At 68.4% G+C, this 115,343-nt stretch carries 87 protein-coding genes, 1 tRNA gene and 4 pseudogenes (2 of these 92 only partly in view); 56 read left to right on the top strand and 36 right to left on the bottom strand.

The window, feature by feature from the left end; translation table 11 throughout:
- Window positions 1-796 carry the 3' portion of a tRNA guanosine(34) transglycosylase Tgt gene (gene tgt / locus AC1RUS_RS08785; protein ID WP_492915310.1) on the top strand. Its footprint begins 320 nt before the window's first position, so 796 of the gene's 1,116 nt are visible here — the last part of the coding sequence; its start codon lies off the left edge, out of view; it ends in the stop codon at window positions 794-796.
- On the opposite strand, the gene AC1RUS_RS08780 is transcribed toward tgt, so the two are convergent.
- A complete protein-coding gene (locus AC1RUS_RS08780; RefSeq protein ID WP_492915058.1) occupies window positions 793-1,458 on the bottom strand; it encodes a hypothetical protein in 666 nt (221 codons plus the stop codon). The genes tgt and AC1RUS_RS08780 overlap by 4 nt on opposite strands.
- A gap of 143 nt (window positions 1,459-1,601) precedes the next feature.
- On the opposite strand from AC1RUS_RS08780, the gene AC1RUS_RS08775 reads away from it, so the two are divergent.
- From AC1RUS_RS08775 to AC1RUS_RS08760, 4 genes are all read left to right on the top strand, one after another.
- A tRNA-Lys gene (locus tag AC1RUS_RS08775) sits at window positions 1,602-1,676 on the top strand.
- A 275-nt stretch (window positions 1,677-1,951) separates the two neighbouring features.
- Window positions 1,952-2,824 (top strand): sulfate ABC transporter permease subunit CysT, encoded by an 873-nt coding sequence (gene cysT / locus AC1RUS_RS08770; RefSeq protein WP_492915056.1) that lies wholly within the window; start codon window positions 1,952-1,954, stop codon window positions 2,822-2,824.
- On the top strand, window positions 2,824-3,669 hold the full coding sequence (gene cysW, locus AC1RUS_RS08765; protein ID WP_492915054.1) for a sulfate ABC transporter permease subunit CysW: 846 nt from the start codon (window positions 2,824-2,826) through the stop codon (window positions 3,667-3,669). The genes cysT and cysW overlap by 1 nt, the downstream gene beginning before the upstream one ends.
- 17 nt (window positions 3,670-3,686) lie before the next feature.
- On the top strand, window positions 3,687-4,706 hold the full coding sequence (locus tag AC1RUS_RS08760) for a sulfate/molybdate ABC transporter ATP-binding protein (protein ID WP_492915051.1): 1,020 nt from the start codon (window positions 3,687-3,689) through the stop codon (window positions 4,704-4,706).
- Here AC1RUS_RS08760 and lspA read toward each other — a convergent pair.
- Genes lspA through AC1RUS_RS08740 form a run of 4 tightly spaced genes read right to left on the bottom strand, consistent with a single transcriptional unit; the run spans window position 4,703 to window position 8,638 of the window.
- On the bottom strand, window positions 4,703-5,185 hold the full coding sequence (lspA, locus tag AC1RUS_RS08755; protein WP_492915049.1) for a signal peptidase II: 483 nt from the start codon (window positions 5,183-5,185) through the stop codon (window positions 4,703-4,705). The two genes, AC1RUS_RS08760 and lspA, sit on opposite strands and share 4 nt — an antisense overlap.
- Before the next feature lie 38 nt (window positions 5,186-5,223).
- A complete protein-coding gene (locus tag AC1RUS_RS08750; RefSeq protein ID WP_492915047.1) occupies window positions 5,224-6,210 on the bottom strand; it encodes a transglutaminase family protein in 987 nt (328 codons plus the stop codon).
- A gap of 11 nt (window positions 6,211-6,221) precedes the next feature.
- Window positions 6,222-7,160 carry an alpha-E domain-containing protein gene (locus AC1RUS_RS08745; RefSeq protein WP_492915045.1) on the bottom strand — a complete coding sequence of 313 codons (939 nt, stop codon included), beginning with the start codon at window positions 7,158-7,160 and terminating at the stop codon, window positions 6,222-6,224.
- Window positions 7,157-8,638 (bottom strand): circularly permuted type 2 ATP-grasp protein, encoded by a 1,482-nt coding sequence (locus AC1RUS_RS08740; protein WP_492915308.1) that lies wholly within the window; start codon window positions 8,636-8,638, stop codon window positions 7,157-7,159. The genes AC1RUS_RS08745 and AC1RUS_RS08740 overlap by 4 nt, the downstream gene beginning before the upstream one ends.
- Window positions 8,639-8,938: 300 nt before the next feature.
- Between AC1RUS_RS08740 and AC1RUS_RS08735 the strand changes: the two genes are divergently transcribed.
- The 7 genes from AC1RUS_RS08735 to AC1RUS_RS08705 all read left to right on the top strand — a co-directional run bounded on the left by AC1RUS_RS08735 (window position 8,939) and on the right by AC1RUS_RS08705 (window position 20,537).
- Window positions 8,939-10,720: an autotransporter assembly complex protein TamA gene (locus tag AC1RUS_RS08735; protein ID WP_492915043.1), complete on the top strand. Its 1,782-nt coding sequence runs from the start codon at window positions 8,939-8,941 to the stop codon at window positions 10,718-10,720.
- Window positions 10,717-14,886, top strand: a complete 4,170-nt coding sequence (locus AC1RUS_RS08730) for a translocation/assembly module TamB domain-containing protein (RefSeq protein WP_492915041.1) — start codon at window positions 10,717-10,719, stop codon at window positions 14,884-14,886. The genes AC1RUS_RS08735 and AC1RUS_RS08730 overlap by 4 nt, the downstream gene beginning before the upstream one ends.
- A 102-nt stretch (window positions 14,887-14,988) precedes the next feature.
- Complete coding sequence (locus AC1RUS_RS08725; protein WP_492915306.1) at window positions 14,989-16,233, top strand: hydrolase; 1,245 nt, start codon at window positions 14,989-14,991, stop codon at window positions 16,231-16,233.
- The gene (locus AC1RUS_RS08720) at window positions 16,233-17,237 is read left to right on the top strand and encodes an arginine N-succinyltransferase (RefSeq protein ID WP_492915039.1); all 1,005 of its coding nucleotides are present in this window, start codon (window positions 16,233-16,235) and stop codon (window positions 17,235-17,237) included. Before AC1RUS_RS08725 ends, AC1RUS_RS08720 begins: the two co-directional genes overlap by 1 nt.
- Window positions 17,234-18,688: a succinylglutamate-semialdehyde dehydrogenase gene (astD, locus tag AC1RUS_RS08715; RefSeq protein WP_492915036.1), complete on the top strand. Its 1,455-nt coding sequence runs from the start codon at window positions 17,234-17,236 to the stop codon at window positions 18,686-18,688. The genes AC1RUS_RS08720 and astD overlap by 4 nt, the downstream gene beginning before the upstream one ends.
- On the top strand, window positions 18,685-20,025 hold the full coding sequence (gene astB, locus AC1RUS_RS08710; protein ID WP_492915034.1) for an N-succinylarginine dihydrolase: 1,341 nt from the start codon (window positions 18,685-18,687) through the stop codon (window positions 20,023-20,025). The genes astD and astB overlap by 4 nt, the downstream gene beginning before the upstream one ends.
- Window positions 20,022-20,537 carry a GNAT family N-acetyltransferase gene (locus AC1RUS_RS08705; protein WP_492915032.1) on the top strand — a complete coding sequence of 172 codons (516 nt, stop codon included), beginning with the start codon at window positions 20,022-20,024 and terminating at the stop codon, window positions 20,535-20,537. Before astB ends, AC1RUS_RS08705 begins: the two co-directional genes overlap by 4 nt.
- Here the strand turns inward: AC1RUS_RS08705 and AC1RUS_RS08700 are convergent.
- Window positions 20,534-21,469 (bottom strand): LytTR family DNA-binding domain-containing protein, encoded by a 936-nt coding sequence (locus AC1RUS_RS08700; protein WP_492915030.1) that lies wholly within the window; start codon window positions 21,467-21,469, stop codon window positions 20,534-20,536. The genes AC1RUS_RS08705 and AC1RUS_RS08700 overlap by 4 nt on opposite strands.
- Here AC1RUS_RS08700 and AC1RUS_RS08695 point away from each other — a divergent pair.
- A complete protein-coding gene (locus AC1RUS_RS08695) occupies window positions 21,468-22,679 on the top strand; it encodes an acyltransferase family protein (RefSeq protein WP_492915028.1) in 1,212 nt (403 codons plus the stop codon). The two genes, AC1RUS_RS08700 and AC1RUS_RS08695, sit on opposite strands and share 2 nt — an antisense overlap.
- On the opposite strand, the gene phhA is transcribed toward AC1RUS_RS08695, so the two are convergent.
- Window positions 22,637-23,518: a phenylalanine 4-monooxygenase gene (phhA, locus tag AC1RUS_RS08690; protein ID WP_492915026.1), complete on the bottom strand. Its 882-nt coding sequence runs from the start codon at window positions 23,516-23,518 to the stop codon at window positions 22,637-22,639. The genes AC1RUS_RS08695 and phhA overlap by 43 nt on opposite strands.
- A gap of 81 nt (window positions 23,519-23,599) precedes the next feature.
- Window positions 23,600-23,929, bottom strand: a complete 330-nt coding sequence (hspQ, locus tag AC1RUS_RS08685) for a heat shock protein HspQ (RefSeq protein ID WP_492915024.1) — start codon at window positions 23,927-23,929, stop codon at window positions 23,600-23,602.
- Between the two features lie 165 nt (window positions 23,930-24,094).
- Here hspQ and AC1RUS_RS08680 point away from each other — a divergent pair, with 165 nt between their 5' ends.
- On the top strand, window positions 24,095-25,222 hold the full coding sequence (locus tag AC1RUS_RS08680; protein WP_492915023.1) for a Ppx/GppA phosphatase family protein: 1,128 nt from the start codon (window positions 24,095-24,097) through the stop codon (window positions 25,220-25,222).
- Complete coding sequence (locus AC1RUS_RS08675; RefSeq protein WP_492915021.1) at window positions 25,219-25,929, top strand: RlmE family RNA methyltransferase; 711 nt, start codon at window positions 25,219-25,221, stop codon at window positions 25,927-25,929. The genes AC1RUS_RS08680 and AC1RUS_RS08675 overlap by 4 nt, the downstream gene beginning before the upstream one ends.
- A gap of 1 nt (window position 25,930) precedes the next feature.
- On the opposite strand, the gene AC1RUS_RS08670 is transcribed toward AC1RUS_RS08675, so the two are convergent.
- A complete protein-coding gene (locus AC1RUS_RS08670) occupies window positions 25,931-26,218 on the bottom strand; it encodes a type II toxin-antitoxin system RelE/ParE family toxin (RefSeq protein WP_492915019.1) in 288 nt (95 codons plus the stop codon).
- Entirely contained in the window at window positions 26,215-26,490 is a 276-nt protein-coding gene (locus AC1RUS_RS08665; RefSeq protein ID WP_492915017.1) for a type II toxin-antitoxin system ParD family antitoxin, read from the bottom strand. Before AC1RUS_RS08665 ends, AC1RUS_RS08670 begins: the two co-directional genes overlap by 4 nt.
- Window positions 26,491-26,659: 169 nt before the next feature.
- Between AC1RUS_RS08665 and guaB the strand changes: the two genes are divergently transcribed.
- From guaB to guaA, 4 genes are all read left to right on the top strand, one after another.
- Window positions 26,660-28,123, top strand: a complete 1,464-nt coding sequence (guaB, locus tag AC1RUS_RS08660) for an IMP dehydrogenase (RefSeq protein WP_492915015.1) — start codon at window positions 26,660-26,662, stop codon at window positions 28,121-28,123.
- 3 nt (window positions 28,124-28,126) lie between these two features.
- On the top strand, window positions 28,127-28,522 hold the full coding sequence (locus AC1RUS_RS08655) for an MAPEG family protein (protein ID WP_492915013.1): 396 nt from the start codon (window positions 28,127-28,129) through the stop codon (window positions 28,520-28,522).
- A 4-nt stretch (window positions 28,523-28,526) separates the two neighbouring features.
- Window positions 28,527-29,795, top strand: coding sequence for an RsmB/NOP family class I SAM-dependent RNA methyltransferase (locus AC1RUS_RS08650; RefSeq protein ID WP_492915011.1), 1,269 nt, complete (start codon window positions 28,527-28,529; stop codon window positions 29,793-29,795).
- 180 nt (window positions 29,796-29,975) lie between these two features.
- The gene (gene guaA, locus AC1RUS_RS08645; RefSeq protein ID WP_492915009.1) at window positions 29,976-31,538 is read left to right on the top strand and encodes a glutamine-hydrolyzing GMP synthase; all 1,563 of its coding nucleotides are present in this window, start codon (window positions 29,976-29,978) and stop codon (window positions 31,536-31,538) included.
- A 42-nt stretch (window positions 31,539-31,580) separates the two neighbouring features.
- On the opposite strand, the gene AC1RUS_RS08640 is transcribed toward guaA, so the two are convergent.
- From AC1RUS_RS08640 to AC1RUS_RS08625, 4 genes are all read right to left on the bottom strand, one after another.
- Window positions 31,581-32,102: a DUF6702 family protein gene (locus AC1RUS_RS08640; protein ID WP_492915007.1), complete on the bottom strand. Its 522-nt coding sequence runs from the start codon at window positions 32,100-32,102 to the stop codon at window positions 31,581-31,583.
- Window positions 32,099-34,534 carry a M1 family metallopeptidase gene (locus AC1RUS_RS08635; protein WP_492915006.1) on the bottom strand — a complete coding sequence of 812 codons (2,436 nt, stop codon included), beginning with the start codon at window positions 34,532-34,534 and terminating at the stop codon, window positions 32,099-32,101. Before AC1RUS_RS08635 ends, AC1RUS_RS08640 begins: the two co-directional genes overlap by 4 nt.
- Window positions 34,535-34,622: 88 nt before the next feature.
- Entirely contained in the window at window positions 34,623-36,635 is a 2,013-nt protein-coding gene (locus AC1RUS_RS08630; RefSeq protein WP_492915004.1) for a TonB-dependent receptor, read from the bottom strand.
- A 49-nt stretch (window positions 36,636-36,684) separates the two neighbouring features.
- A complete protein-coding gene (locus AC1RUS_RS08625) occupies window positions 36,685-37,158 on the bottom strand; it encodes a GatB/YqeY domain-containing protein (protein WP_492915003.1) in 474 nt (157 codons plus the stop codon).
- A gap of 274 nt (window positions 37,159-37,432) precedes the next feature.
- Here AC1RUS_RS08625 and AC1RUS_RS08620 point away from each other — a divergent pair, with 274 nt between their 5' ends.
- Window positions 37,433-39,196, top strand: a complete 1,764-nt coding sequence (locus AC1RUS_RS08620) for a serine hydrolase (protein ID WP_492915001.1) — start codon at window positions 37,433-37,435, stop codon at window positions 39,194-39,196.
- Here AC1RUS_RS08620 and AC1RUS_RS08615 read toward each other — a convergent pair.
- From AC1RUS_RS08615 to AC1RUS_RS08605, 3 genes are read right to left on the bottom strand one after another with little or no spacing between them, the layout of a single operon-like run.
- Window positions 39,181-41,679, bottom strand: coding sequence for a branched-chain amino acid ABC transporter ATP-binding protein/permease (locus AC1RUS_RS08615; RefSeq protein WP_492914999.1), 2,499 nt, complete (start codon window positions 41,677-41,679; stop codon window positions 39,181-39,183). The genes AC1RUS_RS08620 and AC1RUS_RS08615 overlap by 16 nt on opposite strands.
- A gap of 2 nt (window positions 41,680-41,681) precedes the next feature.
- Window positions 41,682-42,560, bottom strand: a complete 879-nt coding sequence (locus tag AC1RUS_RS08610) for a branched-chain amino acid ABC transporter permease (RefSeq protein ID WP_492914996.1) — start codon at window positions 42,558-42,560, stop codon at window positions 41,682-41,684.
- Between the two features lie 3 nt (window positions 42,561-42,563).
- Window positions 42,564-43,766: an ABC transporter substrate-binding protein gene (locus AC1RUS_RS08605; protein ID WP_492914994.1), complete on the bottom strand. Its 1,203-nt coding sequence runs from the start codon at window positions 43,764-43,766 to the stop codon at window positions 42,564-42,566.
- Between the two features lie 279 nt (window positions 43,767-44,045).
- On the opposite strand from AC1RUS_RS08605, the gene AC1RUS_RS08600 reads away from it, so the two are divergent.
- The 4 genes from AC1RUS_RS08600 (at window position 44,046) to AC1RUS_RS08585 (ending at window position 50,487) form a co-directional block, all read left to right on the top strand.
- The gene (locus AC1RUS_RS08600; RefSeq protein WP_492914992.1) at window positions 44,046-44,813 is read left to right on the top strand and encodes a GntR family transcriptional regulator; all 768 of its coding nucleotides are present in this window, start codon (window positions 44,046-44,048) and stop codon (window positions 44,811-44,813) included.
- Window positions 44,814-44,836: 23 nt separating this feature from the next.
- A complete protein-coding gene (locus AC1RUS_RS08595; protein ID WP_492914990.1) occupies window positions 44,837-45,469 on the top strand; it encodes a flavin reductase family protein in 633 nt (210 codons plus the stop codon).
- 315 nt (window positions 45,470-45,784) lie between these two features.
- The gene (locus tag AC1RUS_RS08590; protein WP_492914988.1) at window positions 45,785-49,084 is read left to right on the top strand and encodes a TonB-dependent receptor; all 3,300 of its coding nucleotides are present in this window, start codon (window positions 45,785-45,787) and stop codon (window positions 49,082-49,084) included.
- An 8-nt stretch (window positions 49,085-49,092) separates the two neighbouring features.
- A complete protein-coding gene (locus AC1RUS_RS08585; RefSeq protein WP_492914987.1) occupies window positions 49,093-50,487 on the top strand; it encodes an amidohydrolase in 1,395 nt (464 codons plus the stop codon).
- Between the two features lie 90 nt (window positions 50,488-50,577).
- On the opposite strand, the gene AC1RUS_RS08580 is transcribed toward AC1RUS_RS08585, so the two are convergent.
- On the bottom strand, window positions 50,578-51,114 hold the full coding sequence (locus AC1RUS_RS08580; RefSeq protein ID WP_492914985.1) for a helix-turn-helix domain-containing protein: 537 nt from the start codon (window positions 51,112-51,114) through the stop codon (window positions 50,578-50,580).
- A 326-nt stretch (window positions 51,115-51,440) separates the two neighbouring features.
- On the opposite strand from AC1RUS_RS08580, the gene AC1RUS_RS08575 reads away from it, so the two are divergent.
- The 3 genes from AC1RUS_RS08575 (at window position 51,441) to AC1RUS_RS08565 (ending at window position 53,873) form a co-directional block, all read left to right on the top strand.
- On the top strand, window positions 51,441-51,968 hold the full coding sequence (locus AC1RUS_RS08575) for a sigma-70 family RNA polymerase sigma factor (protein WP_492914983.1): 528 nt from the start codon (window positions 51,441-51,443) through the stop codon (window positions 51,966-51,968).
- Complete coding sequence (locus AC1RUS_RS08570) at window positions 51,965-53,029, top strand: FecR family protein (RefSeq protein WP_492914981.1); 1,065 nt, start codon at window positions 51,965-51,967, stop codon at window positions 53,027-53,029. The genes AC1RUS_RS08575 and AC1RUS_RS08570 overlap by 4 nt, the downstream gene beginning before the upstream one ends.
- Window positions 53,030-53,261: 232 nt before the next feature.
- Window positions 53,262-53,873 (top strand): hydrolase, encoded by a 612-nt coding sequence (locus AC1RUS_RS08565; RefSeq protein ID WP_492914979.1) that lies wholly within the window; start codon window positions 53,262-53,264, stop codon window positions 53,871-53,873.
- A 214-nt stretch (window positions 53,874-54,087) separates the two neighbouring features.
- Here the strand turns inward: AC1RUS_RS08565 and AC1RUS_RS08560 are convergent, their stop codons facing one another.
- From AC1RUS_RS08560 to AC1RUS_RS08550, 3 genes are all read right to left on the bottom strand, one after another.
- On the bottom strand, window positions 54,088-54,588 hold the full coding sequence (locus AC1RUS_RS08560) for a cupin domain-containing protein (protein ID WP_492914977.1): 501 nt from the start codon (window positions 54,586-54,588) through the stop codon (window positions 54,088-54,090).
- A complete protein-coding gene (locus AC1RUS_RS08555) occupies window positions 54,585-55,505 on the bottom strand; it encodes an alpha/beta fold hydrolase (RefSeq protein WP_492914975.1) in 921 nt (306 codons plus the stop codon). The genes AC1RUS_RS08560 and AC1RUS_RS08555 overlap by 4 nt, the downstream gene beginning before the upstream one ends.
- Window positions 55,506-55,616: 111 nt before the next feature.
- Window positions 55,617-58,739 carry a TonB-dependent receptor plug domain-containing protein gene (locus tag AC1RUS_RS08550; RefSeq protein ID WP_492914973.1) on the bottom strand — a complete coding sequence of 1,041 codons (3,123 nt, stop codon included), beginning with the start codon at window positions 58,737-58,739 and terminating at the stop codon, window positions 55,617-55,619.
- Window positions 58,740-58,986: 247 nt separating this feature from the next.
- On the opposite strand from AC1RUS_RS08550, the gene AC1RUS_RS08545 reads away from it, so the two are divergent.
- Window positions 58,987-60,807 carry an amidohydrolase family protein gene (locus AC1RUS_RS08545; RefSeq protein WP_492914972.1) on the top strand — a complete coding sequence of 607 codons (1,821 nt, stop codon included), beginning with the start codon at window positions 58,987-58,989 and terminating at the stop codon, window positions 60,805-60,807.
- Window positions 60,808-60,905: 98 nt separating this feature from the next.
- Here AC1RUS_RS08545 and AC1RUS_RS08540 read toward each other — a convergent pair.
- Window positions 60,906-61,334: pseudogene (locus AC1RUS_RS08540) on the bottom strand (biotin/lipoyl-containing protein); the annotation flags it as partial.
- Here AC1RUS_RS08540 and AC1RUS_RS08535 point away from each other — a divergent pair.
- The 4 genes from AC1RUS_RS08535 (at window position 61,306) to AC1RUS_RS08520 (ending at window position 67,077) form a co-directional block, all read left to right on the top strand.
- On the top strand, window positions 61,306-62,676 hold the full coding sequence (locus AC1RUS_RS08535) for a helix-turn-helix domain-containing protein (RefSeq protein WP_492914970.1): 1,371 nt from the start codon (window positions 61,306-61,308) through the stop codon (window positions 62,674-62,676). The pseudogene AC1RUS_RS08540 and the gene AC1RUS_RS08535 overlap by 29 nt on opposite strands.
- An 82-nt stretch (window positions 62,677-62,758) precedes the next feature.
- The gene (locus tag AC1RUS_RS08530; RefSeq protein ID WP_492914968.1) at window positions 62,759-63,406 is read left to right on the top strand and encodes a TetR family transcriptional regulator; all 648 of its coding nucleotides are present in this window, start codon (window positions 62,759-62,761) and stop codon (window positions 63,404-63,406) included.
- A gap of 106 nt (window positions 63,407-63,512) precedes the next feature.
- The gene (locus AC1RUS_RS08525; RefSeq protein ID WP_492914966.1) at window positions 63,513-65,774 is read left to right on the top strand and encodes a CoA transferase; all 2,262 of its coding nucleotides are present in this window, start codon (window positions 63,513-63,515) and stop codon (window positions 65,772-65,774) included.
- A 124-nt stretch (window positions 65,775-65,898) separates the two neighbouring features.
- On the top strand, window positions 65,899-67,077 hold the full coding sequence (locus tag AC1RUS_RS08520) for an acyl-CoA dehydrogenase family protein (RefSeq protein ID WP_492914964.1): 1,179 nt from the start codon (window positions 65,899-65,901) through the stop codon (window positions 67,075-67,077).
- A 19-nt stretch (window positions 67,078-67,096) separates the two neighbouring features.
- Here AC1RUS_RS08520 and AC1RUS_RS08515 read toward each other — a convergent pair whose 3' ends face one another.
- On the bottom strand, window positions 67,097-69,421 hold the full coding sequence (locus AC1RUS_RS08515) for an enoyl-CoA hydratase-related protein (RefSeq protein ID WP_492914962.1): 2,325 nt from the start codon (window positions 69,419-69,421) through the stop codon (window positions 67,097-67,099).
- A 135-nt stretch (window positions 69,422-69,556) separates the two neighbouring features.
- Complete coding sequence (locus tag AC1RUS_RS08510) at window positions 69,557-70,936, bottom strand: tetratricopeptide repeat protein (protein WP_492914960.1); 1,380 nt, start codon at window positions 70,934-70,936, stop codon at window positions 69,557-69,559.
- Between the two features lie 392 nt (window positions 70,937-71,328).
- On the opposite strand from AC1RUS_RS08510, the gene AC1RUS_RS08505 reads away from it, so the two are divergent.
- The 3 genes from AC1RUS_RS08505 to AC1RUS_RS08495 all read left to right on the top strand — a co-directional run bounded on the left by AC1RUS_RS08505 (window position 71,329) and on the right by AC1RUS_RS08495 (window position 74,227).
- On the top strand, window positions 71,329-72,438 hold the full coding sequence (locus tag AC1RUS_RS08505) for a putative urea ABC transporter substrate-binding protein (RefSeq protein ID WP_492914959.1): 1,110 nt from the start codon (window positions 71,329-71,331) through the stop codon (window positions 72,436-72,438).
- 207 nt (window positions 72,439-72,645) lie between these two features.
- The gene (locus tag AC1RUS_RS08500; RefSeq protein ID WP_492914956.1) at window positions 72,646-73,464 is read left to right on the top strand and encodes an ABC transporter permease; all 819 of its coding nucleotides are present in this window, start codon (window positions 72,646-72,648) and stop codon (window positions 73,462-73,464) included.
- A 1-nt stretch (window position 73,465) separates the two neighbouring features.
- Window positions 73,466-74,227 carry an ABC transporter ATP-binding protein gene (locus tag AC1RUS_RS08495; RefSeq protein ID WP_492914954.1) on the top strand — a complete coding sequence of 254 codons (762 nt, stop codon included), beginning with the start codon at window positions 73,466-73,468 and terminating at the stop codon, window positions 74,225-74,227.
- A 266-nt stretch (window positions 74,228-74,493) separates the two neighbouring features.
- On the opposite strand, the gene atzF is transcribed toward AC1RUS_RS08495, so the two are convergent.
- From atzF to AC1RUS_RS08470, 5 genes are read right to left on the bottom strand one after another with little or no spacing between them, the layout of a single operon-like run.
- Window positions 74,494-76,281, bottom strand: coding sequence for an allophanate hydrolase (atzF, locus tag AC1RUS_RS08490; RefSeq protein WP_492914952.1), 1,788 nt, complete (start codon window positions 76,279-76,281; stop codon window positions 74,494-74,496).
- Window positions 76,278-79,898 (bottom strand): urea carboxylase, encoded by a 3,621-nt coding sequence (gene uca / locus AC1RUS_RS08485; protein WP_492914949.1) that lies wholly within the window; start codon window positions 79,896-79,898, stop codon window positions 76,278-76,280. The genes atzF and uca overlap by 4 nt, the downstream gene beginning before the upstream one ends.
- 5 nt (window positions 79,899-79,903) lie before the next feature.
- Entirely contained in the window at window positions 79,904-80,533 is a 630-nt protein-coding gene (locus tag AC1RUS_RS08480; RefSeq protein ID WP_492914947.1) for an urea amidolyase associated protein UAAP2, read from the bottom strand.
- An 8-nt stretch (window positions 80,534-80,541) separates the two neighbouring features.
- Window positions 80,542-81,366, bottom strand: a complete 825-nt coding sequence (locus AC1RUS_RS08475; protein ID WP_492914945.1) for an urea amidolyase associated protein UAAP1 — start codon at window positions 81,364-81,366, stop codon at window positions 80,542-80,544.
- 2 nt (window positions 81,367-81,368) lie between these two features.
- Window positions 81,369-81,821 (bottom strand): CopG family ribbon-helix-helix protein, encoded by a 453-nt coding sequence (locus AC1RUS_RS08470; RefSeq protein WP_492914943.1) that lies wholly within the window; start codon window positions 81,819-81,821, stop codon window positions 81,369-81,371.
- A gap of 798 nt (window positions 81,822-82,619) precedes the next feature.
- Here AC1RUS_RS08470 and AC1RUS_RS08465 point away from each other — a divergent pair.
- The 12 genes and pseudogenes from AC1RUS_RS08465 to AC1RUS_RS08410 form a co-directional block, all read left to right on the top strand.
- Window positions 82,620-82,820, top strand: a pseudogene (locus tag AC1RUS_RS08465) (methyl-accepting chemotaxis protein); the annotation flags it as partial.
- Window positions 82,821-82,928: 108 nt separating this feature from the next.
- Complete coding sequence (locus AC1RUS_RS08460) at window positions 82,929-84,071, top strand: methyl-accepting chemotaxis protein (protein WP_492915304.1); 1,143 nt, start codon at window positions 82,929-82,931, stop codon at window positions 84,069-84,071.
- Between the two features lies 1 nt (window position 84,072).
- Window positions 84,073-85,509, top strand: a complete 1,437-nt coding sequence (locus AC1RUS_RS08455) for a chemotaxis protein CheW (protein ID WP_492914941.1) — start codon at window positions 84,073-84,075, stop codon at window positions 85,507-85,509.
- A complete protein-coding gene (locus AC1RUS_RS08450; RefSeq protein ID WP_492914940.1) occupies window positions 85,506-86,612 on the top strand; it encodes a protein-glutamate methylesterase/protein-glutamine glutaminase in 1,107 nt (368 codons plus the stop codon). The genes AC1RUS_RS08455 and AC1RUS_RS08450 overlap by 4 nt, the downstream gene beginning before the upstream one ends.
- The gene (locus tag AC1RUS_RS08445; protein ID WP_492914938.1) at window positions 86,609-87,466 is read left to right on the top strand and encodes a CheR family methyltransferase; all 858 of its coding nucleotides are present in this window, start codon (window positions 86,609-86,611) and stop codon (window positions 87,464-87,466) included. Before AC1RUS_RS08450 ends, AC1RUS_RS08445 begins: the two co-directional genes overlap by 4 nt.
- Before the next feature lie 11 nt (window positions 87,467-87,477).
- A pseudogene (locus AC1RUS_RS08440) lies at window positions 87,478-88,398 on the top strand (Hpt domain-containing protein); the annotation flags it as partial.
- An 18-nt stretch (window positions 88,399-88,416) separates the two neighbouring features.
- Window positions 88,417-88,965 (top strand): annotated as a pseudogene (locus AC1RUS_RS08435) (ATP-binding protein); the annotation flags it as partial.
- Window positions 88,966-89,379 (top strand): chemotaxis protein CheW, encoded by a 414-nt coding sequence (locus tag AC1RUS_RS08430; protein ID WP_492915302.1) that lies wholly within the window; start codon window positions 88,966-88,968, stop codon window positions 89,377-89,379.
- A complete protein-coding gene (locus AC1RUS_RS08425) occupies window positions 89,376-89,639 on the top strand; it encodes a hypothetical protein (RefSeq protein WP_492914936.1) in 264 nt (87 codons plus the stop codon). Before AC1RUS_RS08430 ends, AC1RUS_RS08425 begins: the two co-directional genes overlap by 4 nt.
- 47 nt (window positions 89,640-89,686) lie before the next feature.
- Window positions 89,687-90,070: a response regulator transcription factor gene (locus AC1RUS_RS08420; protein WP_492914934.1), complete on the top strand. Its 384-nt coding sequence runs from the start codon at window positions 89,687-89,689 to the stop codon at window positions 90,068-90,070.
- Entirely contained in the window at window positions 90,067-90,705 is a 639-nt protein-coding gene (locus AC1RUS_RS08415; RefSeq protein ID WP_492914932.1) for a chemotaxis protein CheX, read from the top strand. The genes AC1RUS_RS08420 and AC1RUS_RS08415 overlap by 4 nt, the downstream gene beginning before the upstream one ends.
- 39 nt (window positions 90,706-90,744) lie before the next feature.
- Window positions 90,745-93,513 (top strand): hybrid sensor histidine kinase/response regulator, encoded by a 2,769-nt coding sequence (locus AC1RUS_RS08410; RefSeq protein WP_492914930.1) that lies wholly within the window; start codon window positions 90,745-90,747, stop codon window positions 93,511-93,513.
- A gap of 12 nt (window positions 93,514-93,525) precedes the next feature.
- Here the strand turns inward: AC1RUS_RS08410 and AC1RUS_RS08405 are convergent, their stop codons facing one another.
- From AC1RUS_RS08405 to AC1RUS_RS08395, 3 genes are all read right to left on the bottom strand, one after another.
- Window positions 93,526-93,897: a response regulator gene (locus AC1RUS_RS08405; RefSeq protein ID WP_492914927.1), complete on the bottom strand. Its 372-nt coding sequence runs from the start codon at window positions 93,895-93,897 to the stop codon at window positions 93,526-93,528.
- Between the two features lie 225 nt (window positions 93,898-94,122).
- Window positions 94,123-95,013 (bottom strand): SGNH/GDSL hydrolase family protein, encoded by an 891-nt coding sequence (locus tag AC1RUS_RS08400; protein ID WP_492914925.1) that lies wholly within the window; start codon window positions 95,011-95,013, stop codon window positions 94,123-94,125.
- 52 nt (window positions 95,014-95,065) lie between these two features.
- Window positions 95,066-96,298, bottom strand: a complete 1,233-nt coding sequence (locus tag AC1RUS_RS08395) for an amidohydrolase family protein (RefSeq protein WP_492915300.1) — start codon at window positions 96,296-96,298, stop codon at window positions 95,066-95,068.
- 335 nt (window positions 96,299-96,633) lie between these two features.
- Here AC1RUS_RS08395 and AC1RUS_RS08390 point away from each other — a divergent pair, with 335 nt between their 5' ends.
- Genes AC1RUS_RS08390 through AC1RUS_RS08370 form a run of 5 tightly spaced genes read left to right on the top strand, consistent with a single transcriptional unit; the run spans window position 96,634 to window position 103,093 of the window.
- Window positions 96,634-98,871 carry a TonB-dependent receptor gene (locus AC1RUS_RS08390; RefSeq protein WP_492914923.1) on the top strand — a complete coding sequence of 746 codons (2,238 nt, stop codon included), beginning with the start codon at window positions 96,634-96,636 and terminating at the stop codon, window positions 98,869-98,871.
- Window positions 98,872-98,898: 27 nt separating this feature from the next.
- The gene (locus AC1RUS_RS08385) at window positions 98,899-99,240 is read left to right on the top strand and encodes a hypothetical protein (RefSeq protein WP_492914922.1); all 342 of its coding nucleotides are present in this window, start codon (window positions 98,899-98,901) and stop codon (window positions 99,238-99,240) included.
- A gap of 5 nt (window positions 99,241-99,245) precedes the next feature.
- A complete protein-coding gene (locus AC1RUS_RS08380; protein WP_492914920.1) occupies window positions 99,246-99,731 on the top strand; it encodes a MarR family winged helix-turn-helix transcriptional regulator in 486 nt (161 codons plus the stop codon).
- 56 nt (window positions 99,732-99,787) lie between these two features.
- The gene (locus AC1RUS_RS08375) at window positions 99,788-101,422 is read left to right on the top strand and encodes a carboxylesterase/lipase family protein (protein WP_492914917.1); all 1,635 of its coding nucleotides are present in this window, start codon (window positions 99,788-99,790) and stop codon (window positions 101,420-101,422) included.
- 33 nt (window positions 101,423-101,455) lie between these two features.
- Entirely contained in the window at window positions 101,456-103,093 is a 1,638-nt protein-coding gene (locus AC1RUS_RS08370) for a tannase/feruloyl esterase family alpha/beta hydrolase (protein ID WP_492914915.1), read from the top strand.
- Between the two features lie 49 nt (window positions 103,094-103,142).
- On the opposite strand, the gene AC1RUS_RS08365 is transcribed toward AC1RUS_RS08370, so the two are convergent.
- Window positions 103,143-105,476, bottom strand: a complete 2,334-nt coding sequence (locus AC1RUS_RS08365) for a TonB-dependent receptor (RefSeq protein WP_492914913.1) — start codon at window positions 105,474-105,476, stop codon at window positions 103,143-103,145.
- A gap of 333 nt (window positions 105,477-105,809) precedes the next feature.
- A complete protein-coding gene (locus tag AC1RUS_RS08360) occupies window positions 105,810-107,174 on the bottom strand; it encodes a nucleobase:cation symporter-2 family protein (protein ID WP_492914911.1) in 1,365 nt (454 codons plus the stop codon).
- 460 nt (window positions 107,175-107,634) lie between these two features.
- Between AC1RUS_RS08360 and AC1RUS_RS08355 the strand changes: the two genes are divergently transcribed.
- On the top strand, window positions 107,635-108,555 hold the full coding sequence (locus AC1RUS_RS08355) for a LysR family transcriptional regulator (RefSeq protein WP_492914909.1): 921 nt from the start codon (window positions 107,635-107,637) through the stop codon (window positions 108,553-108,555).
- A gap of 166 nt (window positions 108,556-108,721) precedes the next feature.
- A complete protein-coding gene (locus AC1RUS_RS08350) occupies window positions 108,722-110,107 on the top strand; it encodes a nucleobase:cation symporter-2 family protein (RefSeq protein WP_492914907.1) in 1,386 nt (461 codons plus the stop codon).
- Window positions 110,108-110,125: 18 nt separating this feature from the next.
- On the opposite strand, the gene AC1RUS_RS08345 is transcribed toward AC1RUS_RS08350, so the two are convergent.
- Window positions 110,126-111,358 carry a TetR/AcrR family transcriptional regulator gene (locus tag AC1RUS_RS08345; RefSeq protein WP_492914906.1) on the bottom strand — a complete coding sequence of 411 codons (1,233 nt, stop codon included), beginning with the start codon at window positions 111,356-111,358 and terminating at the stop codon, window positions 110,126-110,128.
- A gap of 188 nt (window positions 111,359-111,546) precedes the next feature.
- On the opposite strand from AC1RUS_RS08345, the gene AC1RUS_RS08340 reads away from it, so the two are divergent.
- Together AC1RUS_RS08340 and AC1RUS_RS08335 are read left to right on the top strand one after the other, a co-directional pair.
- Entirely contained in the window at window positions 111,547-113,832 is a 2,286-nt protein-coding gene (locus AC1RUS_RS08340; RefSeq protein ID WP_492914904.1) for a TonB-dependent receptor, read from the top strand.
- Between the two features lie 68 nt (window positions 113,833-113,900).
- Window positions 113,901-114,992: a tyrosine-protein phosphatase gene (locus AC1RUS_RS08335; RefSeq protein WP_492914902.1), complete on the top strand. Its 1,092-nt coding sequence runs from the start codon at window positions 113,901-113,903 to the stop codon at window positions 114,990-114,992.
- Window positions 114,993-115,050: 58 nt separating this feature from the next.
- Here AC1RUS_RS08335 and AC1RUS_RS08330 read toward each other — a convergent pair whose 3' ends face one another.
- Window positions 115,051-115,343, bottom strand: partial view of a nucleoside hydrolase gene (locus AC1RUS_RS08330; RefSeq protein WP_492914900.1) — the 3' end only. It continues 649 nt past the right edge of the window; the window shows 293 of its 942 coding nt (coding positions 650-942); its start codon lies beyond the right edge, outside the window — the gene reads right to left on this strand; it ends in the stop codon at window positions 115,051-115,053.

Raw genomic sequence — 115,343 nt, 5'->3', positions numbered from 1 at the left:
CACCGAGGAAGCCGTCACCTTCGCCAGCCATATCGACGGCTCCAAGCACGTGCTGAGCCCCGAGCGGTCGATGGAGATCCAGGCCGACCTGCTGGGCAGCGACATCGTCATGCAGCTGGACGAGTGCGTCGCCTGGCCGGCCGAGGAGAAGCGGGCCCGCGAGGGTATGGAGCTGTCGGCCCGCTGGGGCGCGCGCTCCAAGGCGGCGTTCGGGACGCGCGACGCCCAAGTGCTGTTCGGGATCCAGCAGGGCTCGACTTTCGAGACCCTGCGCCGCGAGTCTTCAGAGCGCCTGCAGGACATCGGGTTCGACGGCTATGCCATCGGCGGCTTGGCGGTGGGCGAGGGGCACCAGGCGATGTGCGAGGTGCTGGACTATGCGCCGGGCCTGCTGCCTGCCGACAAGCCGCGCTACCTGATGGGCGTGGGCAAGCCGATCGATCTGGTGGAAGCCGTCCATCGCGGCGTCGACATGTTCGACTGCGTGCTGCCGACGCGTTCAGGCCGACACGGTCAGGCCTGGACCTGGGACGGCGCGATCAACATCAAGAACGCCAAGTACGCCGAGGACGACACGCCGCTGGACCCGGCCAGCGACTGCCCGGCCAGCCGTGACTACTCGAAGGCCTATCTGCGCCACCTCTTCAAGGCCGAGGAAATCCTGGGTCAGGTGCTGCTGTCCTGGCACAACATCGCCTTCTTCCAGGCGCTGACGGCGGCCATGCGCGAGGCGATCGCCGAGGGGCGGTTCGAGCAGTTTCGCCGCGATTTCGCCGCGCGCCACGTCGGCGGCTAGTTCGGCTTGGGCGCCGGCGGCGTCTGGACGATCGGGAAGCGCGGGCGCTTGGGGCCGTTGGGATCGACCGGCGGCGGCATGCCCGGATCGACCACCGGGATCGGCTCGGGCGGCTTGTGCTGCGGCGTGGCCGGCGGATTGCAGCCGCGCGCCTCGCCCAGGCCCTTCAGATAGGCTCGGCGGACGTTGCCCGAGGTGATGGCGCTCTGGACCAGCCGGTCATGGCGCTCGGCCCCGCTCAGCTTGCGCACCCAACCGCGCATCGGGATCATGTCCTGAGCGGCGCTGGCCACGGCCCCCAGTGCAGCGACGCCGGCGGCCTTGCGGCCCCGATCCATCAGGTCCTCGTTCTCCTCGGGCGGATGCTGGTCGATGTCCTCGCCCAGGGCGGCGTCGAGCGGCCGGACCAGCGCGATCAGCGTATCGCAGTTGGAGCGGGAAGGGCGGGCGTAGGGGTCCTTCATCGCCTCGATCAGGGCGGGCGGGATCTTGGTGCGGACGATGTTGACGTCGCGCAGCGGCGCGCTGACCGCGCCGGAGATTCCGTCGCGATTGGCGTCCGAGGTCGTCTGAATCTTCTCCGAATCGGGCGGGGGAGGCGGCGGCGTCTGTTGCGCATGGACCGTCGCGCTCGCCAGCGAGAGCGGAAAAACCAGGGCCATGATCAACAGTCCGCGCATTCAACACCCTTATCTCACCAAAAGCGTCGCCGTCATCGGGGATAACCCGCGAAAGCCCGCTTGCGGCTCGCACAGCCCCCGACTATGTTCCGCGCCGCTTCCACCGGCGTCGCCGCGTCGTGAGCGGGCCGGTAGCTCAGTGGTAGAGCATTCGACTTTTAATCGAATGGTCGTGGGTTCGAACCCCACCCGGCCTACCAATTCACCTATCCGTACAGTGTGGCTTTCTCCGGTCCTCGAGCGAGGACGAAAACCATTTCCTGTCTGCAGGCCAAACGTCACCTTGGACGATGGTGTTCCCTGGCCGTCCTGGCGCGCGGTGAGTTTTTCTGGGAGCCTCGCCTCGGAATTCTCAATTGACCCCACTGGCGCGGTGGGGATTTAAGCTGCCTAGCTTGACGCCGCCATGGACCCGCTCGGGACCGGCGCGCGTTCCCCACCCGGACTTCGCCGGAACCAGGACGACGATCAGACCATGACCGCCGAGACCGCCGCCGCGATCCGACCCGGACCCAAGGCGCGCAGACCCCTATTCCGCCGCCGCTCGGCCATTCCCGGTTTCTCGATCACCCTTGGCGTCACCCTGACGATCCTGTCGCTGATCGTGCTGATCCCGCTGTCGGCCGTGGCCCTGAAGGCCGCCCAGCTGTCGCCGTCGCAGTTCGTGGCCGTGGCTTTCTCCGAGCGGGCCATGGCGGCTTATCGCCTGACCTTCGGAGCCGCCTTCGTCGCCGCTGCGGTGAACGGCGTGTTCGGCGTGCTGACCGCCTGGGCCCTGGTGCGCTACGAGTTCCCGGGCAAGACGCTGCTCAACGCCCTGGTCGACCTGCCGTTCGCCCTGCCGACCGCCGTGGCCGGCATCGCCCTGGCCACCCTCTATTCGCCCAATGGCTGGGTGGGCCAGTTCCTGACCCCCCTGGGCATCAAGGCCGCCTACAACCCGGTGGGCGTCACCATCGCCCTGATCTTCATCGGCCTGCCGTTCGTGGTGCGCACCATCGAGCCGGTGCTGCGCGACCTGTCCGACGACGTCGAGGAGGCCGCCGCCAGCCTGGGCGCCGGGCGCATCGCCACCATCGCCCGCATCGTGCTGCCGGCGCTCGGCCCGTCCTGGCTGACCGGCTTCGCCCTGGCCTTCGCCCGAGGCGTTGGCGAGTACGGCTCGGTGATCTTCATCGCCGGCAACATGCCCTACAAGTCCGAGATCGCGCCGCTGCTGATCATCATCCAGCTGGAGCAGTTCGAATACGCCCACGCCGCCGCCATCGCCGTGGTCATGCTGGCCGTGTCGTTCCTGATGCTGCTGGTGATCAACGCCGTCCAGGCCTGGTCGAGAAGGTTCGTCTGATGGCCGGTCCGCGTCTTTCCACCGACGATCCCGTCTGGGCCAAGGTCCTGATCGTCGGCGTCGTCATGGCGTTCCTGGGCCTGGTCCTGGTGCTGCCGCTGGTGGCGGTGTTCGCCGAGGCCTTGCGCAAGGGGCTGCAGCCGGCGCTGGACGCCATCGCCAATCCCGACGCGGTGGCGGCCGTGAAGCTCACCCTGATCACCGCCGCGATCACCGTCCCGTTCAACGTCGTCTTCGGCCTCTGCGCCGCCTGGGCGGTGGCCAAGCACGACTTCCCGGGCAAGAGCCTGCTGATCACCCTGATCGACCTGCCGTTCTCGGTCTCGCCCGTGGTGGCGGGCCTGATCTATGTGCTGGTGTTCGGACTGCAGGGCTGGTTCGGCGAGCGGCTGATCGACCACGACCTGAAGATCATCTTCGCCACGCCCGGCATCGTGCTGGCGACCATCTTCGTGACCTTCCCATTCATCGCCCGCGAGCTGATCCCGCTGATGCAGGAGCAGGGCGTCAGCGAGGAGGAGGCGGCCGTGTCGATGGGCGCCTCGGGCCTCTACACCTTCTGGCGGGTGACCGCCCCGAACGTGCGCTGGGGCCTGCTGTATGGCGTTCTGCTGTGCAACGCCCGCGCCATGGGCGAGTTCGGCGCCGTGTCGGTGGTCAGCGGCCACATCCGCGGCCTGACCAACACCATGCCGCTGCATGTCGAGATCCTCTACAACGAGTACGACTTCGTCGGCGCCTTCGCCGTCGCGGCCTTGCTCTGCCTGCTCGCCGTGGTCACCCTCATTCTCAAGACCGCGCTTGAAGTCGCCCAGCCCGGCTCGCGCCGGCGCGCCGGCCACTGATCGGAACGACAGACCTCATGACCATCTCCATCCGTTCCGTCGAAAAGCAGTTCGGCCGCTATCCGGCGCTCGACAAGGTCGACCTCGAGATCGCCGACGGCGAACTGCTGGCGCTGCTGGGCCCCTCGGGCTCGGGCAAGACGACGCTGCTGCGCGTGATCGCCGGCCTGGAATTCCCCGACGCCGGCCAGGTGCTGTTCCACGACCAGGACGTCACCTTCGCCTCGGCCGCGGCGCGCCGCGTGGGCTTCGTGTTCCAGCAATATGCGCTGTTCAAGCACATGACCGTGGCCAAGAACATCGCGTTCGGCCTGGACGTCCGCAAGGGCAAGGACAAGCCGTCCAAGGCCGAGATCACCAAGCGGGTCGACGAGCTGTTGAAGCTGGTCGAGCTGGACGGCCTGGGCAAGCGCTATCCCTCGCAGCTGTCGGGCGGCCAGCGCCAGCGGGTGGCGCTGTCGCGCGCCCTGGCCGTGCAGCCCAGCGTGCTGCTGCTGGACGAGCCGTTCGGCGCGCTGGACGCCACCGTCCGCAAGTCGCTGCGCAAGGAGCTGCGCCGCGTGCACGACGCCACAGGCGTCACCACCATCTTCGTCACCCACGATCAGGAAGAGGCCCTGGACCTCGCCGACCGCGTGGCCATCCTCAACCAGGGCCGCATCGAACAGGTCGGCACGCCGGCCCAGGTGCACGACAAGCCGGTCTCGCCGTTCGTCTGCGGCTTCGTGGGCGAGGCCAATCGGTTCGAGGGCGTCGTTTCCGGCGGTCGCTTCACCTCGGGCGCGGTGAGCCTGCCGGCTCAGGGCGTGGCCGACGGCAAGGCCGTGGGCTTCGTGCGACCGCACGACCTGGTGCTGGACGCCGGCGGTTTCGAGGTGCGGGTCAACCGCGTCCACATCCAGGGGCCGCTGGCCCTGGTTGATGGCGTCACACCCGACGGGGCTCGGATCGAGGTCACCGTGGCGCGGGATCAGGCGGACGCGTTCACGGGGGCGGTGAAGCTCTCTGCGCGCAAGGCGCACGTTTTCGCAGGCTAGGCCGCAGTGCGTCGCTCGCTACGGTAGGCGCTCAGCAACAGCAGGCCGATGCCCACGTCCACCGAGGCGTCGGCGACGTTGAAGATCCACACGAAGCCGATCTTGGTCGCGTCGAGGAAGTCGACGACAGCGCCGACAAAGATCCGGTCCAGGGCGTTACCGACGGCGCCCGCCAGGATCAGGGCCAGCCCAAAACGTGTCAGCGGCCGCAACGACTTGGCCACGATCCAGTAGAGGATCACGGCGGCGACGATGAGGTTGGCCGACATCAGGAACCAGCGGGTCGCGTCGCCGATCACGGGCGTCAGGCCGAACGCGTTGCTTTCGTTCAGGCTGAGCGTCAGGTCGATCGGTCCGGGCAGCGTCCGATGACCCCCGGCCTGACCCAACACCGTCAGCGCCCACCATTTCGTGGACTGATCAACCGCGATGGCGAAGAGCGCCACGAGCAGCGCGCTGACCTTGAGCTTGCGTTCCATGCTGAACCATAGCGGGTCCGGCCAGCGGTAGGAGGCCCTTATTGCTGCTGCTGTTGTTGCTGCTGATGCAGATCCTGGCGCAGCGCCGCTTCGTTGTTCGGACGACGACGGCCGCCGGCGAAGCTGGGGCGGGCCATGCGCAGGAACTCGGGTTCGGCCAGGGCCGCGCGGGCCCGGCGCACCGAGACGCCCACGGCCAGCTCGCTGTCGCTGTCGCCCTTGTAGACGCCGCGGGACGGGGTGACGTCGGCATAGTCGCGGCCGACGGCCACGGCCACGTGGCGCTCGCCGGTCATCATGTTGTTGGTCGGGTCGAAGCCCACCCAGCGCAGGCTGGGCAGGAACACCTCCACCCAGGCGTGGGTGGCGTCGGGGTCCGAGCGGTCGCCCGCGTCGCGGTCGGTGAAGAGGTAACCCGACACATAGCGGGCCGGCAGGCCCCACGAGCGGCACACGGCCAGCATGATGTGGGCGAAGTCCTGGCAGACCCCGCGTCCGGCGTTCAGCGCCTGGTCGATGGGGCTGTCGGCGTCGGTGACGCCGGGCTGATACTCGAACGCCTGGTAGATGGTCTCCGACAGCACGCGTATGGCCGTCAGCGGATCCTTGCGGCGCAGGTCCTCCAGGTCGTGAGCGGCGATGAACTGCTTGAGCGCGTCGGTCGTCTGGACGAAGCCGTGCGGCCGCAGGAAGTCGAAGCACTCGCCGCGCACGAACTCGCTGCGCAGGCGGTCCCATTCGCCCATATCCAGATGGTCGGGACGCTCGCCCGGCGACTCGGTCTCGACCGCCGAGCGGGCGACGATGGTCAGCTTGTCGTGCGGGTGCGGCACGTCGAAGTGATAGACGGCGTTGCCGAAGCTGTCGGCGTAGGAGAACACCTGCACCGCCGGCTCGATCTCCAGCTCGAAGCTGACCAGTCGCTGGCGGGCGGTCTTCTGGGGCTGCATCCACAGCTCCATGATGCTTTCGCGGACGGAGCGCTCGTAGTGGTACTGGGTGACGTGGCGGATCTCGAGAAGCACGCTGTTTACTCCTAGGCCGGCAGGCGCATTTCGAGCGGATAGGCCACGAAGGTTCCATAGATGGCTTCGTGGATGCGGGCGCACTCGTTGACGACCGTGGTCAGCAGGGCGCCGGCGCCCTGCGTTTCCAGTTCGTGGATGTCGGCGAACTCCAACCGGGCCTTCAGGCGGCCGGCGATGCGTTCGGGACCGCCGCGCTCCTCGTTGCGCCGGGCAAGCGCGCTGAGATTGGCCTCGATCTGCGAGGTCGCGAAGCGGATCGAGCGCGGGAAGTCCTCGTCGAAGACCAGGAACTCCAGGATGTGCCGGGGCTCGATCTCGGCGGTGTAGACCCGCAGATAGGGCTCCAGGGCGCAGGCCATGCGCAGCAGGCTGACCAGGGCGACATGGTCGTCGATATTGCGGCCTGGGGTCTCGGCGAAACACACCTCCAGCAGGCGCGAGACCAGCTGGGCGCGTTCCAGGTACATGCCCAGCATCATGAACCGCCAGCTCTCGCCGTGGCTCATGGTGGTGTCGGCCGCGCCCTTGAAGAGATGCAGGTCGGCGATCACGTCGTGCAGGAAGGTGGTCGAGCCGTCGGCGAATTCGCGCTTGGCGTTGACGTCGGTGACCTTGAGATAGAGCAGGTTCAACCGCTCCCAGGTCTCGGTGGTGATCTGGTCGCGCACCTGGCGGGCGTTCTCGCGGGCGCGAGCCAGGGACGAGACCACCGAATTGGGATCGGAGCGATCCAGCACCAGAGCCTCGGCGGCCTCGAACGAGCCGATGGCGTTGCTCATCTCCGGCTCGCCGACGGCGGAGAGGGCGATCCACACCGCCTGAACGCCGCTGTCGGTCTGGTCCAGGGTGGCGTTCAGCATCACGCTGGACAGCCGTGACAGGTGTTCGGCGCGTTCGATGTAACGGCCCAGCCAGTAGAGGCTGTCGGCGACGCGAGCGAGCATCATGGGCGGGCGCTCCCGTTGGCGTGGCCATTGCCGTTGGCGGGACCTTCCTCGGCCAGCACCCAGGTGTCCTTCGATCCGCCGCCTTGCGAGGAATTGACCACCAGCGAGCCGCGCTTGAGCGCCACGCGGGTCAGGGCGCCGGGGGTGACGATGGTCTTCTCGCCCGACAGGATGAAGGGACGCAGGTCGACGTGGCGCGGCTCGATGCGGCCGTCCACCAGGCAGGGCGCGGTCGACAGCTGGATAGTCGGCTGGGCGATGTAGTTGCCCGGATCGGCCTTGATCGCCACGGCGAAGTCGTCGCGCTCCTTCTGGCTGGCGTGCGGACCGACCAGCATGCCGTAGCCGCCGGAGGCGCCGACGGCCTTGACCACCAGCTTGTCCAGATTGGCCAGCACGTAGCTCAGCTGGGCCGGCTCGCGGCACAGGAAGGTCTCGATGTTGGGCAGGATGGCGTCTTCGCCGAGGTAGTATTTGATGATGTCGGGGACGTAGGCGTAGACGGCCTTGTCGTCGGCGACGCCGGTGCCGGGCGCGTTGCACATCACCACATTGCCGGCGCGGTAGGCGTTGAACAGGCCCGCGGCCCCCAGCGACGAATCCCGGCGGAAGGTGAGGGGGTCGATGAAGTCGTCGTCGACCCGGCGATAGATCACATCCACCCGCCGCAGGCCGGTGGTGGTGCGCATGTAGACCATGTTGTCGTGGACCACGAGATCGCGGCCCTCAACCAGCGGCACGCCCATCAGGCGCGCCAGATAGGCGTGCTCGTAATAGGCCGAGTTGTAGACGCCGGGCGTCAGCACCACGACCTGCGGATTGGGCCGCCACTCGGGGCTCATGCTCTTGAGGGTGGCCAGCAGCAGGTCGGGATAGCGCTCGACCGGACGCACGCCGGCGGCGCGATAGGTGCCCGGGAAGGTGCGCTTGGCCGCGTCGCGATTGGCCAGCATGTACGACACGCCGGACGGGACGCGGAGGTTGTCCTCCAGCACCGCGAACTGGCCGTCCTGGCAGCGAATCAGATCGCTGCCGCAGACATTGGCGTAGGCCTTGTGCGGCACATAGAGGTGCTGCATCTCGCGGCGATAGGACGGCGCGCCCAGCACCAGCTCGCGCGGCACGACGCCGTCCATCAGGATGCGCTGGTCGCCATAGATGTCGGACAGGAAGAGGTTCAGCGCCAGCAGGCGCTGGGTCAGGCCGGCCTCGATCTTGGCCCACTCGTTGGCCGGGATGATGCGCGGGAAGAGGTCGGTCGGAATGATCCGCTCGGTCGTGCTCTCGCCGCCATAGACAGTGAAGGTGATGCCCTGCAGCAGGAACGACCGCTCCAGCGTCTGCTGGCGTCCGGCCAGTTCGGCCGCGCCCAGGGTCGACATCCGGGCGTGCAGCGGATCGTAGTGCGACCGCACCTCGCCGCCGGGCGCGAACATCTCGTCATAGGCGATGCCGGGCAGGTAGGCCGCCTCGGTCATCGGCAGGGTGGGTGCTTCCAGATCTTGAATGTTCGCCGCCACGCCTTCGTCCACGCTTGTTCGCCTTGGGCCCCGTCGAGTCAGACGCGCCGGGGGTAACCCTAGAACGTCACGACGTCCGGCGTCGGCGATTTTCGTCATCGCCGCGTCGATGCGCACGACTGCTTATCATTTGGGCGCCTTTTATCCGGGCTGGGAAGCGGCGGCCTTCGTCTTTCCGCTGCATTTCCGACCGTGACAGCGGCGAGGGCGACGACTACAGGGGGTGCGGGGGCGCTCCGCGCGGGGAAGTACGGCTTGGTGCGTAGACGATTGGCCCTTGGGATCGCGACGGCGGCTCTGCTGACCGCTGGGCAAGCGCTGGCCGACGAGCCGTCCGCGACGATCACCGGGGTTGAAGACAAGGCGCTGCGCGAGGCCATCCAGCGCGTCCTGTCCGAATCCAAGGCGCCGCCGCAGAGCCGCGCCGAGGCCCGCCGCCGCGCTCGCGACGCCGCCGAGGACGTGGTGGCGGTGCTCAGGGCCGAGGGCTACTACGCCTATGCCGCCGAACCCGACATCACCGAGGGCGATCCGCCGCGCGGCGTGGTCAGGGTGACGCCTGGACCCGTCTTCGTGCTGGCCGACCCCAGGATCGACTGGAAGGGCGTCGCCCCCGACGAGGGCGTGGCCCAGCGCGCCACCGCCGCCATGCACCTGACCCCGGGCGACCCGGGCCGCGCCGCCGACATCCTGGGCGCCGAGGGCCGGGTGATCGCCCAGGTCCAGCAGCTGGGCTATGCCGACGTCGCCGCCGAGCCGCGCGAGGTCATCGTCGACCACGCCGATCACACGGTGCGGCCCACCTTCAACATCTCGGCCGGCGACCTGACCAAGCTGGACGGCGTCGAGGTGGTCACCAAGGGCCGCAGCAACCCGGCCTGGATCTATCATCTGGCTCCCTGGAAATCGGGCGACGTCTACGATCCTGAGGACGTGGCGGAGCTGGAGCGCCGGCTGCGCGACACCTCGGTCTATGATTCGGTCGCCGTTTCGCTGTCGCCGAAGGACAAGATCCGCCCGGACGGCCTGCGGCCGGTGATCGTCAACCTGACCGATCGACCCTCGCGGACGATCGAACTTGGCGCGGGCTATTCCACCAGCGAGGGCCCGGGCGTCGACGCGCGGTGGATCCGCTACAACCGTCTGCGCCGCGCCGACACCACGACCTACACCGCCAAGCTGGCCAAGCTGGAGCAGCGGTTCGAGACCGAGCTGGCCCTGCCGCACTGGCGGCGTCCGCAGCAGACCCTGAAGCTGAACGGCGCGCTCTTCCGCGAGACAACCGACGCCTATGACGAAACCGGCGCCACCATCAGCGCCAACCTGACCAAGCGCCGCCAGACGACCTCCTACCGCACCGTGGGCGTGTCCCTGGACCTGTCGCAGTCCGAGCAGCTTGAAGCCAACGCCGCCACCTCGGTGAAGGAAACCCTGAACCTGGCGACGCTGACCACCCTGGGCGCCTTCGCCTGGGACCAGTCGGACAACATCCTGGACCCCAAGCGCGGCTGGCGTCTGGAGGCGCGGGCTGAGCCGACGGCGATCACCGGCGACACGACGCTGGCCTATCTGCGCACCCAGGCGCAGGGCTCGGCCTATCTGCCGTTCGGCGAGAACGCTTCGACGGTGCTGGCCGGCCGGCTGAAGATCGGCGCGATCTTCGGAGCGCTGGTCTCCGAGGTGCCGGCCTCCCGCCGGTTCTTCTCCGGCGGCGGCGGTTCTGTGCGCGGCTACGCCTATCAGGCCATCGGCCCGCGCCTGGCGGACAACACGCCCCAAGGCGGCGTCTCGTTGGTCGAGACCTCGCTGGAGGTTCGCCACCGCTTCACCAGCAAGTGGGGCGGGGTGGCGTTCATCGACGCCGGCGCGATCGGGACCGAGCGCAAGCCCAAGCAGGAGGACTTCCGGGTCGGGGCCGGCTTCGGCGTCCGCTACGACCTGGGCTTTGGACCGATCCGCGCCGACATCGCCGTGCCGCTGGGCAAGCGCTCGGGCGATCCGGCCTTCCAGATCTATCTGAGTATCGGACAGAGCTTTTGACGGACGCGCCGGAACATCACGAGCCCGCCGCCGAAGCCGTCGAGACGGTGGTCAAGGTGGCCAAGAAGATCGGCGGTCCCGGCTGGCTGATGATCGTCTCGATGATCGTCGTGGTCGTCGTGGCCGTGTTCTTCGGCGGCCTGCGCTATGCGCCGATCACCCCGCAGGGCCGGATGTTCCTGGAGGCGCGGGCCAGCGGCCTGAAGCTGGGCCGCATCGGACGGCTGAAGATCGAGGGCCTGTCGGGCGACATCTGGAAGGACTTCTCGGTCCGCCGCCTGACCATCATCGACGAAAAGGGCGTCTGGCTGGAAGCGCACGAGGTTCGCGTGGCCTGGCGGCCCACCGAGCTGTTCGGCCGTCGCTTCCACGCCGAGCGGATCGACGCCCACGACGTGGTCGTGCTGCGCCGGCCCACCCTGACGCCTAAGGGCAAGTCCGGCGCGGCGCCGGTCTCGGTCGACCTCGACGCCTTCGCCCTGCGGCTGATCACTCGGCCGGCCTTCAGCGGCCAGGAAGGCGATTTCGACGTGTCCGGCGCATTCGAGATGGCCAGGTTGGGCGGCAAGAAGGGCAAGCTGGCCGTCGCCAGTCGCGTCCACCAGGGCGACCACCTCGATCTCGACTTCGACCTGGGCCGCAACGACAGCCTCAAGCTGAACGCCGACGCCCAAGAGGCCAATGGCGGGGCGATCGCTGGGGCCCTGGGCCTGCCCGTTGACCGGCCGTTCGACCTGAAGGCCCACGCCGATGGGGTGATGAGCAAGGGCGCGTTCAGCGTCGTGGCCCGCACTGGCAACCAGACCCCGCTGGACGCCACGGGCTCCTGGGCTCCCGAGGGCGGCTCGGCCAAGGGCCGGATCGAACTGGGCGCCTCGACCCTGACCCAGCGCCTGGCCCACATGTTCGGGCCCGAGGCGGCGTTCTCGATCAATGGCCGAAAGGCCGGCGCGCTCTACGACCTGACCGCCCAGGTGCGGGCCGAGAACCTGGTGCTGGACGCGCGCGGTCTGGCCGACATCGGCAAGAAGCAGACCGGGCCGGACGGCCTGCCGTTCACCGCCCGCGTCGGCAAGCTGTCGCGGATCGTGACCATCCCCGAGATGGGCCAGGGGCTGGCCACGGGCGTCTTCCGCCTCGAGCCCGGCGGCTTCTCGGTCGAGGGCGACGCCGACGTCTCCAACCTGTCGCTGCTGGGCTATCGCCTGGCGCGCGCCAAGGGGCCGGCCATGGTCCGCTGGTCCAACGGCGAGCTCACCATCAAGGCCTCGGCGGCGGCCCAGGGCGGCGGCGGGACCGGCGTGCTGGCCCTGCTGGGCGCCAGTCCCAAGGCCGAGTTCGAAGGCGCGCGCGTCAAGGGCGGTCGCTTCCTGATCCGCTCGGCCAAGATCACCGCGCCCAACCTGGTGGTCACCGGCGAAGGCGAGCGCGGCATCCTGGGCGGGCTCAGCTTCAAGGGCGAGGCCAAGGTGGCCAGCCTCGGCCCGGTTCGCCCCGGCGCCAGGGGCCGCCTGGCGGGGCGCTGGTCGGCCAGCAGCTCCAACGGCAAGCCCTGGGCCTTCACCTATGACGTCAAGGGCGAGGGTTTCGCGGCCGGGATCTCCGAGATCGACCGCCTGCTGGGCGCTTCGCCGCGCCTGACCGGCAAGGGAGCCTGGAACGCCGGCGTGCTGTCGATCGCCGACGCCAAGCTGGACGGCGCCAACGCCGGCGTCCGCGCCTCGGGCGCGATGAAACAAGGCGGCGCTCTGGGCTTCAAGCTCGACTGGAACGCCACCGGCCCCTTCCGCGCCGGCCCGATCGAGGTCACCGGCAAGGCCAAGGGCGACGGCGCGATCACCGGGACCCTGTCGGCGCCCAAGGCCGACCTGACCGCCGCCTTTGACTCCATCGACCTGCCCAGGCTGCCCCTGACCAACGCCAAGCTGGCCCTGACCTTCGCCCGCACGGCCAAGGGCGCGGACGGCGTCGCCAGGCTGGAGGGCGACAGCGCCTATGGTCGCGCGCGGGGCGCGGGCGCGTTCCGTTTCGCGTCGGGCGGCCTGGACCTCAGCGATCTCGACATCGACGCCGGCGGGGCCCAGGCCAAGGGCTTCGTTTCGCTGCGCGGTGGCCGGCCGGCCTCGGCCGACCTGACCCTGGCGGTCGGGCCCGGCGCCTTCCTGCCCCAGGGCAAGGTCTCGGGCGCGGCCAGGATCGTCGACGCGCCGGGCGGCGCGCGGGCGACCCTGGACCTGACCGCCGAGGACATCGCCAGCGGAACCTGGAAGGTTCGCACCGCGCGGATCAAGGCCGACGGGGCGCTGGCCAACCTGCCGTTCAACATCGACGCCCAAGGCGTCGCGCCCGGCGGTCGCTGGCGGCTGGCTGGCTCCGGAGCCCTGGCCCAGACGGCCAACGACTACGGCCTGACGCTCGACGCCTCGGGCCGCATGGGCCGCACCGAGGTCAAGACCCGCGAGACCGCCAGCATCCGGTTCGGCGGGCCCTCGACCCTGGCGCGGTTGCGTCTGCTGGTCGGCGACGGGCAGGTGGATGTCGACTCCGACCTGGGCGGCGAGACGGCCAGCCTGAAGGCCCGGCTGGCCGGCGTGAGCCTGACCGCCTTCGACCCCGACCTGGCCGGCGACATCGACGGAACCTTCAATCTGCACGGCCAGGGCGAGACCCTGCTGGGCGAGTTCGCCGCCAAGCTGACCGGGGCCCGCGAGCGGGGCTCCAAGATCGACCAGTCGCTGGACGCCCAGATCAGCGGCGATCTTCGTGACCGGATCCTGACGCTGGTCGCCACCGGCGCCAACCGGCAGGGCCTGAAGTCGGAAGCGCGCCTGACCCTGCCGACCGAGGCGTCCGCCAAGCCGCTGCACCTGGCGATCTCGCGCACCCTGCCGATGCAGGGGACCTTCCTGGCCCAGGGCGAGATCAAGCCGCTGTGGGACCTGCTGTTTGGTCCCGAACGCTCGCTGTCGGGCAAGATCGACGCCCAGGGCACCCTGGCCGGCACCCTGGCCGACCCCCGCGTGGTCGGCCGCGCCGCCCTGGACGGCGGCGGTTTCGAGGAAGGCCAGACGGGTCTGCGCCTGCGCAACATCACGCTGCGCATGGCCCTGGCCGACAACGCCATCGACGTCAGCCAGGCCTCGGCCGAGGACGGTCGCGGCGGCTCGATGAGCGGCGCCGGCCGCATCAGCCTGAACCGCGACGGCGTCAGCAGTTTCCGCATGGACCTCAAGGGCTTCCAACTTATCGACAACGACCTGGCCAGCGCCTCGGCGACCGGTCAGGCGACGATCAACCGCTCGGCCGAGGGCAAGGTGAAGATCAGCGGGGCCCTGACCATCGACCGCGCCGACGTCTCGGCCCAGTCCAAGACCCCCGCCGGCGTGGTCAGCATGGACGTCGTCGAGCGCAACCGGCCCGCAGACCTGGACCAGGGCGTGCAGCCGCGTCGGGTCAGCCCCGGCGGCGGCGTCGCGCTGGACATCGACCTGAAGGCGCCGCGCCGGGTGTTCGTGAGGGGCAGGGGGCTGGATGTCGAGCTGTCGCTGAACGCCCATGTCGGCGGCACCTCGTTCGCGCCCGACCTGACCGGCACGGCCCGGGTGGTGCGCGGCGAATACGACTTCGCCGGCAAGCGGTTCGAGTTCGACGACAATGGCGTGGTCACCCTGTCGACCCAGCTGGACCGCATCCGGCTGAACCTCAGCGCCACGCGACAGGACACCAACCTGACGGCCGTCGTGAAGATCCAGGGCACGGCCGCCAAGCCGGAGATCACCCTGACCTCGACCCCCGAGCTGCCCAGCGACGAGGTGCTCAGCCAGGTGCTGTTCGGGACCTCGGCGGCGCAACTGTCGCCGATCGAGGCGGCCCAGCTGGCCTCGGCCCTGGCGGCCCTGGCCGGCGGCGGCGGCTTTGACGTGATCGGCAACCTGCGCAGCCTGGCCCGCCTGGACCGCCTGGCCTTCGCCGAGACCACCACCGGCATGACGGTGGCGGGCGGCAAGTACGTCACCGACGACGTCTATCTGGAGATCATCGGCGGCGGTCGCGAAGGCCCCGAGGCCCAGGTCGAGTGGCGGATTCGCCGGACCCTGTCGCTGGTCTCGCGGATTGGCGGCGCGGGTGACGCCAAGCTTTCCGTCCGCTGGAGAAAGGACTACTAAAAGGGAAGGCTGTTGCGCGGGCGCCCGGTTACCTCCGTCGAGGTAAGCACGTTTTACCCGCGGCCCTTGGTTTATCGTGACTGAGGGAGGAACGGCATGTCCATGCGACTCGAAGACGAGGATCGCGCTGTCCTGGAGGCCATAGCCTCCGACGGCGGACGGATCGTCGACCGCGCCGTGGCCTGGTGCGCGATCAATTCCGGCAGTCGCCACTTGGCCGGCCTGGAGCGTCAGCGGCAGGTCCTGCTGGACGCCGTTTCGGTGCTGCCGGCCGCGCCGATGGAGATCCCGCTGGCCGCCTCCGAGGAGGTCGGTCCCGACGGCCGGATCGGCGAGCAGGCCCATACCCCCGCCATCGCCGTGGTCGTGCGCCCCGAGGCGCCGGTGCAGGTGGTGCTGACCGGCCACTACGACACCGTCTATCCCGAGGCCAGCCTGTTCCAGACGGTGACCACGCGCGCGGACGGCGCGCTGCACGGTCCGGGAATCGCCGACATGAAGGGCGGGATCAGCGTGATGCTGGCGGCGTTGCAAGCCTTCGAACGCCATCCCGAGGCGGCCCAGGTCGGCTACCGTGTTCTGCTGTCGCCCGACGAGGAGATCGGTTCGATCGCCTCGGCCCCGATCCTGGCCGACTTCGCGCGGCTGGGCCATGTGGGCCTGACCTATGAACCAGCCCTGGCCGATGGCTCCCTGGCCTCGGCGCGCAAGGGTTCGGGCAATTTCCACATCGTCGTGCACGGCAAAGCGGCCCATGCCGGCCGCGACTTCGCCGCCGGCCGCAACGCGGTGATCGGCGCGGCGCGGATCGCCGAGGCGCTGCACGGCCTGAACGGCCAGCGCGACGGGGTCACGGTCAATGTCGCCCGCATCGACGGCGGCTCGCCGCTGAACATGGTGCCCGACGTCGCCATCGCGCGCTTCAACGTGCGCTTCCCGGACGCGGCGGCCGCCGCCTGGTTCGAGGCGCAGGTGGCGCGCATCCTGGCCGAGCCGCGCGAGGGCCTGTATGTGCATCTGCACGGCCTGATCACCCGCGGCGCCAAGCCGTTCAACGCCGCCCAGCAGCGGCTGTTCGGGGCGGTGAGGGAAGCCGGCGCGCTGCTGGGGCAGGACATCGGCTGGAAGCCTTCCGGCGGTGTCTGCGAGGGCAACAACCTGTTCGCGTCCGGTCTTCCGAACGTCGACACCCTGGGGGTGCGCGGCGGCGACATCCACAGCGAGGCCGAGCACGCCTTTCCCGAAAGCTTCGTCGAGCGCGCGCAGCTGTCGGCCCTGATCCTGATGAAACTGGCCAGCGGCGAGATCGACGGCAGATCAATCCGAGCCGCCATGGAGACCGCTTGATGTTGGTTGTACGCCCGGCCGGTCCGTCCGACTTCGACGCCCTGATGGAGCTGGCCGTGCTGTCGGGCCGGGGCTTCACCAGCCTGCCCGAGGACGAGCCGACCCTGCGCTCGCGCTTGGCCCTGTCGGAGGCCAGCTTCCAGGCCGAGGTCGCCGCGCCCGAGGCCTGGTACACCCTGATGCTGGAGGACCTGGAGGCCGGCGACGTCATCGGCGTGGCCGGGGTCAAGGCGGGCGTGGGCCTGAAGCGTCCGCACTTTTCGTTCCGGGTCGTGACCTTGGCGCAGTCGTCGCCGACGCTGGACAAGCGCTTCGATCACCGGGCCCTGGTGCTGGTCAACGAATGCGCCGGCTGGTCGGAGGTCGGCTCGCTGTTCCTGCGGCCCGAGCGCCGCAAGGGCGGGGCGGGGCGCTTGCTGGCTCAGTCGCGCTACATGCTGATCGGGCTTGAGCCGCAGCGCTTCGCCGAGATGGTGCTGGCCGAGCTGCGCGGCTGGTTTGACGAGGACGGCGGCTGTCCGTTCTGGGACCACGTGGCCAACAAGTTCTTCCGCCTGGGCTTCGACGAGGCCGACATGATGAGCGCTTCTACAGACGGCCAATTCATTCTCGACCTGGCGCCCCGCCATCCGATCTATGCCGAGCTGCTGCCCAAGGAGGCGCGCGACGTGCTGGGCCGCGTGCACCGCGAGGGCGAGGCGGCGCGGGCCATGCTGGAGGCCGAAGGCTTCCGCTACCAGGGCCTGATCGACATCTTCGACGCGGGCCCGACGGTCGCGGCGCGACGCGACGACATCAAGACGGTCCGCGAGGCGCGGCGGCTGCGCGTGAAGATCGGCGAGGACGCCTTTGGCGAGGAGGCGCTGATCTCGACCGGCGCGATCGGCGCGTTCCGGGCCGTGCGGGCGCCGGTGCTGATCGACGGCGAGACGGCGCTCCTCAGCCGCGACGCGGTCGAGGCCTTGAGGCTTTCCGAGGGCGACATGGTGCGGGTGAAGGCATGAGCGGCGGCGTGTTCATCGACGGCGTCTGGCGTTCGGGCCAGAGCGGCGAGGCAATCTCGATCGACCCGACCACGGACGAGACGATCTGGCGCGAGGCGACCGCGTCTCAGGCCGACGTCGCCGCCGCCGTCGCCGCCGCGCGGGCGGCGTTCCCGGCCTGGGCCGACCAGCCGCGCGAGGCGCGGATCGCGGTCCTGCGCCGCTACAAGGAGATCCTGATCGAGCGCACGCCGGTCTTCGCCGAGGCCCTGAGCCGCGAGACCGGCAAGGCGCTGTGGGAGACCAAGGCCGAGCTGGGCTCGATGGCGGGCAAGGTCGATCTCTCCATCAAGGCCTATGACGAGCGCACCGGCGGGATCGAGAACGCCATGCCGTTCGGCAGAGCGGTGCTGCGCCACCGCGCCCATGGCGTGATGGCCGTGCTGGGCCCGTTCAACTTCCCGGGCCACCTGCCCAACGGCCACATCGTGCCGGCCTTGCTGGCCGGCGACACCGTGGTCTTCAAGCCGTCGGAAGAGACGCCGCTGGCCGGTCAGATGCTGGTCGAAGCCCTTGAAGCCGCTGGCGTTCCGGCCGGCGTCATCAACCTGGTCCAGGGCGGCCGCGAGACAGGGCAGGCGCTGATCAACGAAGAGATCAACGGCCTGTTGTTCACCGGCTCGGCGGCGGCCGGCGCCTTCTTCCGCCGCCACTTCGCGGACAAGCCCGACGTGATCCTGGCCCTGGAGCTGGGCGGCAACAATCCGCTCGTGGTCTGGGACGCGGGCGACGCGGAGGCGGCCGCCGCCCTGGTCGTACAGTCGGCCTTCATCACCACGGGCCAGCGCTGCTCGTGCGCGCGGCGGCTGATCGTCTCGGACGATGCGGCGGGCCGGGCGGTGATCGAGGCGGTGGCGGCCCTGTCGGATCGCTTGACGGCGGGTCCTTGGAATGGTCCCAGCGAGCCTTTCATGGGGCCGCTGATCTCGGCCCGCGCCGCTGCTCTGGCCAAGGCCGGCGCCGAGGCGCTGGGCGGGGAACGCATTCGGTCTTTGGGAGCCATCGACGGTTTGAGCGAGGCTTTCGTCTCGCCCGGCTTTGTCGACGTCACCGGCGTCGACGTCGCCGACGAGGAGTTGTTCGCGCCGCTGCTGCAGGTGCGCCGGGTGGGCAGCTTCGACGAAGCGATCGCCGCCGCCAACGCCACCCGCTACGGCCTGTCGGCGGGGCTGATCTCCAATGCGCCCGAGCACTGGCGGACCTTCCTGAACCGCATCCGCGCCGGCGTCGTGAACTGGAACCGGCCGACCACGGGGGCGGCCGGATCGATGCCGTTCGGCGGCCTGGGCGCGTCGGGCAACCACCGCCCCAGCGCTTACTACGCGGCCGACTATTGCGCCTATCCAGTGGCCAGTTTCGAGGCTGACGCGGTGCTCGACACCTTGAGCGATATCAAGGGTTTGCGGTCATGATCTCGGCGGTCGAGGCCAATTGCGACGGTCTGGTCGGGCCGACCCATTCCTATGTCGGCCTGTCGCCGGGCAACCTGGCCAGCCAGAAGAACGCCGGCGAGGTGTCCAACCCGCGCGGCGCGGCGCTGGAGGGCCTTACCAAGATGCGTCAGCTGGCCGACTGGGGCATCCCGCAGTTCGTGCTGGCGCCACATGAGCGTCCGGCCGTAAGCCTTCTGAAGTCGCTCGGCTTTTCGGGCTCGGATGAGGCGGTGATCGAACGGGCCTGGAAGGACGCGCCGGCCCTGGCCGCCGCCGCCTGCTCGGCCTCGCCGATGTGGGCCGCCAACGCCGCCACGGTAACGCCCAGCGCGGACGCGGCCGACGGCCGGGCCCACTTCACGCCCGCCAATCTGCTGACCAACCTGCATCGTAGCCTCGAGGGCCCGCAGACCACGCGGAGCCTGCGTCGGCTATTTCCGGACAAAGCCCGGTTCGCCGTCCACGACCCGCTGCCGGCCCAACCGCACTTCGCCGACGAGGGCGCGGCCAATCATGTGCGGCTGTGCGCCGAGCACGGCGCGCCGGGCGTCAACCTGTTCGTCTGGGGCCGCGAGGCCTGGGAGCACTGGGACGGCCGCTTTCCGGCCCGCCAGACCCGCGAAGCCTTCGAGGCCGTCGAGCGTCGCCACGGCGCCGCCCGCGCGTTGTTCCCGCGCCAGGGCCGGGCGGCGATCAACGGCGGGGCGTTCCACAACGACGTCGTCTGCGTGGGCACGCGCGAGTGCCTGTTCTTCCACGAGCGCGCTTTCGAGGATCGCGATGCGATGGAGGCCGAGGTCCGCCAAGCGGCCGAAGGCCTGTTCGAACCGGCCTTCGTAGAGGTCTCGGAAGCCGACCTGCCGATGGCCGATCTGGTGGCCAGCTATCTGTTCAATTCGCAGCTTCTCGTCGTGCCCGGCGAGGACCGGCTTGTGCTGTTGGCGCCCGCCGAGACGCGAGACAATCCGCGCGCTCATGCGGTGGCCGAAAGCCTGGCGTCGTCCAATGGCCCCGTCGGCCGGGTCGACTATGTCGACGTCCGCCAGAGCATGCGCAACGGCGGCGGCCCGGCCTGCCTGCGCCTGCGGGTTGTGCTGACGCCGGACGAACTGGCCGCGACCAACCCCGCCCAGCGGTTCGATGCGGCCCTGCACGCGCGCCTGGCCGACTGGGTCACGCGGCGCTATCGCGACCGTCTGGCGCCCGCCGATCTGGCCGATCCAGCCCTGCTGACCGAAAGCCGGGAGGCGCTGGACGAGCTGACCGCCATCCTCGACCTTGGCGGCGATTTCTATCCGTTCCAGAGGTCCGCATGACGTCGCCCGCCTACATGCTCGAAAGGTCGCGGCCCGAGGATCGCGACGCGGTGCTGGCGCTCTACAAGGCCGCGGCGGCGGGCGAGGGCGGTCTGGCGCGAACGCCCGACGAGATCACGCCCGCCTATGTCGAGGGCTTCCTGGCCAAGGCCGACACGCGGGGCCTTGGCCTGATCGCCTGGACGCCGGAGGGGCAGGCGGCCGGCGAGATCCACGTCTTCCATATGGACCCGGCCCAGTTCGCGCATGTGCTGACCGACCTGACCGTGGCGGTGGATCCCGACTGGCAGGGCAAGGGCGTCGGCTCGGCGTTGTTCAAGGGGCTGATCGCCAACGCCCGCCTGCTGAGCCCGAAGATCGAACGCATCGAACTGGTCGCCCGCTCGGGAAACGTCGGCGCGATCAGCCTCTACGAGCGTCTGGGTTTCAAGGCCGAGGGGCGCTTTGTCGGGCGCGTGCGCCTGCCTGACGGGACGGTCGAGGACGACATCCCCATGGCGCTTCGGCTCTAGCCGCGCAGCGCCGCCAGGGCTTGCGGAAAACGGCGCGAGACCGGCGCTTCCAGATCTCCCAGCGCGACGGTGTAGTCGCCCGAGCCCTCGGGCTTCAGGCCGGTCACCCGTCCGGTGTTGACCAGCCAGGAGCGGTGGGTGCGCACCAAGCCCAGCGGGGCCAGATCGGCCTCCAGCGCCGCCATCGACGAGCGCATCAGCAGCTTGCGGCCATCGGCCAGCACGAACTCGGCATAGTTGCCGGCCGCCGTTACCGCCAGGATCTCGGCGACGGGCACCCGGGTCAGGCGCGCGCCGTCCTGGATGTCGAAGGTGGCGGGCGGGGCTGGGGCCAGGGCCGCCGGGGCGGGCTGGGCGCTACGGCGCAGGGCCAGGTAGAAGATGATCGACGCCAGGCCGTAGGCCATCAGGTCCTTGCGGAATTCGTAGGGAAATTCGCTGGACAGCGGACCGTAGTCATAGGGCTCGTGGAAGAGGACGGCATAGGCCAGCTTGCGCAGCGCCAGGAAGCCGCCGACGTGCAGCACCGAATAGACGAAGGCCGTGGCCAGGTGGGCGGGAAGGGCGATCCACCACCGTGGCCGGTTCCGCACCATCCAGATCGCCATGACGGCGGGGATCAGGAAGATAACGAAAGTGACCAGAGCGCTGGTGCCCTCCCAGATGATCGGCGGCAGCACGCCATGGCTGGGCATGTCGTGTTGGATGGTCAGCACGTTGACGACGCAGATGCTGCCGATCAGGCATAGCCCCAGCAGCCAGGCTCGCAGCAGCCAGAGGCGCTCTTCGCCGTTCAGCCCGAAAACCGCGCCGCTCGTCCCTGGATCATTTCCGCTCGTCCCAGCCGCGCGCCGCTGATCCCGAGGCTCTTGGCCGACGGGATTGGCCTGGGTCACCACCGACACATCGCTTCTTGTCGGACGCTTATCCATGACCACGAACGTCTTATCCCCTGACCGCCGCTACGACCTCGACTGGATTCGGGTCGGCGCGTTCTTCCTGCTGATCCTGTATCACGTCGGCATGTTCTACGTGCCCTGGGACTGGCACGTGAAGACGGCGCATCCCGTGGATGGCGTCATGCCGTTCATGCTGCTGACCAATCCCTGGCGCCTGACTCTGCTGTTCCTGGTGTCCGGCGCGGCCACCCGGTTCTTGGTCGACAAGAGCACGGTCGGCAAATTCACCGGCGCGCGGATCGCGCGGCTCCTGCCGCCGCTGCTGTTCGCGATGTTCGTGATCGTGCCGCCGCAGTCCTACTACGAGATCGTCGAGGCCGCCGTCGCGACGCCCAGCATCGTCGTCGACGCCTATCCCGCCTTCTGGGTGAAGTACGTCACGGCCTCGGGCCATTGGTGCGACGCCGACGGCTGCCTGACCACCCCGACCTGGAACCACATGTGGTTCGTGGCCTATCTGCTGTTCTACACCCTGGTCCTGGCCCTGATCCTGCTGGTCTGGCGCAAGGCGGGCGAGCACATCCAGCGCGGCGCCGAGCAAGCTCTGAAGGGCGTGGGCCTTTTCGCCTGGCCGATCCTGTTCCTGGGCGCGATGAGGGCCTTGCTCTACAGCCGCTTTGGCGAGACCCATGCCCTGGTCGGCGACCATTATGTCCACGCCGTGTCGGGTAGCGCCTTTCTGCTGGGCTTTGGCCTGGCCAAGTCCGAGGTTCTGCGCCAGCGCCTGACCGCCGTACGCTGGCCGGCCCTGGCGCTGGCCGTCGCGGCCTGGGCCGGTTGGGCCAGCTATGTCTGGGTCTATCGCGCCGACGACGCCAACCCGCCGGAGTCGCTGCGGATGGTGATGCGCTTCGTGTTCGCCACCGACACCTGGTGCGCCATCGTCGCCATCCTGGGCTTCGGGGCCAAGCATCTGAACCGGGGCGGGCCGGCGCTGCGCTACCTGACCATCGGGGTCTTCCCGTTCTACCTGATCCACCAGACCTTGATCGTGGTCATGGCCCATCACCTGGCCAAGCTGGGCCTGCCGCAGGCGCTGGAGGCCACGATCCTGATCGTCGCCACCTTCGCGGGCTGTTTCGCGACCTACGAGATCGCCCGGCGCATCCCGGTGGTGTGCTGGCTGTTCGGGCTGAAGTCTCAGCCGCGGGCCGACGGCAGCCGGCCGCCGGTCCTGGCATAGGCCTGGGTCCCGCGCGTGAACACGGTGTCGCCGGGCAGGATCTCGGCGATGCCGATGTCGCTGGCGACCTCGAGGCGATCGTAGATCGGCGCGAAGTCCTGGAGGGTGACCTCCTGCAGCGTGCGGATCGAGTCGATGACGAAATAGGCCTGCTGGAAGTCGTCGATCCGATAGGGCGTGCGCATCACCCGCTCCAGGTCGAAGCCGAGGCGGTTGGGGGAGGGATCGTCGAGGGCGAAGATCGACTCGGCCCGCGACGAGACGATGCCCGCGCCGTAGATCCGCAGGCCCTCGGGCGTGTTCATCAGGCCGAACTCGACCGTGTACCAGTAGAGCCGCGCCAGGTTGGCCAGATGGCCGAGGCCCAGGGCGCGCTGGCCGCCTCGGCCATAGGCCTGCATGTAGTCGGCGAACACCGGATCGGTCAGCATCGGCACGTGGCCGAAGACGTCGTGGAAGACGTCGGGCTCCTGCAGGTAGTCCAGCTCGTCGGGCTTGCGGATGAACTGGCCGGCCGGGAAGCGGCGATTGGCCAGGTGGTCGAAGAAGACGTCGTCGGGCACCAGGCCCGGCACGGCCACCACGCTCCAGCCGGTCAGGCGGCGAAGCTCCTCATTGATGCGGTTGAAGTCGGGAATGCCCGAGCGGTGCAGGTCCAGCGCGTCCAGGCCGCGCAGGAAGGCGTCGCAGGCCCGGCCCGGCAGCATGGCCGTCTGGCGTTCGTAGAGCGTGATCCAGACGTCGTGCTCGGCTTGGGCATAGGCGTCCCAGCCCTGGTCGATGGTCCAGTCCGCCCGGGCTCCGGGTGGCGGCGAGGAGGAAAAACCGTCAGCGCTCATGCGACGACGCTACGCCCCGTTCGTCGCAAATATCGTTCGGAATTTGCGCGAAACCAGCGTTATGCCGGAGAGAACGTTCGCCTAGTGCGAGATCCGGGGACGAAGCTTGTAGGCGCCGTGATCGAAGGACTCGAAGATCACCTGCGTCTGCGGGTGCTGCACCGGCTCGCCGGTCTCGTCGGCCAGCAGGTTCTGCTCGGACACATAGGCGACATAGGTGTTGTCGTCGTTCTCGGCCAGCAGATGGTAGAACGGCTGGTCCTTGATCGGCCGTATGTCCTCGGGGATCGACTCCCACCACTCGTCGGTGTTGGCGAACACGGGGTCGACGTCGAACACCACGCCCCGGAACGGGAAGATCCGGTGCTTGACCACTTGGCCGATCGCGAATTTGGCGAATCTCGAATTCATGCCGTTAAGGATAGCAGCCCCACCTGACTGAAACCTGAACGTGGTTGGTCCGGAGTCGGATAACAAGTCCAAGCCGCCTTTCGGCGCGCGGACGGCATTGCTATGCTCGGCGTCGAAGTGGGGCGTCGCGCTTTTTGCGGCGTTCGCGAGACAGGTGAAAAGACCATGTCGGAGGCGCCGCGTGCGCCCGGCGCGTCCAGATCTCCGAGTGAGGAGAGCGGACGGCGTCGGAGGCCGCCGGGCGAGCAGTCGTGTTATGCGGCGCTCGATCTGGGGACCAATAACTGTCGCCTTCTGGTGGCGACGCCGTCTCCGCGCGGGTTCCGTGTCGTCGAGGCCTATTCCCGCATCGTGCGCCTGGGAGAGGGTCTGTCGCAGACCGGGCGACTATCTGACGCGGCCATGGACCGCTCGATGGCGGCCCTGAAGGTCTGCGCCGAGAAGATCCGCCGCCGCAAGGTGCTGCGTATAAAGGCCGTGGCCACGCAAGCCTGCCGGGGCGCCGACAATGGAGCCGAGTTCGTCCAGCGCGTGGCTGACGAGACCGGGCTGAAGCTGCAGATCATCACACCGCGCGAGGAAGCCCAGCTTTCAGTGGCCGGCTGCATGAGCCTGTTCGACCGCGACGCCGACGCGGCTCTGGTGGTCGATGTCGGCGGCGGCTCGACCGAGCTGTCCTGGGTCGACCTGAAGGGCGGCGGTCTCGACGCCAAGCCGCGGCAGTTCGCCGCCTGGAAGCTGCCGATCAAGGCCTGGCTGTCGATCCCGGTCGGCGTCGTGACCCTGGCCGAGCGCTTTCCCGAGGGCGAGCGGGCCGAGGAAGGCTGGTTCCGGGCCATGGTCGACGACGTCAAGGCGCGGATCGAGGCTTTCCCGCACGCCGAGCCGATGCGCGAGATGTTCGAGCAGGGCAGGGCCCATCTGGTCGGCACCTCTGGCGCGATCACCAGCCTGGCGGGCTTGCACCTGGGCCTCCAGCGCTACGACCGAAATGTCGTCGACGGCCTGTGGATGGATCGCACCGACTGCGAGGCCGCCGCCGACCGTCTGCTGGGCCTGACCGCCGCCGAGCGGGCCCAGGAGCCCTGTATAGGAGCCGATCGCGCCGACCTGGTCCTGGCGGGCGCTGCGATTCTTCAGGCCGTTCAGGAGCTTTGGCCGTGTTCGCGCGTGCGTGTCGCCGATCGAGGGCTTAGAGAGGGGCTTCTGATGTCCCTGATGTCCGATCAGCAGCGTCGCCCGCGTCGGCGACGCCGCGGCGGCGCGTCCAAGTCCAAACCGGTGTCCGAATGACCGACGAAGAACCCCCGCGCAAGCGCATGGTCAAGCCGCCCGCCGGCGGCACCGACGAAGGCCGCACCAAGCCCGCGCGCCTGAAGAAGACCTATGGCCGCACGCCCAGCCAGCAGGCCTGGCTGGAGCGGCAGATCAACGATCCGTTCTCGGCCAAGGCCCGCGCCATGGGCTATCGCAGCCGGGCGGCGTTCAAGATCAGCGAGATCGACGAGAAGTTCGGCTTCTTCAAGAAGGGCGCGCGGGTCATCGACCTGGGCTGCGCCCCAGGCGGCTGGCTGCAGGTCGCGGTGGAGCGCGGCGTGACCCAGCTGGTCGGCGTCGACCTGCTGCCGGTCGATCCCGTCGCCCCGGCCCACATCCTGGAGATGGACTTCACCGACGACGCCTGTCCACCCAAGCTGATCGAGCTCCTCGGCGGCGCGCCGGACGTGGTGCTGTCGGACATGGCCCCCAATACGGTCGGCCACCGCGAGACCGACCACCTGCGCATCGTCGGCCTGATCGAGATGGGCGCTGAGTTCGCCATCGAGGTGCTCAAGCCCGGCGGCGCCTTCGTGGCCAAGGCCTTTCAAGGCGGCGAGACCTCGGACGTCATCGCGCGGCTGAAGAAGCACTTCGACAAGGTGGTTCACTTCAAGCCCAAGGCCAGCCGGGCGGACAGCTCGGAGGTGTTCCTGGTGGCGACGGGGTTCCGAGGGCGGTAGGTCAGAACATCGAAGCGACGTCTTGGGCGCCATCCAGGATGCGAAGGACCTGCACGCCGGCTTCGTCCACGCGATAGCATATGAGGTATCGGCTGTATGGCGCACGCCTGACGCCTTTGTCTTCGCAGCCTTCAAGGAAGGCGTAGGCGCGCGGTCGCTCGCCGAGCGCCAAGCTGGCGGTGCGCAAGCCGCGAACCAGCTTGCGAGCCGCGTTTGGCCGTTCCGAAGCAACCCAATGGGCAATAGCTCTCAGGTCGCTGAGAGCAAGCGCGGTGAAGCGCGTCTTCATTCCTCGGCGAGGCCTTGAGGTCTGGCGAGCAGAAGCTCCAGTTCCGCTTCAACCGTGTCGAAGGCTTCTTCGAGTGAGACTGTGCGCCCCGCGTCCGCATCGGCAATGCCCGCGTTGATCGCGGCGTGGAGCGCCGCCAGCTTGGCTTCGCGTTCTTGAACGAGCCGCACGCCTTCCCTGAGCACTTCACTCTTCGATCCATATCGACCCTTTTCGATCAGGTCGCTGACGGTGGCTTCCAACTGCGGACCAAGATCAACACTTATCGCCATGACCCGATCTCCGAAAAATGAAACAATATCTATTATTGTTTCTTGATCGACAAGGCGGACCGGTCGCCACGCTCCGACAGACGGCGAAATTCATCCCCATTTATGCGGCGCGGCGGGTCGACACGGACCCCCTCCATAGGTATACGCGGCTCGCAAAATGGAGACTCCCATGGAGATTCGCGAAGGGCTCACCTTCGACGACGTTTTGCTCGAACCGGGTCCGTCCGACGTCATGCCGACGCAAGTGACGACCGAGACCAAGTTCACGCGTGAAATCAGTCTGAACATTCCGCTTGTGTCCGCCGCGATGGACACGGTGACCGAAAGCCGCCTCGCCATCGCCATGGCCCAGGCCGGCGGCATGGGCATCCTGCACCGCAATTTGACGGTCGACGAGCAGGCCGACCACGTGCGCGAAGTGAAGCGCTACGAAAGCGGCATGGTCATCAATCCGCTGACCATCAATCCCGACACCACCCTGGGCGAAATCCGCGAGATCACGGCCCGCCGCAAGATCTCGGGCTTCCCGGTGGTCGAGCGCGGTTCGGGCAAGCTGGTCGGCATCGTCACCAACCGCGACATGCGCTTCGAGGGCGACGAGAAGGTCCCGGCCTCGGCGATCATGACCCGCGAAAACCTGATCACGGTTTCGGAAGGCGTTGATCACCGCGAGGCGCGCGAGCTGCTGCGCAAGCACAAGATCGAGCGCCTGATCGTCGTCGACGACGCCTATCGCGCCGTCGGCCTGATCACCGTGAAGGATATCGAGAAGGCCCAGGCGCACCCCCTGGCCGCCAAGGACGACAAGGGCCGCCTGCTGGTCGGCGCGGCCTCGACCGTCGGCGACGCCGGCTTCGAGCGTTCGATGGGCCTGGTGGACGCCGGTGTCGACGTCGTCGTCATCGACACCGCCCACGGCCACTCCAGCCAGGTCGCGCAAGCGGTCTCGCGGCTGAAGCGCGAAGCCAACCGCGTCCAGATCGTCGCCGGCAACATCGCCACCTACGACGCCGCCCGCGCCCTGATCGACGCCGGCGCCGACGCGGTGAAGGTCGGCATCGGTCCCGGCTCGATCTGCACCACCCGCATCGTCGCGGGCGTGGGCGTGCCGCAGCTGACCGCGATCATGGAGGCCGTCCGCGCCGCCAAGGAAAGCGGCACCCCGGTCATCGCCGACGGCGGCATCAAGTATTCGGGCGACCTGGCGAAAGCCATCGCCGCCGGCGCCAGCACGGCCATGATGGGCTCGATGTTCGCCGGCACCGAAGAGGCTCCTGGCGAGGTGTTCCTGTACCAGGGCCGATCGTACAAGAGCTATCGTGGCATGGGCTCGGTGGGCGCCATGGCCCGCGGTTCGGCCGACCGGTACTTCCAGAAGGAAGTGACGGACAGCTTCAAGCTCGTGCCGGAAGGCATCGAGGGCCAGACGCCGTTCAAGGGCGCCATCGCCCCGGTGCTGCACCAGCTGGTCGGCGGCCTGCGCGCCGCCATGGGCTATGTCGGCGCGCCCACGATCGCCGAGTTCCAGGACCGCGCCCGCTTCGTGCGCATCACCGGCGCCGGCCTGCGCGAGAGCCACGTCCACGACGTGATGATCACGCGGGAAGCCCCCAACTATCCGAGCGCAGTCTAGGTCATGCGGATCGCCATCGAACTTCAGCTCCTCGCCGCCGCGGTCCTGATCGGACTGGTCCACCTGCTGTGGGCCGCCGCCGCCGCGCAACCGCAGCGGGGTCTGAAGTGGAATGTCGGCCCGCGCGACGAACCGGTGGTCCTGACGGGCATGGCGGGGCGCCTCGAACGCGCCTTCGCCAATTTCCGCGAGACCTTCCCCCTGTTCGCCGCCGCCGTGATCGTCGTCTACCTGTCGGGCCGGATCGGCTTTGTCTCGGCCCACGGCGCGCTGCTTTATGTCGTCGCGCGCCTGATCTACCTGCCGCTCTACGCGTTCGGCGTGCCGGTCGCGCGCAGCATCGTCTGGCTGCTGTCTCTCATCGGCATCGGGATGGTCCTCGCGGCCATGGTGGTCTGAGACCATGCGGGACGGAGGACGGGTTTCAGCAGCGATCGAGGTTCTGGCCGAGATCGAGGCGCGGCATTTTCCGGTGAAGATGGCGCTCAAGCGCTGGGGCGAGACCGCGCGCTACGCCGGCTCCAAGGACCGGGCGTTCGTCTCGGGCCTGGTGCTGGACGCCCTGCGCCGCAAGCGCTCGCTAGGCTTTTCGATGGGCGACGCCAGCCCGCGCGGCGTGGTGATCGGCGTCCTGGCCCAGGTCTGGAACTGGACGCCCGAGCGCATCGCCGAGGCCGCCGCCGAGGAGCACGGGTTCGGCGCGCTCAGCCAGCCTGAACTCGACCGACTGTCCGCTCCGTTCGACCTCGCCGACGCCCCCGCGCCGGTGGCCGGCGACTATCCCGACTGGCTGGAGCCGTTCCTGGCTCGCGCTTTCGGTGACGGCGTTCGCGACGAGATGGCGGCCCTGTCGCAGCGCGCGCCGGTCGACCTGCGGATCAACACCATCAAGACCGACGCCGAGCGCGGGGCCAAGGCCGTCGCGCTGATCGGCGCCGCACCCGCCGGCGTGCTCGACACCGCCTTCCGCATTCCTGCCCCCGAAGCGGCCGATCGCACGCCTTCGGTGGAAGCGGTCCCGGCCTTCTCCAAGGGCTGGTTCGAGGTGCAGGACCTGGGCTCGCAGATCGCCGCGGCCGTGGCCGGCGAGATCAAGGGCAAGCAGGTGCTGGACTTCTGCGCCGGCGGTGGCGGCAAGACCCTCGCGCTCGCCGCCGCGATGAACAACAGCGGCCAGATCTTCGCCCACGACAGCGACGCCCGCCGCCTGGCCGACACCATCCGGCGCGGCCAGAGGGCAGGGGTCCGCAACCTGCAGATCCGCTCGCCGATCGAGGCCGAGCCGCTGAAGGGCCTGGAAGCCAAGCTGGACCTGGTGTTCGTCGACGCGCCCTGCACGGGCTCGGGCACCTGGCGCCGGCACCCGGACGCCAAGTGGCGGCTGTCGCCCGACCAGCTGGCCAAGCGCCAGATCGAGCAGGACAGCGTGCTGATCGACGCCGCCGACTTCGTGAAGCCGGGCGGTCGGCTCGTCTTCGTGACCTGCTCGCTGCTGGTGGAGGAGAACGAGGACCGCGTCGCCGCCTTCCTGGCGCGCCGTTCCGACTTCGCCGTCAAGCCGATCGCCTTCGAGGCCATAGCCGAACACGTCAGCGCCCAGGGCTACCTGCGCCTGACCCCGCACACCGCTGGCACGGACGGCTTCTTCGCCGCCGTGCTGGAACGAACCTAACAACCCTTCTCCCCTTGCGGGAGAAGGTGGCCGCGTAGCGGTCGGATGAGGGGTTTCACGGCGCTCGACTAGTCGCCGACCGTCCGACACAGACGCGACCCCTCATCCGTCAGCCTGCGGCTGACACCTTCTCCCGCAAGGGGAGAAGGAAAGCTATTCGAACGCTGGAGACCCATCGCCATGACCGCCCCCGCCCATCACCAGCGCGTCCTGATCGTCGATTTCGGCAGCCAGGTCACCCAGCTGATCGCCCGCCGGGTGCGCGAGGCGGGCGTCTATTGCGAGATTCATCCGTTCGACAAGGCCGAGGCCATCGTCGACGACTACGCCCCCTCGGCGATCATCCTGTCGGGCGGCCCGGCCAGCGTGCTGGAGGCCGACAGCCCCCGCATCGGTCTGAAGCTCTTCGACCTGGGCGTGCCGATGCTGTGCGTCTGCTATGGCGAGCAGCTGCTGTGCGACGTGCTGGGCGGCAAGGTCGAGGGCGGCCACGCCGGCGAGTTCGGCCGCGCCGAACTGACCATCGGCAAGCAGAGCCCGCTGTTCGAAGGCCTGGCCGGCGTCGGCGAGCTGGAAACCGTGTGGATGAGCCACGGCGACCGCGTCACCGCCATTCCGGACGGCTTCGAGGTGATCGGCACCTCGACCGGCGCGCCCTTCGCCGCCATCGCCAACGACGCCCGCAAGATCTACGGCGTGCAGTTCCACCCCGAGGTGATGCACACGGTCAACGGGGCCAGGATCTATCGCAACTTCCTGTTCAACATCGCCGGCCTGAAGGGCGACTGGACCATGGCGGCCTTCCGCCAGGAGATGGTCGAGAAGATTCGCGCCCAGGTCGGGACCGGCAAGGTGATCTGCGGCCTGTCGGGCGGCGTCGACAGCTCGGTGGCCGCCGTGCTGATCCACGAAGCCATCGGCGACCAGCTGACCTGCGTGTTCGTCGACACCGGCCTGCTGCGCAAGAACGAGGCCGACCAGGTCGTGACCCTGTTCCGCGATCACTACAATATTCCGCTGGTCCACGTGGACGCCGGCGAAGAGTTCCTGGGCGCCCTGGCCGGGGTCAGCGATCCGGAAACCAAGCGCAAGATCATCGGCGGCAAGTTCATCGACATCTTCGATCGGGAGGCCGCCAAGATCGACGGCGCTGACTTCCTGGCCCAAGGCACGCTTTATCCGGACGTGGTCGAGAGCGTGTCGGCCCGCGGCGGTCCGTCGGCGGTGATCAAGAGCCACCACAATGTCGGGGGCCTGCCGGACTTCATGAAGCTGAAGCTGGTCGAGCCGCTGCGCGAGCTCTTCAAGGACGAGGTCCGCGCCCTCGGCGTCGAGCTGGGCCTCGCCCCGGCCTTCGTCGGCCGCCACCCGTTCCCCGGCCCGGGCCTGGCCATTCGCATCCCCGGCGACATCACCCCCGACAAGGTCAAGGTCCTGCAGGACGCCGATGCGATCTATCTCGAGGAGATCCGCAACGCCGGCCTCTATGACAAGATCTGGCAGGCCTTCGCCGTGCTGCTGCCCGTCAAGACCGTCGGCGTCATGGGCGACGCCCGCACCTACGAAAACGTCCTGGCCCTGCGCGCGGTGACCTCGACCGACGGCATGACCGCCGACTTCTTCGAATTCCCGTGGGACGTCCTGGGCAAGACGGCCACGAGAATCATCAATGAAGTCAGAGGGGTTAACCGGGTCGTCTACGACGTGACCAGCAAGCCGCCGGGCACGATCGAGTGGGAGTAGGGGCGGTATAGCCCCGCCCTCGCCGGCGGCGGCCGCCGGCGGTCAGTCCAGTGCGGTCAGCGACTGAACCGGCGCGCCCGGGCCCTCAAAGACCAGGGTTCTGGTCGGCCCGCCGCGGCGAATGTTCACCTGGTTCACCTGGTCTGGATAGATGTCGGCGAACATGACGGCCTTGATGTCGATCCCGCCAAGCACGTCAGGCGGGGGAACTCGGCCCGCATAGACGATCCGGACCTCGTCCGCGCCGAGCGTGATGTCCTTCAGGACGAGATCGACGTCCGTGTCCTTCACCGTCACGGCGAAATGGGCGCCGACATAGGCCGTCAGCGCCTTGACCGCATCCGGATCATCCAGGCTGGATTGAGCGTCCGGCGCGATCTCGGCCAGGGCGGGCTCGGCGTCGTGGGTCTGGAACCGGTGGGTGACGGTGACGACGCCCGTGCGGGCGTCGATCTCGACGACGCTCAGGGCGCCGTGACCGCGATGGGCGGCGGCTGGAACGGGCGAGAGCAGGGCTCCCGCCGCCAGACCGGCCAGCAACGCCCGCCGGGCGCGGTCGATCACTTGTCGGCCTTCTTGGTCTCGTCAGCCTTCTTTTCGGCATTGGGCAGGGTCGACAGGCCGCCGGGCTCGATCTTCAGGTCGGCGTCCTTCATCCGGTTGGCGGCTTCGGGCGGTTTGGAGAACTTCAGCGTCGTGGGCGTGATCGCGCCGGCATAGACGTTGTTGCCGCGATTGGCGTCGGCGGTCTCCCACTGCGGATCCAGCTCGGCGCCCTTGACCTGCTTGGGCGAGACGTACTGCCAGGTCACGGTCTTGGCGTTCTTGCGCCAGATCTCGGCTGGAATGCGGATCGTCTCGGTCGTGCCGTCGGTGTAGTCCAGCTTCAGGATCACCGGCATCACCAGCCCGCCCTGATTGCTGAAGGTGAAGCGGTAGAAGTTGTCCTTCACCGCCTGGGCCTCGACCTCCTCCGGCGTCAGGTCCTCGCGCGCCGACTTGGCCTTCTTCTTGGCGCTCTCGGTGACCAGGAACTCGTCGGTTTCGGTGTAGAAGTCGCGGGTCTTGGGGTCGCGCTCGACCACCGTCTGGCCCTTGTTGCGGCTGGCGGTCAAGGACGCGGGTTCCTTGTCGCGCTCGCCGCGGCGCGTGGCGGCTTCCAGCTCCGGATCGCCGGTGTCGAGGCGGCCTTGCACCACCTTGTCCAGCGAAATGTCGACGTGGTCGGTCGAGTAGAACCAGCCGCGCCAGAACCAGTCCAGGTCAATGCCGGACGACTCTTCCATGGTGCGGAAGAAGTCGTACGGGGTGGGGTGCTTGAAGCGCCAGCGGTTGGCGTATTCCTTGAAGGCTCGGTCGAACAATTCGCGGCCCATGACGGTCTCGCGCAGGATCACCAGGGCGGTCGCGGGCTTGGCGTAGCCGTTGGCTCCGAACTGCAGCAGCGAATCCGACTGGGTCATCAGCGGCACCTGGTCCTGGCTGACCATGTACTCGACGATGTCCTTGGGCTCGCCGCGACGCGAGGGGAACTTGGCGTCCCACTGCTTCTCGGCCTGGAATTCCAGGAAGGTGTTGATGCCTTCGTCCATCCACGTCCACTGGCGCTCGTCGGAATTGACGATCATTGGGAAGTAGTTGTGGCCGACCTCGTGAATGACCACCCCGATCAGGCCGTTCTTGGCGCGGTCGGTGTAGGTCAGGGCGCCGGTCTTCTTGTCCTTGACCGGACGGCCGCCGTTGAAGGCGACCATCGGATATTCCATGCCGCCTTGCGGACCGTTGATCGACTGGGCGACGGGGTAGGGATAGGCGAAGGTGAAGTCCGAATAGACCTTCAGGGTGTGGGCGATCGACTTGGTCGAATAGGCGTCCCACAGGGGGCGGGCTTCCTTGGGGAAGAACGACATGGCCATGACCAGCGGATGCTCGGCCTTCGGATCGGCCTGCTTCACGCCCATGGCGTCCCAGATGAACTTGCGCGAGCTGGCCCAGCCGAAGTCGCGGACGTTCCTGGCCTTGAAGATCCAGGTCTTCTCGGTGGTGGCCTTGTTCTTCTCGGCGGCGGCGGCCTCCTCCGGCGTGACCACATAGACCGGCTCGCTGGCGGTGCGGGCCTTGGCCAGGCGCTCGCGCTGCGCGGGGCTCAGCACGGCGGCGGCGTTCTGCAGCTCGCCGGTGGCCGAGACCACGTGGTCGGACGGCACGGTCAGGGCGACGTTGTAGTCGCCGAACTCCAGGGTGAACTCACCGCCGCTGAGGAAGCTCTTGTTGTGCCAGCCCTCGTAGTCCGAATAGACGGCCAGGCGCGGGAACCACTGGGCGATTTCGAAGATGCAGTTGCCGTCTTCGTCCTTGGCGGTGAAGCACTCATAGCCGCTGCGTCCGCCGATGATCTTGGTCTCGATCACCGGAAACGACCATTCGATGGTCAGCTTGGTCTCGCCGCCGTTGGCCCGAACGTCCTGCGGCAGGTCGACCCGCAGCATGGTGTCGACGATGGTGAACTTCAGCGGCCGGCCCTGGGCGTCCTTGACCGACTTGATGGTCATGCCGCCTTCCCAGGTCTGGAAGCGCTTGGCGCGGCGCACCTGGCTGAGCCCGATGGTGTCGCCCGACACGGTCTCGGTCATGTGGCTGATCGAGTCGCGCTTGAAGTCGTTCTGGTCGAGCATCAGCCAGAGGTAGGGCAGGTCGTCGGGCGAGTTGTTGCGATAGGTGATCGCCGCCTTGCCGGTGATCGTGCTGGTCGCCTCGTCCAGCCGGGTCGAGATGTCGTAGTCGACCTTCTGCTGCCAATAGCGATAGCCCGGCGCGCCGGCGGCGTTGCGATAGTCGGTGGGCGAGGGCCAGTCTTCGCCTTCCAGCTGGCGGAACTTGTCCTCGAACGGAGCCTTGGTCTGACGAATGGCGTCGGCGTGGGCCGCCGTGAAACTCAGGGCCGCGGCGATGACGCCGGCCACGGCATAGCGAACTGAACTCTTCTTCAAGACCAAACTCCCCCGAACCAGGACGCGGACAATATCCAAACGCTAGCGATTGGCGAGAGGCGTAGTCGAAACGACCCCGTTTTTCGCCGAGCGCTCATAAATCGACCTTCAGCCCGATGCGGAACGTGCGCGGTTCGACGGGATGGAAGTGGATGTCCTCGACACCCGCGGCCGTCTCGCCTTTTAAGCGGGAGGCGTAGAGATAGGCGATGTCGTCGCGCCGGCTGGCCGTCAGGTTCAGGCCTTCCACCGTGATGGCCAGGCGCTCGAAACGCCGGGTCAGCAAGCCGTTGATCATGGCCGTGGGCCGCGAGCGCACCGAATTGTCCTCGACCAACGGGGCGGCGCCCAGGCGGCGATAGGTCAGGGCGAGGGTCGTGGTCTCGCCGACCGCCCAGCTGGCGCCGGCCGTCAGCACCGAGCCGACGGCGTTGGGGATGCGATCGCCGCCCGTCGGCTCGCCGGAAAAACGGGCCCGGGTTCCGGCATAGGCGGCCGTCAGGTTCAGCCGCGCGGTGGGACGCCAGTCGACCAGGGTCTCGACCCCGATCCGTCGCGTGGCGCCGCTGGCTTCGGTGAAGCCCGCGTCGCCGACATAGACCAGCTCCGACGCGACATTCAGCGCCCACAGCGCAGTGGTCAGGGTCACGCCATGGCCGCTCCAGCGCGCGCCCAGCTCCGCGCCCGTCGTCGGCGACAGCAGCGGCGCGCGATCGACCGCCGCTCCGCCGACCGGGTCGATCCGGATCGTCGCGCCCCGCGCATCATTGGAGTGGAAGCCTCGTCCGGCGTCGGCATAGAGCTCGAAGGTCTTGGACACGCGCCAGGCCAGGGTCAGCTTGGGGCTCAGCAGGGCGTCGTCGACGCGGCCCGCGTTGCGCGGATCGCCGGCCGAGACCGTCGCGCCCATCAGGTCGCCGCGCAGGCCCAGGGTGGCGTCGACCGGGCCGATGCGCCGCGAGGCCTCGCCCCAGACCGCCGCCGACCATTCCACGACCGCGTCGCGTCGCACGGTCTCGCGCCGCACGCGGGCGGTGGTGCGATAGAGGCCGACTTCGCCGATGTCGTCGACCCGGCCCGAGGCGCCGCTGCGCAGGGTCCAGCCGCCGGGCCTTGCGGCCCAGCGCTTTGTCAGCGAGCCGCCATAGACCCAGCGGTCGTCGACCTGCTCGAACTGGTCGCCATTCACCGGGTCATCGAGGAAGTAGGTGAAGTTTGACCACAGGTTCAGCCTGTAGCGCTGGACATAGACCACCGTATCCAGCCCGCGCAGCAGGTCGCGTCGGCGGGCCGAGGCGATGTAGCGGGTGGTGGTTCCGCCGTCTGTGGCGTCGACCGCGTCCAGGCGGCCCAGAGCGCCGCTCTGCACGGCGCGTCGGGGGATCTGGTCGGTGGCGTTCCAGCGGGCGTCGTAGGCGAGGGCGGTGATCGACCAGCCGCCGAGCACCATGCGGCCCAGCAGATTGATCTTCCGCAGGTCCTCGTCCGTCGTCCAGGGACCGCGCTGGGCGGTGATGTCGGCCGCGACGATGGCGTCCTCGTTCAGGTTCTTGGCGCCCAGCGCGCGATAGGTTTGATTCTGGCCGAGCCAGGCTTGCAGGCTTTCGCCGTGCAGATGGTCGGCGGTCTCGAACGCCACCGCGCCGGCCGTCGCGAAGTCGCCGTTCTCGGCCGCGTAGGGGCCTTTTCTGAAGGCGATGTCGTGGACGAATTCCGGCGTCAGCAGGTTCAGGTCGAGATAGCCCTGGCCGTGGCCATGCGAGGGCAGGTTCAGCGGCACGCCGTCCAGCGAGGCGGCGAGATCGGTGCCGTGGTCCAGGTTGAAGCCGCGCAGGAAGTACTGGTTGGCCTTGCCCGCCCCCGAATGCTGAGTGGCCGCCAGGCCCGGCACGGCCTCGATCAGTTCGCCGGGACGCAGCAGGGGCCGCACGGCGAAGTCGCTATAGGCCACGCGACCCTCGCTGGCCGAGGCGGCGTGGCCCAGGTCGTTGGTCCGCCGGCCCCAGACCGAGACGGCCTCGACCTCCTGCGCGCTCGCGATCCCGGCCACGGCCAGGAGGACGGCCGCCCACGGTGCGGCCGCGCCGCATCCACACTTAAATCCCATCGACGCGGCTGTCCCCGACCTGGCTCAAGCGCCTATAGTCGCCCTCGGTCTAAGCCTTGGCCAATGCGCTGGCCGTCTTGCCGTCATACTGGCCGCCGAAGCTCGCCTTCAGGTGGGCCATGATCATCCCGACGTTGGCGCCGGGGTTCTGGGCCCGGAAGTCGTCGATGGCCTCGCGCAGTTCCGATTCCGTCATTTGCTTCGGACCATACGAGGACAGGATCGCCAGTTCGGTTTCAGCCGCCTTCGTCCGCTCGTCCACCTTCGACGCATCGCCGCCGGCTTCGATCAAGCGCGCGCGTTCGGTCGCGAGGTTTTCCAGCGTCAGCTTCGTGTTCTTCAAGAACTTCGCGACGGTTGCGACGACCTTTTCGTCAGTGACTTCCGTCACGCCGCGCTTGAACTCTTCGGTCGTGATCTGCGTCGCCTCGCCGATCAGCGTGGTGAGCACGTCGGCTTTCAGACGATCGCCCAGCTTGCGCGCCGCGAGTTGGTCCGCTTTGAGCTCGTCGAGCAAAGCCATGTCGTCGTCCTTTCAGTTCACTCAATTCGATAGCTGTAGTGCATGGTGACCGCAGCTCTTCAAGAGCCCGGGCAAGGCATAAGTCACGGGGCGTCAGCCGGGCCAAATCACCGCCCCGTTAGCGCAACGATCTCCTATATCCCGGATAGGGCGGAGGCACCTGACTGAACGCATCTTGCCGCCAGCCCTCTCGCATGACGACTCTTCCCGCCGGCTCTCCACAACCCTAGTGTGCAGCGTGCGCCCATGGCTTGTGGGCGGGGTGGGGGTGTTCATGCGTGAAACTGTGCGGGCGGGCCTGACGGCCGGTCTCCTGAAGATCCTGCTCCTCGCGGGCGCTGTCCTGGCGGTCTCGACGCCGGCCTGGGCGCAGGCGGGGGCGCCGACAGCTGGCGCCGCCTCGACCGGCGAGCGGTTGTCGGACGCGGCCATTCGCCAGCTGCTGGTCCAGCGTATCGATGTCGACAGGCAAGCCGTCGGCATGGTGGTCGGGGTGATCGACGCCAAGGGGCGGCGGGTGATCGGCTATGGCGTCCGCGATCAGAAGGATCCGCGCCCTGTCGACGGCCAGACCCTGTTCGAGATCGGCTCGGTGACCAAGGCCTTCACGGGCCTGTTGCTGGCCGACATGGTCCGGCGCGGCGAGGTCAGTCTCGACGATCCCGTCGCTCGCTATCTGCCGCCCGGCGTCACGGCGCCCGAGCGGAACGGCAAGGCCATCACGCTGATCGACCTGGCCACGCACACCTCCGGCCTGCCGCGCCTGCCGGACAACATGGCGATGACCGATCCCAAGAACCCCTATGCCGACTATACCGAGGCCCAGCTCGACGACTTCCTGCGGCGCTATGCGCTGACCCGCGATATCGGCGCGACCTATGAGTATTCCAACTTGGGGGTCGGTCTCCTGGGACGCGCCCTGGCCCGTCGCGCGGGCGGCGGCTACGAAACGGTGCTGCGCCAGCGGGTGCTGGCTCCGCTGGGCCTCTCCAGCACCGCGATCACCCTCACGCCGGCCCTGTCCGGGCGCTTTTCGGCGGGTCATGACGCGGCTCTGACCGAGACCACGCACTGGGATTTGCCGACCCTAGCCGGAGCGGGCGGATTGCGCTCCTCCGCCGACGATCTCCTGACCCTGCTGGCCGCCGAGCTCGGCTATGTCGACACCCCGTTGAAGGGAGCGATGGCCGACCAGCTGACGCCGCGCCGGCCGGCCGGCGGCTCCGTGCAGGTGGCGCTGGGCTGGCATGTCGGCCAAGGTCCCAATGGCGAGATCGTCAGCCACGGCGGCGGCACGATGGGCTTTCTGACCTTCGTCGGCTTCGATCCCGAGGCCAGGCTGGGCGTCGTCGTGCTGAGCAACGCCGCCGGCCCGATGGGTGTCGACGACCTGGGCCTGCACCTGCTGATCGGAACGCCGCTGAAGGCCGCGCCCAAGGTGCGCCAGGCCAAGACCCTGGCGCCGGCGACGCTCGACGGCCTGACGGGCCGTTATGGTCTGGCTCCCGGCGCCGTGCTGACCATCACGCGCGACGGCGAGCGGATGTTCGCCCAGTTGAGCGGCCAGCCCCGCATCGAGATCTTCGCCGAGGGGCCGACCGACTTTTTCGCCAGGATCGTCGACGCGCAACTGACCTTCGCCGTCGACGCCGCCGGCCGGGCCACCGCACTGACTTTGCATCAGAACGGCCAGCACACGCCCGGACCCCGGTTGGCCGAAGACGCGGAGCCGCCAGCACCGTCGCCGTCCAAGGTGGCGGCCCTGTCCGCGGCGGCGCTGGACGCCTTGGCGGGGCGCTACGCCCTGGCGCCCCAGATGATCATGACGGTGACGCGGCAGGGCGATCGGCTCTTCGCCCAGCTGACCGGTCAGCCGATCTTCGAGATCTTCCCGCAAAGCCCGACGGAGGTGGTCTGGACCGTGGTCCCGGCCAGCGCCACCTTCGTGCTTGGCCCCGACGGCCAGGCGATCAGCCTGGTGCTGCATCAGAACGGCCGAGACCTGCCGGCGTCGCGCCTGCCTCAAGCGCCCAGATAGGCCGCGGCCAGGGCTGGGTCGTCGGCGATGCGGTTCGCGGGGCCTTGGGCGAGAATTTCGCCGTCGCCCAGGACGTAGGCGCGGTCCGAGATGGCCAGGGCCAGGCCGGCCATCTGGTCGACGATCAGCAGGGTCATGTCGCTGTCGCGCAGGGCGTGGAAGGCCTCGAAGATCTCGGCGATGATCTTGGGCGCGAGGCCCAGCGAGGGTTCGTCCAGCAGCAGCACCTTGGGCTGGCTCATCAGGGCGCGGGCCAGGGCCAGCATCTGCTGCTCGCCGCCCGACAGCAGGCCGGCCCGCTGGTGCAGGCGCTCGGCCAGACGCGGGAAGCGTTGCAGCATCTGGTCGAGGCGGGCGTCGAGGTCGCGGCGGTCGAGGAAGGCGCCCAGGCGGATGTTGTCGGCGACGGTCAGTTCGGGGAACACCTGGCGGCCTTCGGGGACCAGGACCACGCCCTTGCGGACCCGCTCGTGCGGGGCGAGACCGTTGAGCAGGGCGCCTTCGAAGGCCACCTCGCCCTCCGTCGCGCCGTGGAGGCCGGCGATGACGCGCATCAAGGTCGACTTGCCCGCGCCGTTGGCGCCCAGCAGGGCGACGGCCTCGCCCTGGCGGACCTCGATCTCGATTCCCTTGAGCACCGGGGCCGCGCCATAGCCGGCGGTCAGGTTGACCACCCGCAGGGCGTCCAGGCGGCTGACGGTGCGCGGCGGCGAAACGGCGACGGCGGAGGGGGCGACACCCAGATAGGCTTCGCGAACCTTGGGATCGTCCTGGATATGGCGGGGCGTTCCTGATGCGATCTGGGTTCCGGCGTTCAGCACCACGACGGTGTCGGAGACGCCCATGACCAGGCTCATGTCGTGCTCGATCAGGCCCACCCCGACGCCGGCCGTCGCGATGGCCTTCAGCAGGTCGCCCAGCTGGCGCTTGTCCTCGCGCGACAGGCCGGCGGCGGGCTCGTCCAGCAGCAGCACGTCCGGATCGGTGGCCAGGGCGCGGGCGATCTCGACCAGGCGGCGGTCGACATGGGCCAGGTCGCCGGCCGGAATGGCCGGGTCGCCGGCATAGCCGCAGGCGCGCAGCAGGGCGCGGGCGCGGCGGCGGTCGTCTTGCGAGGCGTCGGCGCCCAGCACGCCGCCCAGACGGCCTTTGCGCAGGGCGATCAGGACGTTGTCCTCGACGCTCATGCCCTCGAAGACCTGGGAGGTCTGGTAGGAGCGGGCGACGCCGCGCCGGGCGACCTTGAAGGCTTCACCGACGGGCAGGGGTGTTTCGCCCAGCAGGCGGCGGCCCTCGGTGGGGCGATAGAAGCCGCTCAGCAGGTTCATCACCGTCGACTTGCCCGCGCCGTTGGGGCCGATCAGGGCGGTGATACGGCCGGGCGGCAGCTCGAAGCTGGCGTCGTTGACGGCGCGCACGCCGCCGAAGGCCATGCTCAGCTTTTCGGCGCGCAGGGCCTGGCGAGGACGGACGCCCAGCACCGCGCCAAGCGAGGCGGCCGCGTCGTCGGCGTCGGGCGTGGTGGCGGCCTTGGCGGTCTCGCCCCACAGGCCGACCAGGCCGTTGGGCGCCATCCACAGCACCACCAGCAGCAGGGCGCCGAACACCAGTATGCGGTAGGCCTCGAGCGACGACAGCAGTTCGGGCAACAGGCCGACGACGATGGCGCCGACCACCGGGCCGAGGTTCGAGCGGGCTCCGCCCAGGGCGATGACCAGCACGAACAGGATCGACTGGGTCAGGTTGAAGGTCTGGGGCGTGACGAAGCCGGCCATCGGCGCGAAGAGGCCGCCGGCCAGCCCCGCCAGCACGGCCGAGGCGGCAAAGGCCACGGTGCGTACGACGGTGGCGTTGAGACCGATCGAGGCGGCGGCGACCTCGGAATCGCGCACGGCCCGCAGGGCCTGGCCCCAGGCGTTCTTCGACAGGCGCGCATAGAGGATCAGCGACACCGCGGCGGTCAGCACGGCCAGCATCGACAGGCTCTTGGCGTCCAGCGCGAGCGGGCCCAGGCGCGGGGTCGGAATGTCGAGGATGCCGCTCTGCCCGCCGGTCAGGTCGGCCAGTTCGACCAGGCCGTTCTCGACGATCAGGCCGAAGGCGATCGTCACCATCGCCAGATAGGGGCCCTTCAGTCGCAGGGCGGGTATGGCCAGCACTGCGCCGACGGCGCCGGCGATCAGCGCGCCCAGAGGCCAGGCGATCCAGAAGCTGACGCCCAGGCGGGTGGTCAGGATCGCCACCGCATAGGCGCCCAGGGCGTAGAGCCCGGCATGTCCGAACGACATCTGGCCGGCCAGGCCGATCAGCACGTTCAGGCCGACGCCGACGATGGTCAGCAGGGCGATCTGGCCCAGCACGAAGGCATAGTAGCTGTTGACCGATCCAACCAGGATCATGGCTGCGCCGGCCAGGACAAGGGTCCAGACGGTCGACATTGCGATCAGCGGTCGGCTGGCCGTCGGCGTCGCGGGGAGGGTCATGCTCATACCTTCCGCACCTGGGCCTTGCCCAACAGGCCGTCGGGACGCAGGGCCAGCGCCACGATCACCAGGCTGAAGGTCAGGATCTGGGTGTAGCCCGAGCCGAGGCCGGCGCTGATCAGCGACTCGCTGACCCCGAACAGTATGCCGGCGACCATCACGCCCCACGGATTGCGCAGTCCGCCCAGGATGGCGACGGCGAAGGCCTTCAGCCCCAGAACCACGCCCATGTCGGACTGGATGTTGAACAGCGGCGCGATCATCACGCCGGCGACGCCAGCCAGGGCCGACGAGGCGGCGAAGGCGGCGGCGATCATCGCCTTGACCGGAATGCCCATCAGGCTGGCGGCGTCGCGGTTCTGGGCGACGGCCAGCAGGGCCGTGCCCCACAGCGTCTTGCGGCTGGCCAGGTGCAGGAGCCCGGCGGTGGCCAGGCCGACGACCGGGATCAGCAGATGCAGCGGATAGACGCCGAGACTCAAGGTTCCAAGCGCGACCGGAGCCTGGGTCAGCATCGAGGTCAGGCTGCGCGGCTCGGTGCCGAACAGGAACATGGTGGCGTTGTCGGTCACCAGGCCCAGCGCGACGGTGGCCATCAGCCAGGCGTCGGACTTGCGGTCCAGGAACGGCCGCACCGCCAGGCGCTCGACCAGCAGGCCATAGACGGCGCACAACGCGATCGCCGCCGGCAGGGCCAGGGCGGTCGGCCAGCCCAGGGTGCGCTCCAGGGTGAAGGTCAGCACCGCGCCCAGCATGGCGCTGGAGCCCTGGGCGAAGTTCAGGGCGCCGCACACCGAATAAGTGATGTGGAAGCCCAAGGCGATCAGGCCGTACATGCTGCCCAGGGCCAGGCCGCTGATCAGGGGCGACAGCAGGTCCATGGCCTAGCCGCGCGGCGTCTGAGCGGCGGGCACGATGTGATCGCCTTCGAACTGGGCCCAGACATAGTCGGTCTCGACCAGGGCGTCGTGGCGGCCGTCGGCGAACGGCTTGGCGTAGCGCTTGATCAGGCCGTCATAGGAGTCGATGTCGGCGAAGCCTCGGCGGACGGCGTCGCCGTCGGTCGAGCCGGCCTTGGCGATGGCCAGGGCGGCCAGGTGCAGGGCGTCGTAGGCGTTGGCCACCCCGACCGCTGGCGTGACGTCGGCGGCTGACTTGATGTCGGGGTACTTGGCCTTCAGCGCCGCCATCACCCGCGTCTGCGCCGGCGTCGCCGGGCCCGAGAAGCTGTAGGTCTGGATGAACTTCACCCGCGAGGCGTTGGGGCCGGCCAGTTCGCCGAAACGGCCGCCGGCCGGGCCCCAGTGCGAGACCACCGGAACGTCCCAGCCCATGCGGTCCAGAGACTTCACCACCTGCGCCGACGGGCCGACCGTGCCGACGAGCATCAGCACATCGGCGCCTTGGGCGCGCAGGCGGCCCAGCTGCGGGGTGACGTCGACGTCGGAGACCTCGAACTTCTCCGATCCGGCCAGCGGCGAGCCGACGGCGGCGAGGGCGGCCTTCAGGCCCTTCTCGTTGGACTGGCCCCAGGGGTTGTTCAGCAGGATCAGGCCCGGCTTCTTGGCGGCGAAGGTCGAGCGGGCATAGGCGACCATGGCCTTGTCGACTTCCTCGTCGACGGCCGAGACCCGGAACACGAAGTTGGGATTGGTTTCGTTGTGGGTGATCGCCGTGCCGGCGGCCCACGGCACCATGAACGGGACCTTGGCCTCGGTGGCGATCGGCACGATGGCGCGGGCGACGGGCGTGTCGAGGCCGCCGAACAGGATGGCGACCTTGTCCTTGTAGATCAGTTCGCGGGCGGCGGTGACGCCCTTGGCCGGATTGCTCTCATCGTCGCGGCGGACCAGCTCCAGCTTGCGGCCGCCCAGCAGGCCGCCGGCGGCGTTGACCTCGTCGATGGCCACGGTCAGGCCCCGGGTGATGGCTTCGCCCGAGCGGGCCGACTGGCCGGAGAGGGCGGTGACCAGGCCGATCTTGATCGGATCCGAGCCGCCGCCCTTCTTGAGCGCGACGGCCGCGCCGGCGACGACGGCCAGCGCGCCAGCGCCGATGATCAGTTGGCGGCGGGAGGGTTGCGACACGGGCGTCACCTCTTGAAGCAAGGAGCACAGGCGCCTTTTGGCGACGTGCGGTGAGGCTAGCTAAGCGCGGGTGTCGGGAAGATCGATCGTAAAATCGTCGACGATCTGAAATAAAAGAAGTCGACAGTTGTGGTGTGCAGAAAGTCGACAAAACCGATTGCAAGTTTGCTCGCTATCGCGGCATTCTGCGTCTAACGGAGCCGGCGAGGGCGGTTCCGCGCTTGCGTCACCGGCGACGCAACGTCCTTACAACCTCAGTCTTCATTTTCGGCGCCCGACATGACCAAGCAACCCGCAATCGCCGCTTCGAAACCGCGCGGCAAGGCCAAGCGCGGTCCGGCCAAGACCGACATGGGCGGCATCGCGCCGGTCGATGCGGGTTCGGACGTCGAGCAGCGAATCTACCAGTCGGTGTTCGACGGCGTGCTGAACCAGCGCCTGCCGCCCGGCACCAAGCTGCCCGAGCCGGCCCTGTGCGCGCTGTTCGGCGTCAGTCGGGCGGTGGTGCGCAAGGTGCTGCAGCGGCTGGAGCACGACCACATCATCGAGTTGCGCCCCAACCGCGGCGCCGTGATCGCCGCGCCGACGCCGGAAGAGACCCGCAAGATCTTCGAGGCCCGCCGGGCCCTGGAAGCGGCGCTGGTCGAACTGGCCGTGCAGCGCCACAGCGGCAAGGACATCGACGAGCTGAACGCCCTGCTGCGCCAGGAGGAAGAGGCCATGGCCAACGCCTATCAGCCGGCCTGGGCCCAGACGGCGCGCAACTTCCACCTGCGCGTGGCGGCCCTGGGCGGCAACCCGATCCTGCTGGCCTACCTGACCGAACTGATCTCGCGTTGCTCGCTGATCGTCGCCCTCTACGAGCCCGCCGGCAACGCCGCCTGCGAGCACGAGGAGCATTGCGACATCGTCGACGCCATCTCCAAGGGCGACGCGCCGCGGGCCGTGGCGGCGATGAATTCTCACCTGGTCGGGCTCGAGGACCGCATCTGCCTGGAGCGGCCGTCCTCGGTGAAGACCCTGGCCCAGATGCTCAGCCTGGCGTGACCCTCTTGGACCGGACGGCTTCCATGCACGTCGATTTCGCGGCGCTGACCGCCTATCAACGCTACAAGTTGATGGCCAGCCTGATCGTGCCCCGGCCGATCGCCCTGGTGACGACGGTCAACGCCGACGGCGTCGTCAACGCCGCGCCCTTCAGCATGTTCAACATGCTAGGCGAGGATCCGCCCCTGGTGATGATCAGCGTCAACATGCTGGCCTCGGGCGCGCTGAAGGACACCGCCGCCAACATCACCGCCTCGGGGCAGTTCGTGGTCCACCTGACCGACGAGGCCATGGCCGCCAAGATGCACGCCTGCGGCGCGGCCATTCCCTCGCATCAGAGCGAACTGGACATGGCCGGCCTGACCGCCGCGCCGTCGTTCGAGGTGGTCCCGCCGCGCATCGTCGAGGCGCCCGTCGCCTTCGAGTGCTCGCTGTGGGAGACCATCCGCACCGACAGCCGGCTGATCTTCTTCGGCAAGGTGCTGCACCTGCACGCCCGCGAGGGTCTGGTGGACAGCCAGACCTGGCGGGTCAGCCTGCAGGACTATTTCCCGGTCGGGCGTTTCGGGGCCAGCTTCTACGTCACCACGCGCGACCGCTTCTCGCTGGAAGGCGGCGCCGCCCAGGTGCGCGAGACCGAGATCGACGAGATCTGAGCGGCCTCCCGTCGACGCTCAAATCGTCGACGATCTTGTTTCAGAGCGACGGCCTTCGGCCCAACAATCCTCCGCGAACGGCCGAAATTGCTCCAACCGCATGCACCGCCTCCAGGCATTCCGCTAAAATTTCCGGCAAAGCATAACGTCGACACATGAATATCAAATCGTCGACGATTTAGTTTTAGATCATCGACGAAACCTCTGGCTCCCTTGGCTCGTCCCTGGCGTGGGCGGTCGGCCAAGTCGATCCGGCGCGAGGGCGACGGCCGCGTGGGGATACGCGGTCGGGACTCGCACAGAGGGGATTTGGCGATGTCGTTTTCGAGAAGGCTTGCATCGGGTGTGGCGTTCGGGGTGATCGCCATGGCGGTCGCGTCCGCGCCGGTGGTGGTTCGCGCCCAGGTGATCACCGGGGCCATCCAAGGTCGGTTGACCGACGAGGCCGGCGCGCCGCTGGCGGGGGTGGCGGTCACCATCGTCCACGCGCCGTCGGGCACGACGACGACCTCGACCACCAGCGCCGACGGCGCCTTCGCGGCCCGCAACCTGCGTCCGGGCGGTCCCTACACCGTCACCGCGACCTCGCCGCAGTACGGGACCAAGACGGTGCAGGTGCCGTCGATCAACACCGGCGACGCTTTCCAGCTGAACTTCGCCCTCGACACCGGGGCGGTCGACGCCCTGGTCGTCACCGCCGCCTCGGTCGGCGCCAAGGACCTCAAGACCGGTCCCAGCTCCAACTTCAGCGCCGCTCAGATCCAGCTGGCCCCGTCGATCAGCCGGGACCTCAAGGACCTGGCCCGGATGAACCCATTCGTGGCCATCGACTCCACCAACAACAAGGCGCTGATCTGCGGCGGGGCCAACAACCGCTCCAACTCTCTGACCATCGACGGCGTGCGCCAGAACGACGACTTCGGCCTGCAGGCCAATGGCTATCCGACCCAGCGTTCGCCGATCTCGATGGACGTGGTGGAGACCCTGGGCGTGGAAATGGCGCCCTATGACGTCAACTACGGCTCGTTCGGCGGCTGCACGCTGAACGCCACCACCAAGTCGGGCGGCAATGAATTCCACGGCATGGCGTTCTTCGAGAACACCAACCAGAACATGCAGGGCAAGAAGTTCGAATACGACGACTTCCAGGACGGCACGCGCCAGAAGCGCACCCTGGGCGGCAAGTTCTCGGAGAAGACCTGGGGCGCCACCCTGATGGGTCCGATCATCAAGGACCGGCTGTTCTTCACGCTGAACTACGAGAAGTTCGAGCACCTGGAGCCGTCGCTGACCGGCCCCGTCGGTTCGGGCATGCCCAACGAGGTGCCCGGCGTCACCGTCGCCCAGGCCCAGCAGGTGCGCGACATCATCAAGTCGGTCTACGGCTACGATCCTCTGGGCTACACGGCCTCGGAGTTCCCGAACCTCGACGAGAAGTACTTCGTCAAGCTGGACTGGAACATCAACGACCGCCACCGCGCCACGGCCTCTTACCAGCGCACCCACGGCTCCAGCCTCAGCGCGTCGGGCAACACCCTGACCGGGACCTCGACCTCGCTGGGCCTGCTGTCCAAGTACATCGAGCGCGAGAACAATCTCGACGTCTACAAGGCCCAGCTGTTCTCGAACTGGACCGACAATTTCACCACCGAGCTCAGCGCCTCGTACAAGAAGATGGACAATCCCTCCACGCCGCTGGCGGGGACCGACTACGCCCAGTTCCGGGTCTATGTGAACGGCACGGGCTCCGGCCCCAGCATCTATGCCGGCACCGACGCCTCGTATCAGGCCAACGAACTGACGACCTACCTGCAGCAGTACCGGGCCAAGGGCATCTACACCCTGGGCGCCCACAAGATCACCGGCGGCTATGAGCGCGAGGCCCTGAAGATCTGGGACCTGTTCGTGCAGAACGCCAACGGCGCCTATACCTTCAACTCGATCGCCGACCTGCAGGCGCGACTGGCCTCGTCTCTGGCCTACGCCAACGCCGGCGACAACAACAAGGCCCATGGCGGGGCGACCATCCATTCGGCCATGAACACCGCCTATCTGCAGGACGAGTGGTCGATCCTGCCGAACCTGACCGTCAAGGCCGGCCTGCGCTACGACTGGTTCACCCAGAGCGACAGCCCGCAAGCCAACCCGGTGATCATGGCGCGCTATGGCCTCGACAACAGCGCCAATCTGGACGGCAAGCACCTGCTTCAGCCGCGCCTGGGCTTCAACTGGCAGCCCGATCCGACGCTGACCATCTACGGCGGCGTGGGCCTGTTCGGCGGCGGCTCGCCCACCGTGTGGACGGCCAACACCTTCTACAACACCGGCATCGTGCTGGGGAACGTCAACTGCTCGCGCACCGCCACGGCCAGCGCCGCCTGCCTGGCGGGCCTGAACAATGTCGACGCCAAGACCGTCAACGCGGCCGTCCAGGCGCTCAACACACAGAGCGCCGCGACGGGGCAGGGGATCACCAACATCCTCGACCCCGACTTCAAGCCGCAGTCGTCGTGGAAGGCCTCGATCGGCGTCCAGAAGAGCTTCGACCTGGGCCGCTTTGGCGGCGACGACTGGCGGGTCAGCGCCGAATACATCCGCACCGAGGTCAAGGACGCGGTCACCTGGGAGGACCTCTACAGCAAGGCCAATCCCGGTCCCGCCGCGCCCGACGGGCGCCCGACCTATCTGCGCTCGCGCGACAACCGCTACGATATCTTCGTGACCAATACGAGCCAGGGCCATACCGACCAACTGGGCGTCGCCCTGGGCAAGCACTGGTCCGAGGGTGTGCTGGACGGCTTGGACGCGCAGGTCTCGCACACCTACATCAACTCCAAGGACGTCAATCCGGGCGTTAGCACCGTGGCGGCCTCGAACTACAACGGCGTGGCCACCGACGACGCCAACGATCCCAGCCTGGCGACCTCGAACTACGAGTTCCGGCATCTGTCCAAGCTGTCGCTGAGCTATCGCCACGAGTTCTTCGAGGGCTATCGCACCGGGATCACCCTGTTCGCCCAGCGCCGCTCGGGTCTGCCCTTCAGCTACACCTTCGACGTCGGGGCCAGCTCGGCCCAGGCCGGCGACGTGCTGGTGGGCGAGAACGGGGCCAACGCCTCGCGCAATCGCCAGCTGCTCTACGTGCCCAAGACGTCGGGCGGGGTGGTCACCGCCAGCAGCGACCCGATCATCACCTATGCGCCGGGCTTCGACTTCGCCGCCTTCAACGCCTTCCTGACCAAGACCGGCCTCATCGACTACGCGGGCAAGATCACGCCGCGCAACGCCTTCAAGTCGCCCGAGGTGACCACGGTCGACATCCGGTTGAGCCAGGAGGCCCCGGCCTTCTTCCCGCACGCCGCCAAGGCCGAGATCTACATGGACATCGAGAACCTGGGGAACATGCTCAACAACAAGTGGGGCGTGATCCAGCAGGTGCCCAACCCGTACGTCTCGTCCAACATCGTGGCGCGAAACTGCCAGTTCACCGGGGTGTCGTGCTCGGCGGGGCAGGGCAATTTCTACCAGTTCGACAAGTTCACCTCGAAGGCCGCCACCAGCTTCAACGCTCAGTCCGTCTGGCAGGTGAAGCTGGGCGTCCGCTACAAGTTCTAGGGGCAGACATGACCGATCAAACCCAAGGCAAGACGACCATGACGCCTGATCTTTCCCGTCGCGCGCTCCTGGGCGCCGGCGGCCTGGCGGCGGGGGCTCTCGGCCTCGCCGCCGCTTCGCCCGGCGCCTCGGCGGCCCCTCAGCCCAAGGCGCCGGCGGCCGGCGGCCTCTATTACCTTCGCAACGTCCGCCTGGAGACGGGCTACGATCGCGAGGGCGACGAGGTCGTCGGCACCCGCACCGCGCTGAAGACCGTCAAGATCGACAAGGGCGTCATCGCCGCGATCCTGCCGGCCGACGCGCCGATTCCGAAAGGGGCAAAGGCCTATGACGCGGACGGCCTGCTGATGCTGCCGTCATTCCGCGACATGCACATCCACCTGGACAAGACCTTCTACAGCGCCCCCTGGCGCGCGCCGCGCAAGCGCAAGGGCGGCATCGCCGGCCAGATCGCGCTGGAGCACAAGCTCTTGCCGGAAATGCTGCCGACCCTGGAGCCGCGCGCCGAGGCGCTGGTGAAGCTGCTGCAGACCAATGGCACGACCTTCGCCCGCAGCCAGTGCAACGTCGACAAGGTGATCGGGACACAACATGTCGAGCACCTGAAGACGGCGCTGGACCGCCACAACGCCGACTTCGGCCACGAGATCGTCGCCTTCCCGCAACACGGCTTCGTCAGCATCGGTCTGGAGGATCTGATGCGCCAGGCGATCCGCGCCGGGGCCACCCATGTCGGCGGTATCGACCCCACGGCGGTCGACGGCGGCATGGAGAAGTCGGTCGACACCATGATGCAGATCGCGCTGGACGAAAAAGCCGGCGTCGACATCCACATCCACGAGCCGGGCGAGAGCGGGATCGCCGCCATCACCCGCATCGCCGACATCACGGCCAAGAACCCGGTGCTGAAGAACCGCGTGACCATCAGCCACGCCTTCTCGCTGATGTCGCTGGACAAGGCCGCCGCCGCCGACATGGCCGCGCGCCTGAACGAGGCTGGCGTCTCGATCGCCTCGACCATCCCGTTCGGGACCCGGATGATGCCGATCCCCACCTTGCAGGCCGGCGGCGTGAAGGTGTTCACAGGTACTGACAGTGTCGTCGACCACTGGTCCGTGTTCGGCAGCGGCGACGTGCTGGAAAAGGCCAAGCTGGCCTGCCAGCTCTATGGCTGGTCGGACGAGTACGGGCTGTCCCAGGCCCTGAAGATCCCGACCGGCGGGATCACGCCGCTGAACGCCGCTGGCGAGATGGTCTGGCCCAAGGTCGGCGACGCCGCCGACTGCGTTCTGGTCGCCGCCGCCTGTTCCGCCGAAACCGTCGCCCGCCTGCCGCCGCGAAAGACGGTGCTGCATCGGGGCGTGCTGGCGGCCGGCGCGTTCCCCAAGGCGGTCGCGAGCTAGGTCGGGTCCACACCCTGTAGCGCATTGGCGGTCGTCATTCCTCGCTGAGAGGGGGGCGTGACGACCGGTTCGGCTCCTCGCACGCCGCCCCTACGCCGCCATCTCGAACATCGACTGCTTGCGCCAGCGGCTGGGCGTGGCGCCGACCACCTGGTGGAAGATGCGGGACATGTGGGCCTGGTCGCAGAAGCCGCAGTCCAGGGCGATCTGGGACAGGGACGTCGAGGTCCGGGCGAGCAGGGTCTTGGCGCGCTCCAGCCGGGCGTGCATCACATAGTCGCGCGGGGTGACGCCGAAGCTGCGCTTGAAGACGCGCGAGAAGTGAGTGGTGCTGAGGCGCGCCAGGCTGGCCAGTTCCCCGACCACGATCGTCCGGTCGAGGTTTTCCGCGACGAACTGCTCGACCTTCCGCTCCTGCCACGGCGCCAGGCCGCTGAGCGCGCTGTCCGACGCCTCGACGGACGGCGCGGGGCTGAGCAGGACCGAAGCCCGATCGAGCAGGGACTTGGCTTGACCGGGATCGGCGCGCAGCACGCGCTGGGCTGCTTCCAGCATTTCCAGAATCGCCTGGGCCATTTGACCGGCGAGCGCGCCCTTGGCCGCCAGCTGGGTGTTCATCGCCGTCATGTCGTCGCCTCCCGTTTCAGCGACCGCCGTTCAGCCGCTCGCTAGGCACGACGCACGTCGTCGAAAACTCCCCATCGGCTCCTGAACGGCATTTTCGAGACCATCGGCGGGCGAGTTGGTGTGTTAAGTGGCTGTTTTGAAATGTGTTTCTTCTGAGGCGCCATGCGATCGCGGCTTTTCGCAAAAAAGATTCCGAATTTGATGGGGAGAATTTTTGGGCCTGCGTTCTGCCTTGTCGGACGGGGCGCGTGCGCGTCGTCGAGATGACGTCCACCGCCTCTTGGGCAAAGATCGGAATTGTGATGGGTATGGCTCTCGGAGAGACCATGACCGAGGCTGACGACAACGCCGCGCGCGCCCAGGCCTTCGCCCAGGCGGCGGGGTCGATGCGAGGGCCGTTGGCCGCCTATTTTCGGCGTCGCGTGCGAAACGCCTCCGAGGTTGAGGACCTTGTCCAGGAAGTGTTCCTGCGCCTGACGGTGCGCGGCACCCCGGACAATCTGGATCACGTCAGCGCCTATATCTTCCAGACGGCCGCCAGCGTGCTGACCGACCGTCATCGCCGGCGCACGGTGCGTCACGCCGAAGAGCATGTGGCGCTGGATCCCGAAATCTACGGTGAGCAGGATTTCGATCCGGCCCGCATCTATGCCGGCAAGCAGGCGCTGAACGCCGCCGCCGCTGCGCTGATGACCATGCCCGAACGGACGCGGGCGATCTTTCTCCTCAAGCGTCTGGACGGCATGCGGCACAAGTCCATCGCCCTGCAGCTCGGCATCTCGGTGAGCGCCGTGGAAAAACACATGACCAAGGCGATCGAGCATCTGATGGCCCACGGGGGAGACGCCCGATGACCCGCGCCGTCCTGACCCTCGCCGACGTCCGCAACCTCAGCCCGGCGCAGGCCGCTGCGCGCTGGATGGCGATCGACGACCTGACCCAGTCGCCCGAGCGCGAGCAGCACCAGCAGTGGCTTGAGGCTGATCCGGCCAACCAGGCCGCCTGGGACGCCGTGCAGGAAATGTGGGGCGTCTTCGACGACGCCGAGGACAACGACCTGATCGCCGCCATGGGCCGCGCGGCGCGCCAGGCCAAGCCCGAGCCTGTCCGCGCGTTCTGGCCGCAGGCCATCGCCGCCTCGATCGCGGTGGTCGCGGTCTCGGCCACACTGCTGATCGGCGTCCAAGGCGGGTGGTTCAGCTCGTCCAGCAAACCGCGGCAAGTGGCCAGCAACAGCGTCTCGAGCGATCCCATGCGGACCGTCGGAACGGCGGACTACGTGACCGGCCGGGGCCAGAAGTCGATCGTCGACCTGGCCGACGGCACGCGGGTGACGCTGGACGCCGACAGCGCCGTCGACGTGGCCTTCTCGGACTCGCGCCGTGACGTGCGCCTGCTGAAGGGGCGCGCCTTCTTCGATGTCGCCCACGATCCGGCCCATCCCTTCGCGGTTCGGGCCGACAACCGGGTCGTCACCGCCTTGGGCACGCAGTTCGACGTCCGGCTGTCGCCTGACTCCGTGCGCGTGGTCCTCGCCCAGGGCAGCGTCTCGGTGGCGGGCGTGGCCAGCGGTGCGGGCGCGCCTTTGGTCAAGCTGCGCCCCGGCGAGGCCTTCGCCGCCCACGGCGCCGAGGCCGGCAAGGTCGTCCCGATCGATCTGGACGACGCCCTGGCCTGGAAGCAGGACGTCGTGGAGTTCGAGAACGAACCGCTGGCCGCAGCCGTGGCCAAGCTCAACCGCTATACGCGCGCCCAGATCGTCATCAAGGATCCGAAGGTGGCGGCGATGCGGATCACCGGCCTGTTCCGCACGGGCGACGTCGCCCGCTTCGGCCGTAACGTGTCCCAGGTGCTGCCGGTCAAGCTGGTGGCCCGGGACGCCGACACCTACGAACTGATCGCCACCAAGCGCTGATCGCGTCAAACCTCCTCGTCGACGGCCGCTTGGTGCAAGCGGCCGTCGACGTTTTTATTTGTACTGTATTCGCGTGCAAAACAACGCGAACGATTTCCGTAATGCTCATCCCGAGTGATGGGGATTTTCGGAAAAACTGCGTTTCCAAAATTAAGAGCATTCGGAAATATTCTCGAACAATATCGAGAACGGGTTCCGATCGACCGCTCTTCAACCCTTGGAGACGCCCGACATGACCTCGCCCCTGACTATCCGCGATCCGCTGGCCGACGCGCTTCTGACGCCGCAGAACGCCGCCCTCGTGATCATCGACTTCCAGCCCGTCCAGGTGTCCTCGATCGTGACGATGGAGAAGCGCCTGCTGATCGCCAACGTCGTGAACCTGGCCAAGACCGCCAGGCTCTATGACCTGCCTGTAGTCCTCACCACGGTCAATGTAGCGACCGGCCTGAACACCCCCACCATCACCCCGATAACCGACGTCCTGCCCGACGTGACGCCGATCGACCGCACCGCCATCAACGCCTGGGAGGACGCCGACTTCGTGGCCGCCGTGAAGGCCACGGGCCGCAAGAAGCTGATCATGGTGGCCCTGTGGACCGAGGTCTGCCTGGCGTTCCCGGCGCTGGACGCCCTGCGCGAAGGTTTCGACGTCTTCGCCGTCGTCGACGCGGTGGGCGGCACCTCGCAGCTGGCGCACCAGGCCGGCATCGACCGGGTCGTACAGGCCGGCGGCAAGCCGGTCAGCTGGATCCAGGTGGCCTGCGAACTGCAGCGCGACTGGAACCGCGCCGCGACGGCCCAGGGCTTCGCCGAAATCGTCCTGCGCTCCGTCGGCCACTGAACGGATCGCGCGACAAAAAAGGGGAGCAGGACCGGCGGGTCCCGCTCCCCTTTCGTTTGCGCGTCTTGGCTGCGGCTGATCAGGCGGGCTCGATCCGTGGACAGGGATGTCCTTGCGCAAAAAGAACCCCGCGCTGGCGGCCAGCGCGGGTGAGGGGGGAGGAGCCGTTTGTGGGGAAGGACGGGCGTGCCGGGGACCAGCGCGCCCGGAGAGATCAGGGCTTGGGCGTGTCCGCAGCCTCGACATAGTCGGTGCTCGTCGGGCCGAAGCCGAAGATGTAGACGCTAGCGCCTTCGGCCTTGGTCATGGCGAAATGGTCGACGCCGGCCGGCTCGCTGTAGAAGCTGCCGGGCGGCAGGGCCTTGACGAGGGTCTCGTCGGCCTTGCGGCCGTAACCGAACCACCAGGCTCCGGCGACGACAACGGCCGTGCGGCTGTCGCGATGGCCGTGGGCGGCGATCCGGGTGTTGGGCGGCACGCGAATCTCGATCGTATAGGGCCCGGCCTTGGTCGGGTCGCCATAGAGGATCGTGGTCCGGATGCCGGCCACGCCGGACGTGCCGGCTCCGGCCCCGCCCCTGGCCTGGGCGTCGATCTCGGTCGGGGTCAGGCGCAGCGCGCGATCCTGAGCCAGGGCGCCCCGCTGGATGGGACCCAGGGCGACCACCACCGTCAGCAGAGCGGCGGCGCTCGCCGTGAGGAACCGGCGGCTCATTGCTTGGCGTCCAGGAAGCCGCGCACCAAGGCGACGGTGGCCTTGGGGTTTTCTTCCATGATCCAGTGGCCCGAGTCGGGAACGACGCCCTCGGTCACGTTGGTGGCGGCGAAGCGCATCACCGTGGCCATCATCGGTCCGAACGACTTCTCGCCGCCCAGGGCCAGCACCGGCATGTTCAACTTGCCTTGGGCCACGAAGGCCTTGTTGTCGATGGCGTCCTGGTCGAAGGCGGCGAACTGCGAGAAGCCGCCGTGCATGGCGCCGGGCTGGGCGTAGAGCTTGGCGTAGTGCTCCCGCGACGCTTCGGTGAAGCGGGCGGGCGTGGCCGAGAACTCGTTCCAGAAGCGGTCCAGATAGATGCGCTCGCGACCGGCCACCAGACGCTCCATGTCGGGACCGCCGAACCGGAAGTGCCACAGCAGCGGGTTCTTGAGGATGTCCTCCCACGGGCCCACGCCGGGCAGCGGCGCGTCGATCAGCACGAAGCGGCCAACGCGGTCGCGGTGCTCGGCGGCGAAGGCATAGCCGACCATGTTGCCGATGTCGTGCGTGACCAGGTCGGCCTTGGCGATCTTCAGGCTGTCCAGGACGCCGGCGACATCTTCGCCCTGGTTCTTCTTGTCGTAGCCGCCGGCGGCGGGCTTGGACGACAAGCCCAGGCCGCGCAGGTCGGGCACGATCACGGTGTGGTCGTTGGCCAGATCGGCCGCCAGCGGCTCCCACATGTCGCCGGTTTCGCCATAGCCGTGCAGCAGCACGACGGCCGGACCCTTGCCGCCGACACGGACATGGATCGTCACGCCGTTGGTGGCGATTTCCTGGGTCTTGAAGTCGGCCGGGAACGGCTTGACCTGCGCCATGGCCGAGGTCGAGAGGAGTAGGGTCGCCAGCGCGACCGGAACGAACTTGAACATCTGCGGACCTCCGGAACGGCGCGGAACCGACCGCGCCACGACGTCCGACGGGACGCCTTCACTGGGCAGAACGCAGGTTTTTCAAGAACCCTCATCTGGCCGGAGCGGCGGCTAGAAAAGTCCCACGAAACTCACCTCGAACCGGCGCAGGCGCGGATCGCCATAGGGGCTGAAATTCGGTGCGATGCGGCTCACGATGATCGGCGGGCGGTGGTCCAGTATGTTCTGGACGCTGAAGCGGATCTCCATCGATCGAAATCCACGGCCCTCCGGCAGGGTCAGCCGCCGCGTGCCATAGAGGTCGAAATAGACCTGGGCGGGGATCCAGGCGGAGCCTTGCTGCAGAACCTTGGAGGCGGCGGCGCTGGGCAGAAGATCGGACGTCTGCGGTCGATACCGGTCGTAAAAGACAGCATTGAGGCCCAGCCCGAGCGGGCCGCGCGACCAGTCGAATCCGCCATTGGCGCGCCATTCCAGAGGTCCGTCCGACATCCCGACAAAGTTCACCCACGGACTTTCGGCGTTGGCGCGTCGGCGGAGGTTCAGCTGCCAGGTCGCCGCCGCGTGAAAGCCGAAATCGCCCAGGTCCCGCGTCGACAGGCGATAGTCGGCTTGGAAGTCCACCGCCTCGACCTGGGTGCGGCCGATGTTGAAGCTGGTGGTGTCGACGGCGGTCACGACGCCTGCGCTATAGCCTTTGGCGCGATCGGCGTCGGTCAGGGCCGCTCGGGTGACGCGGCTAGGGAACTGGTCCTCGTGCTGCAGGATGTAGACATAGTCTTGCTGATGATCCGAGACGATCTCCCGCTGCTTGAGGATACGGGTGTAGTCGATCGAGATCCTGAGGCCGCTGATCGCCGACGGCGCCAGCACCGCGCCGAGCGAGAGGCTCCTGGCGCGCTCGGCCTTGAGGTCGCCGCCGCCGCCCCAGATCAGCTTGAAAGCGCCTTCCGAGCCCAGCGAAGTCCCGCCGCGTTTGGGGTCCGATACCAGCAGGTCCATCAGGTACACGGGCGTGGCGTCCGAGGCCTGACCCGGATCGGCGGTCAGGAGATAGGAAAACAGGCCATAGCTCTGGAGCGGCGGCGGCAGGACGCCCGAGGCGACACTGGCCCGCACCATCAAGCCGTCCAGAGGAAACGCCTTCAGACCCGCAGTATAGACCGTCGAGTCGTAGTGGAGGCGGACGGGCGGCCCGGCCTCGCCGTCGAGGTTGAAATAGCTGCCCTCCAGGACCGGGCGGTTGCTGTCCCGTCGCAGCGCCAACTGGAGCTCCAGCCCCTTGAGCCCAGCGGGGCCGGTCCCGCGATCCGTGAGCGGCGCGCGCAGCTCGGCATAGGCCGAGCGCGTCTGCATCGAGACAGACGGCATGAGCGTCGCCAACGGTGTGTCCGAACCGCTGACGGTGAACAGGTAGGGCGCCGACGGTATGCGCTCGCGGCGCGACTCCGCCAGCAGCGACAGCGTGACGGGACCGCCCGGAGCGTCCAGCACGGGCCCCGCCAGTCTCAGCGAGAGATCGTCGAAGTGGTCTGTCTGGGATCCGGCGCTGTGGCTATCGAACAGATAGGGCGCGACGGCGGCCTGGAACGCCGCCCGACCAGCCAGGGGATCGATCGCCACGCCGCCGGTTGCCGAGGGCATGCCATCATGGATGGCGTCGGAGAAATCTGCGTTCAGATTGGCGCCGAACGCCCATTCCCGAAGCTGGGCGCGCGCCCAGGCGTAGTCGATGTCCGCCTTCCAGGCTCCGGGCAAGTCGACGATCAGGCCGCCGGTCAGGCGAAGGGTTCGGGTTCGGCTCAACTGGCGGCCGTCGATCCCTTCCAGAGGGTAACTGACCACGATGTCCTGCTGGAACGGATTGGTCGGAGCGTCCGCGGCGATCACCGGACTGCGCGGATTGCGCCGCAGCGTCGCCTCACCGACGTTCTGGAGGGCCATCACGTCGACATAGGCCTCGATCGAAGTCCCGAACTGGTGGCGACCGTTGGCGATGATCGAGGTCGTCGAAGGACGGGTCAGCAGGCTGTGGCGCGCGCCGGCGGCGTCCGGCGACAGCGACGTATCCGTCTGGCCGGCATGAGCCAGCAGCTGCGCGCCGCCGTCGGAGGCGATCCCGCGATAGTCGGCGTCCACGAACGTCGAGATCGCGCCCAGCGAAACGCCGCCATAGCGCGGGTCTAGAGTCAGATTTGCGCCCGAGAGGCTGACGATATTGATCGACGCGCTGATGGGCGAACTGCGCGCGAAGCCCGCTGGATCGTTGACCGCGCTGAGCTCGCGGGCGCGGGTGCTGACGTCGCGGTCCCCGTTGCGTAGGTCGGGGCCCCAGTAGCGGCTGAAGAAGATCGATCCGCGCGTGCGGCCGTCCTTCGACGTGAAGCCGACCTGTCCGTCGATCCGGGCGAGCCCGGCGTCGCCCCGACCGCTTAGGCCATAGGTCACGCCGAGGCGGGCGCCCTCGTAGTCGCGTTTCAGGACGATGTTGATGGCGCCGGCCGTCGCGCCGACGCCATGGATGCCGCCCGCAGTGGAGTTGAGCACCTCGACGCGGTCGATGGCGGCCGGCGGAATGCCGTTGAGATCCGCCTGCAGCAGGGTCAGCGTCGCATCCAGGGCGGGCAGGCTCGGCATCCGTCGTCCGTCGACCAGCACCAGCGTTTGGTTCGAGCCAAGGCCGCGCAGGTTGACCTCCGACCGGCTGCCGCCGCCGGCCTCGGCCATGCGTGTCGTCGACTGCCCGTTGGCCGTGACGCGGTTGCGCAGGAAATCGTCGATGTCCATCGAGTGCGCCTGCTCGATGTCGTGGCTGCTCCAGACCTTGTAGGGCTGGATGTCGTTCTCGGTGCGCTGGATGTCGCTGTTCTGGGAGCGGGCGGTGACCAGCAGCTCCGGCAGGGCCACCGGCGCGTCGGGCTCGGGCGTCGGAAGCGCCGGCGCCGCATGGATGATGTAGGTTCCGTCCGGGGTGCGCCGATAGGCCAGGCCCGATCCGGCCAGCAGCAGCGGCAGGACCTGGTCGATCGTATATTGGCCCCGCAGGCGCGGCGCGGCGCGTCCGCCGATCGTCGGCGCGGCCAGCAGCAGCTCGCGGTTCGACCGCCTGGCGATATCGGTCAGCGCCGCCGCCAGCGATTGCCCCGTCGTGTCGACCCGCACCCCGCGACTGCGCTGGGCGAGGGCGGGCGATCCCGGTGCGCTCGCGATCAGCGCCAGAGCTGCGAGACCCACACACGCCCTGTTTCCCCGCATCGGCGATTCCCCCTCGGCGTCGCCCACTAACAGTTGAGATATCGCCGATCAATCGGCGACGCCGCCAGAGCCCGTCGGGTGATCATCCAGCCTATTGAGCAGGCTTTGCCCGTTCGCCGGCGAGTGGCGGTTGTGACGCGACCGAACGTCATGAACCCTATGGGAGCTCTCGACGGCGCGGATGCCGGCCCGCCCCTGTGATGCGTATCGAAACGAAGGAACGCCCATGACCGCTTCCCCTGTCCGGACGTTGCAGAGTCGCTATCGCGCCGCCCTGGCCGTGAGCCTCGCCGCCGCCGCGGTGCTAGGGGTCTGCCAGGCGCGGGCCGCGACGTCGCCGACCCTGGCGATCGTCAACGCCGAGATCTTCGACGCCACAGGCGCGGCGCCCTATCGCGGCGCGCTGGTGGCGCGCGACGGGCGGATCGTCGAGGTCGGTCCCAAGGTCCGGCCGCCGAAGGGCGCGACCGTGGTCGACGCCAAGGGCGAGGCCCTGCTGCCGGGCTTCTTCGACGTCCACACCCATTGGACCCCGGCGGGCGTTCCGGCCATCACGCCGAAGATCGCCGACGCCTATGTCGCCTCCGGCGTCACGACGGTGAACGACTTCCACCAGCAGCCGGAGTCCTTCGCGCCGCGGCGGCGCTGGCTCGGGACCCTGACCGCGCCGCACGTCAACTTCGTCGCCCGGGTCAGTACGCCGGGCGGCCATGGCGCCGATTGGGCCGACGAGGCCACCACCCGCTGGGTCGACACGCCGGAAGCCGCCCGCGCCGCGATCGAGGGCCTGGCGCCCTACAAGCCCGACGCCATCAAGGCCTTCACCGACGGCTGGCGCTATGGCTCGGCGCCGGACAACACCAGCATGGACGGCTGGACGCTGAAGGCGCTCACCGAGACGGCCCACAAGTACAATCTGAAGGTCCTCACCCACACGGTCACCGTCGACCGCGGCGCCGTGGCGGCCGACTCCGGCGTCGACGTCATCGCCCACAGCCTGCAGGACCGGCCGCTCGACGCCGGGACCATCGCCAAGATCAAGGCCTCGGGCCTGTTCTATGCGCCGACCCTGGCGGTCTACGAGCCGGTCAAGCCGGGCCAGAAGCCGCCGGCCGATCCCGACAGTCCCCGCATCCAGCAGGCCGCGCGCAAGTTCGGCTACGCCCTGGCCAATGTGAAGACGTTGCAGGCGGCCGGCGTGCCGATCGTACTCGGCACCGACGCCGGCATGCCTGGAACGGTGCACGGCGCCTCGACGCTCCGCGAGATGGAATTGCTGGTCCAGGCCGGCCTGACGCCGGCCCAGGCGCTGATCGCGGGCACGGCGACCAGCGCCCAGGCCATGAACCTGCTGGTCGATCGCGGCACGCTCGAAAAGGGCAAGCGCGCCGACTTCGTGCTGATCGCCGGCAAGCCGTGGACCAGCATCGAGGACATCCGCAAGGTCGACCGGGTGTTCATCGACGGTCGCGCGGCTTTCGGACCGGGTTCGACGCGCTCGCCCGCCAACGACCAGCCGACACTGCCGGCCCTCAAGGCCAAGGCCCTGATCGACGACTTCGAGCGCGCCGACGGCCGCACCAGCCTGGACACCCTGCGCCTCAACGACTTCGACGGCGGTCGAGACCGCAGCGTGGAAGTCTCGCAGGTGTTGGACAAGGGCGACGGCCGCCGGGTCCTCAATGTCGCGGCCAAGATGGCCAACAAGGCCGAGCCGGACGCGGGCGTCCTGCTGCCGCTGAGCCGAGGTTCGGTGGAGCCGGTCGACGCGACGGCCTTCAAGGGATTGAGCTTCGCGCTTCGCGGCGACGCCGGTCCCTATGTGGTGACGATCAATACGGTCTCCGGTCCCTGGCAGGCCGAGGTCAAGGCCGATCCGACCTGGCGCAAGGTGGTCGTGCCGTTCTCGGCCTTCGCCCGTCCGGGCTCGACCCGGAGCGCCGCCGACGCCTGGAACGGTGGGGATCTGCTCGAGGTCGGCGTCTCCGGCTCACGCCCCGCTGGCCGCAAGCTGTGGTTCGAACTGGACGACGTGACGTTCTACTGACGCCGCCAGCATGGTGATCGACATCAGCCGGTCGGGCGCGCGCAAGGGCGCGACGCGTTCGGCGGACCCCGACTGGCGCAGCGTGGCGGCGAAAGTCATCACGAGAACTCGACCAGCACCTCATCGGCCGCGACGGGGTCGCCGGCCTTGGCGTTGACGGCTTTGACCGCGCCGTCGCGCTCGGCGCGGATGATGTTCTGCATCTTCATGGCCTCGAGCACGCAGACGACCTCGCCCTCGCGGACGGTTTGCCCCACCGCGACGTCCATGGAGACGACGAGGCCCGGCATCGGCGAGAGCACCAGCTTGGAGATGTCGGCGGCCTGCTTCTCGGGCAGCTTGTCGTGCAGTTCGGCCGAGCGCGGGGTGAGCACCAGCACCCGGGCCTTGGCGGCGCGGTGGCGGATGGTGAAGCCCTCGGCCGCCGGGGCGACCTGGACCGTGAAGGCCTGACCGTCCAGCGCGCCGCGGAAGGTCGCCAGGCCCGGCCGCCAGTCGATGGCCGACAGGGTCAGCGAGCGGCCCTCCGCCCTGCTGGGCGTGTCCGGCAGCTACCTGTCGCAGATTGAGGCCAACCAGCGGCCGGTGACGGCGCGGGTGTTGCTGGACCTGATGCGGGTGTTCGAGGTCGACGCTTCGGTGCTGGACGCCAGCGACGACGCGCGCCTGATCGCCGACCTGCGCGAGGCCAGCGCCGATCCGCTCGACCAGGCCTCGCCGCCCAGCCTGAGCGAGCTGAAGCAGGCGGCGGCCAGCACGCCCAATCTGGCGCGGTCGTATCTGGCGCTTCACCAGGCCTATCGGCGGCTGGACGAGCGCCTCAAGCAGACCGAGGAGGCCGTGTCGCTGGACGAGCGGGGCGCGGTCAGCGCGCTGCTGCCTTACGAGGAGGTGCGCGATTATTTCCACTACAGGAACAACTACATCCACACCCTGGACCTCGCATCGGAGGCCTTGGCCGAGCGCCTGGAGCTGGACGGGCCGGACTCGCTGGAATGGGCGCTGGAGCGTCACCTGCGGGATGGGCTGGGCGTGCGCGTGGAACGCGCCCCCGATCCGGACCTGATGCGCCGCTTCGATCCGGCCGAGGGCTTGCTGCTGCTGGGCGCGACCCAGGCGGCGGAGACGCGCTGCTTCCAGATGGCCTATCAGATCGTGGCGACCACCTTGTCCGACGCCGTCGAGACCGAGCTGGCCCAGGCCGGGTTTCTCAGCCAGGGCGCGGCCAAGGTCTGCCGGACCGGACTGATCAACTACGCCGCCGGAGCGCTGCTGCTGCCCTATGAGCGCTTCCGCGAGGCCGCCCGTGTCGCGCGGCACGACATCGAACACCTCAGCCAGACTTTCCAGACCAGCCTGGAGCAAGTGTTCCATCGGCTGAGCACCCTGCAGAGACCGGGCGCGCGCGGCGTGCCGTTCTACTTCGTGCGCCTCGACCAGGCGGGCAACATCACCAAGCGCCATAGCGCCACGCGCCTGCAGTTCGCACGGTTCGGCGGCACCTGTCCGCTGTGGAACGTCCACGACGCCTTCGCGCGTCCGGACGCCTGGCTGGTTCAACTGGCGGAGATGCCGGACGGCGTGCGCTATGTCAGCCTGGCCAAGGGCGTGTCCAAGCCGTCGGGGTCCTATCTGCGTCCGGACCGTCGCTACGCTCTGGGGCTGGGTTGCGAGGTCAAGTACGTGGGCGATCTGGTCTATGCGGCGGGGCTGGATTTGAACGGGCCGGCGACGCGGATCGGGGTCAGTTGCCGGATCTGCGAGCGCGACGACTGCTCCCAGCGCGCCTTCCCGCCGGTGGATCGGGGCTTCGATGTGCGCCTGACCGAGCGCCGCACGGTGCCCTTCGTGCTCCATCGGCGGGACTGAGGGCTGACGTCGCGGAAATCGCTTTGACGAATGTCTTCAAGCGATTAGCTACGAGATCGCGAGGGGATCCCGATAGACCGTCATGACGCGAGCCAAGGCCAAGAGCGCGACCCTTGAGCGGCGCGATTCCAGGACGATCCTGCTGGACGCCGCCGCCGCTGTGCTTTCGGAACGCTCCAACATCGACGTGTCGCTGAGCGAGATCGCCCAGCGTTCCGGACTGAACTCGGCGCTCATCAAGTACTATTTCGGCAGCAAGGACGGCTTGCTCCTGGCGCTGCTGGAACGCATGGCCGAAACGTCGATGGCCGATCTCGGCAGCCTCGTGAAGATGGACCTGTCGGCTGAGCAGAAGCTGCGCATCCACATCGGCGGCATCATCAACACCTATTATCGCTCGCCCTATATCAATCGCCTGATCAACTACATGATCGCCCAGGGCGATAAGGCGTCCAGCGGGCGGGTGGCCAAGATCTTCGTCGAGCCGATGGTGGCGGCCTATCGGTCGATCGTCGCTCAGGGCCTAGGGGAGGGCGCGTTCCGCGAGCTGGATCCGGGCTTGCTCTATTACAGCGTGGTCGGCGCCTGCGAGCACATCTTCTACGCCGGCTATTCGCTGCCGACGACGCTGGGCGCCGCCGACCTGACTGAGGACATCAAGCAACGCTATGTCCAGCACGTGCTAGACCTGTGTTTCCATGGCGTCCTGGCCCGCCCCAGCGCCGCTTGAGGCTTCCGCGACGTCCGCTTACGGGACGGGTTGACCGGGGCGTCCGATATCATTTAACCGATCAATTAAGACGCTCCGATCAACGGAGGTCTTGGGGGAAGCGCGCGTGAAAACGACCGAGCGCGAGACGGATCGTCCGCTGCGCGGGATCAGGGTCGCGGACGCGGTCGCCGGCCCGCTGGCGCCGATCACGCGCTATCTCGCCGAGCTCGGCGCCCAGGTGACGCGGCTGGTGGAGCCGTCCAGCGATGACATCGAGGACTTGGTCGCCAATATCGGCAAGGTCTGGTCGTCTGAAGCCGAAGCTGTCCTCGACATCGCGCATGTGATCGTCGCCGACGCCGGTCAGCCGATCGACCTGGCGGCGCTGCGCGCGGCCCGGCCGTCCTTGGTCACCATGACTGTCAGCGATTTCGGAACGCGGGGCGAGTGCGCCGGCTGGCAGGGCAGCGACCTCGTCCTGCACGCGCTGTCGGCCGAGCTGTCGCGGTCTGGCGTTCGCGGACGGCCGCCGCTGCCGCCGCCGGGCGACCTGGCCTATCAGTGCGCCGCGGCCCAGGCGGCCTACGCCCTGACGGTGTCGCTCTATCACGCCCTGCGCACCGGCGTAGGCGACCACATCGACTTCTCCGCCCTGGACGGCGCGGTGCAGGCGTTGGATCCGGGTTTCGGCATCGCCGGCAGCGCCACTCTGGGCAAGCCGGCCCACCTGCTGTCGCGCGACCGGCCGCCGAAGGGCTTCCAGTATCCGATCCTGCCCTGCGCCGACGGCCACGTGCGCATCTGCCTGCTGGCCCGGCGTCAGTGGCAGGGCATGTTCCGCTGGATGGGCCAGCCGGCCGCCTTCGCCTCGCCGGAGTTCGAAAAGACCGCCGTCCGCTACAAGTCGCCCGACCTGTTGCCGGCCATCGCCGCCTTCTTCGCCGATCGTACGCGGGACGAGCTTGAGGCCGAGGGGCAGAGCCACGGCGTGCCGATCTCGGCCGTGCTGACGCTGGAAGAGTTCATGGCCAGCGACCACGTCGCCGACCGCGAAGCTCTGACCGAAGTCCGCCTGCTCGACGGCGCTTTGGCCAAACTGCCCAACGGCGTGGCGTGTATCGACGGCGCGCGGATGGGACCCGGCGCGTCGACCGACGAAGATGTGGCGTTTCCCGCGCCCGCCGCCGTCGCCGTCGCCGGCCGGCGCGCCTTCGAAGGTCTGAAGGTGCTGGACCTGGGCGTGATCGTGGTCGGCGCGGAGCAGGGGCGGTTGCTGGGCGACCAGGGCGCGGATGTCGTCAAGGTCGAGAGCCGCGCCTTTCCGGACGGCAATCGCCAGTCCTACCTCTCCTATGGCCTCTCGGTCAGTTTCGCGGCCGGCCATCGCAACAAGCGCAGCCTGGGCCTTGATCTGCGCGAGCCGCGCGGCCGGGCGCTGTTCCTGGACTTAGCGGCCGAAGCCGATGTCATCCTGTCCAACTTCAAGCCCGGCACGCTGGAGAGCCTGGGCGTCGACCACGCCACGATCGCCAAGCTCAATCCGCGCATCATCATGGCCGACAGCTCGGCCTTCGGCTCGACGGGGCCTTGGGCCGGGCGGATGGGCTATGGACCGCTGGTCCGCGCCGCCACGGGGCTGACCCTGGCCTGGCGCTATCCGGACGATCCGGAGGGCTTCAGCGACTCGATCACCATCTATCCCGACCACGTCGCGGGGCGAATTGGGGCCATGGCCGTCGCCGCCCTGCTGATCCGGCGGCTCCGCACCGGGCTCGGCGGCCGCGCCAGTATCGCCCAGTCCGAGGTGATGCTGAGCCAGTTCGCCGCCCAGGTGGCGCGGACGTCGCTGGGACGATCTCGCAGCGATCCTGTCGACGCGTGGCAGGGCGTGTATCCCGCCGCCGGCGACGATGAATGGTGCGCGGTGACGGTGCGGGGCGCGCGGGATCTGCGAGCGTTGCGCGAGATGATCGGCTCGACCGAGAGCGCGGACGAGGGACTGGCCCAGTGGATCGCGGAGCGGTCGGCCGACGAGGCGATGCGAACCTTGCAGGCCAGGGGAATACCGGCGGGGCGCGTGCTGCGCGTCGCCGATCTGCCGGCGTTCGCGCCCTACCGCGACCGTGGCTTCTATCGCGTCGAACGCCATCCCTACCTGAGCGAGCCGGTCGTCGCCGAGCGCACCCACGCTCATGGCCTGGCCTTGGCGGACGCGCCACACGGGCCCGCGCCCTTGGCCGGCGAGCAGACGGCCGAGGTCGTTGGCGACTGGCTGGGTCTCGACGAGGCCGAAATCGCCCGGCTGATCGCCGACGGCGTCTTGGAGCCGACCCAAGAGCGCCTGCTCGCCGAGGCCCAAACGGCGACGCGGCCAGTAGACGTTTGACAGCCTGCATGACGGATGCGCCGAGTTCCGAAGCGGCAGCCTTGACCCGCGACGCGCCGAACTGTGCGGTGGGGCGGCGCGGTTCGTTCTCGACCGACGTCGTCAACATGCTGGAGCGCGCCTGATGGATATCGTCCACGGCCAAGGGGCCGAGATCGCCGAACGCGTCGAGGCCTTCGTGCGCGACGTCGTCGTACCCTACGAACGCGATCCGCGCCTGGGGGCGCACGGGCCGTCCGACGCGTTGATCGGGGAGCTTCGCGCCAAGGCCGATGCGTTCGGCGTGCTGACCCCGCACATCCTGCCGGATGGTCGCCACCTGTCGCACCTGGACACCGCCAAGGTGCTGCGCGCAGCCGGCCTGTCGCCGTTGGGCCCGCCGGCCGTCAATGTCGCCGCGCCGGACGAAGGCAACATGTTCCTGCTCGGCCGGGTCGCGACGCCCGCTCAGCGCGAGCGGTTCCTGGATCCGCTGGTCGCGGGCCGCGCGCGCTCGGCCTTCTTCATGACCGAGCCGGCCGATGAGGGCGGGGCGGGGTCCGACCCGTCGATGATGCGCACCACGGCGCGGCGCGACGGCGACGGCTGGATCATCGACGGCCGCAAGGCCTTCATCACCGGCGCCCAAGGCGCGGCGGTTGGCATCGTCATGGCCAAGGCTGAGGCGGGCGCGACGCTGTTCCTGGTCGACCTGCCCGACCCGGCGGTGCGGATCGAACGGGTGCTGGACACCATCGACAGCTCCATGCCCGGCGGTCACGCGATCGTGGCCATCGAAGGCTTGAGGGTTTCGAACGATCAGGTGCTGGGCGAGCCCGGCGACGGCTTCAAGCTGGCCCAGGTTCGCCTGGCGCCCGCGCGCCTGACCCACTGCATGCGTTGGCTGGGCGCCTGCACGCGGGCTCACGAGATCGCCACCGACTACGCCGTGCGCCGGCAGGCGTTCGGCAAGTCCCTGATCGACCACGAGGGCGTCGGCTTCATGCTGGCCGACAACCTGATCGAGTTGAAGCAGGCCGAGCTGATGATCGACTGGTGCGCCGGCGTGCTCGACAGTGGCGCGGCGGGCATCCCCGAAAGCTCGATGACCAAGGTCGCCGTCAGCGAGGCCCTGATGCGCATCGCGGATCGCTGCGTGCAGGTGATGGGCGGGACGGGCGTCAGCGGCGACACCATCGTCGAGCAGGTGTTCCGCGAGGTCCGGGCCTTCCGGATCTATGACGGGCCTACCGAGGTTCACAAATGGAGCCTGGCCAAGAAGATCAAGCGCGACGCGACCGCGTCCGCGCGGCCGATCGCCTAGACGTCCAGTCGGGACGAGATCAGCGTCCCTTCCACTGCGGTTTGCGCTTCTGCGCGAAGGCGAGCGGACCCTCGCGCACATCGGCCGAGCGGAACAGGGCCTTCACGGCGGGATAGGCCGACTGGTTGCGGTAGGCGTCGGCCAGCGTGGCCTCGTCGAGTCCGCGATGCACGGTCTGCTTGGACGCGCGGATCGACATTGGGCTGCAGGCGGCGATCTCTTCGGCCCAGCGGCGGGCCACGGCCATCACCTCGGCGGCAGGGGCGACCTCGTTGACGAAGCCGAACGCCAGACCTTCCTGGGCCGAGACCCGGCGGCCGGTCAGGATCATGCCCATGGCGCGCTTCAGGCCGATCAGGCGCGGCAAACGGTGCAGGCCGCCCGCCAGCGCCGCCAGCCCCACCTTGGGCTCTGGCAGGGCGAACACGGCGTCCTCCGAGGCGATGATCAGGTCGCAAGCCAGGGCGATCTCGAAGCCGCCGCCCATGGCCAGGCCGTTGACGGCGGCGATCACCGGCTTGTCCAGGTCGAACCGCGAGGTCAGGCCGCCGAACCCGGCCAGGGGCGGATCGACCGACTCTCCGCGCGCCATGGCCTCGGCGGTGAACTTCAGATCGTTGCCGGCCGAGAAGGCCTTGTCGCCGGCTCCCGTCAGGATCGCCACCCACTGATCGGGATCGGCCGCGAAGGCGTCGAAGATCTCGGCCAGTTCGGCGTTGGCGGCCGGGTGCACCGCGTTCATCACCTCGGCGCGGTTGATGGTCACGATGGTCAGATGGTCGATGCGCTCGACCTTGGCGAACGTCCAGTCGCGCGCGGTCCGGTCGCGCCGGGCGCCGGCCTCCCAGATCGACTTGCCGTAGACGTCGGTCCGCACATGGCCCGAGGTCCCGATCGCCGACCGCTCCATCGACAGCAGAAGGGCCATGGACTCCGCGTCGTCCGCCGCGACCTGGGCCATCAGGCGATCGCCGGCCGGCGTGAGCGCGACGACGACGCCGTCCTGGGGCGCGCCGTCGCGGGCGAAGCGCACCGTATAGGTCTCGATCGTGGCCTCGCCCTCGTGGCGCTCGACCAGGCGCGGAATGGGGCCCCGCCGGGCCTCCGCCTGGGCCTGCACCGAATAGTCGCCGGCTAGGTCGGCGACTGGAGGAGCGGTGCTGACGATCAGGGCGTGGTGCTTGTTGACGTAGCCGCCCTGGCCGTAGAGCAGGCCCAGTTCGCCGGGATTTTCCCGCAGCTTGCGGACCATCGCGACGGCGGCGTGGGTCATGTAGTTGTTCAGCGGCGCGCCGAAGAAGGTCAGGCCGCCGGTGACCGTGGGCGCAATGTCGGCGTCTTCCAGGCCAAGGGTTCGCAGGGCCATCTTCGGCACCACGGGGAAGCAGCTGTAGAGCTCGAGATGGTCGAACCGCGCGGCCGCGCCGACCGAGGCGGCGGCCGCCTCTAGCACGGCCTGCTGGGCGGTGCTGTGGGCGAAGCTGTCGCGCAGCAGATAGTCTTCCGGCTCGCTGGCCGCCGCGCCGCCCCAGAGGTGGACGATCCGATCCTCCGGCACACCGGCTTCGCGCGCCAAGGCCAGGCTGGTGACCAGGATCGCGGCGGCCTGGTTCACGGTGGGGTTGGCGACCATCAGCTTGGGATAGGGCCAGTTGATCATCCGGTTGCGATCGGAGACCTCGGCGATCTGGCCGGCGTCCGGCGCGGTCCGGATCCAGGCGTTCGGAGCCTGCGCCGCGACGCCGGCATAGCGCGCCCACAGGGCGGCGGACTCGGCCTGGGCCTCGGCGGGCGTCTGGCCCCAGCCATGCTGCGCCGCCATTTCGTAGAGCGGATAGATCTGCGCTGGGTCGTGCATGGCCAGCGCCTGGGCTGACTTGCTGAGCGCGTAGCGGCTGGACGGGAAGCGCACCGCGTCCTCGGGGGCGGCCAGGGGCGTCCAGTTCAGCGGCGTCTTGGTCTTGCGGGCGTTGGCGGCGCTGTGCATGGCCTCGCCGCCGACGATGGCCGCCGCGCGCTGCTCGCCGGCCGCGATCCGCAGGGCGGCGTCATGGATCAGGCGGATAGGAGTCTCGCCGCCCATGCTGGCGTTTGTCTTGCGCGCCGGCTGGATGCCCAGCTGCTCGGCGAGCAGGCCGACCGGATCGACGTAGCGCCAGGACACCAGGCCGACGAGGTCCAGCGAGTCCACCTGGTTCAGCAACCGACCGCCGCTGTCCTGCTCCGCGTCCCTGAGGGCCTGGGCCATCAGCGTCACCGGCTCCAGCGCCGCGCTCAGGTCGGCCGGGCGATCCAGCGCCTCGCCGACGCCGACGATCACGGGGATGAACTTGGGATCGCGCATGTGGGTCAGCTCCCGAACGGTCCGCTTGGTGCGGCTCTGGTTTCGAGACGAATCTTAATCGACCGACTAAAAGCTGGCGAGCGCTTTCGGGCCGCTTTCCCTTCCGTAAGCTCGTGAAATCGCGCAGGAATCCGTTCAGGTTAGGGCTGCGGACGCCTGCCGTCGCGTAACGCGCGTACGGGCCTTGGCGGCCTCGGCGGGCAAGCCGAGGCGGTCGTAGATGTCGGCGAGGGCGGTGTTGATCGGCACGCCGTCGGGGTCGAAACCTCGGCGCAGCTCCAGGGTCTGTTGCGCCTCGGACAAGCGGCCCGACCGGATCAGGGCGTCCAGCAAGATCTGGTCGAACAGGTCGCGTTGGGCATGGCTGCCGCCAATGTCGATCAGGCGGGGCAGGGCCGCGCGCAAGCCGCGAAGCGCCGCCTCGTGGTCGCCGCGGACATAGGCGACCAGGCCTTCCGCCGCGGGTACGGCGACGTCGCGCCAGGTCTCGCGGACGAACTCGGGCGCTTCATGCGCCGCGCTCCGGATCGCGGCGAGCAGGTCCGTCGCCTCCGGGCGACCGGCGCGGGCCAGGCCATAGAGATATTGCAGCGACAGGAATGGCTGGACGACGTCGTTTCCACGCGCGGCCAGGTGGTCGGCCACCTCCCGCCATCGCTCGCCGACGTCGACGCCGGCCAGCTCCAGCCGCGCCAGCAGCGAGACGGCGCCGATCTGGTCCTGCGAATAGTCCTTGGCCTGGGTCCAGCAGTGGTCGTCATAAACCGCCAGCGCCGCCTCGAACCGGCCCTGGCTCAGATAGAACAGCGCCAGGTGCCACCACAGGTGGGTGTCCATGAACGAGTTCAGGTCGATCCAGGTGTCGCGCACCCCCTCGAGAAAGGCGACGCCTTCGTCGATGCGGCCCTGGGTCAGCAGCACATGGGCCAGGGCGTGCTGCGCCCACGGCTCCTTGCGCTGCAGGGACAAGGCCAGACGGGCGGCGGCCTCGGCCTCTTCCAGCAGGTGGCACTGCTCGTAGGCGAAGGCCAGCATGCCGTGCAGGTGGGGGACGTCTGACGCGGCCGGCGCGGCGCGGGCGGCCGCGCGCAGCATGGCGGGAAAGTCCCCGCGATTGAAGTCGTGGTACTGCCGCAGCTTCAGCATCAGCAGGTCGCGCGGCCAGGCCTCAAGAATGTCGTCGGCGATCGCCAGCGCGTGGGGGAGGTCGTCGCTCGACCAGGCCGAAACGAAGGATATGGTCTGGCGTTCGCGCGGATGGGCGCGGTCCAGCGCCCTGGTCGCACGGGACAGATAAGGCGCGGCGCGGGCCGCCGCCTCGGGCGCTTCCAGCAACAGCCAGAGGATGGCCGCATAGGCGTTAAGCAGGGGCTCGTCGGGCGCCGCGTCGGCCGCCGCCAGGATGTTGGCCGCGCGGGTCTCGTAGGCGAGGAAGCCGGCGACGAAATCGTCCACCGCCGCTTGGGCGGCGTGGCTGGCGCAGGAGGTCGGGTTTCCAAGATAGTCGACGCGCATGTCGCCACCTTAGCGAGGCTCGGCGGCCGCGTCCTCTGGTGACGTATGGGCCGGCGTCAGGTCGTCGGGTTCATCCAGTAGCGGTTCGCGCGGGCGCTGAGCGCCAGGTGCAGCAGGCGGCGAACGTTGCGAGCGATGTCCAGCATGGTCCGGCTCCATCCATGGCCTGCCCGCAACGTGCGGCCTCGCCTTGCGGAAGCCAAAGCCTTGCATCGCGTGGCGTCGGTGCTTCGGGAAACGGCGCGGGAAAGAGCATCGCCCCGCCGGACGGCCCGCTTTTTTGGCAGCCAGGGCCTCGCGGAACGGGCGGGGCGGGATGTTGCCAGTATTACGATTGCGCCAAATCGTAATATGCAGATCGTGGTTCTCAGGAAATTCGAGGGAGCCCGCTCATGAGTGCCTTGTTCACCCGCAAGCGTTTCATCGCCGCCATGGCCGTGTCCTGCCTGGCCCTGGCCTCATGCGGACCCAAGCCCGCAGAGAAGACTGCTGAGGCTCCCGCCGCGGCGGCGGTCAAGACTGACTACAAGATCGGCTGGACGATCTATGCCGGCTGGATGCCTTGGGCCTACGCGCAGCAGTCGGGCATCGTGAAGAAGTGGGCCGACAAGTACGGCCTGCAGATCGAGCTGGTGCAGATCAACGACTACGTGGAGTCCTTGAACCAGTTCTCGGCGGGCAAGCTAGACGGCGTCACCGCTACCAACATGGACGCCCTGACCGTGCCCGCCGCCGCCGGCAAGGACACCACCGTCCTGATGATCGGCGACTATTCCAACGGCAATGACGGCGTCATCCTGAAGAACGGCGCAACCCTGGCCGACATCAAGGGCCGGCCGGTCAACCTCGTGGAGCTGTCGGTCTCGCACTACCTGCTGGCCCGGGCCCTGGAAAAGGCCGGTCTGAAGATGGCCGACGTCAAGACGGTCAACACCTCCGACGCCGACATCGTCGCCGCCTACAGCGCCGCCGACACCAAGGCCCTGGTGACCTGGAACCCGCAGCTGTCGGAAGTGAAGAAGATGCCCGGCGCGACCGAGGTGTTCGACAGCTCCAAGATCCCCGGCGAGATCCTCGACGGCCTGATGGTCAGCACCGACGCGCTGAAGGCCAACCCGAACCTCGGCAAGGCCCTGACCGGCATCTGGTATGAGACCCTGGCCCTGACGGTGGCCCAGACCCCCGAGGGCAAGGCCGCCCGCGAGGCGATGGCCAAGCTGTCGGGGTCGGATCTCGCCAGCTTCGAGAGCCAGCTGAAGACTACCTATCTGTACGCCGACCCGAAGGCCGCCCTGGCCGCCACGGTCAGCCCGGATCTGGTCACCGCCAATGACCGGGTCCGCAAGTTCAGCTTCAGCATGGGCCTGTTCGGCCAGGGCGCGAAGTCGGTGGACGACATCGGCATCAGCTTCCCGGGCGGCAAGACCCTGGGCAATCCGGCCAATGTGAAGCTGCGCTTCGACACGACCTACGTGCAGCAGGCCGCCGACGGAAAGCTGTAGGAGGCAAAAGGCCGTGCATGGTCCTCGTCCTTCGATAGGCTCGGGATGAGGACCACTTCCAAGGCCCTGGCAGTCGAAACCCCATCCTGAGCTTGTCGAAGGATGAGGTTTTCGGGCCGCTCAAGGAACACGCAAGCCTGACCCCGGACGTTCCCGCCCAACACCGGGAGCGGCCCCTCTACAGAGACCAGGACCCAGACCCGCCCCATGCTTCGCTTGCTGAATGTCAGACCCCGGGGCGGCCTCAGCGTGCTGCTGGGCCTGCTGCCGCTGCTGGCCGTGGCGCTGGTCTATCTGATGGCCTCCCAGGCCCGTCACGCCGAGAACCCGCGCGACAAGCTGCTGCCGACCCCAACGGCCATGGTCGAGGCGGTTCAGATGATGGCCCGGGTCGACCCGCTGACCGGCGATGCGCCCCTGCTGGTCGACACCCTTGCCAGCCTGAAGCGGATCGGCGTCGCCCTGGTGATCTCGACGGGTGTCGCGCTGGTTCTTGGTCTCGGACTGGGGCTGCTGCCTCTGCTGAGGGCCAAGTTCGGGCCGCTGGTGGCGGCCGTCGCCGTGGTGCCGCCGATCGCGGTGCTGCCGATCCTGTTCATCGTCTTCGGTCTGGGCGAGACCGCCAAGATCGCCCTGATCGTCATCGGCATCACGCCGGTCATGGTCCGAGACCTGGCCGCTCAGGTGGCCGCCATTCCCGAGGAGCAGCTGGTCAAGGCCCAGACTCTGGGCTCCAGCACCTGGCAGTTGGCCCTGCGGGTCGCCCTGCCTCAAGCCATGCCGCGCCTGATCGACAGCCTGCGCCTGTCGCTGTGCCCGGCCTGGGTCTATCTGATCTCGGCTGAGGCGATCGCCGCCGACGTCGGTCTGGGTTACCGGATCTTCCTGGTCCGCCGCTATCTGTCGATGGACATCATACTGCCCTACGTCGTCTGGATCTCGATCCTGGCGGTGCTGATGGACGTGGTCCTGCGCCTGATCAGCCAGCGCGCCTATCCGTGGGCCCATCCGGTGCGGAGCCGCTGAGATGGCCTTGCTGACCTTCCGCGACGTCTGGGTGGAATATGGCGACAAGGTCGTGCTCGAGCGCGTCGACTTGTCGATCGTCCAGGGCAGCTTCGTCTCGATCGTCGGTCCGTCCGGAGCCGGCAAGAGCACTTTCCTGCGCCTGGCCCTGGGTCAGGAGGCCCCGACCAAGGGCGCGATCGATCTGGACGGCCGCAAGCTGCGCGCCGAACCGGGCCCCGACCGGGGCGTGGTGTTCCAGAAGTACTCGGTGTTTCCGCACCTGAACGCCCGCGACAACGTGGTGTTCGGCCTCGATTGCGAAGGCTCGCCGTTCCGGGGACGGCTGTCGGGCGCCAAGCGCCGGGCGGCGGAAGAGCAGGCCGACCGGATGCTGGCCGCCGTCGGCTTGGGTGACAGCGGCGACGTCTATCCGGCCCAGCTGTCTGGCGGCATGCAGCAGCGCCTGGCCATCGCCCAGGCGCTGATCAAGAAGCCGCGTATCCTGCTGCTGGACGAGCCGTTCGGCGCTCTCGATCCCGGCGTGCGCCTGGACATGCACGAGCTGCTCACCAGCCTTTGGCGCGAGCACGGCCTGACGATCATGATGGTCACGCACGACATCAAGGAGGCCTTCAAGCTGGGCACCCGGGTGCTGGCCTTCGACAAGCGTCGCCGCGATCCGCACGCGCCACACCGTTACGGCTCGACGGCGGTCTATGATTTCCCGCTCGACAAGCCGGGCGCTGTGGGGCCCGAGGCGTTGGTTGGATTGGGCGGCTGACCTGCGACGCTGCACCGCAGCATGACGTCTTGAACTGACAACGTTGTCATCTATATAGGCGGCATCGGGAGACGATCTTGTCTTCCGCCACGAAATTGGATTCAACGATGTTCAGCCTGATCGTCCTGACCTTTTCGGCCCTCAAGGCCGCTCGCGCCGCCGCTTAAGGCGTCGAAAAGTTCGAACAAGCCTTCATAGGCCTCGAAAAGCCCGCGAACTCAGTTCGCGGGCTTTTTCATTTTGCGATGCAGCAATCGAAGTCGCGGTCAGCCCGCCAGCGACGCGATATAGGCCCGCCAGCCGCCCAAGGCGGTGATGTCGGCGGCGCCGTCCAGCGCGCGCGGCTCGGCCACGAAGCCCTTGACCGAGGTTCCGTCCTCAAGGGTCACGGTGCCGATCGCCAGCGGCGCGGGGACCTCCGCCGTGAAGCTGCCGAAGGCTTCGAAATCCAGTTCATAGACCTCGACCAGGATCGACGCGCCGCCGTCGCCGACGTGGATCAACGCCGGCTTGGGCGGCGTGGTCTCGGCCATGGCGTAGAGCTTGTAGGCCCGGGCGGTCTTGGTCGCCGCGACCAGTCGGGCCTCGCGCGAGGTCAGCTGCCAATGCAGCGGCATGCCGGCGAGGTGGGCGCCGACCACGGCCAGCTTCACGCCCGGCTTGCGCGGCGTCAGGTCCAGGGGAGGCGTGTCGGCCATGGGAAAGGTCTCCAGGTAGCGCTCGGCCTGGGCCAGCAGCGCGCGGTCGGCGAAAGCCGGTCCGATCAGGGTGACGCCAAAGCCCGTGCCGTTCTCGCGGAAGCCGGCCGGAACGGCGAGGGCGCTCATGTCGAGCAGGTTCACGAAATTGGTGTAGAGGCCGAGATTGGCGTTCAGCGCGATCGGCTCTGCCAACACTTCCTTCAGGCGGTAGATGGTCGGGGCCGTGGGCAGCAGCATCACGTCGGCCACGTCCCAGATCGGCTCGGCGGCGCGGCGATAGGCCTCCAGGGCGTAGAGGCCCTTGAAGGTTTCGACGCCGCTGACCGCCACGCCGCCCTGGACGATGGACCGCACCGTCGGATGGATCGCGCCGGGCTTGTCGCGCAGCAGGTCCTCAACGGCGGCGGTGCGCTCGGCCACCCAGGGGCCGCTGTAGAGCAGCTTGGCGCAGTCCAGCAGCGGGGCGATGTCGATCTCGACGGCCATGCCGCCGGCCGCCGTCATGCGTTCGATGGCGGCGGCGTAGAGCGCGGCGGACTGCTCGTCGCCCATGAACAGGCGCTGGTCTGGACGAGGCACGGCGAAGCGGAAAGCTCCTGTCGGCGAGGTCGGGGTCGTGGCGGGCGCGCGGCGCGAATAGTCGTCCTCGACGTCGAAGCCAGTCAGCACCTCGTCGACGAGCGCCGCTCCGGCCAGATCGGCGGCGAACACGCTGATGCAATCCAGCGAGCGGCAGGCTGGCACGAGGCCGCGGGTGCTCCAGCGGCCTTTCGACGGCTTCAGTCCGATCAGGTGGTTGAAGGCGGCCGGCACCCGGCCCGAGCCGGCGGTGTCGGTGCCCAGCGCGAAGGCCACGAGACCCGCCGCCACGGCGACCGCCGAACCCGAGCTCGAGCCGCCGCTGACATAGTCCTGGTCGAACACGCACAGCGGCGCGCCATAGGGACTGCGGACGCCCACCAGGCCGGTGGCGAACTGGTCCAGATTGGTCTTGCCGATCAGCACCGCCCCGGCGGCGACTAGGCGCTCGACGACGGTCGCGGAGCGGTCGGGCGCATAGGCGAAGGCGGGGCAGGCGGCGCTGGTGGGCAGTTCGGCGACGTCGATATTGTCCTTCACCGCGAACGGAACGCCGGCCAGGGGCAAGGTCTCGCCCGCGGCGATGCGGGCCTCGACCGCGCGGGCCTTGGCCAGCACGGCTTCGGCGGGCAGGCGCAGAATCCAGGCCTGGGGCTGGATCAGATCATAGGCGGCGACGGCGTCCAGCGCGGCCTGGGCGACCTCGACTGCGCTGCCGCCGCCGTTGACGGCGCCGGCGATCGTGGTGACGGACAGGCGGGCGAAGTCGCTCATGCCGCCGCCTCCACATCCGCGATGATGGCCACGATCGGCGCGCCGGCGGCGATGGCCTGGCCGGGCTGGGCGTAGAGGGCGGTGACGACGCCGGCCGTCAGGCTGTTAACGTCGACCTCGGCTTTCATGGCCTCGATGACGGCGATCACCGCGCCGGCCTCGACCCGCTGGCCGGGCTCGACCAGCACCTTCCAGACGTTGCCGCCCAGCGGCGCCTCGACCAGATCGCTGCCGTCGGGGGCGACGATGGTCACCGTCTCGCCGGCGTCGTCGGCGACGCTGGACAGGGCCTCGACCCGGGCGAACTCGCCCTTGGCCTCCCAGTCGGCGCGCTCGGCGTCGAAGGCGGCTTGGCGCGTGGCCTGGAAGGCCTCGATGCTTGCGGCGTTATCGGCCAGCATCTTGCGGTAGTCGGAGAGGCGGAAGGTCTCTTCCTCGATCCGGATCTGCCGGCGGCCCAGCGGGAAGTCGCGCCGCCATTCGACCAGTTCGTCGGCGCTGACCGGGAAGAAGCGGATCTGGTCGAAGAAGCGCAGCAGCCAGGGCTTGCCGTCGGTGAAGGCCTCGGTCTGCCGCCAGGTGTTCCAGACCTGGATGGTGCGCCCGAACAGCTGGTAGCCGCCCGGACCCTCCATGCCGTAGATGCACATATAGGCCCCGCCGATGCCGACCACGTTGGGCGGGGTCCAGGTGCGGGCGGGGTTATACTTGGTGGTCACCAGCCGGTGGCGGGGATCGACCGGCGTGGCGACCGGCGCGCCCAGATAGACGTCGCCCAGGCCCATCACCAGGTAGCGGGCGTCGAAGACGATCTTCTGGACGTCGTCGATGCTCTCCAGGCCGTTGACCCGGCGGATGAACTCGATGTTGTCCGGACACCAGGGCGCGTCGTCGCGGACGGCCTGCATGTACTTGTCGATGGTCTGGTAGATCGCGGGATCCTTCCAGCTCAGCGGCAGGTCGACCACGCGCGACGGGATCTCGAAATCGTCGAGGCCGCCCAGTCGGTCCTCGGCGGCGGTGAGGGCGGTCAGCAGCGCGGCCTGGGTCAGGCGGCGACTGTCGTAGTGGACCTGCAGGGAGCGGATGCCGGGGGTCATGTCGATGACGCCAGGCAGGGCCAGGGCTTGCAACTCCAGCAGCAGGGCGTGGATGCGCAGGCGCAGTTCCAGGTCCAGCACGATGGGGCCGTATTCGACCAGCAGGTGCTGGTCGCCCTGGCGGCGGTAGAGCACGCGCGGGCGGTGACCGTCCTGCGGCAGCTCGGCCAGGATCGGGCTGTCGGCAGCGACCGTTTTCGAGACGGCCTTGCCGGCGGGGATGTCCAGGTCGGCCAGCAAACCTTCCTGCTCCTCCAGCGCCAGGGCCGCCGCCGCGTCATCGACGACCGCGAAGCGCACGGTGTCGCCCGGCGCCAGTTGTCCCGCCTTCCAGAGATCGGCCTGGATGATCACGAACGGGCAGACGAAGCCGCCCAGCGAAGGGCCGTCGGGACCCAGTATGATCGGCATGTCGCCGGTGAAGTCGACCGCGCCGATGGCATAGGCGTTGTCGTGGATGTTGGAGGGGTGCAGCCCGGCCTCGCCGCCATCGCGCCGCGCCCATTCGGGCTTGGGTCCGACCAGCCGCACGCCGGTGCGGTTGGAGTTGTAGTGGACCTTCCAATCCGTGCCGCCGATCATCGCGACGTCTTCGGCCGTGAAGAAGTCCGGCGCGCCGTGCGGGCCGGGCAGGACGCGGATGGTCCAGGCCTGGGTCGTTTCCGGCCGCAGTGGGAGAGCCAACGGGGAGGCCGTCTCGCCGTCGCCGTCCAGCAGGCGCAGGGCGTCGCCTGCCGTCAGGTTGCGGCCGGCATGGCCGCCGAAGCCGCCCAGGGTAAAGGTCGAGCGGCTGCCGAGATAGGTCGGCACGTCCAGCCCGCCTTGGAACAGCAGGTAGCCGCGCAGGCCAGAGCCGACTACGCGACCGATCTTGAGGGTTTGGCCGGCGGCGATCTTGAGGGGCGCATAGGCCTCGACAGGAATGCCATCGAGCTTGGCGTCGAATGTCGCGCCAGCCAGGCAGACCAAGGCGGGGCGATTGAACTTCAGCGTTGGGCCGAGGGCCGTGATCTCCAGCCCGGCGGCGTCCTCGCCATTGCCCAGCAGGCGGTTGCCCAGCCGGAAGGCCAGGGCGTCCATGGGGCCCGAAGGCGGCACGCCGACGTCCCAATAGCCCTGGCGGCCTGGCCAGTCCTGCACGGTGGTCGCCGGACCCCCGCTGAGCACCTGGATGGTGTCGGGCGTCCAGGTCACGGTCTCCAGGGCGCGGGTCGAGACCTGGCCGCTGGTGAAGGGCTCGCTGCGGACCACGGATCGCAGCCAGTCGAGATTGGTCTCGATCCCGGCCAGGCGGGTGTCGTCGAGCGCCGCCTGCAGCGCCGCCACAGCTGCTGGACGGTCGGCCGCGGTGACGATCAGCTTGGCCAGCAGCGGGTCATAGAACGCGCTGACCTCGGTCCCGTCGACCACCCAGCCGTCGGCGCGGACGCCCTCGGGAAACGACACCTCTGTCAGCACGCCGGAGCTGGGGCGATAGTCCTGGGCCGGATCCTCGGCATAGAGCCGCACCTGGATCGACGCGCCCTTGGGCTGGGGCGGCGGGGTGTCGAGGAAGGCGAAATCGCCGGCCGCGCCGCGCACCATCCATTCGACGAGGTCGACGCCCGTCACCTGCTCGGTGACGCCATGCTCGACCTGCAGACGGGTGTTGACTTCCAGGAAGAAGAAATCGTCGCGCTCGGCGTCGTAGAGGAACTCCACCGTGCCGGCCGAGCGGTAGTCGGCGGCCTGGGCCAGGCGCACGGCGGCGTCCAACAGGGCCGCGCGAGTGATCGCGGGCAGACCAGGGGCGGGGGTCTCCTCGACGACCTTCTGGTTACGACGTTGCAGGGAGCAGTCGCGCTCGCCCAGGGCCACGACCTTGCCGGCCCCATCGCCGAACACCTGCACCTCGACGTGTCGGGCCTGGCGCACATAGCGCTCGAGGAAGACGCCGCCGTCGCTGAAATTGCCGGTCGCCAGGCGCTGGACGGCCGCGAAGGCCTCGGTCACCGCCTCGGCGCTCTCGCAGACCCGCATGCCGATGCCGCCGCCACCGGCCGTGGCCTTCAGGATCACCGGGAAGCCGATGCGCTGCGCGGCCGCCAAGGCGGCTTGCGGATCGACCAGCAGGTCGGTGCCGGGCGCCAGGGGCACGCCGTGGGCCTGGGCCAGATCGCGGGCGGTGTGCTTGAGGCCGAAGGCGCGGATGTTGGCGGCGGTGGGGCCGATGAAGGCGATCCCCGCCGCTTCACAAGCTTCCGCGAAGCCCGCGTTTTCGCTGAGGAAGCCATAGCCCGGGTGAATGGCCTGCGCGCCGGTCGCCTTGGCCGCCGCCAGGATCAGGTCGCCGCGCAGATAGCTTTCGGCGGCTGGCGCGGGGCCGATCCGCGCCGCTTCGTCGGCCAGGCTGACGTGCAGCGATCCGGCGTCGGCGTCGCTGAACACCGCCACGGACTTCACGCCCATGGCTTTCAGGGTGCGGATGATCCGGCAGGCGATGGCGCCGCGATTGGCGATCAGGACCTTGTCGAACATGAGAACTACTCGGCCACGATCATGCGCACGGGCGTCGGGTTGAAGCCGTTGCAGGGGTTGTTGATCTGCGGGCAGTTGGACACCACCACCACGACGTCCATCTCCGCCCGCAGGTCGACATAGAGGCCGGGGGCCGAGATGCCGTCGACGATACCCAGGGCGCCATCGGCCTCGACCGGCACGTTCATGAACCAGTTGACGTTGCTGACCATGTCGCGCTTGCCGCGTCCGTGGCGGGCGTTGGCGATCAGGAAGTTCTCGACGCAGGCATGCTGGGCCTTGGTGTGGTGGCCATAGCGCAAGGTGTTGCTCTCGCACGAGCAGGCCCCGCCGATGGTGTCGTGATAGGCCACCGCCGTGGCGGTCACCGTCATCATCGGCGCGCCTTCGTTGGACACCAGCACCGAGCCCTCGCGCAAGAAGACGTTGCCCTGGGCGGCGATGGTGTCCTGGGCGCTGTAGCGTTCTGCGTCGTCGGCGGCGCTGTAGGCCAGGAAATCGACGGCCTGGTTGCCCTCCAGGTCGACGATCCGCAGGGTCTGGCCGGCCTTGACCGTGTGCAGCCAGGGTGCGCGAGCGGGCACCACTTCGTCGTGGACGACGGCGCCGGCGAGGGGAGGAGGTGAGGCGGTCATGGCGGCCCTCAGCGACGGTAATAGTCTTCGACGTTCAGGAAGGCGCGCAGGCCCTCCGGCGTCGCATTGCGGATCGGGTCGGCCTCGGGCGTGACCGGGCCGCGCCAGGCGGTGGCCCGCAGCGGGCTGACCGCGTATTCGGGGCGCGGGTCCAGCACATGCGGGCAATTGGCGACCACGACGATCAGGTCCATTTCGGCCCGCAGGGTCACGAATCGGCCGGGCGGATAGGGGCCGATGTCGATGATCGTCTCGCCGCCCTGGGCGACCCGCACCTCCTTGAAGAGGTTCAGGCAGGGATGGATGTCCTTGCGGCCCAGGCCGAACTTGGCGACGCCCAGCGAGAAGCGGTCGCGGGCGTTGGGATGGTCGCCGTGATTGAAGCCGTCGCCATACTTGCGGGCGTTGCTGGCCTGGTTGGACGCGCCGCAGAAGGCGTCGTGGGTCCCGGCGGTGTCCTCGACCAGGCTGGCCAGCACGCGGCCCATGTCGGACAGCAACAGGCGGCCCTGGCCCAGATAGCCGTTCCACTGGACCTTCAGCGTGTCGGCGATGTTCAGCCGCTCGATAGGGCGCTCGGCGTTGAGCAGCAGCAGCGACGGGCTGGAGTCGCCGAAGAGGTCCGTCAGGCGAAGACGGGTGCCGCGGGCGATCTGGCGGCTGGCGTAGCCGCCGGGCGCGATCGTTTCGTCCCAGACCACGTCGGCGGCCACCACGCCTTCCGGCAGGTCGACCGCCGAGGTCGCGGGGATGGTCGGCATGGCCTCGGCGCGCGTTCCGGCCTGGGCGCGGGCGTGGGCCTGGGCGGCGTAGGGGTTGGCGGTGCCGCTCATGCTCAGTCCTCGCCGTGGAAATGCAGCGGCGGCAGCAGGGCGGTGGTGGTGACCAGCTTGATCTGTTGCACGCCGCGCACCTTGCGCAGATCGTCGCACAGCTGCTGCAGGCGCTCGAACGGGCCCTGGACCAGCAACACCTCCATGGCCTGGTCATCTTCCAGGAAGACGTTCTGGGCCGAGATCACTTCCTTCACATAGCCCAGCTGGGTCTGGGCCAAGGCGTGGCGGACGCGGCCGTTCTCGGCGCGGTAGATCAGGGTGATGGTGCCGGCCAGGACGGCGTCGGGGCGTTCGGCGCTATGCTCGGCCAGTTCGTGGCGGATCAGTTCGGCGATCATCTGCGAACGGCTGGGCAGGCCGCGTTCGGCGACCATGGCGTCCAGCTGCGCGAAGAGTTCGGCCGGCAGGCTGATGCTCAGTCGCGCCAGGGCGGGGGACGGGGGCGTATCCATGCATCCCAGTTGAGATGGTATTACGCAATTCGCAAGTCGTAATAATTCCTCATGCAGATCGAAGCCGCCGGCGCCTGAAGATTGGGCGGAAGGGCGCCTCGCGGACGTCAGGTCGGCCGCGTGGCCGCCGGCGAGCGGGCTCGCACAAAAAGTTCCAGCGCCGGGAACCGGGCGCCCGACTCCACGTTCCGCTCCATGGTCAAGCTTGCCTTCGCGCGCCGTTGAGCGCCTTCGTTCGCTGCGACTCGAAGAACGCAATGCGCTCCGTCGGCGTGTGGCAGTATCAGTGGTGTACGGCGACTCTGTCGCCTTGGGGGGCGAACGATGGCTTTGGTGAAGACGACGATGTTGGCTTCGCGTTCGAAGACGCGGAAGAAGCCGCTCGCCGAGCCGACGGAGGCCGAGGCTCCGAAACGCCAGCCCGTTCGCAGGACGCTGTCTCGCCGCCAGAACGCCAGCGAGCGGATCGGCGCGGCGACCCTCGAACTGGCCGGCGGCATCACCGAGGCGTCCAGCGCGGTCGAGGAACTGCGCCGGGCCCTGGCTCAGATCGCCAGCGGGGCGGAGGAGGCGGCGGGCGCCGCGCATGAATCCCTGGCCGCCGTCACCGCCATGAGCGCCAATTTCGAACAGGCGCGTGAGCGGGCCGAGACCTCGCGCCAGCGCGCCGACCTTCTGCAGACCCTGCTGGCCGAGTCCGGCGTGGCCATCGACGCCGCGGTCCGGGCGGTCGACGCCAACGCCAAGCGGCAGCTGGCTAGCGTGGGCTTCATCGAAGCGCTGGAGCGGCACGCGGCGCGGATCGGCGAGATCACCAAGAGCGTGGCCGACATCGCCGACCAGACCAACCTCCTGGCCCTGAACGCCGCCATCGAGGCCGCGCGGGCCGGCGATGAGGGGCGCGGGTTCGCCGTGGTCGCCGACGAGGTGCGCGCCTTGGCCGAGTCTTCAGAAAAGCGGTCTCAGGACGTGCAAGCGCTCGCCGAACGGATCGCCCAGACCGTGCGGGACGCCGCCGATCGGCTGCGCGCCTCGGCGTCCACCGCCGAGTCTGAGGCCCTGGCCGGAGCCCAGGTCAGCGAGACCCTAGGGCTGGTGCGCCGGGAAATGGCGATCCTGGGCGAGGACAGCCAAGCGATCCTGATCTCCGCCGTGGAGGCCGTGGGCGCCGCGAATGAAACGCGACGCGGCGCCGAGAGCGTGTCCAGCGCCGCCGAGGAGCAGGCGTCGGCCGCCGCCGAGGCGCAGCGCGCGGTTCAGCAGCAGGGCCAGTCTCTTGAGCAGAGCCAGACGGCGTCCGACGCCCTGGCCGAGATGATCGAGATGCTCGTCGGCGGGCGGGCCGACGGCGAGGCGGCTCAGGAAGCGGCGGCGGCGTCCGAGGAGCTTTCGGCGACGGTGCAGGAGCTGTCCGGAGCGGCCGGCGAGATCCTCGTGGCGATCGACCAGATCAGCCGCGGGGCGCAGATCCAGGCGGCGGCCACTCAGCAGGCCAGCTCGGCCATGGAAGAGATCGAGAAGGCGGCGCGCAGCGCCAGCGCCAACGCCATTGGCACCGCCCAGCGGGTGGCGACGATGCAGGAGATGCTGGCCGCCAGTCGCGAGGCCGTCGAACGGCTGGCGGTCGGCGTGGAGACCTCGGTCGCCGAGAACGACGCGGTGCTGGCCACCATCGAGGAGTTGGAGGGGCTGGCCGGTTCGATCGGCAAGATCGTCGATGGCCTAGGTCTTGTCGCCGTGCAGACCACCATGCTGGCCACCAGCGGCGCCGTGGAAGCGGCGCGGGCCGGCGAGGCGGGACGCGGCTTCGCGGTGGTCTCCGGAGACATCCGCAGCCTGGCGCGCGACGCCTCGCACAACGCCGACACGGTCAAGGACCTGGTGTCCAGCATCGTCGGCCAGATCGCCAAGGTCCGTCGTGAAGTGGACCAGATCAGCGGCCTGGCCGCGGCCGAGCTCGACAAGAACCGGGCGATCGAGGCGCGCCTGGCCCAGGCCGCCGCCGACACCGCCACGCTGAAGGCGGGCGCCGACGATATCGCCAAGGGCGCCGAGGACATCCTCTCGGCCAGCACCCAGGTGCTGACCGGAATCAGCCAGATCGCGGCGGCCGCCGAGGAGGCCAGCAGCGCCGCCGCCCAGGCCGCGGCGGCAGCGCGACAGCAGTCGCAGAGCGCCGAGGATCTGGCGGCTGCGATCGAGGAAATCGCGCTTCTGGCCAGCGAGCTGCAGCAAGCCTCGGAAGGCTGAGGTGTCGGTCGCCGAGACCCATCAGCGTCTGACGGTCCGCGCCGGCGGCTCGCGGGTCGCCATAGCCGCCTCGGGCGTCGCCGAGGTGATCCGCGCGCCGCGCATCACGCGAATGCCCCATGGTCCGCCGGGGCTGCTGGGCGTGACGCACCTCCGGGGCGTTGTGCTGCCGATCGTGTCGCTGGGCGCCCTGCTGGGCGACGACACCCAGGCCGACACGACACGGGTGGTGGTGCTGCGCCGGGATCCGCCGATCGGCCTGGCCGTCAACGCCATTGAGGCTTTGAAGTCGACGAACGCCGACGACGCCGCGCCCGAGCATGGCAAGCTGCTGCTGGACGACGCCAGCGGCGCGCGATGGTTCGATCTCGACGCGGCGCTGCAGGCCCGTTTCGCGGCGTTCCGCACGTCGCGCCGGGCCCCCGATCGCGAGGTCGCCGCCGTCGCGGCCAAGGTCAGCGAGGATCTGGCATTCCTGGGTTTCACCCTGGCGGGACAGGACTACGCCCTGCCGCTGGATACGGTCGCGGAGGTGATGTCGGTCCCCAAGGCGATCGCCGCCCTGCCGCGCACCGAGGACATCCTGATCGGCGTCTTCGACCTGCGCGGCGCTGTGTTGCCTGTCGTCTCGCTGCGGGGGCTGCTGGGCTTGGCCGAGCGAGGCGTGCAAGCCGACGACCGGGTCGTGGTGGTGCGGATCGGCGCGCAGCGGCTGGCCCTGCTGGTCGATCGCGTCAGCATCATCCTGCGCGCGTCTCGCGACGCCGTCGGACCCGCGCCGAGCCTGTTCAATCGCGGTGGCGGCGAGGCGCGGATCGACCAGGTTCTGCGGTTGCCCGACGGACGGGGCTTGGTCTCGATCCTGTCGCCTGACCGCGTGCTCGCCGACGAGCGCATTTCGCGGCTGCTTCCCGAGGCGGCCGACCAGAAGGACATGGCCATGGCCAGCACCACCTCCGCGACGACGCGCGAGCGCTTCCTGGTGATCCGCCTGGGTGAGGAAAGTTATGGCCTGCCGATCGCCGCGGTCGACGAGGTGGTGCGGCTTCCCGAGACCCTGACGCGCCTGCCCAAGGCTCCCACCTACGTGCAGGGCGTCATGAACCTGCGTGGGACGGTGATCCCGGTGATCGACCAGCGCCAGCGCTTCTCGGTGGCCGGCGAGGTGACGGGCGAGGCGCGCCGGGTGGTGATCGTCACGCTGGGCCGCCTGCAGGCCGGGTTCGCGGTCGACGCGGTCTCGCGCATCCTCGAGGTCGAGGCGGAGGATCTGATGCCAGCCCCGGAACTGTCGGACGACGGCGACCGTTTGTTCGACCGCGCCGCCCGGGTGGAGCGCGAGGGGGACGTCATCTTGCTTATCGATCCGCGCGCCTTGCTCGATCGCGCCGAGGCCGATCTTCTGCGCGACCTGACGGCGAAGTCGCACGCCTCGTGACCCGACTGCTGGTTGTCGACGATTCAGCCCTGATGAGGCGCGTGCTGGGCGAGGTTTTCCAAGACCAGCCGGGGTTCGAGGTGGCCTTCGCGCGCGACGGTGTGGAGGCCCTGGAACAGGTTCACGCCTTCAAGCCGGATGTGATCACGCTGGACGTCCAGATGCCGCGCATGGACGGCCTCAGCTGCCTTGACCGGATCATGATCGAGCGGCCCTGTCCGGTCGTGATGGTGTCGTCGCTGACGGCGGAGGGGGCCGACGCGACGCTGGAAGCCCTGGAGCTCGGCGCGGTCGACTTCGTCGCCAAGCCGGGCGGGGCTGTGTCGCTGGCGATCGACGACTTCGCCCCGATCCTGATCGAGAAGGTCATGACGGCAGCGGCGTCGCGCCTGCGGCGATCGCATCGGCTGGCCGAACGCCTGCGGGCGCGCCACAACGCGATCGCGCGCGCCGCGCCGCCCCCAACGCCGCCGCGCGCCAAGGCTAAGGCCAAGGCGGCGTGGAAGCCCGCGCCGGCCGGAACGCCGCCGGGCCTGGTCATCATCGGCACGTCGACGGGCGGCCCCCCGGCGCTCGACACCGTGCTGTCCGAGATTCCGGCCGACTTTCCCTGGCCCGTCCTGGTGGCGCAGCACATGCCCGCCGCGTTTACCTCGTCCCTGGCGCGGCGCCTGGATGGCCTTTGTCCGCTGCGGGTCACCGAGGTCACCCGGCCGACCCCGCTGGTTCCCGGATGCGTCTATATCGCCAGAGGCGACGCCGACATGACCGTCAGCCGCCGAGCTACGGGTCCCGTGGCGCTCTCGACCCCGTCGAGCCCCGAGCATCGCTGGCATCCGAGCGTCGATCGTCTGGTCGCCAGCGCCGTCAGCGCCATGCCGCCCGAGCGGATCGTCGGCGTGCTGATGACCGGCATGGGCAATGACGGGGCGCGGACCATGGCCGACCTGCACGCGGCCGGCGGACGCACGATCGCCGAGGCTGAGGAGACCGCCGTGGTCTGGGGCATGCCGGGCGAGCTGGTCAGGGCTCACGGAGCCGACGTGGTGGCGCCGCTGGACGACATCGCCGGGCACATCCTGGACATGGTCGGGGCCGGGTGAGCCCGCCCCCGACATCCGAGCAGGCGCATCTGAGCGCCGACGACCTACAGAGGGTCTGCGAGGTGCTGTATCGCCTGACCGGCATGCAGTTTGGCGAGAACAAGCGATACTATATCGAGCGGCGACTGGCCGACCGGATCGTGGTCACGGGATGTCGGAACTTCGCGACCTATTTCAACCTGCTGCGCGCCGACGCCGACGAGCGGCAGACGCTGGTCAACGCCTTCACCGTCAACGAGACCTACTTCTATCGCGAAGAACATCAGTTGGCCTGCCTGAGCCGCTCATTGTTGCCGGACGTGATCATCTCACGCCGTCCGGGCGACAAGATCAGGATCTGGTCGGCGCCTTGCTCCACGGGCGAGGAAGCCTATTCGATCGCGATCTGGCTGCTTGAGAACTGGCGCATGGTCGACGCCTACAACGTCGAGATCGTCGGATCGGACATCGACACCCGCGCCTTGATATCCGCCCATGATGGCCTCTACGGCGAACGCGCGCTGTCGCGCCTGCCGTCCGAGGTCGTGGAAGCCTATTTCGAGCCCGTCCGCCGGCACCGCCGCAAGCTGATCAAAGATCTGCGGGAGTCGGTGACCTTCACCCAGGCCAATCTCATCGATGGATCGAGCCTGACGGAGCAGGGGAAGTTCGACGTCATCTTCTGCCGCAACGTATTGATCTATTTCGACGACGCCTCGCGGCTGGTGGCCGCCAACAACCTCTACGACCGGCTCAATCCCGGCGGCTATCTCTGCCTGGGCCATACGGAATCGATGAGCCGGATCAGCGACCGATTCCTGGTGCGAAGGTTCGAGGACGCCATCGTCTTCCAGCGTCCGGGAGGCGCCCCGTGACCGACGACCTGATGGCCCAATTCTTCAGCGAAGGCCGCGAACTGGTCGCCAGCGCCGAGCACGACCTGGCCACGCTGGCGCGCCGGCCCGACGACGCCAACGCCCTGGACGGCTGCTTCCGCGCGATCCACACGCTGAAGGGCTCTACGGGGCTCTTCGACCTGGCGCCGATGGGCCTGATGCTGCACGCGGCCGAGGATCTGCTGAGCCTGCTGCGCTCGGAACGGACCGGCGTGGCGGAGGATTTCGAGGCGCTGTTCAGCGTCGTGGACCACGTCGACCGCTGGCTGGACGCGCTGGAGCGCACCGGCGCGCTGCCCGCCGACGCCGAGCGCATCGGTGAGACGGAAGGCCGTCGCCTTCGGGATCTCGTTGCGTCGGTCAGCGCGTCCGTCGACGTCGCGCCGCCTGTGGCTCAGCCCAGCTGGAGCCCGCCGGCCGCGTTCCGGGCGAAGGGGTCTCTGGCCATCCGCTATACGCCGCGCGCCGACAGCTATTTCTCGGGCGACGATCCCGTGGCGATCATGGCGGCCGTCCCTGGACTGACGGGGCTGGAAATCTCGCCGCGCGAGCCTTGGGGACCGCTGGGCGACTACGATCCCTATGCCTGCAACCTGGTGCTTGAAGCCGTTTCGACGGCGACGCGCGCCGAGGTCGAGGCGGTGTTTCGGTTCGTGGCCGATCAGGTCGAGTTGCTCGACCTGGCCCCCAGCGAGCCCGTCGCGCCGTCGGGCGGCGACGCGGCCCGCAAGACGCTGCGGATCGACGCCGAACGGGTGGACCGGCTGGCCGACCTGGCCGACGACCTCGTCATCGCCAAGAACGGCCTTCTGGACCTCGCGGTTCAGGTCGAGGCCCTGCCGGGCGGCCTGGTTTTGGGCCAGGCGTTGCGCGGCCAGCAGGCCAGGCTGGACCGGCTGGTCGGCGACCTGCACGCGACCGTCGGCAAGGTGCGGCTGGTCGCGCTGGGTCCGCTGTTCGGTCGCTTCCATCGTCTGACGCGCGAGATCGCTGGAGCCCTGCGCAAGGATGTGCGGCTGGAAGTCTCCGGCGGCGAGATCGAGGTCGACAAGGCCATCGTCGATGGCCTGTTCGAGCCGTTGCTGCACGTCCTGCGCAACGCGATCGATCATGGCGTCGAACCCGCCGAGGCCCGCGCCCGGGCGGGCAAGCCCGCCGCTTCGGTCATCAGGCTGTCGGCCAGCGCCACGGCCGATCAGGTGATCATCGAGCTCCGCGACGATGGCGCGGGCGTCGATCCGGCCCGCATCCGCGCCATCGCGGTCGAACGGGGCCTTCTGAGCCAGGGAGACGCCGACGCGCTGGACGCCCAGGCGTCCATCGACCTGATCTTCACCCCCGGCTTCTCGACCGCCGCCGAGGTCAGCGCGGTGTCCGGTCGCGGGGTCGGCATGGACGTGGTCCGCGACGCGGCCGTCAAGCTGGGCGGACGGGTGGTCGTCGATAGCGCACCGGGCCAGGGCTCGGCGGTGCGGTTCATGCTGCCCATCACCATGGTCCTGACCAAGGTGATGATCGTGGCGTGTGGTCCCGAGCGCTACGGCCTGGCGCTGGACACGGTTGTCGAGACCGTTCGGCTGTCGGCCGAACGCATCGTGCCCGTGCGCGCTGGACGGGCGTTCCAGCTGCGCGACAAGGTGATCCCCCTGGTGGCGTTGGGAGAGCTTGTCGACGGAGCCGTGTCAGACGCGCGGTCCGCCGAGCGGGTCGTGGTGGCCCGCGCGCGCGGCGAACTGGTAGGTTTCTCGGTCGATGCGATCGTGGACCGGATGGACGCGGCGGTCAGGCCGATGACCGGGCTTCTGGCCGGCGCGCCGGGGGTCATGGGAACAACCCTGCTTGCGGACGGAGCCGTGCTGATGATCCTCGATCCGGGGGAGTTGATCCTATGACAATCGCCCGCGACGGTTTAATGATCCGCCTGCACGGCGTCTGTCGGGTGGAGGACGCAGAGCCGCTCACAGCTCTGCTACAAGGCGATCACGATTCCGCTTTGGATCTGTCCGCATGCGAAGGCCTGCATGCCGCGGTCGTCCAGGCGATCATGGCTTTCCAGCCACGGATCGTCGGGTTGCCGGACGATGATTTTCTGAGAAATCGGCTGTTGCCCGCCCTGGCCGGCGAGCGTCCTTCCGATAGAGCTGGACTATAGTTTTCATCGCGGCGCAGGGTGCGCGCGACATAGGGAGATGCAGATTCATGGGGACGACCGTTCTCATCGTGGATGACAGCAAGCTGGCGCGCATCGTCCTGGGCAAGGCCATCGCGGCGCTGCAGCCCGACTGGACTCGCGTCGAGGCCAGCAACGCTGACGAGGCGATCGCGGCGTTCGACGGCCAGTCCATCGACCTGGCGATCCTGGACTACAACATGCCTGGCCGCGACGGCCTGGCCCTGGCCGAGGAACTGCGCGAGCGCTTCCCGACCATGCCGATCGCAGTGGCCACGGCCAACGTGCAGGACGAGATCATCGCCCGCGCCCGGGCCGCCAACGCGACCTTCATCGCCAAGCCAGTGACCGAGGAGGGCATGCGCGGCTTCCTGTCCGGCGCCGCGCTGCGGCTGAAGTCGTCGACGCAATGAGCGGTCACGCCATCCTGCTCGACGATCTGGAACTCGACGCCCTGACCGAACTGGTCAATATCGGCGTCAGCCGGGCGGCGGCCAATCTGCGCAAGATGGTGGGCGAGCAAGTGCTGCTGTCGGTGCCGTCGGTCGAGGTCGTGACCCGCGAAGGCGCCACGATCCTGATCCACGAGCGCGAAAGCGGCGACCTCGTCGCGGTGCGCCAGGACTTCGAAGGCGTGTTCTCGGGCCGGGCTCTGCTGATCTTCCCGCAGTCCAACAGCATGGCGCTGGTCCACGCGGTGACGGGCGGCGTGCTGTCGGCCGACGACGCGGCCGACATGGAACAGGAGGCCCTGGCCGAGACCGGCAACGTGGTGCTCAACAGCTGCCTGGCGACCATGGCCAACATGCTGCAGCGGCCCCTGACGATGTCGCTGCCCGAGGTGATCCGAGGCGACGGCTCGACGCTGTTCAACCTGCTGCCCGGCAGTCCGACCGGCGGCGTGGTGCTGTTTCTCTACATCAACTTCGCCATCAACGACCGCGACATCCGCGGCTACATCGCCATGCTGATGGACCTGCCGTCGCTACAGGCGCTGAAGGGTCTGATCGCCGATTTCATCGAGCGGGTCGTTGGCGATGTCGGCTGATCCTGAACCTATTGCCAAGCTTGGCGTTATCTCTCGGTTATGACCGAAGTCGTCGAAGCCGGGGCGCGCCGAGAGGAGCCGGGGGCGAGCGGGGCGCTTAAAGCGCTGCGCGCGCTCGCCGGGCCGCTGTTCGACGCCTTGGGCAATTCCGGCGTCGCGGTCGCCGTGACCGATCCTCGCCTCGACGACGATCCCATCATCTATGTGAACGCCGCCTTCGAGACGCTGACCGGCTATTCGGCCGAGGAGGCGATCGGGCGCAATTGCCGTTTCCTGCAGCACGAGGCCAGCGATCCCGCCACGACCGCACGCGTCGCCGAGACTGTGCGCACCGACGGGGCGGTCACCGCCGACATCCTCAACCGCCGGCGTGACGGCTCGCCGTTCTGGAACCGCATCAACATCACCACCTTGCGGGACGAGCAGGGCGCGCCGGCCTTTCGCTTCGCGACCCAGGCCGACGTCACCGGCGAGTACTCCGACGAGGTCGTCGTCGAGCAGTTGCGGGTCAGCCGCCAGCGCCTGGGCGAGCTTCAGGAACGGCTTCGCATCGCCCAGTCCATCGCCGGAGCCGCTGGCGCGTGGGAGTGGGACATCGCCTCCGGTCTGCTGGTCGCCGACGTGCGCTTCGCCAATCTCTACGGCCTGGATCCGGTGGTCGCCGCCCGGGGCATGCCGACCACGGCGTTCTTCGAGCCCGTCCACGCCGACGATCGCCTGCGCCTGAAGATCGCTGTGGCCGGCGCCCTTCACGGGGCGGAAGTCTTCGCGCGCGACTATCGGGTGGTGGTCGACGGGGCCGTTCACTGGGTGTCGGCGCGGGGGCGCACCTATCTCGACGACCAGGACCGGCCGGTCCGGTTCTCGGGCGTGCTGGCCGACATCACCGACCAGAAGCGCGTCGAGGAGCAGCTCCTCATCGCCCAGACGGCGGGCGGCGTCGGCTCGTTCGAATATTTCAGCGGCTACGGCACGGCCGAGGTTTCCGAGCAGTTCTGCCGGCTGCTGGGCCTGCAGCCGACCAACAGCCTGCCGATCCGCACCATCAACGCTCTGGTCCACCCCGACGATCCGCCGATCATCCAGGGGCGCGACGGCCAGCACGCCCTGGGCCCGGCCTTCCACGAATTCCGCATCCATCGTGCGGACACCGGCGAAGAGCGCTGGCTGGTCTCGCGCGGCGAATACCGCAAGCACGGCCCCGGCGGCGTCAGTTTCATCGGCGTGATCTACGACATCACCACAACCAAGCGCTCGGAAGAGCAGCTGCGCGTGCTCACCGAGACGCTTGAGGTCCGGGTCGCGGCCAGGACCGAGGAGCGGGATCGGGTCTGGAACCTTTCGCGCGACCTGCTGCACGTGATCGGGCCGGACGGCCTCTATCGCGCCGCCAATCCGGCCTGGAAAACCCTGCTGGGGTATGACGAGGCCGAGCTGGTCGGACGGCGCGCGGGCAGCCTTGTCCATCCTGACGACCGCTTGGCCGGCCTGGAGCGGTACGCGGGCCTGTCGCGCGGCGAGCCGTTCGGCGACTTCGACTGCCGCATGCTGGCCAAGGACGGGCGGTATGTGTGGGTCAACTGGACCGCCGTATCCGAAGGCGACGCCGTCTATGGCGTCGGTCGCGACGTCACCCAGCGCAAGATGCTGGAAGACCAGCTGCGCCAGAGCCAGAAAATGGAAGCCGTCGGCCAGCTGACCGGCGGGCTGGCGCACGACTTCAACAACATGCTCACCGGCATACTCGGCGGCATCGACATGGTCCGCCGGCGCCTGTCGGAAGGCCGGCCCGATGACGTGCATCGCTTCCTCGACGCGGCCATGCAGTCGGGCCAGCGCGCCGCGGCGCTGACGCACCGCCTGCTGGCCTTCTCGCGCCGCCAGACCCTGGACAACCGTCCGTTGGACGTCGGCACGCTGGCGATTTCGATGGAGGATCTGCTGCGGCGGACCCTGGGCGAACAGGTCTCGCTGCGCATTGACGCGCCCGAGGACGTCTGGCCCGCCGTCGCCGACGACAACCAGCTCGAAAGCGCCATCCTCAACCTGGGCATCAATGCGCGCGACGCCATGCCCGAAGGCGGCGAGCTGACGATCAGCGTCCGCAACGTCTATTTGTCGGACGAGGAGCTGGCCAAGAGCGACCACGCCTCGGCCGGCGACTATGTGGCCATCAGCGTCACCGACACCGGCACGGGCATGCCGCCCGAGGTCGTCGAGAAGGCTTTCGATCCCTTCTACACCACCAAGCCACTAGGGCAGGGCACGGGCCTGGGCCTGTCGATGATCTACGGCTTCATCCAGCAGTCGCGCGGCCATGTGGTGATCGACAGCCAGGAAGGGCGCGGCACCACCATCCGCCTCTATCTGCCCCGGCACGTCGGCGTCATGGACGACGTGGGGATCGACAGCAACGAGATCGCGCCGGCCGGCACGGGCGAGACCGTCCTGGTCATCGAGGACGACGCCGCGGTGCGTTTGCTGGTGATGCAGGTGCTGGAGGAGCTGGGCTATCGCGGGATCGAGACCGCCGACGGCCGCCAGGCGGTGCCGATCTTGGAATCCTCGCGCCATATCGACCTGCTGATCAGCGATGTTGGTCTCCCGGGCCTGAACGGCCGGCAGCTGGCCGAGATCGCGCGAGAGCGCCGGCCCGATCTGCCCATCCTGTTCATGACCGGCTACGCCAAGCAGGCCGCCGACCAGGCCGAGTTTCTCGACGGCGGCATGGAGATCATCAGCAAGCCGTTCGCGATCGAGCAACTTGGGCGCCGCATCGGTGAGATCCTGCAGCGCAACGCGTCCTGAGCGATCTAGCGCCTAGCCCAGGCGTCGGGAAATCTCAGTGACGACTTCCGTCATGGCGTCCAGATTATAGGGCTTGGCCACGAAGCGGCCGTCGTCCGGCATCGGCACGTCCAGCGCACGGCCCGAGGTCACGACCAACCGAATGGCCGGCCAGCGCTCGTGGACCAGCGCGGCCAGGTCCAGCCCGTCCAGCGCGCCGGGCATGTTGACGTCGGTGAACAGCACCCTGACGTCGTCGCGCGTCTTGAGGATGTCTATGGCGCTCTGCGCGCAATCGGCCTCGACCACCTCGAATCCGGCGTCCTCCAGGCTCTGGCCCGCGACCATGCGAAGGATCGGCTCGTCGTCGACCAGAAGTACGAGGATGTTCTTGGGGGCGTCCATGGCAGAGGAACCGACGGCGCAGCAGAAGGTTCCGGCCAATTAGTCATGACAACGAATTGAACTTATTAAAGAAATTTTACGTTTGCGCGCGGTTCTATGCGTCTTTCCGTCAATTGCGTGATCGTCGAAGAATCTGATCGGAAGGCGTACACCCGGCGAACCCCCGCGCCGCGCCTCCGACCCGATGAAATGCAGTCTTTTCAAGCTCCTAGATTTCCGCTGCATCTAGGGATGCGAGGCTTTCTTGCGCGCTTCAGCGACCGCGTGCTCGAACAGCGGCCGCATGACCGCGTAGCCGCGTGTCGTCGGATGGACGCCGTCGTTGGTGAACTCTCCCTTCATGCCGCCGCCGTCCGTCGCGACCAGGGCGGTGTGGTAGTCGACATAGACCAGGTGATTGCGGGCCGCGTAGTCGCGCAGCCAGGCGTTCAGCGCCGAGATCTGGACGGACGGCTGGAGGTCGGGCCGCCAGGGAAAGCTGGCCGCCGGCGGGATGCTGGCGAGGACGACCGCGACGCCATTGCGGCGCGCCATGTCGACCATCGCGCGGATGTCGTTCTTGTAGTCCTCGGGGCTGCTGGGCCCGGTGTTGCCGGCCAGGTTGTTGGTCCCGGCCATGATGTGCACGACCTTGGGCTTCAGTGCGACGACGTCCTGCTGGAAGCGGACGACCATCTGCGGGGTCGTCTGCCCGCCGATGCCGCGATCGACGACGCGGGCCGAAAACAGGGTCGGGTCGCCGGGCTGCCAGTTCTCGGTGATGGAGTCGCCCATCAGCACGACGTCCGGCGAGCTGCTGGAGGCCTGGGCGGCGTTGGCCGCCTTGTACTTGCAGAGGTTGGCGAAGTCGCGGAGTTGGTCTTCGTCGCGCTTCTTCAGATAGGCCGCCAGGGCGGCGGCCGCGCCGGGGCCGTCCTGCGCCATCATCGCCGGCGGCTTGGCTCCGGGCTGCAACAGGGCCTGGATCATGCCCGGCGGCGGACCCGCGTCGGCGGTCGGACAGGGGCTGTCGCTCATTCGATTGCGAGTCATGTCCGGCGCCTGGGCGCTGGCCGAGGAACAGGCGCAGATCGCGAGGATGACGCCGCCAAGCCTGGCCATGTGTTCGTGGGTCATGGTCTCTGATCTCTCATTGAAGCGGTGAGGTTCGTGGTCTTCGGCGGCGTACTCACGCCACTTCCGTGACGGGGATGAGCGACTTGTGGGCCTTGCCGCCCTTCATGATCATCAGGAGGTTGGCGCGGTTCTGGAGGATCGAGACGTCCTGGGTGGGGTCGCCTTTGACCAGCAGCAGGTCGGCCAGGTAGCCCGGCTTGATCTGGCCCAGCTCGTGGGCCCGGCCCATCAGCTCGCCGCCCAGCTTGGTGGCGGCCACGAGGGCCTCGGTGGGCGTGTAGCCGAAGAGATCGACGAAGTGCTGCAGGTCGCGGGCGTTCGTGCCGTTCGGATTGAACGGGAAGCCGTAGTCGCCGCCCGGCAGGATGCGGACGCCGCGCCGCTTCAGCTCGGGAATGAGCTTTTTCGACAGCTCGATCACCGGCACGGCCGCTTCCTTCATGCCGCTCATGTCGATGTGCGGCGGGGGCTTGGCCTCCAGGGTGGCGACGATGACGCCGATGGCCGGGGCGACGAAAATCTCGTCCTTCTTGGCCTCCAGCATGTCGAGAGCTTCGGCGTCGGCGTAGGTGCAGTGGTAGAGCACGCGCACGCCGGCCCGCAGCGCCATCTTGATGGCCTCGCTGGCCTGGGTGTGGGCCGACAGCCAGATGTCGCTCTCGCGGGCCTGCTCGCCGGCCGCCTGGGCTTCTTCTTCCGTGTACAGAATGTGCTGGCTGCTGCCGGGCAGGAGAGCGTCCTCGCCGGAGATCTGCAGCTTGACCTGGTCGATCCCGATTTCCTTGCAGAACTTGACGAAGGCCTTCATCGCGTCGGGGCCGCGGCCGTGATGGATGTCGCCGGTGGCGATCGGGTCGCCCTCGGGGCTGCGCTCGATGGTCGAGGCGCGCAGGCGCGGACCGGGGGTCCAGCCGCCGTCGATCTCGTTGCGGACCACCACCTCGATGCGCTCGCCCAGGGCCCCGGCCGAATAGGCGCTGGTGAAGCCGCTCTCCAGCAGGATGCGGGCGTTGCGCACGGTGGCCAGCAGCTGCTCCTCGGGCGGCAGCACGAACTCGGGAATGAAGCGCTCGATCGACGAGGGCCAGGACAGGTGGGCGTGCGCCTCGACCATGCCCGGCATCAGGGTGGCGCCGCCGCCGTGAACGACGCGCCCGCCGGCGGGATCGATCCAGGGCTTTCCGGCCTGGGTGACCTGGACGATGCGGTCGTCCTGGACGAGCACCTCGCCCGGAAAGGGCGCGGCGCCGGAGCCGTCGAAGATCCGGACATCGGTGATGAGCATGCGCGACACGTCGGTTTCCACCCTTGTCCCGGCGTCGTCTGAGCGGCTGTGGCAGCCCGCGCGCCTTGGTGGAAATCTACGTACGGTCGAGATTGTTCGCGAAATTCAATCGTCGAATGCGACCCATCATTGCCGATGATGGATAGGGTGGGGTCGAGCTGTCAGTAGTGCGTATCATTTGGTTTGATACGATGTGTTCAACGATTGAATGAGGAGCTGTGCAATCCCCGCGTTAGCGTGACCGTCAACAACCGTGTGGGGCCAACCCACGCGTAGGGACGAAACGCAGGAACCGGCCGCGGCTTAGCCGACGGCCGGCCAACGAGGGGGAAGTCATGCTCAACAAGACCCATCTGACCGCCATCATGGTCACCAGCAGCGCCGTGGCCCTGGCCACGTCGGCGTTCGCGCAGGCCCCGGCCCAGGCGCCGGCCGCGCAGCAGGACAGCATCATTGCCGAGGTTGTGGTGACCGCGCAGAAGCGCGAGGAGCGCCTGCAAGAGGTTCCGCTGTCGATCACCGTGGCCGGCGCGGCCCAGCTGGAGCGCCAGCAGGTCAACACGCTGTCGGACCTGTCGCGCGTCGCGCCGTCCCTGGAAATCCAGCAGGCCCCCGGCCAAAGCGTCGGCGGCGGCGGCCAGATCCGCGGCGTCGGCACCCAGTCGTTCCAGCAGGGCGCGGTGGGCTCGGTGGGCGTCGTCGTCGACCAGGTCAGCCAGGGCAACGTCAATATCTCCGACCTTTTCGACATCGCGCGGGTCGAGGTGCTTAAGGGCCCACAAGGGACGCTATTCGGCCTGACGACCTCGGCCGGCGTCATCAACATCGCCACCAACAAGCCGGAGTTTGGCCGTTTCAGCGGTCGCGTCCGCACCGAATTGGCGGACGCCGGCACGGCGGGTTCGGAGTACGGCCAGCAGATCCTGCAAGGCCTGCTGAACATCCCCCTGAGCGAGAACGCCGCCCTGCGGGTGTCGGGCAATCTCAACCAGCGCCAGGGCGTGGACCGCAACGCCCTGACTGGCAAACTGGACGACCACGCCAGCTACAGCGCCCGGGCGCGCCTTCTGTGGGAGGCCAGCGACAAGCTGAGCTTCAACCTGATCGGCGACTACGGCCGCACCGACGACGACGGCACCGACTTCTTCGTGGTCTACAAGGCCAACAGCGGGCTGCAGGCTGAGCTGAACGCCTGTGGCGTGACCGCCAGCGAGGCCAACCGCGACTATTGCTCAAACAGCAAGCTGATCAACAAGAACACCAACTACGGCGCTTCTCTGCAGGCCGACTACGACCTGGGCGCGGTGACGCTCACCTCGATCACGGCTCTGCGCAAGCAGGACAACGGCCCGACCAACCTGGATATTTTCCGGATCGACCCCTACCACCTGCGCATCCAGCAAGGCCCGCAGAACGGCGAGGGGCAGCTGTTCACCCAGGAAGTCCGCATCGCGTCGCCGTCGAGCTCGGTGTTCGAATACACCGCCGGCGTGTTCTACTCGGAGCAGAAGACCGACACCGACCCGGTGCCGTTCTCGATCAAGCTGTTCCCGTTCCCGGGCGTGACCGTTCCGCTGGTCACGAACAAGGGCAGCCTCAATCACACGCTGGACACCTCCTACGCCATCTTCGGCCAGGGAACGCTGCATCTGGGCGAGCATCTGCGTCTGATCGCCGGCGCGCGGCAGACCTCCGAGAAGCTGAAGGTGGCCTATGTGTCGGCCGATAACGGCGCACGCGGCGGCGCCCGCTCGTCGATCGACAACTTCTCCTGGCGCATCGGGCCGCAGTACCAATTCAGCAAGGACACCATGGCCTATGCGACGGTGTCGCGCGGCTACAAGGGCCCGCAGGTGGCGCTGGGCGATCCGAGCCTCGTCGGTAACCAGCCCACGGTGATCCGCGCCGAAATCCCCACCAATTACGAAGCCGGCCTGAAGACCACGCTGCTGGACGGCCGCCTATTCGGCGACTTCAGCGCCTTCTACCTGGACCTGAAGGACTATCAGGGCCAGCTGTGCACGCCCAACGCCGCCGGCGGCCTCAACTGTGCGCCGCAGAACATCGGCAAGGTGGTGTCCAAGGGCTTCGAGCTGAACCTGTTCGGCCAGCCGATCCAGGGGCTCTCGCTCAACACCGGCCTGATCTACAACCCGGTCACCTATCCAGGCGGCTTCCTGGGGCAGGACGGCAGCAAGCTTGGCGGCAAGCAGCTGTCGAACGCGCCAAAATGGAAGTTCACCGTCTCCAGCGAATATCGCCACGGCGTCGGCGGCGGCGGGCTCGACGGCTTCATCGGCGGCGACGCCGCCTACAAGTCGGACATCCGCTACGCCGCCTCGACCGACCCGAACGTGGTCTTCGACGCCCACTGGGTGGTCGGCGGGCGGGTCGGCGTCCGCGATCCGGACAAGGGCTGGAGCGCCGCGGTCTTCGTGCGCAACCTCGGCAACAGCCACGAGCCTGTGGTCCGCTACGCCAATTTCCCCGACGGCGCGGCTGCCTCGTACGGCCAGATCCTGACGCCGCAATCCTTCCGCCTGGTCGGCGTCAGCCTCGACGCCCGGTTCTAGCGTCCCTTCAGATCCCGAGGATACGACATGACGAAACTGATCAACGCCCTGATCTCCCTGTCGCTGACGGCCGCTGCGCTGGCGCCGGTCCAGGCCTTGGCCCAGGACAAGCCGGCCTCTGCGCCGGCCGCCTCCGCCGCCAAGGCGACGCTGTCCAGCCAGAGCCTGGTCGGCGACCTGATGGCCGATCCGGACGCCAAGGCCGTGCTGACCGCCGACATCCCCGAGGTGGTGGCCAATCCGCAACTGACCATGGGCTACAGCATGAAACTGGCCGACATCGCCCAGTTCGAGCCGACCCTGACGCCCGCGACCTTGGCCAAGATCGACAAGGATCTGGCCGCCATGCAGGCCAAGCGCGGGCATTGATCGCCGTGAAAGCCACCTCATCCGCCGCGTTCGTCGACCAGGAGGCGGAGCCCTCGCGCGTCTCCTACGACGGCCTGGATCAGGTCCTGGGATTCCACCTTCGGCAGGCGCAGGGCGCGATGCACCGACGCATCATCGCCCTGTTGTCGGCGGTGGACCTGACCCAGAAGCAGGCGGCGGTGCTGTGGCTTACGGGCGCCAACCCCGGCGCGTCCCAACGCAGCATCGGCGGCGCGCTGCGGATGGACCGGGCCACGACCATGGCCATCATCGACCGCCTGGAGGCCGGCGACCTGCTGACGCGCGAGCGTTCGCGGGTCGACCGTCGCCGGCAGGAGCTTCGCCTGACGGCCGCCGGACAAGCCTTGCTGGTTCAGGTCAAGGGCTTGATCCAGGGCCACGAGGACCGTTTCGCTGCTCGCTTCACGGCGGCGGAGCTCGAGGTCCTCAAGGGCCTGCTGGGCCGGATCTATCTCGACGACGCCGAATAGACGTTCGGGCCTCGCCACGACGCGAGGCGCTTCCTTCTCCGATCAGGACGACCATCATGCGCACCTTCCTGCTCGCCGCCCTGGCGGCGACGACCTTCGCGGCCCCGGCCTTTGCCCGACCCGTCGATGCGGGCGCGCCCTCCATCGTCGCCGGGGCGGGGATCGCCGTCGCGCAGACCCATCAGGGAACCGTGCAGGGCTTCCGCGACCAGGGGATTTCGACCTTCCGCGGCGTGCCCTACGCCAAGGCCGAGCGCTTCATGCCGCCGTTGGCGGCCGCATCGTGGAAGGGCGTGCGCACGGCCCTGTCCTACGGCTCGATTTGCCCACAGCCGATCACGGCCCCGCCCAACGACATCCAGACCTTCATCTCGGATGGCCAGTACTGGCCCCAGGCGGAGGACTGCCAGAACCTGAACATCTGGACCCCGGCCTTGGACGGCAAGAAGCGTCCGGTGATGGTGTGGCTGCACGGCGGCGGCTTCTTCAGCGGCTCCTCGCACGAGAACAACGTCTATGACGGCCGCAATCTGAGCCAGGCCGGCGACGTGGTGGTGGTCAGCGTGAACCACCGTCTGAACATCCTGGGCTTCCTGGATCTGTCGGCCTATGGCGACCAGTACAAATCTTCGGGCGATGTGGGCATGATGGACATCGTCGCGGCCCTGCAATGGGTGCGGGACAACATCGCCGCGTTCGGCGGCGATCCGGCCAATGTCACGATCTTCGGCCAGTCGGGCGGCGGCGGAAAGGTCAGCACCCTGCTGGCAGCCCCCTCGGCCAAGGGTCTGTTCCAGAAGGCGGTGATCGAGAGCGGCATAGCCGGCGGGATCGAGCCCGACGACGGCGGCCAGGCCGTGACCCGCCGCGTGGCCGAAAAGGTATTTCAGAACGCGGGGCTCCAGCCCGGCGACGTCGCGGCGCTGCAGGCGCTGCCCTACGACCGCCTCTCGGCCGCCGGCGCCAAGGCTCTGATGGACGTCAGCCGCGAGAAGACCGGGGCAGGGGCGGGGCCGCTCGGCTTTCCCACCGTCAACTGGGGCCCCGTCGTCGACGGCGCCTTCCTGCCCAGCAAGCCGTTCGACGGCGTCGCCTCGCCGCTCTCGGCCGACGTGCCGCTGCTGATCGGCAGCACCCTCAATGAATTTCAGTTGCTTAATCCCCAACTGGCCGGACGTCGCGCCTGGACCCAGGACGACTTCGGCGCTTTTCTCAAGAAGACCCGAGGCGACAAGGCCGACGCCGTGCTGGCGGCGTACGGCAAGGCCTATCCGGACCTGAAGCCTGGCGACGCGGTCGTCGTCGATCCGATGTTCCGGGCCGGGGCGCTGAGGGCCGCTCGCCTCAAGGCCGCCCAGCCGGCGGCGGTCTACAACTATCTCTTTGCCTGGCAGTCGCCGGTGCTCGACGGCTTCTGGGGCGCGGGCCATTCGATGGATATCGCCTTCGTCTTCGACAATGTCGAGCGCGGCCGGCAATCGACCGGAGGTGGCGCGGCCGTTGCGGCCCTGTCCAAGCAGGTCAGCCAAGCCTGGATCAACTTCGCCCGCAGCGGCGATCCCAACCACAAGGGCTTACCTGCCTGGCCGCGCTTCACCGCCGCCCAGCCGGCCACCATGGTGTTCGACACCCAGTCCCGGGTGCGCATCGGCCATGACGCCGAACTGATCTCGCTCCTGTCACGGCCCTAATACACACCGCTCCTACGTCATCGAGGTCGCACCATGCTTGTCGCCGCTCTTCTCGCCAGCGCCGCCGTCGCGCCGGATCCCGCCGTCTTCGGTCAGGCCTGCGCGGCCCTGAAGGGCAAGACATTCGGCGACCTGGTGGTCACGGGCGCCCAAGAGGTGGCGGCGGGGCCGGCTCCGCCTCCTGTCCTGGCCTCGCCCAACGGCGGCCCGCCCGCCGCCCGCCCGGGCCTGCCGCGCCACTGCCTGGCCACCGCCGACATCGCCCGCCGCACCGGCGCCGATGGCCAGCCCTACGCCATCAAGATCGAGCTGCGCGTGCCGGCCGAGTGGAACGGACGCTTCCTCTACCAGGGGGGCGGCGGCATGAACGGGGTGGTGATGACGGCGTTGGGCGAGCCGACCCCGTCCGGCAGCCACGAACCGCCGGCCCTGGCGCGGGGCTTCGCCGTCGTTTCCACCGACAGCGGCCACCAGGCCCTCAACCCCGCCGACTCCCGCTTCGCCAAGGACCAGCAGGCCAAGCTCGACTATGGCTACGCCGCGATCGGCAAGGTTACGGCCGGCGCCAAGCTGCTGATCGGCGAGCTGACCGGCCGCGCGCCGGCCAAGAGCTATTTCATGGGTTGCTCGAACGGCGGTCGCGAGGCCCTGATCGCCGCCCAGCGCTATCCCACCGAGTTCGATGGCATCATCGCCGCCAACCCGGCCTTCGAGCTCAGCCATGCGGCGATCCTGTCGACCTATTCGGCCAATGTGTTCGCCGCCGCCGCCGCCAAGCGCCAGACCGACGCCTCGCGCCTGCTGACGCCTGCCGACGGCGTCTTGCTGCAAGGCGCGATCCTGCAGCAATGCGATGCGCTGGACGGCGCCAAGGACGGCATGATCTTCAATCGGGCCTGCCGCTTCGACATCCGCAAGATCGTCTGCAAGGGCAAGGCGACCGAGGGCTGTCTGGCGCCGGACAAGGCCGAGGCGGTCGACACGGCGTTCAGGGGGCCGCGCGACCGTGACGGCAAGGCCGTGGTCGGCAGCTGGTCCTACGACGCCAGCCAGTTCAGCCAGGGCTGGCGCATCTGGCAGACGGGCATGCCCACGCCAAACGGCGGGGCCTTCACCCTGCTGCGGGACCTGGTGACCAACTCCCTGAGCGACTATTTCGCGTTCCCCGCTCTCAAGCGGCCTATCGCGACCGACGACGTCACGCCGCTGTTGAAGGCGGTGGCGGCCACGGCGGCGATCACCGACGCCGACTCCACCGACTTCCGAACCTTCGAGGCGCGCGGCGGCAAGCTGGTCCTGGTCACCGGCTGGTCGGACCCGATCTTCTCGGCTCCGCAATTGGCCGCCTGGTACGGCCGGATGTCGTCGGACATGCAGGGTGCCACCGGACGCCCCGCCGCAGACTTCGCGCGACTGTTCGTCGTCCCAGGCATGGAGCACTGCGGCGGCGGGGCGGCGCTGGACGACTTCGACCCGCTGTCGGCGCTGACAGCCTGGACGGACGGCCAGCCCGGGCCCGATCTTTTCGTCGCCAGCGGCCGGGCGTTTCCGAACGTCACCCGCCCGATCTGCGCCTATCCGGCGAGCGCACGCTACGACGGCAAAGGCCCGCTGCAGAACGCCGCCAGCTTCCGCTGCGAGACCCCGAAGGCCGACGCGAAGGTCAGTTGAAGCTGTCGAGATCGGCGAGCCGCGAAGCGCGCCGATCTCTTCCAGCGGGTCAGAAGTGGTAGGAGATGCGTCCGACCAAGGTGCGCGGCGGGATCTTCTGTTCGAAGCTGGAGGCGACTCCGAAAGCGTCGGTGAAGCGCGAGGCCGTCGCGTCGCTGTCGAGCAGGTTCTGCACCGTCAGGTCGACACCCACGCCGTTCTCGAACGTCACGCCCGCGAACAGATTGACCTGGGCGTAGCTGGGGATTTTGTCCACCGCGGCGTTGTTGAACATCCGCGCCCACATCGCGCCGCGATAGATGACCGTCGCCGTCAGCGTCGCTTCCGCGCCGGGCGCGACGGTGGCGGAGTACTGGGCGTTCAAGGTTCCGGCGAACGGCGGGGTCTTGGCCAGTTCGTTTCCGTCCAGGTCGCGGATGACGGCGGCCCGGGCCAGCGTCACGGCCGGCGCGTACTGGTTGATCTTCTGATTGACCACCAGATTGTACTCGGCGGCGGTCGCGTCGACATTGTCCAGCGCCAGGAACTTGCCGTTGATCTTCGACTTCAGGGAGGTCAGCGATCCCGACAGCGAGAACTCGCGGGTGACTGCCCACTGCAGCTCGGCCTCAAGACCGTAGACCTCCGACTTGGGCACGTTGACGACGCCGCTGGCGGTGTTGCGGGGGTCGGTGCTCTGGGCCTGCAGGTTGCGGTAGTCGTAGTGGAAGGCCGCCACGTTGGTGCGGACCCTGCGATCGAAGAAGTCGCTCTTCAGGCCCAGCTCCAGCGCGTCGATGGTCTCGGACTTGAAGCTGGCGAAGACCAGGTCGTCGGCGACGTCGGCCTGGCCGAATGTCAGGTTGTTGCCGCCCGGCTTGAAGCCTCGCGTGTAGGACCCGAAGACCATCTGGTGCGGCGCGATGTCGTATTCCAGCGCGGCGCGGCCGGTCACGGCCTTGCTGATGTTGGTGATGTCGGCGGTGGGGCGGTCGCGCAGGATGTTGAAGAAGTTGTAGTTCAGGTTCGTGGCCTTATCGCGCGTATAGCGCAGGCCGCCGGTCGCGCGCAGCGCGTCGGACAGGTGATAGACGCCCTGGCCATAGATCGAATACGACTTCCGCGACGGGAAGAAATCGCTCTGGAAGCCGATGTCGGCGCCCGCCGGCGGAATGGCGAACACCACCGGATTGTAGGTTTCCACGAACGGGTCGAGCACGCCGTTGCGGTTCTGGTCGACGCGCTCGAACGAGTGGGCGTCGATGTCCTGCTTGAACCAGAACGCGCCGACCACCCAGTCGAGCCCGCCCAGGACAGGGTGGTTCGAGACCAGGTTGAACTCCGAGGTGTAGGACTTGTGCAGCTGGTCCTGCCGCTGCTCGAAGCTGCGGCGAAGGGTGAGAGGGCTGACCAGGTTGACGCTGGTAAAGTCGTTGTCGCGCGACCGGACGATCTTGGCGCGCTGGTAGGAGCCCAGATATTTGGCGGTCGCGCCGGGCAGTTCCCATTGCACGATGGCGCTATAGAGCTGCGTGTCGAGCGCCAGCTTCGACGGATCGTCCTGTGACAGGCGGCGCTCGCCGACGGTGGGGTCATAGAGACCGAAGCGGGCCGCGCCGTTGGTGTCGCTGGTGTAGTTCTCCGCGTTCAGCGTCACCGAGAATTTCGACGTCGGTTGCCACAAGGCCTTGATGCGCCAGGCGGTCTGGTTGCGGTCGTCCAGGCGCTGGCCGTTGAAGACGTTCAAGGTCGAGCCGTCCTGGCGCAGGTCGTTGATCGCGGCCCGGATGGCGATCGTCTCGCCGAGCGGCACGTTCAGCGTCGCCTCCAGTTCGCGATAGTCGTACGAGCCGTAGGCGAAGGAGGCGCTGCCGCCATATTCGCCAAGCTTCGGCGTCTTGGTGATGACGTTGGTCGCGCCGCCGGTGGAGTTCTGGCCGAACAGCGTGCCCTGTGGCCCGCGAACCACCTCGACCCGATCGGCGTCCAGGAAACTGGCGCCCAGGGCGAACGGCGAGACGATGTAGACGCCGTCCTCATGGAACGACACCGACGGGGCGGCCACGTCGTTCTGGTTGGCCTCCTGCCCGACGCCGCGAATCGACACGGTGACGCGGTCGCCGCCTTCGGCCGGGCTGACCGTCAGGCCGGGCACGAAGCTGCTTAGCGAGACGAAGCTGCTGATGTTGTTCTTCTTCAGATAGTCGCCGGTCACGGCGGTGACGGCCTGGGGAATGTCCTGAAGGTTCTGCTCGCGCTTTTCGGCGGTGACGATGATTTCTTCCAGATAGGCGCTGGAGCTCTGGTCGCCGGCCTTCGCGGCGGATCCCGTCTGCGCGAAGGCCGGATAGGCTGAGGCCAGTATGGCGGTCGTCGTGATGAGATAGGCCGTGAACTTGGACATGAAATCGATCCCCCGATTGCAATGAAGCATCGCCCCGATCGCGGGGTGATACTGCGCGCTCCGCCGGCCCCTGGCGGCGGCGAGGTCTCACAGTGCTGTGGAGGGCGCCGGTTTTGAAGCTGCCGGTCTGGAAAGCTGCTTCAAACGATTTCGCAAACTCACGTCGTCCGAGTTTCCCGAAAATTCCGTGCGAATGATGATGGTGGAGCCGCAAGATCGCGGCGGCATTGGTGCTTGGGCGACGTTGCGGAGGTGCTTGGCGTTTCTCGCATCCGCCGCCGCGATTGCCTGGAACATCTCAGAAAATAAGGAGATTTCGCTGTCGCGCGAGTGCTAGGCCTCGTCGCCTTCGGCGCGCGGGACACCGTTGAGGAAGAGGTTGAGCAGCACCGCCGTGAGCGTCGCCAGCACGATGCCCGAGCCGAGCAGCGGCGACAGCGCGGCCGGGGCGCGCTGGAAGAAGTGCGGCGCGACCACCGGGATCAGGCCCACGCTGACCGAGACCGCCACGATCATCGTATTGTGCCGGCTCTTGTTCAGATCGGCGCCGGCCAGGATTCGCACGCCGGTGGCCAGCACCATGCCGAACATCACCAGCCCCGCGCCGCCCAGGACGTAGACCGGCACCGCTTCGACCAGGGCCGCCAGCTTGGGGCTGAAGCTCAGGGCCAGCAGGATGCATCCGGCCGCGACGCAGACATAGCGCGAGCGGACATTGGTCACGCCGACTAGGCCGATGTTCTGCGAGTAGGACGTGTAGGGGAAGGTGTTGAACACGCCGCCGACGATCGTGCCCAGGGCGTCGGCGCGAAAGCCGCGCACGACGTCCTCGCGGCTGACATGACTGTCGACCATTCGGCCCAAGGCATAGAACATGCCCAGGGACTCGATCATGATCACCAGCATCACCAGCGACATGGTGGCGGCCGAGACCGGCTCGAAGACCGGCAGGCCAAAGTGGAACGGATTGACGAAACCGGTCCACGGCGCGGCGAGGGTCTCGGTGAAATTCATCTGACCCAGCGCCGCCGATAGCGCCGCGCCAACCGCCACCCCGACCAGCACGCCCACATGGGCCAGCGGCCCCTTGGCGTACTTGGTGATGGCCAGGATCACCAGCAGCACCAGGGCGGCGATCGCCAGGTGCAGCGGCGCGCCGTAGTCGGGAGATCCGACGCCGCCCGCCGCCCAGTTGACGCCGACGCCCAGCAGCGAGGCGCCGATCACCAGGATCACCGTGCCCGTCACCACCGGCGGAAAGAGCCGGGTCAGGCGTCCGATCAGCGGCGCAGCCAGGAACCCGACGACGCCGGCGACGATCACCGCGCCATAGATCTCGTTGAGGGTCATGGCCTGGGACAGTCCCGAGGCCTTGCGCGAGGCGATCATCGCCAGGATCGGCGTGATGGACGCGAAGGTGACGCCCATCATCACCGGCAGGCGCACGCCGATCCCAGGCAGGCCCAGGGTCTGAACCAGAGTCGCCAGGCCGCAGGCGAAGAGGTCGGCGCTGACCAGGAAGGCGATCTGGTCGGCGGGCAGGTTCAGGGCCCGGCCGATGATCAGGGGCACGGCCACGGCGCCGGCGTACATCACCAGCACATGCTGCAGGCCCAGGGCCAGGAGCCGGGAGAAGGGTGGGATTTGGTCGACGGGATGGATGCTGACCGCCTCATCCATGCTGCTGAACGCCTTCACGCCGTACCATCCCCGATCCCGTCCTCGCCCGTCCCGGCGAAGGCCAAGCGACGACCATAGCTCGGGCCTTCGGCCGTGGCTGCATGCCGGTTCGCCAAAATGCGAAAGACAGCTTCAAAAGTTATGAGCGACTGTCGAGCAGTAAAACGTCCCGCGCCGCGAATGCTTTCTCGCGCTCTGAAATATCCGCGTGTTTCAGAACGCGCTCGTTACCATCCTGGCCGCCTGTTCTGTGAACCTTGCATGACGCCGGACGCTCAATCAGAGAGCATACAGGGCCGATCCGAGCTCGAACGCGTCTTGGTCGGCTTCCCACGCCGGCGCGACTGCTATTGCAAGCGAGTCTGATCGTCCGCCGGCGCATGATCGGGCCTCGCATCGGTTCGCCGGGCGAAGGAGGGGCGCGCCGGATCGGGGCCATCATCATGCGATCCTTCCATCGACGAACGCCGAACGTCCGATGATCAGCGAGATGAGCGTCTTCGTGCGGGCGGTCGAGCTGGGCAGCATTTCCGCCGCGGCCCGCAGCCTGCGCCTATCGGCCTCGGCCGCCAGCCATCGCCTGGCTCAGTTGGAGGAGCAGATCGGCGCACGACTGCTCAACCGCAACACCCGGGCGCTGCAGCCCACCGAGGCTGGCCACATCTTCTATGAGCACGCCATCGAGGTGCTGCGCGCGGTCGAGCGGGCCGAAAGCAGCATGGCCACGGCCAGTGGCGTTCCGACCGGCGCGCTGCGCATCACCGCGCCCCTGGGCTTTGGCCGTCGCATCCTCGCGCCGCTGGTCGCCGAGTTCAGCGCGCTCTATCCGAAGGTCCAGGTGCGACTGCGCCTGTCCGACCACAGCCTGGACCTGCTGTCCGAAGGCGTCGATATCGCACTGCGCATGTCGGTCCTGGCGGACTCGACCCTGGTGGCGCGCAAGCTCGTCGACTGCCCGCGCGTGCTCTGCGCTTCACCCGCTTATATCGCCGCGCACGGCGCGCCGGAGAGCCTTGAGGACCTGGCCGATCACAACTGCCTGGTCCTGCGGCTGCCCGGCAGCCTGGAATCGCGGTGGGGCTTCAATACGCCCCAGGGCGCTCAGATGATCTCGGTGGGCGGACGCTTCGACGTCGACGACGGCGAGGTGCTGACCGCCTGGGCGCTGCAAGGGCAGGGGATCGTCCTGAAGCCCTACTGGGAAGTGGCCGATCACCTGCGCGGCGGCGATCTGGTGCAGCTCCTGCCCTACGAGACCCCTGCGCCGGTGAGCCTGGCGCTGCTCTATCCCCATCGCCAGCAGATGCCGGCCAAGGTCCGGGTCTTCGCCGATTTCATGATCGAACGCGCCAAGGGCCTGATCGAGCAGCCGACGCGTCCGGCTTCGCCCTGGGCCTGACGTCGTCCGGGCTCGCCTGCCGACGACGCAGGCGCTGGACCAGTCTCAAGGAATTTCGAAAACTGTTGGGCGAGAGCTCATCAAGCGCCGGGCGCGCGCAGCGGGTAGCGTGTCGTGGAAAGTCGACTGGCGAACGGTCGCAAGCATGGGGCGTGGCGTGACGGACATGACGGATCGGAACTTCGGAGGCGCAGAGGGTTCGGCCGCGCCTCGTCCCGTCGACATCCACCCGGTGGACGCCTGCCCGCCGGCGCCGCAACTGGCGCTGCTGGGTTTCCAGCACGTGCTGGTCATGTACGCCGGCGCGGTGGCGGTGCCGCTGATCATTGGACGGGCCCTCGGGCTTTCCGCCCAAGAGGTCGGTCTGTTGATCAGCGCCGACCTCTTCGCCTGCGGCCTGGCCAGCATCATCCAGTGCCTGGGCCTGCCGGGCGTGGGCATCCGCCTTCCGGTGATGATGGGCGTCACCTTCGCCTCCGTCTCGCCGATGATGGCGATGATCGCCGCCAATCCTGGAGCCTCGGCCCACGCCAACCTGGGGATCATCTACGGATCGGTGATCGGGGCGGGGCTGCTGAGCCTGTTGGTCGCGCCCTTCGTGAGCCGCCTGTCGAAGCTGTTTCCGCCGGTGGTGACCGGCACGGTCATCCTGATGATCGGCGTCACCCTGATGCGGATCGGCATCAACTGGGCGGCGGGCGGCCAGCCTGGCGATCCCAGCTTCGGCGCGCCGTCTCACCTGCTGATCGCCGGACTGGTGCTGGCGGTGATCCTGCTGTTGTCGCGTTTCACGCGCGGCCTCCTCAACAACGCCGCGGTGCTGATCGGCATCGTGGTCGGCTGCGGCGTGGCGGTGGCGACGGGCCAGATGACCTTCGAGCACGTCGCCGCCGCGCCCTGGTTCGGCTGGGTGCGGCCTTTCCAGTTCGGCGTCCCACGGTTCGAGCTGGGTCCGATCCTGACCATGAGCCTGGTGATGGTCGTGGTGATGATCGAGTCGTTCGGCATGTTCCTGGCGGTCGGCGAGATGGTCGGCCGGCCCGCCACGCGGCAGGACATCACCCGGGGGCTACGCGCCGACGCGGTGGGCGCCGTTCTGGGCGGCGTGTTCAATACCTTCCCCTACACGTCCTACTCACAGAACGTCGGGCTGGTGGGCATGACCGGCGTGCGCTCGCGTTTCGTCTGCGTGATGGGCGGCGCGATGATGCTGCTTTTGGGGCTGAGCCCCAAGCTGGCGGCCGTCGTCGCCGCCGCGCCGGCCTTCGTCCTGGGCGGGGCGGGCGTCATCATGTTCGGCATGATCGCCGCCACTGGCGTGAAGATCCTCGGGACCGTCGACTACGCCGCCGACCGCAACAAGCTGATCGTCGTCGGAGCCTCCGCGACCATCGGCATGATCCCGCTGGTGTCCGAGCAGTTCTTCCAGTTTCTGCCCAAGGCCCTGACGCCGCTGCTGGGATCGGGCGTGCTCCTGGCGACCCTGTCGGCCGTGGTGCTGAACCTGTTCTTCAGCCTGGGTCGCGATGACGCCGCCGAGCCGTCGGCCTAGGGCGAGAGACGCTCGCCGTCACGAGACGGCCGCCAGCAGCGCGGGCCCGCAACGCTCGGCCAGCGCCTTAAACACCCGCTCGCGCGAAGCCCTCGGGTCTTCATCGCCGGAACAGGCAAACCACAGCGCCGAGGCGAAGCGCGAGATCAATCCCGAATACAGCGCCAGCGGACCGCCGCTCAGGCCGAACTGGCCGAGCATGTCGCGGGCCGTGCCGCCGTGGGAGAAGCGGATGATCGCGCCGGCGCCGGCCAGTTCGGGACGGCGCACGGCGGCCAGGAACAGGCGTCGCCGCAGCGGGCTGGCGGGCGGGTCGTCGACGACGTGGCGCGCGATGCCCTGGAACATGCGCTCGATGGTCATCGGCTCCTGGGCCGGTCCGGCCTCGGCATCGGACGTGTCGGTCAGCATCTGCACCTGTCCCCGGATCGCGCCGGTCACCAGGTCCTCGATGGTGCGGAAGTGGTGGGTGACCGAGCCCGTGGTCACGCCGGCCTGCCTGGCGACCGCCCGTTGGGTCAAGCCCGCGAAGCCCGAAGCCTCGACGATCTGCGCGGCGGCGACGGCGATGCGCATGGCGGCCGGCGGGATCGAAGTCGATGACGGCGAGCCGGCCTCGACCAGCGCTCTCGGCAGGGCCCCGGTGTCGATCCGGTGCGGCGCGCCGAGATAGACCGATCCGAAGTGGTCCAGCAGGTCGCGCAGAACCGCGCGCTCCAGTCCGGGCGACCAGGTCGACAGATGGTAGAGGGCCTCGGATTCGAAGGTCAGGTGCAGCAGCCGGCCGTCGATCTCTTGAAGGCCAAAGGCCTTGGCGGTCGTGACCCAGAAGTCGCGCCACTGCCGCGTCCAGCCCGCGCAGGGTTCGACGCCAGCCTGGGTGTTCAGGGCTTCCTGATACAGCAGGGCCAGCGGGCGCGCGTCTGTCGTCCACGCGACGATCACATGCTCCAGCGCCCGGACCGCGCCGTCGGCGGTGTGGGGCAGGGCGCGAATCTCGTCGCCGCGCGCCGCCAGCCACTCCGCCGTCTGCTCCGCGCCATAAGCATAGGCAGACGATAACAAGCGTTCTATTGCGCCAAAGTTGTAGTTGATCGCGCTGGGCGCGACTCCGGCCGCCGCCGCGATGGCGCGGGCCGAGGCCTCGGCTTCGCCCTGGCCCGAAATCACCGCCGCCGCCGCCAGAATCAGGCGGTTGCCGGGCCGATCATTGTCTTCGGAAAGCGACGTGGGGGCGAACGTTGGGGGCAATGGGCGCGCGGGGTGCGAGATAATGATCGCGCGATCATCTGCGGCCGACGTGTTTCGCGCAAGCGTGCGCTTCACCGAACGGTGACCTTCATGAAGCTGAAACATAACATTCGTTCTACGTTCACGGTCGAGGCCTAGCACCCCGCCTCGACGCCGACGGCTCGTCGGAGACATCAAAGGGGCATGTCATGGGACAAGGTATTCACCGGACCGCGCGCCGCGCGGCCCTGCTGGCCAGCGGCGCGGTCCTGGCTTTCGCCGGCCAGGCCTGGGCGGCCGATGCGACCGTCGCACCGGTGGAGGGCGAAGGCGTCAGCCTGGCCGAGATCGTGGTCACCGCCCAGAAGCGCAAGACCAACCTGCAGGACACCCCGATCGCCATCTCGGCCATGGACAGCGAGGCTCTGAAGGCCCGCCACGTCCAGTCGGTGGAAGATCTGGGCGACGGCACGATCCCGTCGCTGCGCGTGGCGCCGTTCTTCGCCCGCAAGTCGGCCCTGACCATCGGCATGCGCGGCGTCGGCTCGTCGGGCGACGCCAACCAGCCGGCCCGCGACCAGGCGGTCGGCGTCTATATCAACGGCGTCTATCTGGGCCGGGCCCAGGGCTTGGGCTCGGCGCTGTACGACGTCGAGCGCATCGAGGTGCTGAAGGGCCCGCAAGGCACGCTTTTTGGCCGCAATACCGAGGGCGGCGCGATCAGCATCGTCACCAAGGCCCCGACCGGCGTGTTCGGCGCCAACACCACCGTCGGCTACGGCAACTACGGAGCCTACAAGGCCGAGACCCATATCGACCTGCCGGAGATCAACGACGTCAGCATCAAGATCGACGGCCTGCTGAGCAAGCGCGACGGCACGGTCAAGAACCCGACCACCTCGGGTCAGCCGGACTTCAACTCGTACGACAAGCGCGGCTTCCAGGTCGAAGCGCTTTGGAAGCCGACCGACAAGGTCAGCGTCGGCTATGCGTTCGACGACTCCTACGACGCCACCACACCCTACTACGTGCAGCTGGTGTCCAAGGGCAGCCTGGCCTTGGCGCCTGCCTCGCCGCTACAGCCCGACCGCGCCAAGAGCGCCAATATCGGCGTGCCGCTGCGCTTGAGCGAGGGCTTCACCTTCGGCCACCGCCTGAACCTGAACTGGACGGTCTCGGACAATCTGGAACTGAAGTCGATCAGCTCGTACCGCAAGCTCAAGCAGGGCCAGTACGACAACGGCGCCGTGGCCCTGTCGGTGTTCGCGCCGAACGCCACCTTCGCCCGCTACAGCATCGCCAACTTCCACCAGAAGCAATACAGCCAGGAATTCCAGGCGATCGGTCACACCGACCGCGTCGAATACGTGCTGGGCGCTTTCTATTTCCACGAGAAGGTGGACGACAGCGCCCAGACGCCCAACACCCTGCAATGGAACGCCACGGGCACGGCCTATACGACGCTGTCATTGAACCTGAACGCCGTGTCGCTGGACCGGGCTTCCGAAGCCGACACCACCAGCTACGGCGTGTTCGGCCAGGCGGTGTGGACGCCCGCCATCCTCGACGACGCCCTGCACGTGACGGTCGGCGGCCGCCTGACCAAGGACGAGAAGACCGGCTCGCTCAACACCGTCAACGGCGCGACGCCCAGCTATGTCGACGCCAACAAGAACACCGTCGTCGGTGCGATCCCGCTGGACGCCTCGTGGAGCCGCTTCGATCCGCTGGTCACGCTGGCCTACCAGGTCGCCCCCAACGTCAACGTCTATGGCCGCTGGAGCACGGGCTACAAGGCCGGCGGCGCCAATTCGCGCTCGCTGACCTATCGAACCTTCGATCCGGAAACCGTGTCGATGTACGAACTGGGCGCCAAGAGCGAGTTCTGGGATCGCCGGGCCCGCCTGAACGTCGCGGCCTATAGCGGCGACATCAAGGACGCCCAGGTCGACTTCAACGTCCTGATCGTCAACAACAACCGCGGCACGCTGGAAACCACCAACGCCGCTACCGGCAAGACCAAGGGCCTGGAAGCCGACTTCACCCTGGCGCCGGTCGAGGGCCTGACCCTGACGGCGGGCTACGCCTACACCAAGGTGACCCTGTCCAAGGCGTTCAACCCGTTCACCAACGCCATGGCGACGATCTATCCGATCTACACGCCGGAGAACGCCTACAGCTTCGCGGCCGACTATCAGCGTCCGGCCTTCGGCGCGACGCTGAAGGCGCACCTGGACGCGGCCTATGCCGACGCCCAGCACACCTCGACGACCGACCCGACCTATGGCGACGACTCCTTCATCGTCAACGGCCGCCTGGCGCTGACGGACATCCGACCGACCGAAGACGGGCCGGCGCTGCAGGTGTCGCTGTGGTCGCGCAACCTGCTCAACGAGTCCCACGCCTTCCTGAAGAACTACAGCTCGGCGCTCGGGACCTACGCAATCTTCAACGAGCCGCGCACCTACGGCGTCGAGCTGAACGTCAAATTCTAAACCCCTCAAGGCCAGCGGACCGGGCGGGGATGGTACCCGCCCGGTCGCAACAGATCGGGAGACGAACCATGGATCGTCGTCATTTCCTGGCGGCCGTCGCCGCCAACACCGGCCTGGCGCTCGCGCCTCGGGCCTTCGCCGCCGAAGCCCTCGAGGGCAAGGCCACCCGCGTCGCGGGCAAGGGCGTCCAGCTGGAGTGGAACGCCAGGTCGGCTCGGACCGCGATCTACGTCTCGTCCGACCCCGCCGCGCCGCGCAAGGCCATGCGCCAGGTCAAGGCCGGCGTGACCGGCGGCCAGGTCGAGGTGCCGGCGGATGTCGCGCCGAGGCCTTATTATCTGCTGGCGGCCGACGGTCGCAAGACGCGGGTGGCCGAGCGCCTGCTGCCGCTGGAAGGCGGTCGCAATTTCCGCGACCTGGGCGGCTATCGCGGCGCCGAGGGCAAGCAGGTGCGCTGGGGCCGGATCTATCGCTCGGGCGTGATGAGCAGCCTGACCAACGCCGATCTCGACTACCTGTCGAAGCTGGGCGTCAAGGTGATCTGCGACCTGCGCAATCCCAAGGAGCGCCAGGAAGAGCCCAATCCGTTCCTGAAGGCGAACTATCCGGAAGTCGTGGCCTTCGACTACGACATGAACGCCTCGATGGCGCTGCTGGCCTCGGCCCGGACGCGCGAGCAGGCCGTGGATGTCTTCGCCGCCGCCTATGTGCAGTTCCTCGATATCCTGACCCCGCACTATACCGACCTCTTTGCCAGGCTGGCGGCCGGCGAGGCGCCCCTGGCGTTCAACTGCAGCGCCGGCAAGGACCGCACGGGCATGGCCTCGGCCCTGATCCTGTCGGTGCTGGGTGTTTCCAGAGACACCGTCGTGGCCGACTACGCCCTGACCCAGGTCTACACCCCGCCGTCGCTCTACAAGGCGCAGATGGCGCAGGGCGGCCGGGTGTCGGGCGGCGGTCTGACGGCTGAACAGGCCCAGGCCTTCGCGCGCATGCCGCCCGAGGTTCTGGACATCATCATGGGCTCGGACCCCGAGGTGATGCGCAAGGCGCTGGCCCAGGTCGACGCCAAGTTCGGCGGTCCCGCCGCTTTGGCCAAGGCTCGCTTCGGCCTGACCGACGCCAAGCTCGCGACATTGCGGAAGACCTATCTCGTTTGAAGCAACGGGCTCGCCTCGATGCGGGGCGAGCCCGGTCAGACGCGTCGACGGGGAGCGCCTAAGGGCGGGACAGCGCGCTCAGGAAGTTGCTCACGACCAGGGTGGCGTCCACGGAAAGGCAAATCTCCTGGGCGGGTCCCTGACCGGCCTCCGCCCAGCGGGTCTGGCCCCGCCGTTCGCCATCCCGATCGACAATGACGCCGCCGCGTCGGGTCGTGAAGAGCGCGGGGTCGATGATGAAGGCCACCGCGGCCACGTCGTGCAGGCAGCAGCCGTCCAAGCCTTCATGTTCAGCATAGGCTGCTGCGTAGGACCGCGAGACCTCGCGCGCGAACTGGCCGGCCTCGCCGC

This window comes from Caulobacter sp. GW821-FHT10F06 (assembly GCF_058809215.1).
Note: the sequence above shows the minus strand (reverse complement) of the source record. Positions and strands in the feature narration are given on the sequence as shown.

Excerpts from the sequence above, each read along its gene's own strand:
- astB (WP_492915034.1), top strand. The coding sequence starts at position 18,685 with ATGATCTCGGCGGTCGAGGCCAATTGCGACGGTCTGGTCGGGCCGACC.
- AC1RUS_RS08760 (WP_492915051.1), top strand. The coding sequence starts at position 3,687 with ATGACCATCTCCATCCGTTCCGTCGAAAAGCAGTTCGGCCGCTATCCG.
- AC1RUS_RS08695 (WP_492915028.1), top strand. The coding sequence starts at position 21,468 with ATGACCACGAACGTCTTATCCCCTGACCGCCGCTACGACCTCGACTGG.
- atzF (WP_492914952.1), bottom strand. The coding sequence starts at position 76,281 with ATGAGCGACTTCGCCCGCCTGTCCGTCACCACGATCGCCGGCGCCGTC.
- AC1RUS_RS08510 (WP_492914960.1), bottom strand. The coding sequence starts at position 70,936 with ATGCGCGTCGACTATCTTGGAAACCCGACCTCCTGCGCCAGCCACGCC.
- AC1RUS_RS08670 (WP_492915019.1), bottom strand. The coding sequence starts at position 26,218 with ATGAAGACGCGCTTCACCGCGCTTGCTCTCAGCGACCTGAGAGCTATT.
- AC1RUS_RS08575 (WP_492914983.1), top strand. The coding sequence starts at position 51,441 with ATGACCGAGGCTGACGACAACGCCGCGCGCGCCCAGGCCTTCGCCCAG.
- cysW (WP_492915054.1), top strand. The coding sequence starts at position 2,824 with ATGGCCGGTCCGCGTCTTTCCACCGACGATCCCGTCTGGGCCAAGGTC.
- AC1RUS_RS08425 (WP_492914936.1), top strand. The coding sequence starts at position 89,376 with ATGACAATCGCCCGCGACGGTTTAATGATCCGCCTGCACGGCGTCTGT.
- AC1RUS_RS08560 (WP_492914977.1), bottom strand. The coding sequence starts at position 54,588 with ATGAGCCGCCGGTTCCTCACGGCGAGCGCCGCCGCTCTGCTGACGGTG.
- AC1RUS_RS08725 (WP_492915306.1), top strand. The coding sequence starts at position 14,989 with ATGCGACTCGAAGACGAGGATCGCGCTGTCCTGGAGGCCATAGCCTCC.
- guaB (WP_492915015.1), top strand. The coding sequence starts at position 26,660 with ATGGAGATTCGCGAAGGGCTCACCTTCGACGACGTTTTGCTCGAACCG.
- AC1RUS_RS08370 (WP_492914915.1), top strand. The coding sequence starts at position 101,456 with ATGCTTGTCGCCGCTCTTCTCGCCAGCGCCGCCGTCGCGCCGGATCCC.
- AC1RUS_RS08720 (WP_492915039.1), top strand. The coding sequence starts at position 16,233 with ATGTTGGTTGTACGCCCGGCCGGTCCGTCCGACTTCGACGCCCTGATG.
- AC1RUS_RS08580 (WP_492914985.1), bottom strand. The coding sequence starts at position 51,114 with ATGACGGCGATGAACACCCAGCTGGCGGCCAAGGGCGCGCTCGCCGGT.
- AC1RUS_RS08410 (WP_492914930.1), top strand. The coding sequence starts at position 90,745 with ATGACCGAAGTCGTCGAAGCCGGGGCGCGCCGAGAGGAGCCGGGGGCG.
- AC1RUS_RS08520 (WP_492914964.1), top strand. The coding sequence starts at position 65,899 with ATGGATATCGTCCACGGCCAAGGGGCCGAGATCGCCGAACGCGTCGAG.
- AC1RUS_RS08585 (WP_492914987.1), top strand. The coding sequence starts at position 49,093 with ATGACCGATCAAACCCAAGGCAAGACGACCATGACGCCTGATCTTTCC.
- AC1RUS_RS08515 (WP_492914962.1), bottom strand. The coding sequence starts at position 69,421 with ATGCGCGATCCCAAGTTCATCCCCGTGATCGTCGGCGTCGGCGAGGCG.
- cysT (WP_492915056.1), top strand. The coding sequence starts at position 1,952 with ATGACCGCCGAGACCGCCGCCGCGATCCGACCCGGACCCAAGGCGCGC.
- AC1RUS_RS08405 (WP_492914927.1), bottom strand. The coding sequence starts at position 93,897 with ATGGACGCCCCCAAGAACATCCTCGTACTTCTGGTCGACGACGAGCCG.
- AC1RUS_RS08530 (WP_492914968.1), top strand. The coding sequence starts at position 62,759 with ATGACGCGAGCCAAGGCCAAGAGCGCGACCCTTGAGCGGCGCGATTCC.
- astD (WP_492915036.1), top strand. The coding sequence starts at position 17,234 with ATGAGCGGCGGCGTGTTCATCGACGGCGTCTGGCGTTCGGGCCAGAGC.
- AC1RUS_RS08365 (WP_492914913.1), bottom strand. The coding sequence starts at position 105,476 with ATGTCCAAGTTCACGGCCTATCTCATCACGACGACCGCCATACTGGCC.
- AC1RUS_RS08535 (WP_492914970.1), top strand. The coding sequence starts at position 61,306 with ATGGCCGACAGGGTCAGCGAGCGGCCCTCCGCCCTGCTGGGCGTGTCC.
- uca (WP_492914949.1), bottom strand. The coding sequence starts at position 79,898 with ATGTTCGACAAGGTCCTGATCGCCAATCGCGGCGCCATCGCCTGCCGG.
- AC1RUS_RS08415 (WP_492914932.1), top strand. The coding sequence starts at position 90,067 with ATGAGCGGTCACGCCATCCTGCTCGACGATCTGGAACTCGACGCCCTG.
- AC1RUS_RS08495 (WP_492914954.1), top strand. The coding sequence starts at position 73,466 with ATGGCCTTGCTGACCTTCCGCGACGTCTGGGTGGAATATGGCGACAAG.
- lspA (WP_492915049.1), bottom strand. The coding sequence starts at position 5,185 with ATGGAACGCAAGCTCAAGGTCAGCGCGCTGCTCGTGGCGCTCTTCGCC.
- AC1RUS_RS08460 (WP_492915304.1), top strand. The coding sequence starts at position 82,929 with ATGGCGATCCTGGGCGAGGACAGCCAAGCGATCCTGATCTCCGCCGTG.
- AC1RUS_RS08565 (WP_492914979.1), top strand. The coding sequence starts at position 53,262 with ATGACCTCGCCCCTGACTATCCGCGATCCGCTGGCCGACGCGCTTCTG.
- AC1RUS_RS08680 (WP_492915023.1), top strand. The coding sequence starts at position 24,095 with ATGTCGGAGGCGCCGCGTGCGCCCGGCGCGTCCAGATCTCCGAGTGAG.
- AC1RUS_RS08665 (WP_492915017.1), bottom strand. The coding sequence starts at position 26,490 with ATGGCGATAAGTGTTGATCTTGGTCCGCAGTTGGAAGCCACCGTCAGC.
- AC1RUS_RS08335 (WP_492914902.1), top strand. The coding sequence starts at position 113,901 with ATGGATCGTCGTCATTTCCTGGCGGCCGTCGCCGCCAACACCGGCCTG.
- AC1RUS_RS08555 (WP_492914975.1), bottom strand. The coding sequence starts at position 55,505 with ATGTTCAAGTTCGTTCCGGTCGCGCTGGCGACCCTACTCCTCTCGACC.
- phhA (WP_492915026.1), bottom strand. The coding sequence starts at position 23,518 with ATGAGCGCTGACGGTTTTTCCTCCTCGCCGCCACCCGGAGCCCGGGCG.
- AC1RUS_RS08625 (WP_492915003.1), bottom strand. The coding sequence starts at position 37,158 with ATGGCTTTGCTCGACGAGCTCAAAGCGGACCAACTCGCGGCGCGCAAG.
- AC1RUS_RS08615 (WP_492914999.1), bottom strand. The coding sequence starts at position 41,679 with ATGACCCTCCCCGCGACGCCGACGGCCAGCCGACCGCTGATCGCAATG.
- AC1RUS_RS08600 (WP_492914992.1), top strand. The coding sequence starts at position 44,046 with ATGACCAAGCAACCCGCAATCGCCGCTTCGAAACCGCGCGGCAAGGCC.
- AC1RUS_RS08655 (WP_492915013.1), top strand. The coding sequence starts at position 28,127 with ATGCGGATCGCCATCGAACTTCAGCTCCTCGCCGCCGCGGTCCTGATC.
- AC1RUS_RS08340 (WP_492914904.1), top strand. The coding sequence starts at position 111,547 with ATGGGACAAGGTATTCACCGGACCGCGCGCCGCGCGGCCCTGCTGGCC.
- AC1RUS_RS08650 (WP_492915011.1), top strand. The coding sequence starts at position 28,527 with ATGCGGGACGGAGGACGGGTTTCAGCAGCGATCGAGGTTCTGGCCGAG.
- AC1RUS_RS08375 (WP_492914917.1), top strand. The coding sequence starts at position 99,788 with ATGCGCACCTTCCTGCTCGCCGCCCTGGCGGCGACGACCTTCGCGGCC.
- AC1RUS_RS08590 (WP_492914988.1), top strand. The coding sequence starts at position 45,785 with ATGTCGTTTTCGAGAAGGCTTGCATCGGGTGTGGCGTTCGGGGTGATC.
- AC1RUS_RS08390 (WP_492914923.1), top strand. The coding sequence starts at position 96,634 with ATGCTCAACAAGACCCATCTGACCGCCATCATGGTCACCAGCAGCGCC.
- AC1RUS_RS08505 (WP_492914959.1), top strand. The coding sequence starts at position 71,329 with ATGAGTGCCTTGTTCACCCGCAAGCGTTTCATCGCCGCCATGGCCGTG.
- AC1RUS_RS08745 (WP_492915045.1), bottom strand. The coding sequence starts at position 7,160 with ATGATGCTCGCTCGCGTCGCCGACAGCCTCTACTGGCTGGGCCGTTAC.
- AC1RUS_RS08610 (WP_492914996.1), bottom strand. The coding sequence starts at position 42,560 with ATGGACCTGCTGTCGCCCCTGATCAGCGGCCTGGCCCTGGGCAGCATG.
- AC1RUS_RS08385 (WP_492914922.1), top strand. The coding sequence starts at position 98,899 with ATGACGAAACTGATCAACGCCCTGATCTCCCTGTCGCTGACGGCCGCT.
- AC1RUS_RS08545 (WP_492914972.1), top strand. The coding sequence starts at position 58,987 with ATGACCGCTTCCCCTGTCCGGACGTTGCAGAGTCGCTATCGCGCCGCC.
- AC1RUS_RS08400 (WP_492914925.1), bottom strand. The coding sequence starts at position 95,013 with ATGACCCACGAACACATGGCCAGGCTTGGCGGCGTCATCCTCGCGATC.
- guaA (WP_492915009.1), top strand. The coding sequence starts at position 29,976 with ATGACCGCCCCCGCCCATCACCAGCGCGTCCTGATCGTCGATTTCGGC.
- AC1RUS_RS08675 (WP_492915021.1), top strand. The coding sequence starts at position 25,219 with ATGACCGACGAAGAACCCCCGCGCAAGCGCATGGTCAAGCCGCCCGCC.
- AC1RUS_RS08630 (WP_492915004.1), bottom strand. The coding sequence starts at position 36,635 with ATGGGATTTAAGTGTGGATGCGGCGCGGCCGCACCGTGGGCGGCCGTC.
- AC1RUS_RS08740 (WP_492915308.1), bottom strand. The coding sequence starts at position 8,638 with ATGACCGAGGCGGCCTACCTGCCCGGCATCGCCTATGACGAGATGTTC.
- AC1RUS_RS08395 (WP_492915300.1), bottom strand. The coding sequence starts at position 96,298 with ATGCTCATCACCGATGTCCGGATCTTCGACGGCTCCGGCGCCGCGCCC.
- AC1RUS_RS08595 (WP_492914990.1), top strand. The coding sequence starts at position 44,837 with ATGCACGTCGATTTCGCGGCGCTGACCGCCTATCAACGCTACAAGTTG.
- AC1RUS_RS08355 (WP_492914909.1), top strand. The coding sequence starts at position 107,635 with ATGATCAGCGAGATGAGCGTCTTCGTGCGGGCGGTCGAGCTGGGCAGC.
- AC1RUS_RS08500 (WP_492914956.1), top strand. The coding sequence starts at position 72,646 with ATGCTTCGCTTGCTGAATGTCAGACCCCGGGGCGGCCTCAGCGTGCTG.
- AC1RUS_RS08470 (WP_492914943.1), bottom strand. The coding sequence starts at position 81,821 with ATGGATACGCCCCCGTCCCCCGCCCTGGCGCGACTGAGCATCAGCCTG.
- AC1RUS_RS08430 (WP_492915302.1), top strand. The coding sequence starts at position 88,966 with ATGCTGCCCATCACCATGGTCCTGACCAAGGTGATGATCGTGGCGTGT.
- AC1RUS_RS08475 (WP_492914945.1), bottom strand. The coding sequence starts at position 81,366 with ATGAGCGGCACCGCCAACCCCTACGCCGCCCAGGCCCACGCCCGCGCC.
- AC1RUS_RS08480 (WP_492914947.1), bottom strand. The coding sequence starts at position 80,533 with ATGACCGCCTCACCTCCTCCCCTCGCCGGCGCCGTCGTCCACGACGAA.
- AC1RUS_RS08420 (WP_492914934.1), top strand. The coding sequence starts at position 89,687 with ATGGGGACGACCGTTCTCATCGTGGATGACAGCAAGCTGGCGCGCATC.
- AC1RUS_RS08700 (WP_492915030.1), bottom strand. The coding sequence starts at position 21,469 with ATGGATAAGCGTCCGACAAGAAGCGATGTGTCGGTGGTGACCCAGGCC.
- AC1RUS_RS08350 (WP_492914907.1), top strand. The coding sequence starts at position 108,722 with ATGACGGATCGGAACTTCGGAGGCGCAGAGGGTTCGGCCGCGCCTCGT.
- hspQ (WP_492915024.1), bottom strand. The coding sequence starts at position 23,929 with ATGAATTCGAGATTCGCCAAATTCGCGATCGGCCAAGTGGTCAAGCAC.
- AC1RUS_RS08780 (WP_492915058.1), bottom strand. The coding sequence starts at position 1,458 with ATGGCCCTGGTTTTTCCGCTCTCGCTGGCGAGCGCGACGGTCCATGCG.
- AC1RUS_RS08570 (WP_492914981.1), top strand. The coding sequence starts at position 51,965 with ATGACCCGCGCCGTCCTGACCCTCGCCGACGTCCGCAACCTCAGCCCG.
- AC1RUS_RS08620 (WP_492915001.1), top strand. The coding sequence starts at position 37,433 with ATGCGTGAAACTGTGCGGGCGGGCCTGACGGCCGGTCTCCTGAAGATC.
- AC1RUS_RS08705 (WP_492915032.1), top strand. The coding sequence starts at position 20,022 with ATGACGTCGCCCGCCTACATGCTCGAAAGGTCGCGGCCCGAGGATCGC.